At 73.3% G+C, this 81,574-nt stretch carries 78 protein-coding genes and 5 tRNA genes (1 of these 83 running past the window's edge); 44 read left to right on the forward strand and 39 right to left on the reverse strand.

What is annotated here, in order from left to right:
* The 4 genes from WIS52_RS06950 to WIS52_RS06965 form a co-directional block, all read left to right on the forward strand.
* On the forward strand, positions 1–441 hold the 3' portion of the coding sequence (locus tag WIS52_RS06950; RefSeq protein ID WP_379611857.1) for an Lrp/AsnC family transcriptional regulator. Its footprint begins 54 nt before the window's first position; the window shows 441 of its 495 coding nt (coding positions 55–495); its start codon lies beyond the left edge, outside the window; it ends in the stop codon at positions 439–441.
* 10 nt (positions 442–451) lie between these two features.
* Entirely contained in the window at positions 452–763 is a 312-nt protein-coding gene (locus WIS52_RS06955) for a hypothetical protein (protein ID WP_349297287.1), read from the forward strand.
* A 506-nt stretch (positions 764–1,269) separates the two neighbouring features.
* Positions 1,270–3,012, forward strand: a complete 1,743-nt coding sequence (locus WIS52_RS06960) for a DUF222 domain-containing protein (protein ID WP_349297288.1) — start codon at positions 1,270–1,272, stop codon at positions 3,010–3,012.
* A 192-nt stretch (positions 3,013–3,204) separates the two neighbouring features.
* The gene (locus tag WIS52_RS06965; RefSeq protein WP_349297289.1) at positions 3,205–3,585 is read left to right on the forward strand and encodes a VOC family protein; all 381 of its coding nucleotides are present in this window, start codon (positions 3,205–3,207) and stop codon (positions 3,583–3,585) included.
* An 87-nt stretch (positions 3,586–3,672) separates the two neighbouring features.
* On the opposite strand, the gene WIS52_RS06970 is transcribed toward WIS52_RS06965, so the two are convergent.
* Together WIS52_RS06970 and WIS52_RS06975 are read right to left on the reverse strand one after the other, a co-directional pair.
* On the reverse strand, positions 3,673–4,374 hold the full coding sequence (locus WIS52_RS06970; RefSeq protein ID WP_349297290.1) for a carbon-nitrogen hydrolase family protein: 702 nt from the start codon (positions 4,372–4,374) through the stop codon (positions 3,673–3,675).
* Between the two features lie 28 nt (positions 4,375–4,402).
* Positions 4,403–5,242 (reverse strand): phosphotransferase, encoded by an 840-nt coding sequence (locus tag WIS52_RS06975; RefSeq protein WP_349297291.1) that lies wholly within the window; start codon positions 5,240–5,242, stop codon positions 4,403–4,405.
* An 80-nt stretch (positions 5,243–5,322) separates the two neighbouring features.
* Between WIS52_RS06975 and WIS52_RS06980 the strand changes: the two genes are divergently transcribed.
* Positions 5,323–5,793 (forward strand): hypothetical protein, encoded by a 471-nt coding sequence (locus WIS52_RS06980; RefSeq protein WP_349297292.1) that lies wholly within the window; start codon positions 5,323–5,325, stop codon positions 5,791–5,793.
* Here WIS52_RS06980 and WIS52_RS06985 read toward each other — a convergent pair.
* The 3 genes from WIS52_RS06985 to WIS52_RS06995 form a co-directional block, all read right to left on the reverse strand.
* The gene (locus tag WIS52_RS06985; protein WP_349297293.1) at positions 5,765–7,093 is read right to left on the reverse strand and encodes an NAD(P)/FAD-dependent oxidoreductase; all 1,329 of its coding nucleotides are present in this window, start codon (positions 7,091–7,093) and stop codon (positions 5,765–5,767) included. The two genes, WIS52_RS06980 and WIS52_RS06985, sit on opposite strands and share 29 nt — an antisense overlap.
* 130 nt (positions 7,094–7,223) lie before the next feature.
* Positions 7,224–7,961 carry a MerR family transcriptional regulator gene (locus WIS52_RS06990; protein WP_349297294.1) on the reverse strand — a complete coding sequence of 246 codons (738 nt, stop codon included), beginning with the start codon at positions 7,959–7,961 and terminating at the stop codon, positions 7,224–7,226.
* Positions 7,955–9,907, reverse strand: a complete 1,953-nt coding sequence (locus WIS52_RS06995) for a S9 family peptidase (protein WP_349297295.1) — start codon at positions 9,905–9,907, stop codon at positions 7,955–7,957. Before WIS52_RS06995 ends, WIS52_RS06990 begins: the two co-directional genes overlap by 7 nt.
* A gap of 135 nt (positions 9,908–10,042) precedes the next feature.
* On the opposite strand from WIS52_RS06995, the gene WIS52_RS07000 reads away from it, so the two are divergent.
* The 4 genes from WIS52_RS07000 to WIS52_RS07015 all read left to right on the forward strand — a co-directional run bounded on the left by WIS52_RS07000 (position 10,043) and on the right by WIS52_RS07015 (position 14,226).
* Positions 10,043–10,621 carry a P-loop NTPase family protein gene (locus tag WIS52_RS07000; protein WP_349297296.1) on the forward strand — a complete coding sequence of 193 codons (579 nt, stop codon included), beginning with the start codon at positions 10,043–10,045 and terminating at the stop codon, positions 10,619–10,621.
* Between the two features lie 81 nt (positions 10,622–10,702).
* On the forward strand, positions 10,703–11,914 hold the full coding sequence (locus WIS52_RS07005; protein ID WP_349297297.1) for an MFS transporter: 1,212 nt from the start codon (positions 10,703–10,705) through the stop codon (positions 11,912–11,914).
* 70 nt (positions 11,915–11,984) lie between these two features.
* A complete protein-coding gene (locus WIS52_RS07010; protein ID WP_349297298.1) occupies positions 11,985–12,599 on the forward strand; it encodes a hypothetical protein in 615 nt (204 codons plus the stop codon).
* Positions 12,600–12,825: 226 nt separating this feature from the next.
* A complete protein-coding gene (locus tag WIS52_RS07015; protein WP_349297299.1) occupies positions 12,826–14,226 on the forward strand; it encodes an Nramp family divalent metal transporter in 1,401 nt (466 codons plus the stop codon).
* A 293-nt stretch (positions 14,227–14,519) separates the two neighbouring features.
* On the opposite strand, the gene WIS52_RS07020 is transcribed toward WIS52_RS07015, so the two are convergent.
* The 4 genes from WIS52_RS07020 to WIS52_RS07035 all read right to left on the reverse strand — a co-directional run bounded on the left by WIS52_RS07020 (position 14,520) and on the right by WIS52_RS07035 (position 16,837).
* Positions 14,520–14,591, reverse strand: a tRNA-Val gene (locus WIS52_RS07020).
* Between the two features lie 52 nt (positions 14,592–14,643).
* Positions 14,644–15,162 carry a TIGR02611 family protein gene (locus tag WIS52_RS07025; protein WP_349297300.1) on the reverse strand — a complete coding sequence of 173 codons (519 nt, stop codon included), beginning with the start codon at positions 15,160–15,162 and terminating at the stop codon, positions 14,644–14,646.
* Between the two features lie 26 nt (positions 15,163–15,188).
* Entirely contained in the window at positions 15,189–16,133 is a 945-nt protein-coding gene (locus WIS52_RS07030; RefSeq protein ID WP_349297301.1) for an anti-sigma factor, read from the reverse strand.
* Positions 16,134–16,159: 26 nt separating this feature from the next.
* On the reverse strand, positions 16,160–16,837 hold the full coding sequence (locus tag WIS52_RS07035) for an RNA polymerase sigma factor (RefSeq protein ID WP_349297302.1): 678 nt from the start codon (positions 16,835–16,837) through the stop codon (positions 16,160–16,162).
* 272 nt (positions 16,838–17,109) lie between these two features.
* Between WIS52_RS07035 and WIS52_RS07040 the strand changes: the two genes are divergently transcribed.
* The 7 genes from WIS52_RS07040 to WIS52_RS07070 all read left to right on the forward strand — a co-directional run bounded on the left by WIS52_RS07040 (position 17,110) and on the right by WIS52_RS07070 (position 20,116).
* Positions 17,110–17,538: an SsgA family sporulation/cell division regulator gene (locus WIS52_RS07040; RefSeq protein ID WP_349297303.1), complete on the forward strand. Its 429-nt coding sequence runs from the start codon at positions 17,110–17,112 to the stop codon at positions 17,536–17,538.
* Positions 17,539–17,717: 179 nt separating this feature from the next.
* A tRNA-Gly gene (locus WIS52_RS07045) sits at positions 17,718–17,790 on the forward strand.
* Positions 17,791–17,823: 33 nt separating this feature from the next.
* Positions 17,824–17,895 (forward strand) — tRNA-Cys (locus WIS52_RS07050).
* Between the two features lies 1 nt (position 17,896).
* A tRNA-Val gene (locus WIS52_RS07055) sits at positions 17,897–17,971 on the forward strand.
* A 53-nt stretch (positions 17,972–18,024) separates the two neighbouring features.
* Complete coding sequence (locus WIS52_RS07060; RefSeq protein ID WP_349297304.1) at positions 18,025–18,408, forward strand: PPOX class F420-dependent oxidoreductase; 384 nt, start codon at positions 18,025–18,027, stop codon at positions 18,406–18,408.
* 71 nt (positions 18,409–18,479) lie between these two features.
* A complete protein-coding gene (locus tag WIS52_RS07065) occupies positions 18,480–19,175 on the forward strand; it encodes a GntR family transcriptional regulator (protein ID WP_349297305.1) in 696 nt (231 codons plus the stop codon).
* Between the two features lie 17 nt (positions 19,176–19,192).
* Positions 19,193–20,116, forward strand: a complete 924-nt coding sequence (locus WIS52_RS07070) for an ornithine cyclodeaminase family protein (protein WP_349297306.1) — start codon at positions 19,193–19,195, stop codon at positions 20,114–20,116.
* Positions 20,117–20,125: 9 nt separating this feature from the next.
* On the opposite strand, the gene WIS52_RS07075 is transcribed toward WIS52_RS07070, so the two are convergent.
* Positions 20,126–23,500 carry a molybdopterin-dependent oxidoreductase gene (locus tag WIS52_RS07075; protein ID WP_349297307.1) on the reverse strand — a complete coding sequence of 1,125 codons (3,375 nt, stop codon included), beginning with the start codon at positions 23,498–23,500 and terminating at the stop codon, positions 20,126–20,128.
* A gap of 22 nt (positions 23,501–23,522) precedes the next feature.
* Entirely contained in the window at positions 23,523–24,953 is a 1,431-nt protein-coding gene (locus tag WIS52_RS07080; RefSeq protein ID WP_349297308.1) for a short-chain fatty acid transporter, read from the reverse strand.
* 166 nt (positions 24,954–25,119) lie between these two features.
* Here WIS52_RS07080 and WIS52_RS07085 point away from each other — a divergent pair, with 166 nt between their 5' ends.
* Positions 25,120–25,536 carry a VOC family protein gene (locus tag WIS52_RS07085; RefSeq protein WP_349297309.1) on the forward strand — a complete coding sequence of 139 codons (417 nt, stop codon included), beginning with the start codon at positions 25,120–25,122 and terminating at the stop codon, positions 25,534–25,536.
* On the opposite strand, the gene WIS52_RS07090 is transcribed toward WIS52_RS07085, so the two are convergent.
* On the reverse strand, positions 25,533–26,714 hold the full coding sequence (locus WIS52_RS07090) for a macrolide family glycosyltransferase (RefSeq protein ID WP_349297310.1): 1,182 nt from the start codon (positions 26,712–26,714) through the stop codon (positions 25,533–25,535). The genes WIS52_RS07085 and WIS52_RS07090 overlap by 4 nt on opposite strands.
* Positions 26,715–26,950: 236 nt before the next feature.
* Between WIS52_RS07090 and WIS52_RS07095 the strand changes: the two genes are divergently transcribed.
* On the forward strand, positions 26,951–27,847 hold the full coding sequence (locus tag WIS52_RS07095; RefSeq protein WP_349297311.1) for an SMP-30/gluconolactonase/LRE family protein: 897 nt from the start codon (positions 26,951–26,953) through the stop codon (positions 27,845–27,847).
* Positions 27,848–27,850: 3 nt separating this feature from the next.
* On the opposite strand, the gene WIS52_RS07100 is transcribed toward WIS52_RS07095, so the two are convergent.
* A complete protein-coding gene (locus WIS52_RS07100) occupies positions 27,851–28,729 on the reverse strand; it encodes an EamA family transporter (RefSeq protein WP_349297312.1) in 879 nt (292 codons plus the stop codon).
* A gap of 168 nt (positions 28,730–28,897) precedes the next feature.
* Here WIS52_RS07100 and WIS52_RS07105 point away from each other — a divergent pair, with 168 nt between their 5' ends.
* From WIS52_RS07105 to WIS52_RS07115, 3 genes are all read left to right on the forward strand, one after another.
* Entirely contained in the window at positions 28,898–29,086 is a 189-nt protein-coding gene (locus WIS52_RS07105) for a hypothetical protein (RefSeq protein ID WP_349297313.1), read from the forward strand.
* Positions 29,087–29,182: 96 nt separating this feature from the next.
* Positions 29,183–29,323, forward strand: a complete 141-nt coding sequence (locus WIS52_RS07110; RefSeq protein WP_349297314.1) for a hypothetical protein — start codon at positions 29,183–29,185, stop codon at positions 29,321–29,323.
* Positions 29,324–29,392: 69 nt separating this feature from the next.
* Positions 29,393–29,468 (forward strand) — tRNA-Gly (locus WIS52_RS07115).
* A gap of 59 nt (positions 29,469–29,527) precedes the next feature.
* Here the strand turns inward: WIS52_RS07115 and WIS52_RS07120 are convergent.
* Both WIS52_RS07120 and WIS52_RS07125 read right to left on the reverse strand, forming a co-directional pair.
* Complete coding sequence (locus tag WIS52_RS07120; RefSeq protein ID WP_349297315.1) at positions 29,528–30,256, reverse strand: hypothetical protein; 729 nt, start codon at positions 30,254–30,256, stop codon at positions 29,528–29,530.
* Positions 30,257–30,294: 38 nt separating this feature from the next.
* Positions 30,295–31,119 (reverse strand): SDR family oxidoreductase, encoded by an 825-nt coding sequence (locus tag WIS52_RS07125; RefSeq protein WP_349297316.1) that lies wholly within the window; start codon positions 31,117–31,119, stop codon positions 30,295–30,297.
* A gap of 76 nt (positions 31,120–31,195) precedes the next feature.
* Here WIS52_RS07125 and WIS52_RS07130 point away from each other — a divergent pair, with 76 nt between their 5' ends.
* Positions 31,196–31,687, forward strand: coding sequence for a pyridoxamine 5'-phosphate oxidase family protein (locus WIS52_RS07130; protein WP_349297317.1), 492 nt, complete (start codon positions 31,196–31,198; stop codon positions 31,685–31,687).
* Here WIS52_RS07130 and WIS52_RS07135 read toward each other — a convergent pair.
* Positions 31,638–32,948, reverse strand: a complete 1,311-nt coding sequence (locus WIS52_RS07135; protein WP_349297318.1) for an RNA polymerase sigma factor — start codon at positions 32,946–32,948, stop codon at positions 31,638–31,640. The genes WIS52_RS07130 and WIS52_RS07135 overlap by 50 nt on opposite strands.
* Before the next feature lie 4 nt (positions 32,949–32,952).
* On the reverse strand, positions 32,953–33,318 hold the full coding sequence (locus WIS52_RS07140) for a YciI family protein (protein ID WP_349297319.1): 366 nt from the start codon (positions 33,316–33,318) through the stop codon (positions 32,953–32,955).
* 143 nt (positions 33,319–33,461) lie between these two features.
* Between WIS52_RS07140 and WIS52_RS07145 the strand changes: the two genes are divergently transcribed.
* A complete protein-coding gene (locus tag WIS52_RS07145; protein WP_349297320.1) occupies positions 33,462–33,746 on the forward strand; it encodes a hypothetical protein in 285 nt (94 codons plus the stop codon).
* Between the two features lie 285 nt (positions 33,747–34,031).
* Here the strand turns inward: WIS52_RS07145 and WIS52_RS07150 are convergent, their stop codons facing one another.
* The 3 genes from WIS52_RS07150 to WIS52_RS07160 all read right to left on the reverse strand — a co-directional run bounded on the left by WIS52_RS07150 (position 34,032) and on the right by WIS52_RS07160 (position 38,072).
* Positions 34,032–35,564, reverse strand: coding sequence for a GntT/GntP/DsdX family permease (locus tag WIS52_RS07150; RefSeq protein ID WP_349297321.1), 1,533 nt, complete (start codon positions 35,562–35,564; stop codon positions 34,032–34,034).
* Between the two features lie 223 nt (positions 35,565–35,787).
* Positions 35,788–37,134 (reverse strand): FAD-dependent oxidoreductase, encoded by a 1,347-nt coding sequence (locus tag WIS52_RS07155; RefSeq protein WP_349297322.1) that lies wholly within the window; start codon positions 37,132–37,134, stop codon positions 35,788–35,790.
* Between the two features lie 56 nt (positions 37,135–37,190).
* Complete coding sequence (locus WIS52_RS07160) at positions 37,191–38,072, reverse strand: metallophosphoesterase family protein (protein ID WP_349297323.1); 882 nt, start codon at positions 38,070–38,072, stop codon at positions 37,191–37,193.
* A gap of 94 nt (positions 38,073–38,166) precedes the next feature.
* Between WIS52_RS07160 and WIS52_RS07165 the strand changes: the two genes are divergently transcribed.
* Positions 38,167–39,507: a cytochrome P450 gene (locus WIS52_RS07165; protein ID WP_349297324.1), complete on the forward strand. Its 1,341-nt coding sequence runs from the start codon at positions 38,167–38,169 to the stop codon at positions 39,505–39,507.
* Between the two features lie 182 nt (positions 39,508–39,689).
* Entirely contained in the window at positions 39,690–40,166 is a 477-nt protein-coding gene (locus WIS52_RS07170; protein ID WP_349297325.1) for an SRPBCC family protein, read from the forward strand.
* On the opposite strand, the gene WIS52_RS07175 is transcribed toward WIS52_RS07170, so the two are convergent.
* From WIS52_RS07175 to WIS52_RS07185, 3 genes are all read right to left on the reverse strand, one after another.
* Positions 40,156–40,614, reverse strand: coding sequence for a DUF3037 domain-containing protein (locus WIS52_RS07175; RefSeq protein WP_349297326.1), 459 nt, complete (start codon positions 40,612–40,614; stop codon positions 40,156–40,158). The two genes, WIS52_RS07170 and WIS52_RS07175, sit on opposite strands and share 11 nt — an antisense overlap.
* Positions 40,611–41,468, reverse strand: coding sequence for a HipA family kinase (locus WIS52_RS07180; RefSeq protein WP_349297327.1), 858 nt, complete (start codon positions 41,466–41,468; stop codon positions 40,611–40,613). Before WIS52_RS07180 ends, WIS52_RS07175 begins: the two co-directional genes overlap by 4 nt.
* A 135-nt stretch (positions 41,469–41,603) precedes the next feature.
* The gene (locus WIS52_RS07185) at positions 41,604–42,071 is read right to left on the reverse strand and encodes a DoxX family protein (RefSeq protein ID WP_349297328.1); all 468 of its coding nucleotides are present in this window, start codon (positions 42,069–42,071) and stop codon (positions 41,604–41,606) included.
* 552 nt (positions 42,072–42,623) lie between these two features.
* Here WIS52_RS07185 and pgi point away from each other — a divergent pair.
* Entirely contained in the window at positions 42,624–44,306 is a 1,683-nt protein-coding gene (gene pgi / locus WIS52_RS07190; RefSeq protein WP_349297329.1) for a glucose-6-phosphate isomerase, read from the forward strand.
* A complete protein-coding gene (locus WIS52_RS07195; RefSeq protein WP_349297330.1) occupies positions 44,303–44,974 on the forward strand; it encodes a phosphatase PAP2 family protein in 672 nt (223 codons plus the stop codon). Before pgi ends, WIS52_RS07195 begins: the two co-directional genes overlap by 4 nt.
* 152 nt (positions 44,975–45,126) lie before the next feature.
* On the opposite strand, the gene WIS52_RS07200 is transcribed toward WIS52_RS07195, so the two are convergent.
* Positions 45,127–45,732, reverse strand: a complete 606-nt coding sequence (locus tag WIS52_RS07200) for a hypothetical protein (RefSeq protein ID WP_349297331.1) — start codon at positions 45,730–45,732, stop codon at positions 45,127–45,129.
* Between the two features lie 67 nt (positions 45,733–45,799).
* Positions 45,800–46,612, reverse strand: a complete 813-nt coding sequence (locus WIS52_RS07205) for a DNA-formamidopyrimidine glycosylase family protein (protein ID WP_349297332.1) — start codon at positions 46,610–46,612, stop codon at positions 45,800–45,802.
* Between the two features lie 87 nt (positions 46,613–46,699).
* On the opposite strand from WIS52_RS07205, the gene WIS52_RS07210 reads away from it, so the two are divergent.
* Positions 46,700–48,472, forward strand: coding sequence for an NHL domain-containing thioredoxin family protein (locus WIS52_RS07210; protein WP_349297381.1), 1,773 nt, complete (start codon positions 46,700–46,702; stop codon positions 48,470–48,472).
* A 42-nt stretch (positions 48,473–48,514) separates the two neighbouring features.
* Here WIS52_RS07210 and WIS52_RS07215 read toward each other — a convergent pair whose 3' ends face one another.
* Together WIS52_RS07215 and WIS52_RS07220 are read right to left on the reverse strand one after the other, a co-directional pair.
* Positions 48,515–49,156, reverse strand: a complete 642-nt coding sequence (locus tag WIS52_RS07215) for a response regulator transcription factor (protein WP_349297382.1) — start codon at positions 49,154–49,156, stop codon at positions 48,515–48,517.
* A gap of 38 nt (positions 49,157–49,194) precedes the next feature.
* Positions 49,195–50,763 (reverse strand): sensor histidine kinase, encoded by a 1,569-nt coding sequence (locus tag WIS52_RS07220; protein WP_349297333.1) that lies wholly within the window; start codon positions 50,761–50,763, stop codon positions 49,195–49,197.
* 258 nt (positions 50,764–51,021) lie between these two features.
* Here WIS52_RS07220 and WIS52_RS07225 point away from each other — a divergent pair, with 258 nt between their 5' ends.
* The gene (locus tag WIS52_RS07225; protein ID WP_349297334.1) at positions 51,022–52,179 is read left to right on the forward strand and encodes an acyl-CoA dehydrogenase family protein; all 1,158 of its coding nucleotides are present in this window, start codon (positions 51,022–51,024) and stop codon (positions 52,177–52,179) included.
* A 197-nt stretch (positions 52,180–52,376) separates the two neighbouring features.
* Here WIS52_RS07225 and WIS52_RS07230 read toward each other — a convergent pair whose 3' ends face one another.
* The 3 genes from WIS52_RS07230 to ctaC all read right to left on the reverse strand — a co-directional run bounded on the left by WIS52_RS07230 (position 52,377) and on the right by ctaC (position 55,152).
* Entirely contained in the window at positions 52,377–53,315 is a 939-nt protein-coding gene (locus tag WIS52_RS07230; protein ID WP_349297335.1) for a hypothetical protein, read from the reverse strand.
* A 473-nt stretch (positions 53,316–53,788) separates the two neighbouring features.
* A complete protein-coding gene (locus WIS52_RS07235) occupies positions 53,789–54,187 on the reverse strand; it encodes a cytochrome c oxidase subunit 4 (protein ID WP_349297336.1) in 399 nt (132 codons plus the stop codon).
* Between the two features lie 14 nt (positions 54,188–54,201).
* Entirely contained in the window at positions 54,202–55,152 is a 951-nt protein-coding gene (gene ctaC, locus WIS52_RS07240) for an aa3-type cytochrome oxidase subunit II (protein WP_349297337.1), read from the reverse strand.
* Positions 55,153–55,449: 297 nt separating this feature from the next.
* Between ctaC and asnB the strand changes: the two genes are divergently transcribed.
* A complete protein-coding gene (asnB, locus tag WIS52_RS07245; RefSeq protein ID WP_349297338.1) occupies positions 55,450–57,396 on the forward strand; it encodes an asparagine synthase (glutamine-hydrolyzing) in 1,947 nt (648 codons plus the stop codon).
* Between the two features lie 56 nt (positions 57,397–57,452).
* Here the strand turns inward: asnB and WIS52_RS07250 are convergent, their stop codons facing one another.
* The 4 genes from WIS52_RS07250 to WIS52_RS07265 form a co-directional block, all read right to left on the reverse strand.
* The gene (locus WIS52_RS07250; protein WP_349297339.1) at positions 57,453–57,926 is read right to left on the reverse strand and encodes a hypothetical protein; all 474 of its coding nucleotides are present in this window, start codon (positions 57,924–57,926) and stop codon (positions 57,453–57,455) included.
* Positions 57,927–57,936: 10 nt separating this feature from the next.
* The gene (locus WIS52_RS07255) at positions 57,937–58,872 is read right to left on the reverse strand and encodes a carbohydrate kinase family protein (protein ID WP_349297383.1); all 936 of its coding nucleotides are present in this window, start codon (positions 58,870–58,872) and stop codon (positions 57,937–57,939) included.
* 137 nt (positions 58,873–59,009) lie between these two features.
* On the reverse strand, positions 59,010–59,381 hold the full coding sequence (locus WIS52_RS07260) for a HesB/IscA family protein (RefSeq protein ID WP_349297340.1): 372 nt from the start codon (positions 59,379–59,381) through the stop codon (positions 59,010–59,012).
* 124 nt (positions 59,382–59,505) lie between these two features.
* Positions 59,506–60,648: a glycerate kinase family protein gene (locus WIS52_RS07265; protein WP_349297341.1), complete on the reverse strand. Its 1,143-nt coding sequence runs from the start codon at positions 60,646–60,648 to the stop codon at positions 59,506–59,508.
* A 38-nt stretch (positions 60,649–60,686) separates the two neighbouring features.
* On the opposite strand from WIS52_RS07265, the gene WIS52_RS07270 reads away from it, so the two are divergent.
* The 3 genes from WIS52_RS07270 to WIS52_RS07280 are packed head-to-tail and all read left to right on the forward strand — an operon-like array spanning position 60,687 to position 64,158.
* Positions 60,687–61,340 (forward strand): DUF3043 domain-containing protein, encoded by a 654-nt coding sequence (locus WIS52_RS07270; RefSeq protein WP_349297342.1) that lies wholly within the window; start codon positions 60,687–60,689, stop codon positions 61,338–61,340.
* 47 nt (positions 61,341–61,387) lie between these two features.
* Positions 61,388–63,262, forward strand: a complete 1,875-nt coding sequence (locus WIS52_RS07275) for a bifunctional adenosylcobinamide kinase/adenosylcobinamide-phosphate guanylyltransferase (protein ID WP_349297343.1) — start codon at positions 61,388–61,390, stop codon at positions 63,260–63,262.
* Complete coding sequence (locus WIS52_RS07280) at positions 63,259–64,158, forward strand: adenosylcobinamide-GDP ribazoletransferase (protein WP_349297344.1); 900 nt, start codon at positions 63,259–63,261, stop codon at positions 64,156–64,158. The genes WIS52_RS07275 and WIS52_RS07280 overlap by 4 nt, the downstream gene beginning before the upstream one ends.
* Before the next feature lie 100 nt (positions 64,159–64,258).
* Here WIS52_RS07280 and WIS52_RS07285 read toward each other — a convergent pair whose 3' ends face one another.
* The 3 genes from WIS52_RS07285 to WIS52_RS07295 form a co-directional block, all read right to left on the reverse strand.
* The gene (locus tag WIS52_RS07285) at positions 64,259–65,380 is read right to left on the reverse strand and encodes a branched-chain amino acid aminotransferase (protein WP_349297345.1); all 1,122 of its coding nucleotides are present in this window, start codon (positions 65,378–65,380) and stop codon (positions 64,259–64,261) included.
* Between the two features lie 85 nt (positions 65,381–65,465).
* Positions 65,466–66,581: a glycine cleavage system aminomethyltransferase GcvT gene (gcvT, locus tag WIS52_RS07290; RefSeq protein ID WP_349297346.1), complete on the reverse strand. Its 1,116-nt coding sequence runs from the start codon at positions 66,579–66,581 to the stop codon at positions 65,466–65,468.
* A gap of 19 nt (positions 66,582–66,600) precedes the next feature.
* Positions 66,601–67,965, reverse strand: a complete 1,365-nt coding sequence (locus tag WIS52_RS07295; RefSeq protein ID WP_349297347.1) for an amino acid permease — start codon at positions 67,963–67,965, stop codon at positions 66,601–66,603.
* Between the two features lie 215 nt (positions 67,966–68,180).
* On the opposite strand from WIS52_RS07295, the gene WIS52_RS07300 reads away from it, so the two are divergent.
* Positions 68,181–69,740: a leucyl aminopeptidase gene (locus tag WIS52_RS07300; protein WP_379611880.1), complete on the forward strand. Its 1,560-nt coding sequence runs from the start codon at positions 68,181–68,183 to the stop codon at positions 69,738–69,740.
* A gap of 16 nt (positions 69,741–69,756) precedes the next feature.
* Here the strand turns inward: WIS52_RS07300 and WIS52_RS07305 are convergent, their stop codons facing one another.
* Entirely contained in the window at positions 69,757–70,293 is a 537-nt protein-coding gene (locus WIS52_RS07305) for a Uma2 family endonuclease (protein ID WP_349297348.1), read from the reverse strand.
* 92 nt (positions 70,294–70,385) lie between these two features.
* Here WIS52_RS07305 and WIS52_RS07310 point away from each other — a divergent pair, with 92 nt between their 5' ends.
* Positions 70,386–71,234: an SDR family NAD(P)-dependent oxidoreductase gene (locus tag WIS52_RS07310; RefSeq protein WP_349297349.1), complete on the forward strand. Its 849-nt coding sequence runs from the start codon at positions 70,386–70,388 to the stop codon at positions 71,232–71,234.
* 6 nt (positions 71,235–71,240) lie between these two features.
* Here WIS52_RS07310 and WIS52_RS07315 read toward each other — a convergent pair whose 3' ends face one another.
* Positions 71,241–71,615 (reverse strand): oxidoreductase, encoded by a 375-nt coding sequence (locus WIS52_RS07315; protein ID WP_349297350.1) that lies wholly within the window; start codon positions 71,613–71,615, stop codon positions 71,241–71,243.
* 201 nt (positions 71,616–71,816) lie between these two features.
* Between WIS52_RS07315 and lpdA the strand changes: the two genes are divergently transcribed.
* The 9 genes from lpdA (at position 71,817) to WIS52_RS07360 (ending at position 81,392) form a co-directional block, all read left to right on the forward strand.
* Complete coding sequence (lpdA, locus tag WIS52_RS07320) at positions 71,817–73,208, forward strand: dihydrolipoyl dehydrogenase (RefSeq protein ID WP_349297351.1); 1,392 nt, start codon at positions 71,817–71,819, stop codon at positions 73,206–73,208.
* Between the two features lie 56 nt (positions 73,209–73,264).
* Entirely contained in the window at positions 73,265–75,070 is a 1,806-nt protein-coding gene (gene sucB, locus WIS52_RS07325; protein ID WP_349297352.1) for a 2-oxoglutarate dehydrogenase, E2 component, dihydrolipoamide succinyltransferase, read from the forward strand.
* Positions 75,071–75,210: 140 nt separating this feature from the next.
* A complete protein-coding gene (locus WIS52_RS07330) occupies positions 75,211–76,101 on the forward strand; it encodes a TIGR01777 family oxidoreductase (protein ID WP_349297353.1) in 891 nt (296 codons plus the stop codon).
* Positions 76,098–77,357: an NAD(P)/FAD-dependent oxidoreductase gene (locus tag WIS52_RS07335; RefSeq protein ID WP_349297354.1), complete on the forward strand. Its 1,260-nt coding sequence runs from the start codon at positions 76,098–76,100 to the stop codon at positions 77,355–77,357. The genes WIS52_RS07330 and WIS52_RS07335 overlap by 4 nt, the downstream gene beginning before the upstream one ends.
* Before the next feature lie 26 nt (positions 77,358–77,383).
* Positions 77,384–78,115 (forward strand): lipoyl(octanoyl) transferase LipB, encoded by a 732-nt coding sequence (gene lipB / locus WIS52_RS07340; protein ID WP_349297355.1) that lies wholly within the window; start codon positions 77,384–77,386, stop codon positions 78,113–78,115.
* 17 nt (positions 78,116–78,132) lie between these two features.
* Positions 78,133–78,630, forward strand: a complete 498-nt coding sequence (locus WIS52_RS07345; protein WP_349297356.1) for an ArsR/SmtB family transcription factor — start codon at positions 78,133–78,135, stop codon at positions 78,628–78,630.
* A 63-nt stretch (positions 78,631–78,693) separates the two neighbouring features.
* Complete coding sequence (locus WIS52_RS07350) at positions 78,694–79,605, forward strand: oxidoreductase (protein WP_349297357.1); 912 nt, start codon at positions 78,694–78,696, stop codon at positions 79,603–79,605.
* Positions 79,602–80,606 (forward strand): lipoyl synthase, encoded by a 1,005-nt coding sequence (lipA, locus tag WIS52_RS07355; protein ID WP_349297358.1) that lies wholly within the window; start codon positions 79,602–79,604, stop codon positions 80,604–80,606. The genes WIS52_RS07350 and lipA overlap by 4 nt, the downstream gene beginning before the upstream one ends.
* Before the next feature lie 48 nt (positions 80,607–80,654).
* Positions 80,655–81,392, forward strand: a complete 738-nt coding sequence (locus WIS52_RS07360; protein ID WP_349297359.1) for a DUF4191 domain-containing protein — start codon at positions 80,655–80,657, stop codon at positions 81,390–81,392.
* The last annotated feature ends 182 nt before the right edge of the window (positions 81,393–81,574 follow it).

Consider the following 81,574-nt stretch of genomic DNA (forward strand, 5'->3'; position numbering starts at 1 on the left):
CTCGAGGGCGGTGTGGACGCCGCGATCCTCGACGAGCTGCAACGGAACGGCCGGCTCAGCGTCGCGGAGCTGTCGCGCACCGTCTCGATGTCGCACAGCGCGGTCACCGAGCGCGTACGCCGTCTCGAGCAGGAGGGCGTGATCGCCGGCTACGCCGCGGTCGTCGACCCGGAGCGCATGCGCTACACGATCATGGCGTTCCTGCGGCTGCGCTACCCGAGCAGCCGGTACGAGCCGCTGCACCGGCTGCTGGCCGAGGTACCCGAGGTGATCGAGGCCCACCACGTCACCGGGGACGACTGCTTCGTCATGAAGGTCCACGCCGCCTCGATGCGGCACCTCGAGCAGGTGGCGGGCCGGATCGGGGCGCTGGGCAGCGTCACTACGAGCGTCGTGTACTCGTCGGTGCTCGATCGCCGGGCGCTGCCGCCGCGGTCGTAGTCTCGGGTCCGTGATGCAGGTCGTCGACCACGAGCCGCGCAGCTGGTTCCTCATGCGTGACGGTGACCGGCTGTACCTGGATGTGAACTGCAACCACGGCGCCTTCGGGTACTCGGTGCTGATCGAGCTCGACGGGTCCGAGCGGCGGGCCCTGGACGAGCAGGGGCGCGGATACCTGCACGAGCTCGCCGACGCCGTCCACATGAGCGCCCCGGCCGCGCGCGACAGCACGTCGCCGTACCGGGACCGGGACCAGTCGCGGACGTATGGGACGGCGACGAGCGAGGCCGTCGCCGCCTGGCGGAGGTCGGGCGGGTCCTGATCGTGACGGCCGGGGGCGACGGCGGGACCGACGTCCTGCCGGCCGCGTCCGTCCCAGCACGGCCGAGCCGGACGTCGCCCACCCGGGCATGCACCGGGCACCGGGCACGTCGCGGCGCCTCGTCGCAGCGGCTCGTCCCAGCGGCTCCTCGCGGGCGGGAGCATCCCGAGCAGCGATATCACCTCGCACCGAGTGCGCTTCTCACTGCCGGCGACTCCGACCCGACTCCCGAGAACCTGGCCGCGGGCCGCGCGGACTCGGGCAGTCGGCCGCCGGCCCCGGGACGGTTGCGGCGCCCGCGACCGCTGGGACGGCGCCCCGCGGGACAGGATCATTGGTGAGGGGCACCTGAGGGTAGTTCGATCCTGTGGCGAGAGCTCTCCGGTACTCCTCACGGGATGCTTCGATCGAGGGCGGGCGATGCTTGCGATTGCTGGTCGCCAAGTGGTCGCGTTCGTGCGTCCAGTGGCCATCAGAGTGCTGGCCGGAGGCCTATACTCGAACACATGAGCGACATCGGCGGCCCGCTACTCGCGGTCGAGCTGTGTGCGCACGGCTGGCCGCCCTCGGTGTGCCGGGAACTCTGCGACCAGCTCGACGACCCGGACGAGCCCTGGGGACTTGCGACACTGCCCGACACCCCGGTCGGGCCCGGGCTGGCGTTGCAGGTCCAGACCGCCGCGGCCGCCCCGCAACTGTGCACCGACACCGAGGTGCTCGCCCTCGCCGAGAGCGCGGCACGGCTGCGGGAAAGCTTCGCCGCGATCACGATGCGGATGGTCGGGGTGTTCACCGCCCGCTACCCGCACGGCAGCAGCGCCGCCCCACCTGATGCCGACCCGAGAGCGGTCTGTCCGGTCTCGCGCTGGCTGCCCGACCAGATCTCTCTGGTGTTCTCGATCTCGCGTGAGGAGGCCCTGTCGATGATCGGGCGCGCCCGCCGGTTCACCGACGTCCTGCCCGCCACGTTGGCCGCGTGGGAGGCCGGACGGATCGACGAACGCCGCGCCGACCAGATCTCTCACGCCACCACCGTGCTCTCCGACGACCTGGCCCGCGAAGTCGAAGCGGCCGTGCTGCCCGGCGCCGGGGAGGCGACCCGCCGTCAGCTGTCTGACCGGATCCGGCGCGCCATCGCCCGCCTCGACCCTGACGGGGCCCAGCGCCGGCATGCCGTCGCCAAGGCCGACCGGCGGATGTCGATCAACCGCGGTGAGGAGGGCATGGGATCGCTGTGGATCTCCGGGACCGCCGAGCAGACCGAAGCCTCCTGGCGGTGTGTGGACCGGATGGCCCGCTCACTGGGCACGCAGGACACCCGCACCCTGGACCAGCGCCGGGTCGACATCGCCCACCACCTGCTCCAAGGCACCATGTCGGTCACCGACCTCGGCGCGGTCGAGTCCGCGGTGGCGAGCGTGCTCGCCGCGGCGCAGACGGCCTCGCCCGCGGGCGACGCCCGCCCCTCCGGCGCCGAGGGTGCGACCAGCACCGCCGCACAGCCCGGCACACCATCCGACGACGACGGGACGAACGGCGATGACGCGACCGGAGCCACGCGGCAGCACGAGGCCGCTGCCGCACCCGCCGGACCTGCCGCCCCGGCTGCGATCGTCTCGCGGGAGGTGATCGCCGCGGCGGTCGCCCAGGCCCTGGCCACCAAGCCCGACCCCAACACCGTGATCGGCCGCAAACCCCTGATCCAGGTCGTGGTCGGCCTCGACACCCTCCTGGGCTCCGAGCGTCCCGCCGAACTGGTCGGCCACGGACCCATCCCCGCAGTGACGGCCCGTGCCCTGTCCGCCGGCGGCTCCCTGGCCCGCATCGTCACCGACCCGGTCACCGGGCAGTGCCTCGACTACGGGCGCAGCACCTACACCCCACCCGCCAACCTCGACGACCACGTCCGCGCCCGCGACGGACACTGCCGCGGAGCCCTCTGCACCCGCGACATCCGCGAGCTCGACCACCACATCCCCTACGGCGGCGGCCACAACGGACACACCAGCGCCGAGAACCTGCACGGCTTCTGCACCAGCACCCACAAACTCAAAGACGCCCCCGGCTGGCGCGCCATCTCCCACCCCGACGGCGGCCTGGAATGGATCAGCCCCTGCGGCTGGTCCCGCACCACCTACCCCAAGGACTACACACCCTTCACCGACCCACTACCCCAACCACCGACCCCACCCACCGCGCCGGCCCCCGCTGAGACCGCCCAGGACCCGGACATGCCGCCACCGTTCTGACGGTGCCGTCGACCGACCGGAGTGGTGACGCCCGGACGCCCACGTCCCGCGGTGGGGGCGCTCCCCGACGCGCCAGGAGCTCGGTGAGCCGCGAGCTCGAGTCCGAGTCCGAGTCCGAGTCCGAAAAGATCTCGCTCCTCCTCCCCTCCCCCACTAGCGTCGTCGGCTCCCGAGCCGAGAGCAGGTGTCGTCGTGGCGTGTCGTATCGGTGAGCTCGTGCTCGAGTGCCGCGATCCGGAGGCGCAGGCGCGGTTCTGGTGCGAGGTCCTCGACTTCGTCGTGCTCGACCGCGAGGCCGACGGCTCGGTGGAGATCGGTGCACGTGACGGGTTCGGCGGCTCCCAGCCGACGATGATCCTCAGCCCCAGGGACGAGCTGGAGAACACGACTCTCCGGCTGCACATCGACGTCAACGCCACCGACCGCGACCAGGACGCCGAACTCGAACGCCTGCTGGCGCTCGGTGCCCGCCCGGCCGACGTCGGACAGACCGGCCGCGAGTCCTGGCACGTCCTCGCCGACCCCGAGGGCAACGAGTTCTGCCTGCTGAAGGCCCGCATCCCCCCGCTGTGACGGCCACGTGGTGGCCCGAGCTGTGAGCCCGCCCGACGGCGCGACCGCCCAGGAACGCCACCCCGAACCGTCGGTCCACGGCGCGCCTCACGCCAGGGTGGCGAGGGCGATGGCGTCCGGCTCGGGCCCGGCGCGCACGACGACCGCCCCGGACGGCGCCCACACCGCGGACGTGCCGGCGGTGACCGGATACGCCGGACCGACGTTCCCGGCCGCGCCGGCGAGTACGACGTGGGCCGCGCACGCCCGGGCGATCACCGTGGCGCGGGCCTCCTGCTCGGCGAGCTCGTCGGGCCGGTGGACGACCCCGGCCACATACACGTCGATCCCCAGCGCGGCGGTCCCGGCCGTGTGCTGGAACGAACCGGTGTCCTTGCAGATCGCCAGGCCCAGCCGTCGGCCGTCGACCACCCGCACGGTGGGGCCGTCGCCCCGATCGAAGTGATCCGCCTCGTCGCCTCCGAGCCACGTCTTGCGGTAGGCGACCGTGACCGCGTCGCCGTCGACGGCGAGCACGGCGATGTAGCGCCGTCCCGACTCGACGACGGGCGCTCCCACCAGCGCGACCGTCCCGGTCTCGCGGCAGGCCGCGGCGAGCGGGGCGACGACCGGCGAGTTCGGCTCCACGTCCTCGGAGTCGAGCACGTAGCCGGTCAGGGACAGCTCCGGGAATACCACCACCCGGGCCGCTGCGCGTCGCACCAGGTCGGCATGAGCGTGCACGTTGGCGGCGACGTCGCCCGGACGACAGGTCGGCTGAGCAGCGGCGACGGTCAGCGGGGTCGGCACACCGGCGAGTGTGCAGGACGCGTGCCCGTCAGCCGTCGAGCGCCTCGACCACCATCCGGTGCCCCTGACGCTCGAACGCCTCGTCCCCGACCCCGTACGCCCAGACGGCGGTGCTGATCGCCTCCCGCAGCAGCTCCCGTCGCCACGCGGCCGGGTCGCGCGGGTCCCGGCCGTACCCGTCCAGGAAGGCCGCCTCCAGATCCGGGCGCCCCCGGAACTGCTGCACGGCCAGCCGGCACAGGTCGGTGTGTGCCGGTCGCAGGTCCGCGCGCCCGAAGTCGATCACTGCGACGACGCCGTCGTGCACCAGCCAATTGCGTGGCTGCCAGTCGCCGTGCGTCGGGACGAGCGATGCCGGTCCGTCCGGCCAGGACGTGACCTCGGCCCGCAGGCGCTCCTCGGTCGCCGGATCGATGCGGTGCGGGCCGTCCAGGTGGCGCACGGCCCGGGCACGCATCCGCGTCTCGTAGCCGGGATCCGTCGCCCCCGGCTGGTCGTGCAGGTCCGCGAGCAGCCGCCCGGCCTGCCGATAAGTCTCCGGATCGGCCTCCGCCGGGTGGTCCTCGACGAGCGTGCCCGGCAGGTAGCGGGTGACGAGGAGCTTCGCGTCGTCGTCGGCGTGCAGCAGTTCCGGGGCGCTGCCCCGCCACGGTGCGAGCCACTCGCGGTGCGCGCGGAGCTCGCGGGTGAGGTGCGTGTCGGCGTCGTCGCCGGCCTTGACGATCACGTCCCGGTCGCCGTGGCGGAGCTGGAGAACGGTCGTGCCAACGACACCCCAGGAGTGGTCGCGGACGGTCACGGCGCCGGGCAGCCAGGCGTCGAGCAACGCGGTCTGACGAGCGGAGAGGGTGCGCGAGGTCGGGGGCACGCACACACATTCGTGCGATGCGCACCGCACGGTCAACGTCGTGCACCGGCTCCCCGACGCCACCACCGGAAGGACATCCGATGACCACGACCACCGCACCGACCGTCGTGCTGGTCCACGGTGCGTTCGCCGACGTCATCCGGGAGCTGCAGGTCTCCGGCCTGAGCGTCCGCGCGCCGGCCAACCCGCTGCGGGGGCCGGCCTTCGACGGACCGCCCGCAGGAGCTGTTCCGCGAGTGCAGCGTCTACTCCGAGCTGGTCAGCTCCCCCGGGTGCTGCGGGTCGCGATGCGGACCGCGCTCGAGCGCGGAGGCGTCGCCGCCGTCGTCGATCGGCCGGCGGGTACCGGGGGACGTCGCCCTGAGCGACATCCCGGGCCGGCCGGCGTCGGCGTCCGCACCGAGCGACGCGAGATCGCCCTGCCGCCGAAGGTCACGTTCGACCAGGCCCGCGGGTTCACGCTGTGGGCGACGCGCAGCGCGCTGAGCGGCGACGCGAGCGAGGTCGGGGACGTGGCGAAGGTCAACCTGCGGGAGCCCGCGGCGGGGTGACGTGCTGGGCCTGCGGGATCAGCGCGTCCTCGTCGGGGATCTCCGTGATCGCGGCGCCCTGGACGGGCAGCACCGCCGAGAGCAGCCAGTCGCCGGCGACCCGCACCGCGCTCGCCGTGTCCGGCAGCGCGAACAGGTGGTAGCCGCGGGTGACGACCTTGGCCGGGAGGCCGGTGAGCGGGATCCCCAGCGGCCGGGCGAGCGCGTCGCGGCCGCCGAGGTCGGCGACCAGGCCGAGGTCGTGGTGCCGGTAGTCCCGGGACCGGCCGACGCCGAGTGACGCGGCCACGTTCCGGGCCAGCGCACACCCCTGCCGCAGGGCGTGCTGCGCGGTCGGCGGCGTCACCCGCGCCCGACCGCCGGCGCCCTGGTCCGCGGTCAGGTCGGGTACTGCCGCGGCGTCGCCGGCCGCCCACACCCCGGGCGTCCCGGGCACCCGCAGCCGCGCGTCGACGACGAGCCGGCCCTTCTCGGTCGGCAGCCCCAGGCTCCCCACCAGCGGATTCGCCACCACCCCGGCGCCCCAGACCAGGGTGCGGGCAGGGACGACGGCCCCGTCGGTCAGGGTGACCGCGTGGTCGTCGGCCGAGGCCACGGTCACCCCGAGGCGGACGTCGACGCCGCGGCGGCGCAGCACGTCCAGCGCGGCGCGGCCGAGTCGGGGCCCGAGCTCGGGCAGCACGCTGTCGGCGACGTCGACCAGGGTCCAGCGGACGTCGCCCGGCCGCACCCGCTCCCACCGCGCGGACACCGCGTCGACCATCCGCTGGAGCTGGGCGACGACCTCGGTGCTGCTGTACCCCGCGCCCACCGCGACGACGCCGAGGCGCTCGCGCCGCTCGCCGTCCGACCCCGGGGGCAGCGCGTCGGCCCGGTCCAGCTCACCGAGCAGGTGGTCGCGCAGGTACCGCGCCTCCCCCAGCGTCTTCACCCCGTGCGCGCGCTCGGGCACCCCGGGGACGTCGAACTGGCGGGTGACCGAACCCGGGGTCAGGACCAGCCGGTCCCAGCCGAGGGTCTCCCCCGTGTCGACCTGCAGGGTCCGCGCGGCGACGTCGACGGTCGTGACCCGCCCGATGACGATCCGGGTGCGGCGCAGCACCTGGTGCAGCGGGACCGCGATGTGCCGGGGCTCGACGATCCCGGCGGTCACGTCCGGGAGCAGCGGGCTGTAGAGGAAGTAGTTCCGCGGCGACACCAGGGTCAGTTCGGCGGTGTCGCCGGGCAGCAGCCGCTCCAGTCCGCGGGCCGCGTACAGGCCCGCGAACCCGGCTCCGACGACCAGCACACGACGGGGCACGACGTCCTCAGCCCGGGTCCGGATCGATCATCGCTGGTACCTCTCCGCCGTGTCGGACGGTCCACCGTCGCCGCGGCCCGGCCCGCCGACATCGCACGATCGTGCGGAGCGGCCGCTCCCGCGGACCCTGTCACGCTCCGCCGGTGGCTGCCAGTTGCGCCTCGAGACGGCGGAGGACGCGATGCTGGACCGGCTTGAGCGAGCGCTCGCCGAACTCGTCCAGCAGGGTCGACGCCCGCCGGCTCAGCTCCGGCTGCTCGCCCACCCGCTCCAGGATCGGCCGGAGATGGGCGGCCCAGTCGTCGACCAGCGCGGAGACGTCCTCCTCCGACGCCTCGGAGTCGAGCGCGTAGAACCGGGCACTCAGCGACTCGGCGACCTCCGCGTTCTCCTCCGCCGCGCTGAGCAGGGTGATGAGTTCGCCACGGCCGGCGTCGCCGATCAGGTGCCCGGCCAGGACCAGGTGTTCGTGCTCGTACCGGGCCATGCCGGCCGGCAGGGACGTGGGCGCGGAGCGGAACGCCGCGATCTCCGGGGTCAGGTCCGGAGGTGCTCCGGCACGACGCAGCGCCGCGATGGTGGACCGGCGGGCCGTGAGCCGCTCGATCTCGGCGGACGCCTGCTGGTCGAGCTCGTCGAGCAGCTCCTCCGCCGCGTCCGGGTCGTCCAGCACCGTCGCCAGCGAGGACAGCGGCACGCCGAGCGCGGTCAGCCGGGTGATGCGCAGGAGCCGGACGAGGTGGCCGACGTCGTAGCGGCGGTACCCGCCGGTCGAGCGCGGCGGCTCGGGCAGCAACCCGATCTGGTGGTAGTGCCGCAGGGTCCGGACGGTGACGCCGGCCAGGTCGGCCAGTTCGCTGCTCAGCAACCGTGGGCTCCTTCCGTGCTCACGGCGACGACCATGCCATCACTGCGTCCGCCGATGTGACGCGACAGGAACCGCTCCATCGTGCGGTACAGCTCGATGTTGCTGTCCGGGTTGGAGAACCCGTGGCCCTCGCGCTCGTTGAGCAGGTACTCCACCTCGACACCCCGGGCGCGCAGGGCCTCGTGGACCCGGTCGGAGTTGCTGCGGTGGACGCGGACGTCCTCCGCGCCGTGGACGAGCAGCATCGGCGCGGTGATGTCGTCGACCCGGTTGATCGGGGACCGGGCGAGCATGTCGGCCTCCTGCTCCGGGACGTCCGGGTCGCCCATGTAGCGGCCGAAGCTGTTGACGGCCAGACGCCGCGCGAACGGAAGGGTCTGTCGCGCCAGGTCGGTGAGGTCGGACATGCCGACGTAGCTGATCGCGGCGGCGAACCGGTCCGGGGTGAACGCGGCCCCGACCATGGCGGCGTACCCGCCGTAGGAGCCCCCGTAGATCGCGACCCGGTCGCGGTCGGTGTAGCCCTCGGCGATCGCCCAGTCCACGGCGTCGACGACGTCGTCGTGCATCCGCCCGGCGAACTCGCCGATCGCGGCCTGGGTGTGGGCCTTGCCGTAGCCGGTGGAGCCGCGGAAGTTGACCTGCAGCACCGCGTAGCCGCGGTTGGCCAGCAGCTGCACCTCCGGGTCGTAACCCCAGCTGTCGCGGTACCAGGGCCCGCCGTGCAGCACCACGACCGTCGGCAGGTCGCGGTGCTCGACGCCGAGGGGCAGCGTGAGGTGCAGCGTCAGGTCGATCCCGTCGCGTGCGCTGACGGTGATCGGCGTGACCGGTGCCAGCGTGGCCGGGTCGAGGTGCGGGTAGGGGCGGAACAGCCGGCGCGCGAGCCCGGTGGTGTGGTCGTAGAACCAGGTGACGCGGGGGTCGCGGTCGTGGGTGAAGTCCACGACCCAACGCCGGCCGGTCGCGTCGGCCGAGACGTGGGCGAGGTCGCCGTCGGAGAGCTCGGCCAGCCGCGGCAGGACCGCGGCGAAGTGCGGGTCGAGGGCGTGGATCTCCTGGCGGGCGCCGAGGTAGCGGGCGCCGAGCAGCTCCCCGGTGCCCGGGTGCACGATCAGCGCCGAGGGGGCGCTCCGGTCGACCGCCGGCCGGGTGTCCAGGTCGAACACCGGGTGGCTGTCCACCCCGAGCTCCTCGCCGGTGTCGAGGTCGACCCGGACCAGCCGGGTGCGGTCCGACCCGCGCGACGACCCGATCCACAACTCGGTCCCGTCCGGGGTGGGGACGCCCGGCAGGAGGCCGAAGAGGTGGTCGAGCCCGGAGAACCGGTTGATCAGACGGGGTGCGCCGTCGTCCCACTCGGAGAGCAGGTGCGTACCGTCCTCGGCGATGGCGAAGGCCAGGATCCGCCCCTGCGCGGTGCGCAGCCAGCTGAAGACGTCGCCGGGGTTCTCGGCGAGCACGGTCCGCTCGCCGGTCTCGAGGTCCACCTCGTGGAAGTCCATCAACTCGGGGCGGCGCGCGTTGAGCTGCACGAACACCGACCCGGGCCGGTCGGCGCCGAACTGGATGCCCTCCACCCGGACGCCCGGGATCGGGGTGAGGTCGACCGCCGGCTCGTCGGGACGGGCCGGCTCCACGCGCAGCAGGTGGTGGTTCTCGTCGCCGTCGGTGTCCTGCAGGTAGAGCAGGTGATGCGAGTCGGCGGTCCAGTGGAACGCGCCGATGCTGCGGTGGTCGTCGGCGGTGACCCGGCGGGCCGCGGGGTCGTCGGCGGCGTCGGTCTCGGGCCAGTCGCCGTCCAGGTCGCGGACGAAGACGTTGAGCCGGTCCCGCCACGGGGCGAGGAAGGCGACCTTGGTGCCGTCCGGGGAGATCTGGGCGCCGGTGCGGGCGGGCGGGTCGAAGAACTCCTCGACGGTGATCAGGGTGGGCTGCGTGGTCATGGGGTGCCTCCAGGGGTGTCGTGTGCGGACACCCCCGAGTTCAGACTCCGACGTCGCGTCGGGCTCAAGTCTTGCTGGCATGAGCCATGCCACACACCGCTGACAACGGAGGCGCGGGCGGGAGCGCGTCGTACGGTGAGCGGCGTGCTGCGCTGGAGGGATCCGCTACCCGACCGGCCGCGCCGCATCGTCGTCGCCGGGGTGTCCGGGTCGGGCAAGACGACCCTGGCCGCCCGTATCGCACCGGTCCTGGACGTTCCGCACACCGAGATCGACGGGCTCTTCCACGGCCCCGAGTGGCGGCCGCGTCCGTCGTTCGTCGACGACGTCCACCGGCTCGTGACCGCCGACTCCTGGATCACCGAGTGGCAGTACGGCGTTGCCCGCCCGCTGCTCGCTGCGCGTGCAGAACTGCTGGTGTGGCTCGATCTGCCGTTCTGGACGGTGACCATTCCCCGCGTAGCGCGCCGCACATGGCGCCGCAGCCGGAACCGTGAGGTGCTGTGGAACGGAAACGTCGAGCCGCCACTGCATCGGATGCTGATCGACCGTGAGCACATCCTGAGATGGGCGATCTCGACCCGCCACAAATACCGCGAGTCGGTACCGATCGCGGCGAAGGAGCACCCCCAGCTGAGGGTCGTACGCTTGCAGTCGCCGACGGAGGTCGAGGGCTGGATCGCAGGACCGCTGCAGGGCGCCGGGCGAGACTAGCCCGGCATCCATTCCGGCCCGCCCGTCATCGCCGACGAAAGGCCTTGAGCCCGACGCGACGTCGTAGTTTGAGCTTGTCGCATGGGACGGATCATCTTCTTCTACCTGGCGTCGTTCGGCACCTCGCTGCTGGGAAACTCGATCACCGCGATCGCCCTGCCCCTGGTGGTGCTGTTCACCACCGGTAGCCCATTGAGCGCGGGTGTCGTGGCGATCGCCGCCGCGGTGCCCGCGGCCCTGGCGGGGCTGCTCATGGGCTCGCTCGTCGATCGGATCAACCGTCGCACGGCCGCGATTCTGTCCGACGTCATCTCGGCGGCGGCACTGCTGATCCTGCCCATTGTTCATCTCACGGTCGGGCTGAGCCTCGGCTGGTTCATCGCCGTCGCCGTTCTGAACTCGTTCGGCGACGTGCCGGGCATCACCGCACGGGAGGCGATGCTGCCGGCGATCGCCAGGGCCGCGGAGATGAACCCCTCGCGGCTCATCGGGATCCGGGAGTCGCTGAGCGGGATATCCCTGCTGCTCGGCCCGGCGATCGCAGGAATCCTCGTTGCCACATTCGAGCCGGTCACCGTGCTGTGGATGACGTCCGGCCTGGCGACGCTGGCGGCCGCGCTCACGCTCGCCATTCCGCGACGTGCGGCGGCGTCTGCCCCTGACCACGCAGAGACCTCCGCCACCAGGCCCGCGATCTCCATGTTCCACGGCCTGGGGATCATCGTCCGGTCACCGCTACTGCGCGGACTGGTCCTGCTGGGAATGGCCCTGTCCGTCGTGCTGGCGGCAACGCAGGGCATGGTGATCCCGGTCCACTTCGCGTTCCAGGGCGAGCCGCAGTTCGTCGGATTCGTGCTCAGCGCGCTCGCCGCGGGCCTGCTGATCGGCGGCGGATCCTTCGCGGCTCTCGGCCGCCGGATCCCGCACCGCGTGTGGTTCGTCGCCGGCCTCGTCCTCGTCGCGGTGGGGTTCTCGATCCTCGGTGTCCTCGGCCCGGCGTGGTCGATCTTCGCCGGGGCGGCGGTCGTGGGCGTGGGTGGCGGCTGCATGAACGCCGTGGTCGGGCTCGCGTTCATCGAGAACGTCCCCGACTCCCGACGCGGCACGGTGCTGGGCGCGCAGAACGCCGTCATGACCGTGGTCCCCGCCGCGGGCATCGGTGTCGCCGCCGTGCTCATCGAGGTCAGCGGCCTGCGCCTCGCGACCACCGTCCTCACCGTGCTGTGGATCCTCGCCGCCGCCGGCGCACTGCTCACCCCTCGCCTCCGCCGCTTGCGCCTGCACGACGCCTGATCCATCCCCACCACCTGGTCTGTCCAGGTGTCACCGATTCCACGTCAATCGCAAGGAAGGAACCATGTCCATGAAGACCTACGAGAACTTCCGGAGCGTTCTACGGGAGAACTGGAGGACCTACCTCCTGATCAACGTCGTCGTCTACGGCACCCTCGTCGCGACGATGGTCGTCACCGCTCTCACTCCCGGGATGCAGGAAGCCGGACTCGAGAATGTCGACGCATTCCTCGACGCCCCGGGCGCGTCCAGCGTCGTCGCTGCGTATGAAAGCGGCAACTTCGTAATGATGACGCTGGCGACGTTCCTCGGGAACCTGCTGTTCGCGGCCCTGCTGACGACGACTTTGCCCTCGCTCGCCATTCCCTTCTTCGGTGTGGCCGCGACGGTATGGCGAGCTGTGTTCATCGGCGTGCCGTACGCCCCGACGTCGGCCGAGGGAGCGATGACACTCCTCGCCGTCTCGCCCGTCCTCGTGATCGAGTTCCAGGCCTATGTCCTGGCGATGCTGGGGTCCGTCGTCCTCTGGCGGTCGACCTTCGGTTACCGGCGACGCCAGCTTCCGTCGGCTCGGGCCGGGTACCGAGCGGGTTTCAGGGACAACATCCGTCTCTATCCGGCCATCGTCGTGATGCTGCTCGGGATCGCGCTGGTCGAGGCCGTCACGTACGCCTTCCTGCATTGACCCGGCCGACGACGTGGGGAGTCGATGTCGCGCCTCGACGGCGGGGGCCTCGGTGGGCACGCCGCGAATGTGCACGGTTCGGACGCTGGTACCCGTCACTGCGTGCCCGTTACACTTCGCAACCCGCCTACCCCTGCAACGACGCTGGAGTGGCTTCATGGCTGATGACGGTGTGTCGAGCGGCGCCGCGACAGCGACCGAACTGCCCAGTCGCCACCTTCCGGCGGTGACCTACGCCGACCTCCCGGAACCGCAGGGCCTGCGCCGCTACCTCGGCGCAAGTGTCATCCTCACGGCCACCGCGCTCGGGTCCGGTGAGCTGGTGCTCTGGCCCTACATCACGACGCAGGTCGGGCCGGGCATCATCTGGCTGGCCGTCCTCGGGATCACGATCCAGTACTTCCTGAACATGGAGGTCGAGCGCTACACGCTGGTCACCGGTGAGACGGCGGTGACCGGGTTCTCCCGCCTGTGGCTGCCGTGGGGCGTGATCTTCGTGCTCGGCGCGATCCTGCCCAACCTCTGGCCCGGCTGGGCGTCCAGCGGAGCCACCGTGTTCGGGTTCGTCTTCGACCTGGACAGCTCCGCCGTCCCGATCGTCGCCAGCATTTTCCTGCTCTCGATCGGAGTGGCGGTCACGCTGTCCCCGGTGATCTACCAGACGCTCGAGAAGGTCCAGGGGATCATGGTGGCGCTGATCCTCGTGTTCGTGGTGGCGGCGATCGTGCTGGCCACCCGGGCCGACGCCTGGGCCGCCGTCGTCACCGAAGCACCGGCCACAGCGGGCGACCTGCCCGACATCGTGACCCAGATCGGCGCCGCGACGTTGTTCGGCGCGATCGTCTTCGCCGGCGCGGGTGGGGCGAACAACCTGGTGCAGAGCAACTACATCCGGGACAAGGGGATGGGGATGGGCCAGCGCATCCCCAACGTCGTCTCGCCGATCACGGGCGAGGAGGTGGCGACGCCCTCGCTCGGCTACATGGTCCGGCCCACCGCGGAGAACGAGCGCCGCTGGCGGGAATGGTGGCGCATCGCAAACTCCGAGCAGCTCCTCACGTTCTGGTTCATCGGTGTGGTCCTGCTGGTCTCGCTGTCGGTGCTGGTGTTCTCCACGGTCGGCGTGGACTCAGAGTTGGACTCGGAACTCGGGTTCCTGCAGGTCGAGGGCCGCGCGCTCGGTGAGATCGTCGCACCGTGGTTCACCACGGCGTTCTACGTCGCGGCGTTCCTCATGTTGTTCTCCACCAACGTCGGCGTCGTCGACTACGTGAGCCGTCTCGCCGGGGACTCGCTCAAGGTCACGTTCCTCAAGGACAGCACGTACTGGAGCGAGAGCAAGATCTACATCACGGTGGTGTGGATCCTGATCGTGGTCGGTGGCGGGATCATCTGGACCGGGATCGAACCGGTCGTGCTCCTGGTCATCTCCTCGGCGGGCGGCGGGTTCGTGATGGCCTTCTACTCGGTGCTGGTCGTACTCATCAACCGACGGTTCCTGCCCGGGTTCGCGAAGCTCAAGGGGTGGCGACTGCCGGTCATGATCTTCGTCGCCGTGTTCTACGTCGGGTTCTCGTTGTTCCTGATCTACCAGATGCTCGTTGCGGGCCCGGGGTCGCTGGCGTGACCCGTATGCGCAGGCTGTGGCTCACGCTGCTGCTGGCCTTGGTGATCTTCGCGGTGCTGACGACGGTCGCCCACCTGGCCGGCCTACTCACATGAGCCGGGGCGGAGCAGGAGCCCGATGGCGGACCCCGAGACCTGGCTCTCGACGACGAGGACCAGGATGACGACGACGGGCCGCCGTCGTCGGGCAGAGAGCGTGATGACCGCGGCTGCCTTCGCGGTTAATCGATTCGAGGAATGAGAAAAACCCCCGGTCCCGAACCTCTCACGAGGCTGTGACCAGGGGTTTGACTGTGGGCGATACTGGGATCGAACCAGTGACCTCTTCGGTGTGAACGAAGCGCTCTCCCCCTGAGCTAATCGCCCTCAGCGGTGTCCCGAACACTACACAACCGGTAGCGCGCTCCCGCCAGGGGGGTCACCTCACCTCGGGGACCCCGGTCGGCTCGGGCACCGGAACCTTCTCCGGGATCACGAGGTGCTTGAACGGCGACTCCAGCCATGCCCACTCGATCCCGAGGACGCCGCCGGCGCCGTCGAACACCCCCGCGATCCAGCTGCAGACGGCGACGATCCCGAGGATGAGTGTCATCACCCCCAGCTGGACCGGCCGGGTCTGGCGGCCCATCCAGGCGACCCAGATGTCGTACCGGACCCGCACGTAGTGCAGCACCCGCTTGGCCCACATGAACTCGGCCGCGAGCACACCGAGGCCGAGGAAGATGATCGCCCAGCCGGGGCCGGGCGCCGGGAGCGCGATGACCCCGATGATCACGATCGCGGTGCCGAGGACACCCATCGTGATCCGGTACGTCATGTCCAGCATCGGGTTCCGGGCGACGTTCGCCCGGAACGCGCGGTAGCGGACCTTGGTCCGCCGGAACCACCTTCGGAGGCCGGTGTAGCGGCGCGGGGGACGTCCCCGGTCCGCCGGCACACCGGCGTCGTTCGTCTCCGTCGTGCTCAGGTCTCCACCTGCCCTGCCGCGATCACTGCCGAGGGCGCGGAAGGAGCCTCCCTTCCGCGCTCCAGCGAGACGGCGTACTGACCGAACGTCCCGCTTTCGAGTGATGCTACGGGCAACGGTCCGGGAGCCCCCGCGAGGACGTCGAAGGTTCCGACGGGCGTCGGCGGGTTGTCACCGTTGAGCCCCCAGAGCACGTAGGTCTGGTCGTCGGTCCGGTTCGGCGACAGCTCCAGCGGCACGACCTCGGGCTGCCCGTCCGCCACGATCACCGCGGCGACCGGCTGCATGCCGGGGTCCGGCGCGAGCCAGGCGTGCTCGCTGCCCGGGCGGGACAGCGCGAGCAGCACGTCGTGCATCTGCTGGGCCTGGGCGACGCCGACGTCGCGTTCGGCCTGCATGTCGCGGTACTGCCCGGCGAGCACGCCACCACCGGCGATCACGGCCAGCGCCAGGACACCCGCGACGAGGACACGTCCGGACCTGGCCCACCGGCCGGTGCGCGGCCGGCCACGACCGGGCCCGGCGGGTGGACGTTCCCCTCCCCCGGTCCCACCCGGGCGCGACGACGGCTGTGGCGCACGTCGCGGCGCGTCCGGTTCCGGGCCGGGCTGCTGGGCGTGCCGGGGGGCGGGCCACACACCGGGGCCCGGACGGCCGTGCGGACCGGTCGCGTGCCGCGGCGGGGCCGGGCGGTCGCCGGGCACCGGACGGTCGTCGTTCCGACCCTCCTGCGGCGTACGCCGCGCCAGGTCCACGATCGATTCGCGCAGCCGCGCAGGCGGCTCCTGCTGCGGCAGCGCGGACGCGAGGGCCGCGCCCACCTCGGCGACGTCGGATGCGGCCCGCCGGCACTCCGGGCATCCCGGCAGGTGTTCGACCACCTCGAGCTCCTCGTCGGGCTCGAGCGCGTGCAGCGCCCACCCGACCGTCTGCTCCGCCATCGGACAGGACGCCCTCTCGTCCCCGTTCACGACATCCCCCCGGCCAGGTCCCCGCCTGCGTCACTGACTGCCGTTCCCAGCAGCCCCCGCAGTCTCGCCACCCCGGTGAACATCCGGGACTTCACTGTGCCCAGCGGCACCCCGATCAGCGCCGCCACCTCCCGCTGCGTGTAGCCGCCGTAGTAGGCGAGCGCGAGAACCTGGCGCTGCTCGGCGGGCAGCCGGCCGAGCGCGGCCCGCACCTGGCCGGCGACCACCGAGCCGAGCGCGGCCTCGTCGGCCCCCGGCCCCGGTGGCGTCGACCACTCGGTGCCGTCCTCCGACGCCGGCACGGTCCGTCGCCGGATCGCCGCCTCACGACGGACCGCGTCCACCGACTTGTGGTGCACCAGGGTCAGGAGCCACGTGCCGAACCGGCCCTTGGCCGGATCGAACCTCGTGGGGTTCCGCCAGAAGGCGAGGAACACCTCCTGCACGACGTCCTCCGCCAACCCCTCGTCGGCACAGATCCGTCGCGCCAGCGAGTACGCCGGACGCCCGAAGCGGTCGTACAGCTCACCCAGCGCGGTGGAGTCACCGGAGACGATCCGTTGCACCAGGAGCGCATCGCCGGCGTCGTCACGGTTGCCGGGCCCGCCGCGCGCAGCACCGCCACCCGGCCGCCCTGGTTCCGGGCGGTCGGGTGGGTCTGCGATGCCTGGCACCAGCAATGTCCTCACGTCGGTTGTTTCGACTGCTACGCCCGAACGGTTCGGGTCGGGCGAGCGTAGTCACCGTCATCATCCATCTCACACGCAAGGACCGTGATGTGCCCGTTCAGCCGCGCCCACGCAGCGGTGAGTTACACCGCTGTGACTCGAACGGGCGTCATCCCGTGGTGATCCACGTTGATGCGTCGAAACCCGTCACGCGGGGGCCGCTGGCTCGTTTCTCCGTCTGACGCCCCACGCAACGCCCCCGAGAAAGAGGATCACCGATGCGCGACGAGTCCCAGACGATCCGGGCGACGGCCATGTTCGAGCTCATCGCTCCGGACGCTCCGGTCGTGCCCGTGAAGGTCGAGCTGTGCTACTCCAGCCGCGACCCCTACGCGGTCCAGGCCTCCTTCCGGACCGGTCACGACACCACGGTCGACTGGGTCTTCGCCCGCGACCTGCTCGCCGACGGCCTGGTCGACTCCGCCGGCACCGGCGACGTCCGGGTCCAGCCGATGGGCGACGACCCGTCGAAGATCGAGCTGGAGCTGACCTCCCCGTCCGGCCACGCTCTCTTCACCACCCCGAAGCACGCGCTGGAGGCCTTCCTCCAGTCGACCTACGACGCCGTGCCGGCGACCTCCGAGTACTCGTGGCTCGACTTCGACGCCGCGCTGTCGGACCTGCTCGACACGACCGCCCGGGACTGACCCGACGCACGCCGCCGTCGGGCGAAGTTGATCTTCGCAGGTGAGAGGACATCCGGCGGCGGACGAGGGGGGTGCGTGAAACCCCCTCGGGGCGGGTGCTAATGTTCTCTCATCGCACCGGGGACGAGCGAAGAGCCGGAAACACGGGCTCGGAGATCATCTCGGAACACGGTGCTCATGCGGACGTAGCGCAGCTGGTAGCGCATCACCTTGCCAAGGTGAGGGTCGCGGGTTCGAGTCCCGTCGTCCGCTCGGAGGAAGGGTCCTCAGCCCGGGACCTCCCCTGGCGGAGTGGCCGAGTGGCTTAGGCAAGGGCCTGCAAAGCCCTGTACGCGGGTTCGATTCCCGCCTCCGCCTCGCGCGATTAGCTCAGCGGGAGAGCACTACCTTGACACGGTAGGGGTCACTGGTTCAATCCCAGTATCGCGCACCATCATCTGAAACCCCCGGTCCTCGGACCGGGGGTTTCGTCGTTAGTCTCCGCCGGTGACTTCTGCGGAATGGGTGGCGATGGGCGACGCCGAGTTCGTCTCGCTGACGACCTACCGTCGCGACGGGTCCCCGGTCGCCACACCGATGTGGGTCGCGCTCCACGAGGGCGAGCTGGTGTTCACGACGCCGGCCGGCAGCGGGAAGGTGAAGCGTCTCCGCCGCGATCCCACCGTGCGCATGAGCCCGTGCAGCCGCCGGGGCACGGTCGCCGAGCACGCCCCGTCGGTGCAGGGCGCCGCCACACTCGACCGGCCGGGTCCGGGGGTCGAGGCCGCCCTGCGCGCCAAGTACGGGTGGCAGTACACGCTGGTGCTGACGATCGAGCGGCTGCTGGCGCGGGGCCGCCGGGAGAGGACGATCGTCCGCGTCGCTCCCTGAACCTCAGCCCACCCGGCACCTGACGGGCTCGTGACATTGCACAGTGGCATTGCACATGCTCTCCTTGTCGCATGTACGCCGTCTTCTCCGACGGGGACCTCCAGTTCTCGTCGCTCTCCCGCGAGGGCAGCCTGCGCGCGCAGGTCACCGAGGCGATCCGGGCGGCGCTGATCTCCGGGCGGATGCGGCCGGGCACCCTGTACTCCGCCCCGGTCCTGGCCGAGATGCTCGGCGTCTCCGCGACCCCGGTCCGCGAGGCGATGCTCGACCTGGCCAAGGAGGGCCTCGTCCAGGTGGCCCGCAACAAGGGCTTCCTCGTGACCGCCGTCTCCGAGCGCCAGCTCGACGAGATGGCCGCGACCCGGCTGCTGCTCGAGGTGCCCACCATGGGCGCGGTCGCGGAGAGCTACGGCCCGGCCATGGACGACGAGCTGACCCGGCTCCGCGACGTCGCCCGCGACCTGGAGTCCGCGGCGGAGAACGACGAGCTGATCGCCTACATGCGACTCGACACCGAGTTCCACGCGCGCTTCCTGGCCCTGCACGGCAACTCCGAGATCGTGTCCATCGTCCGCCAGCTGCGCGGCCGGAGCCGGCTGTACGGCCTCGAGGCGCTGGCCCGCAGCGGCCGCCTCGTGCAGACGACCCGCGAACACATGCGGATGATCGATCTCGCCGTCGCCCGGGACCGCGCGGGGCTCGAGGAGCTCACCCGGACCCACCTGACCCACACCCGCACGACCTGGGCCGACGCCGGCTCCACGTGACCGAGAGGAATCCACCGGTGGAGATCACCACGATGGGCCCCGCCGAGATCCGGGAACTGATCTCGATGCGCGACGCCGTCGACGCGGTCCGCGAGGGCTTCCTCGCCCTGCACCGGGGCGAGTTCGAGATGCCGACCCGCACCGTCCTGCGCGACGGCGGCTTCCTGGTCATGTCGGTCCACCACCGGCCCAGCTCGTCGGCGATGATCAAGACGCTGAGCCTGAACTTCGACCGCTCCCCCGCCATCGTCGGCACGGTGACCTGGAGCGAGTTCGGCCACACCGACCACCTCGTCGCGGACGCGATGGAGCTGACCCGCATCCGGACCGGCGCGGTGAGCGGGGTCGCCACCGACCTGATGGCGCCGCCCGAGGCCGCCACCTGCACCGTGATCGGGGCCGGCGGCCAGGCCGCCGACCAGGCCCGGGCGGTCCAGGCGGTCCGGCCGCTGTCCCGCCTGCACATCGTCTCCCGCAACTCGGACAAGGCCGAGGCGCTCGCCGCGCGGCTGCGCGAGGAGCTGCCGATCGCCGATGTCACCTCGGGTACCGACGTGGAGAAGGGCGTGCGCGACGTCGACGTCGTGTGCTGCGCGACGACCTCGACCACGCCGCTGTTCCCGGCCGACGCCATCGCCGCGCACACCCACGTCAACGCGATCGGCGCCTTCCGGCCCACCATGCGCGAGCTGCCCGACGAGCTCCTGACCGACTCCGTGGTCGTCATCGACGAGCTCGAGGCGATCCTGGAGGAGGCCGGCGACGTGCTGCACGCCCTCGACGCCGGCGCCGTCACCCGGGACCGGCTCGTCGAGCTGGGACCTGCGCTCGCCGACGGGATCGGTCCCCGCACCGGCCGCACGGTGTTCAAGAGCGTCGGCGTCGCCCTCCAGGACTGGGCGATCGCCCGGATCCTCGCCGACCGCGCCCTGCGCCGGTAACCCCGGCAGCTACGCGTCGAGGACCACATCTCCGGCCGGGACGGCGACGCACGTCAGGCAGACGCCGTCGGCCGGCTCCCCGCCCGGGTGCGCGACCACACCGGACAGCACCCGGACGGCGCAGCTCTCGCACTGGCCGGTCCGGCAGCCGCTGGGTAGCCGTCGGCCCTGCCGCTCGGCGGCGGCCAGGATCGAGCCGTCCGCGGGTTCCCAGATGATCGGGTCCCCGCCGCCGGCGAAGCCGACGGTCGCCGGTCCGAGGTCGGCCGGGACCTCGACCACGGAGTGGAAATCCTCCCGGAAGACGTCGAAGGCCGGCACGCCGCGGGCGACGAGGCCGGCGGTCACGTCGTCCATCAGGCCGGACGCGCCGCAGAGGTAGGTCAGCGGCCGCCGGTCGAGGGGCAGGTCCACCTCCGCCACGGACGGCCGGCCGGTCTCGTCGTGGTCGACGCCCGGCCGGTCTTCGGGCAGCGGCCGGGTGTACCAGGTCCGCAGCGTCAGCTCCGGCAGCTCCGCGGCGAGCGCCCGGAGCTCGTCGCGGAAGGGGTGCTCGCGCGAGTTGCGGAACACCGCCAGCAGCGTCACCGACGGCGGGCGGTCGGCGACGTGGCGCAGCGACCGCAGGTAGCCGACGAACGGGGTGATCCCGACCCCGCCGGCCACCAGGATCACCGGCCGGTCCGACGTCAGCGGCGGCGTGAACGTCCCGCGTGGCCGTTCCAGCCACAGCTGCGCCCCCTCCTGCACCTGCTCGTGCAGCAGCGCCGAGACGAGACCGTCCGGGATCCAGCGTACCGCGACGTCGAGGGTCCCCACGCCGCCCCCGCCGCCGGTCACCGAGTAGGCGCGGGCCGGGCCGTCCTCGGTCGGAGCGAGCAGCACGTGCTGGCCTGGCCGGACTTCCGGGAGCGGCTGCCCGTCCGGGGTCGCGACGGTCACGCCGAGCACGTCGTCGGCCTCGGACCGGGTGCGCAGCACCGTCATCGGCCGGCGACCGGACCAGGTGCCGACGCCGAGCGGCGCGGCCGGGCGCACGTCGCAGGCCACCGCGCGCAGCGGGACCGATCCGCTGGTGGGGTCGTGGTCGTCGTCGCGGAGCACGGCGTTGATGTTGAGCGAGCCCTCCCCCGTCACCGGGGTCCGGGGCAGGCCGAGCGGCGGGCAGTCCTCCCACCAGCCGAAGTCGGCGAGCACGGTCTCGGGGTGCAGGTCGTCGTCGACGTGGACCCGGGCCCGGGTCGTCCCGCTCGCGGTCTCGACGACGGCCCAGTCGTCCTCGGCGAGACCGCGCGCGGCCGCGAGCTCGGGTCCGATGTCGACACACGGGTCGGGCGCCCGGCGGCGCAGCGACGCCACGTGCCGGTGCGAGGTGTGCACGTACACGCCGTTCTTGTGCGTGGACAGCACCAGCGGGAGCGGCGCGCCGTCCCGGCCCGTCCGCGGCCCGGCGGGGTCCACGGCGCTGGGCAGCGGCAGGTAGCCGTGCTCGAGCAGCTGGGCGGAGTAGAGCTCCACGCGCCGCGTCGGCGTCGCGAATCCCGGGACCGTCCCGTCCTCGCGTCGCGCCGCGTACTTCTCCCGCGCGGTGGGTTGCGGCACGCGGATCGCGTTCCCGTGCCCGGCCAGCTCGTCCAGCGAGATGCCGGTGGGTTCCAGGTACCAGTCCCAGCCGGCCCGGACGTCGCCGCCGAAGAACTCCTCGCCGAGGCCGAGTGCGACGGCCAGGTCCACGGCGATGTCGTAGTCCGCGCGCGAGCCGCCGACCGGTTCGATCATCCTGGGCCGGAACTGGACGTACTCGACGGCCTCCTGGGTGATCTCGAACCCGGCCCGCAGCGCGTCGCGCTCCCACGGGCTGTTCGCGGGCAGCACGTAGTCGGCCAGCTCGGCGGTGGGGTTCATGAACATGTCGACGTGCACGTAGAGCTCGAGCGCCTCCAGGGCGGCCCGGGTGCGTTCGCCGTCGGCCTGGGAGACCGTCATGTTGTTGCCGAAGCTGACCAGGGCGCGCACCGGGTAGGGGTCGGCGTCGAGGACCGCGCGGCAGAAGTGGCGGGCGGTCACCCAGCCGAGCCGGGGCGGCCCCAGCGGCAGGTCCGCCAGACCCAGGGCCTTGGCGCGCTGCTCGGGCGGCAGCTCGTCGTAGGGCGAGAGCGGGTTGACCGGCAGCGGGGTCAGCCAGAGGTTCCCGCCGGGACGGTCGCAGGCGCCCAGGAGCGCGTAGAGGGTGCCGATGCAGCGCTCGGTCTGGGTGGCGTTGGAGTGCTGTCCGACCCCGGTCCACGAGTGGTAGGCGACCTTCCGTGACCGGCCGAGCAGCGCGAAGAAGGCCTCCAGGTCCGCGACGCCGATCGTGGTCGCCTCGGCGACGGCCTCCGGTGTCCACCGTGCGCAGTGCTCGGCCAGGAGCGCGAACGCCGGCCGGGCGGTGATCGGCCGACCGTCGCGGCCGGTCAGGACGACGGTGCCGGTGAGGTCGACGTCGTCGGGGCGCTCCAGCTCCCGCCCGGTGTCGTAGGGGCGCGGGCCTCCGGTCACCGCGTCATGCACGACGAGCGCGCCGGCCGGGGCGTCGTCCCACAGCCGGTCGGCGGTGACGAACCGGCCGGTCGCGCTGTCGACGAGCACCGGGGCGTTCGTCCACGACCGCACGAACCCGGCGTCGTAGGTCCCGGTGTGCAGCAGGTGCCGGACGGCGCCCAGCGCCAGGGCGGCGTCGGTGCCCGGCCGCACCCGCAGCCAGAGGTCGGACTGCTGCCCGCTGCCGGCCCGCTTCGGGTCGATCACCACGACGGTGGCGCCGCGGCGGCGCGCGTCGGCGACCCGGCCGGCCTGGGCCAGCCACGTGCGGGCCGGGTTGTGCCCCCAGAGCAGGATCGTCTCCGCCTCGTCGTAGTCGGGGGCGCCGATCCCCCGCCCGAACGTCAGCGCGTGCGCGTAGTCCTTGTGCCATCCGCAGTTCTCGACGGCGTAGATCAGGTTCGGGCTGCCGAACCGGCGGATCAGCCGCTCGACCCACTCGATGCTGTCGACGATCGGGGTGCCGGACGGGGTGGTCGCGGCGAAGGCGACGGCCTCGGCCCCCGCCCCGGCCTTGATGTCGTTCAGCCTCCCGGCGATGTCGGTGATCGCCTCGTCCCAGGAGACCTCCACCCACCCCGGATCGGCCGACGTGCGCGGGTTCGTCCGCCGCAGCGGTGCGGTGAGCCGGCGGGGGCTGCCGGCGATCTCCGGCGCGGCACGACCCTTCGCGCACAACGCACCGCCGGTGGGGTGCGGGGACAGCGGTTGCACGCCGACGAGCCGGCCGTCCTCGACCAGGTTCAGCGATCCGCACCGGGAACGGCACAGCGTGCAGTACCCGGCGATCTGCTCCGTCACCTCGACCACCTGCTCCCCGACGTCAGAAGAACAGCGGCGCGAGGAGGAACGCCGCGGAACCGATCGTGCAGGACACCATGGCGAAGATGACCAGGAAGCCCATGATGTGCCGGAACGACAGCCCGCACAGCGCGAGCAGCGGCAGCGCCCAGAACGGCTGCAGGGCGTTGGTCGACATGTCGCCCCAGATGTAGGCGACCGTGGTCAGCTCGAGCGACACCCCCAGGGCCTGCGACGCCTCGCCCAGGTACGGGGCCTCGATCGCGAACTTCGACCCGCCGGAGGGCACGAAGAAGTTCAGGATCCCCGAGTACCAGTAGATGAACAGCGGATAGGTGAACTCGTTGCTGATCGCCTGGAACCACGAGGCGATCCGCTCGCTCAGACCGGTCGCCACGATCATGCCCAGGATCCCGGCGTAGAACGGGAACTGCAGCAGCACGCCCCAGACGAACGTGCCGCCGGTCTGCGCGGCGCCGAGCAACGACTTCGGTGTCCCGTGCAGCAGGATGCCGACGAACAGGAAGATGAAGTTGACCGAGTTGAGCGTGAGCCCGTCGAGGATGCCGCCGTCGAGCGCGGCGAAGTACAGGACGATGTAGACCAGTCCGAGCACACCGATGGTGCCGTTGACCCACCGCGAGTTCTCGATGATCTCGACCGGGGTGCGCCGGCCCTCCGCCGGAGCGGTCCTGCGCGCGGCCTGCTCCTCCTTCTCGAGCTCCGCGACGATCTTCTCCCGCACCTCGGGCGGCGGGCTGACCGTCTCCGACGGCGAGGGCTGCAACGCGATGGCCGTGATCGTCCACGCGACGACGGTGATGAGGACCAGGACGAGGTTGAACGGGGAGAAGACCGTCGCGGTCATCGGGATGATGCCGAAGTACTCCTCGGCGAAGTGCCCCGGCGTCGCCACGAGCAGTCCCGCCGAGGACGACAGCCCGGCGTGGAAGGTGCCCGCCATGCCCAGGTACGCCGCGGCCACCAGCAGCCGGTAGTCCGCCTTGGTGTTCCGGGCGGCGTAGTAGCGGACCAGGATGCCGGCCGCGATCAGGCCGATGCCCCAGTGGATCCACATCACGATCATGCTGGTGAGCGCGACGGTGACCACGGTCCTCGTCGGACCGGACTCCCGGTCGGCCACCCAGATCAGGGCCCGCCGGACCGGTGGCGAACTCGCCACGACGTACCCGCTGAGCAGGATCAGGGCCATCTGCATGCCGAACTCGAGCAGACCCCAGAAGCCGTCGCCCCAGCCCCGGACCAGGGTCTCGGCCTTGTCCAGGCCGAGACCGCCCGGGGTGAGGAAGAACGACATCGCGCCCGCGACGATCGTCAGCAGCACCACGATGACCCAGGGGTCCGGGATCCAGCGCACGCAGATGTCGCTGAGGAGGTTGGCGAACCTCTCCAGCGGCCTGCGGGAGCGGCGGACCTCCGCGGTGTCGGTCATGAAGGCTCCTCGGGGCTCGTACGTCGTCGCAGGTCGGGCGGTCTGGTCGATCTCGGCGACAGGACACCATGTGCAATGGCACAGCGCAATAGCACTTAACACGATGTTCTCGGACCGCGATCCGTCGAGGACGTCATGTGTCCGCGACGGTCGCGACACTCGTGCCATGACCGTCACCGATCTCCATGTCCTCCTGAGCTACCGCGACGCGGCCGCCGCGATCGACTGGCTGGAACGCGCGCTCGGGTTCGGCACGACGATGCGGTACGACACCGAGGACGGCGTCGTCGGGCACGCCGAGCTCCGCCGGGACGCCGCGGTGATCGTCGTGTTCGACGACGCCGGCGCCGGCTACGACCACCCCCGCCCGCGCGGCGAGGGCTGCGGGACCGGCACCTACCTCACGGTCGCCGAGGCGGCGGGGGTGGACGCGCTCTGGACGTCGGCGCTGGCCGCCGGGGCGGTGCCGGTGTGGGAGCCCGGGTGGACGCCGTGGGGCAACTACCGGTGCCGGGTGCTCGACCCCGAGGGGCGGGAGTGGACGGCCGGGATCCACCGCCCGGGCGAGGAGTACGCCGGCTAGGACCGGCGTGCGGCCGCCTCCTCGATCAGGTCGGCCGCACCGGCCGCTCCCCCGGACGCCCGCAGCTCCGCCCGGAGCGCCGCGGACCGCGCCGCGACGTCCTCATCGGACTCCAGCGCGGTCACGGTGGCGCGCAGCGTCTCCGCCGTGGCGTCGACGTCGAGCCGGCGCGCCACCCCCAGCTCCACCAGCCGGTCGGCGTTGCCGAACTGGTCGACCGCCTGCGGCACCGCCACCATCGGTACGCCGTGCCACAGGCCCTCCGAGCACCCGCCCATCCCGGCGTGCGTCACGAACGCCGAGGCGTGCTCCAGCAGCGCGAGCTGCGGCACCCAGCGGTGCACCGACGCGTTCCGCGGGACCGGACCCAGGTCGTCCGGGTCGACCAGCGGGCCCGTCTTGACCACGACGTCGCGGTCCAGATCGGCGAACGCGTCCAGGCAGGCGCGGTAGAACGACGGCGGCGCCGAGTACGCCGAGCCCAGCGACACCAGCACCACCGGACGCTCCGGCGTCGGCCACTCGTCCTGGTGGGCACGGGTGTCGAGGGCGGGCCCGACGAACGTGTACCGGGCCGCGTCGACCTCGTCGGCGTTCGGCTGCAGCGCGCGCGGGACGAGCACCGCCGAGCGCGGCGGCCGGCCGGTGAAGGTGTCGAGGTCGAGCGGGACGTCCTCCGCGGCGAGCCAGGCCGCGAAGTCCTCCTGGTAGGCGGGGTAGCCGGGCATGGCGCGCAGGCCGTCGAGCACCTCGGCCATGTCGCGCTCGTAGCCCTCCCACGCCACGTAGGTCGGCGAGAGCTGGACGAGCGGGCGGTCCCATCGGTGGGCGAGGACCCGCGCCGCGTAGGCACCGATGTCGCCGATCAGGACATCCGGGCGATCGGCGTCGAACGCCGAGACCGCCTGCGGCAGCACGTGCCGGCCCTCGGCGAGGAAGCGGGCCATGCCCGCGACGGGGTCGTCCGACCAGGTCTCGCCGCGCTCCTCGTCGGGCAGGACCGAGCCGACCTCGACGACGCTCGCGCCGGTCGCGGCGACGGCCGCGGCGAACGGGGGCGGGGTCGTCACCTCGACCCGGTGGCCGCGCGCCACCAGCTCGGCGACGACGGGCAGCTGCGGGTTCATGTGGCCGTGCGCGGCCACGCCGATCATGACGATGTGCAGGGGGTGGTTCACGGGAGATCCTCCGGCAGGACGTACGGATGCTGGGCACGACGAGGCCGCGGCCGCACCGGTGTCGGGCGCCGCGACGGGAAGGGTGCTCAGCCGTAGAGCAGCTGCTGGATCACGGCCGCGACGCTACCAAGCCGGGGTGATCACGCGATCACGTGACGCACTCTTCGCGTGACCCTGTCGTTGACACGGCGGACCACCCCCCGGAGGATCCACCTGATCACGAACCGGGAGGCGCGATGACGCGCGAGATCACCACCACCGTCGTCGACGGCATGACCTTCACCGAATGTCCCCGCTGGTACGACGACCGGCTCTGGTTCGTCGACTTCTACACCCACCGCGTGCTGTCGTGCACCGAGGACGGCGGCGACCTGCGCACCGAGGCCGAGGTGCCGCAGCAGCCCTCCGGGCTCGGCCGGCTGCCCGACGGGCGGCTGCTCGTGGTGTCCATGCGGGACGCCCGGATCCTGCGCCGCGAGCCCGACGGCTCGCTGGTCACGCACGCCGAGCTGTCCGCCCACGTCGGCGGGCACCTGAACGACATGGTGGTCGACGCCCGCGGCCGCGCGTTCGTCGGCAACTTCGGATTCGACCTCATGAGCGGCGCCCCGATCGCGACCGCCACGCTGCTGCGCGTCGACCCGGACGGCACCGTCACCCCGGTCGCCGACGACATGTGGTTCGCCAACGGCAGCGTGCTCACCGACGACGGGACGCTGCTGGTCGACGAGACCTTCGGCAACCGGGTCAGCGCGTTCGACGTCGCCGACGACGGGTCCCTGACGAACCGGCGGGTCTGGGCCCGGTTCGGCGACCTGCCCGCCGACCGTGACCTGGAGAAGGCGCTGCCCGCACTCGCCGTCGCCCCGGACGGGTGCTGCCTCGACGCGGAGGGCGCGCTGTGGATCGCCGACGGCGTCGGGGAGCGGCTGCTGCGGGTGCGCGAGGGCGGCGAGATCGTCGAGGAGATCGGCACCGGTACCGGGGTCTACGCGTGCATGCTCGGCGGAGCCGACGGGCGGACGCTCTACGCCTGCCTGGCCCCGGACTTCCTCGAGCACAACCGCCGCGACGCCCGGGAGGGGAGCATCGCCGCGATCCGGGTCGACGTGCCCCGTGCCGGCCTCCCGTAGGCCTCAGAGGTTGATCAGCACGATCCCGAGGGTGACGACGACCGAGGCCACGATGCGGGACCGTCCGAACGGCTCCTTCAGCACGAGCGCGCCGATGATCGCGCCGAAGACGATGCTGCTCTCCCGCAACGCGGCCACCGCCGCCGTCGCACCGCTGGTCTGGGCCCACAGCACCAGCCCGTAGGCGAGGAGCGACACCACCCCGCCGGTCAGCCCGCTGATCACCGTCGACCGTCGTACCCCGGCCCGCAGGCCGCGGCCGCGCACGGCGAGGACGAGGAGCGGGAGCGCGGGCCCCTGGAGCAGGAACATCCAGGACGCGTAGACCAGCACGTCGGTCGTCGCCACCGCCTGCGCGTCGACCACGGTGTACGCCGCGATGGACACCCCGGTCGCCATCGCGGCCGCCAGCGCCGGGAGCCGCGCACGGGACGGCCGGCCCCCGCCGACGGCGAGGCCGACGAGCCCGGCCGAGACGACGCACACCCCGGCGAGCTGCCAGGCCGGCAGCGTCCGGCCCAGCACCACGATCTCGAGGACCGCGACGAGCCACGGCGCGGTGCCGCGCGCCAGCGGATAGACCTGCCCGAACTCCCCGAGCTGGAATCCGGCGAGCAGGAGCAGGATGTAGACCACGTGCAGGGCCGCCGAGGACAGCACGAACGGCCACGCCGACGACGGCGGCAGCCCGAGCAGCGCGGCACCCGCTCCCCCGACGACGGTGTAGGACACCCCGATCAGCGCGAAGCCCAGCAGGCGGTCGTCGACGGCATGGGCCATCGCGTTCCAGGTCGCGTGCAGCAGCGCGGCGAGGAGGGTGACCGCGACGAAGCCGGCCGGGAGCCCGGGAGCGGTCGCCCCGGCGAAGGCGTAGGACTCCATCTCGTGCCGCAAGGTAACACCGTGTGTCGCCTGGTGGAGTGATTGCGTCAGCTGATCTCTAACGGAGCCGGTCGGCTCGCGACACACTCGTCGTAACTTCCTGCGATCGCAAATTCACGTTCTGTGTTCGCAAGGATCGTCGGACGGACAGCGGGGGTTGTCGTGCGGGTGGAGCAGTACAGGCAGCTGCGGGCGGCCGCGGCCAGGCGGGTCACGGCCGCGGACGCACCGGCCCCGGTCCGGGTCGAGGGGACGGCCCCCTCCGACGCCGGCACGCCGGGATTCGATGCGGGCGCCACCGGCCGGATGACGCCGGCCGAGGCGGTCGTGCAGGCGCTGGCGCCGTACCGGCGCTGACCCGGCGCGCCCAGGGTTCTCAGCGCACCTGTTCGATGGGCCGGACCAGCATCTCGTTCACAGCGGCGTGCTTCGGCCGGGTGACCATGCCTCATCGTGCTGGCGGCGAGCGGCGATGACTACGACCTGGTCGTGAACGAGATCGGCAGCTACGAGGGGACCGTCATCCTGCCCAACGCCGACGGCGAGACGCTGCTCCTGGAGATCACCGCGGACGGTGCCTGGTCCGTCCGCTGACCGCCCCCTGAGCCTCGCCGTCCCCCGGTGCGCTAGTGTTCCTCCTGCCGCGCCGGAGACGGTGCGGATGCGGACGTAGCGCAGCTGGTAGCGCATCACCTTGCCAAGGTGAGGGTCGCGGGTTCGAGTCCCGTCGTCCGCTCCATCCACCCGCACACGAGCCCCGACCCCGACGGTCGGGGCTCGTCGCTTGTCCGACGGGCGTCAGCCGGTCAGGCCGCAGGGCCACTCACCGGTCCCCCGGCCGTCCCGGACGGCGGTCGCGGCGGCGTAGAGCTGCACGTCCCGCAGGCCTACCCCCACCCCGGCGGCCCGCAGGTGTTCGACCAGCGGGGCGACCTCGTGCTCCCACCAGCGAGTCGCCAGCGTCGGCCGGTCGAGACCGGGCTCGCCCCGCAGCGCCTCGCGGAACCCCCAGGCCTCGGCCGCGTCGGCCAGCCGCATCCAGTCGGCCGCCCGGTCCAGCCAGAGGTCCGTGCGCACCTGGTCGGGCAGCGGGACGCGGAGCAGGAACTCCCGCTCGGCGGCCTTGCTGGGCAGGTGCGCGGCACGCAGGCACGCCATGGCGTAGGCGACCGTGCAGACCCGGCGCACCCGGGCGGGGACGACGAGGTGCCCGCGGGTGCGGGCGACCGAGACCCGGTGGTGGCCGTCGACGACGAAGTACATCTCGCCGAGTCGGATCAGGTCGACCCGCGGCACCGGCGCGCGCGGGTGGGCCATCGCCTCGGCCACGGCGTCCCACCGCTGCTGCAGCGCGCGGTTGCGCAGCCGGAAGGCGCCGTCGAAGTCGCCGGCCCGCCCGATCGTGCCGACGATCCGGTCCGCGGGGACGTCGTCCGGGTACTCGACCATGTCGCCGTCCCGGCCCAGCGCGACGATCGCGTCCTCGTACGGCACGAGGACGTCCTCGAGGCGGGACCGCGGGCTCATCCACCTACGGTACGTCGGTGGGCCGACACTCTCCCGGCTCACGGACGCCACCCGTGCCGGTGCCGGGCGAACCCGCCCTCGGAGTCGATCACCTGTCCGGTGATCCAGTACGCCTCGTCGGTGCAGAGCCAGGCGATCAGCCGGGCCGGGTCGTCGGGCTCGCCGAAGCGCCCGAACGGGAACATCTCCGCCATCGCGCGGAACGCCTCGGCGCCCAGGTAGCCGGTGTCCACCGGACCAGGGTTCACCGTGTTCACCCGGATCCGGCGGTCGGCGAGCTGGTCGGCCAGCGTGGCGGTGACGCCGGCGACGGCGGCCTTGGCTGCGGCGTAGGCGACCTCACCGGGCATCGGACCCTTGTCCTGTCCCGAGGTCAGCATGACCACGGCGCCGCCGGGCCGGGTGTCGTCGTGGGCGTTCGCGTACGCCTGGGCCAGCAGGATCGACGCACGGGCGTCCACCGCCCAGTGCCGGTCCAGCTCGTCGCCGAGCGCGCCGAGCGGTCCGTCCGAACCGGACAGTGCCTGGTTGGCGACGACCAGGTCGAGCGGCCCGGCGAGGTCGCGCGCGGCGTCCACGACCCGCTGCGGCTCGGCCGGGTCCGCGAGGTCGGCGTGCAGGTCGGCGACCGTCGCGGTGTCGTCGGCGAGGTGGCCGCGGACCTCGGCGACGGCCGCGGTGACGTCGTCGGCGCCCCACTCCTGGGTCGCGTCGTGCGGTGCGTAGTGGTGGACGACGACGCTCGCGCCGTAGGCGGCCAGCCGGCAGGCCGTCGCGTGCCCGATCCCGCCGCGCCGACCGGCGCCGGTGACGAGCGCGGTGCGGCCGCGCAGGGGCATCGGATCGCGTCGCAGGGTGCTCATCCGGCCTTCGGTACCGGATCATCGGGCTCCGCCGCGACTCGTTTTCCGTCGGACCCCGGGTCTACCGTCCGCCGTCATGACGACCTGGGACGAGTTCGCGGCCGCCGCGCCCACCATCGCCGAGGTGTTCCGCCGGCGGCACGCCGCGACCGGCAACCTCTGCATGCTCGGCACCCTGCGGGCCGACGGTTTCCCGCGGATCTCGCCGGTGGAGCCGCGGTTCTTCGAGGGTGAGCTGTGGGTGGGCGGCATGCCCGACACCCGCAAGTTCGACGACCTGAAACGGGACCCGCGGTGCACGCTGCACACCGCGACCGTCGACACCCGGGTGTCCGAGGGCGACGCGAAGATCTGGGGCACCGTGCACGACGTGCGGGACCCGGCGCTGCACCAGCGGTTCGCCGAGGCGCTGTACGCGGAGTCCGGGTTCGACCTGCGCGGGCGGGAGTTCGACTGGTTCCCTCGGGTGGACGTGCACGGCGGGTCCTCGATCGCCGTCGGCGACGGGCACCTGGACATCACCGTGTGGCGGGCCGGGGGGACCGAGGAGGTGGTGCGCAAGCACTGACCCGCCGGGTCAGGAAGCGACGCTCCACCGGGTTGCTGCTCAACGCCAGGGCGTCGGCGTACGCCGCGGCGGCGTCGGCGGTACGCCCGAGCCGTGCGAGCAGCTCGGCCCGGGCCGCGGGCAGGTACGGGTAGCGGGCGAGTCCCGGATCCGCGACGAGCGAGTCGATCTCGCGGAGCGGGCCGGCCGGATCGGTGCCCGGGACGCGGCTGCGGGCGACCGCACGGTTCAGGGCGACGACGGGCGAGGGCCAGGTACGCATCAGCGCGTCGTACACGGTGACGACGCGGGGCCAGTCGGTCCGCTCCCAGCTCGGCGCGACGCCGTGCAGTCCGGCGACGGCGCTCTGGAGCGCGAAACGACCGGGCGAGGCGGCGGAGTCCAGTGCCGCGGTCGCGTGCACGAGGCCCTCCCTGGTCAGCCGGTCGTCCCAGGCGGAGCGGTCCTGGTCGGTCAGCAGGACGAGCTCGCCGTCCGGGTCCGTCCGCGCCCCGCCGCGGGCCTCGGTGAGCAGGAGCAGGCCGAGGAGCCCGCGGGCCTCGGGCTCGCCGGGCAGCAACCGCACGAGCATGCGGGCGAGCTCGATCGCACGCTCGGTGAGGCGAGGGTTCCCGGGCGCGGAGCGGTCCGGCACTGCATCGAGGGCCGGCCCGGGGTCGGCGCGCCCGGCGCCGGGGTCGGCGTGCCCGGCCGTGTAGACGAGGTGCACCACGGTCAGCACGACGTCCAGCCGGGCCGGCAGCTCGTCGTCGGACGGGACGCGGAACGGGATCCGGGCGGCCGCGATCTTGCGCTTGGCCCGGGTGATCCGGGCCGCGACCCCGGCCTCGCCCGCCAGCAGCACGGACGCGATCGCGGGGACCGGCACCCCGCACACCAGCCGCAGGGTGAGTGCGACCTGCGACTCCGGGGCCAGCGCGGGGTGGCAGCAGGTGAAGACGAGCCGGAGCGGATCGGCCGGCTCGGGCTCGTCCCCCGTGTCGTGACCGCTGTCGGGCCGGTCGACCAGCAGGGGTAGCTTGCGCCGCAGCGTCTCGTCCCGGCGCAGCCGGTCCAGCGCGATCCGCCGTGCGGTGGTCGTGAGCCAGGCGGCCGGGTTGTCCGGCACCCCGGTCCGCCAGGCCGACAGCGCGCGTTCGACGGCCTCCTGCGCGCAGTCCTCGGCCAGGTCCAGGTCCCGGGTCAGCCGGGCCGTCGCCCCGACGACCGCGGGCCACGAGTCGCGATGGACCCGCCCGAGCGCCTCGCCCACGACCACCACGTGCTCACCCGGCCGGTGTGCCGTCGGGCATCGCCATCACCGGCCGCACCTCGATGTTCCCGGCCGGGCAGATCTTCGCCAGGCTCAGCGCGACGTCCAGGTCCGGGGCCTCGATCACGTAGAACCCGCCCAGCGCCTCCTTGGTGTCGGCGAACGGGCCGTCGGTCACCAGCGGATCGCCGTCACCGCGGCGGACCGTGCTGGCCGTCGTGCTGCGCTCCAGCGCCTCCCCGCCGAGGACCCGCGCGCCGGCCCGCTCGACGGCGGCGACGAACTCGCCGTGCAGCCGGAAGTCGTCCGCCACGCCCTCGGCATCGGCGGTGTCGAACCAGTCCTCGTCGTCGTAGAGCAGGAACACGTACTGGGCCATGGCGGTGCCTCCCGGTCGGTCGATCGGTGCGTTCATGATCCCGACGAACGGGCCGGGCCGGATCCGACACCGGTCGGCGAAGAGTCTCACGGAGGTCGTGGCGGGGCGACGTCGCGGAAGCATCCGGCGTAGCGTCGACGGACATGCGCCGACGCCGTCGCGACCCCGTGCACGTCGTCACCGACCTGCGGGAGACGCTCGCGGTCGAGCACGGGCGCCGGATCCGGATCCGGCTGGTCGCCATGGTGGTCTGGATCGCCGGGTGGATCGTCGCGGGCGCGCTGTGGCGGCACGGGGTGCTGGCCACAGCGATCCTGTTCGCCAGCGGTCCCGGGGTCTGGATGGTGTGGTACCTGCTCATGCCGACGCGATCGGCCGGGTCCCGGCAGCCGGTGACACCGCGGCGACCACAGCTCCCCGGATCATGACGGTGCCCGGCGGAGCGCGGCTCACCCGGTGTCGCGCCGCACCGGTTCCGGCCGACCCGGCACCGCGAGGAGGCCGAGCGCCACGATGACGGCGGCGGCCACCCCGGAACGGTCACACCGGGTCCGAGCGGCACTCGATCCGCGCGCCCGCGGCGGGCAGCACGAACGACGGCCCTTCAGGAGCTGTCGCGGAGTCGCCCCCGGCCGGTGGCCGGGGGCTGGTGCCTGTCCACCTCGGGACTGCCCACGCCTCGACGGTAGCAACGCCGGTGCGTCGTCGTCGCCCTAGATCCCGAGCGGGGTGAGTACCGCCCAGAGCAGCGCGACCAGACCGAACCCGGCGACGCTGAGCACGGTCACCAGCACGGTCCAGGTCTTCAGGCCGTCGGCGACGCCGAGGCCCAGATAGCGGGTGACGACCCAGAACCCGGAGTCGTTGACGTGCGACAGCCCCAGGGAGCCGAACCCGATCGCGAGCACGACGAGGGCGATCTGGACCGTCGTGTAGCCGCCGTCGGCGACGGCCGTCGCGAGCAGGCCGGCGGCGGCGAGGGTCGCGACGGTCGCCGATCCCTGCGCGGCCCGCAGCATCAGGGTGAGCAGGTAGGCCGAGACGAGGACCGGGAGCCCGGCCGCGGTGAGCGTGTCGGCCAGCGCCGCGCCGATCCCGGTGTCGGTCAGCACCTGCGCGAACACCCCGCCCGCCCCGGTCACCAGGATCACGATGGCCACCGGCGGCAGCGCCGACTCCATCACCTCACCGGTCCGCTCGAGCGACCAGCCCAGCCGGACGGCCAGCAGCAGGTAGGCCAGCAGCAGCGCCACCAGCAGCGCGAAGATCGGTGCGCCGATGAGCTCGAACACGGCGGCTCCGGTCGAGCCCTCGGGCAGCGCCGTCGCCGTCACCGTCCCGCTCATGATCAGCAGCAGCGGGACGAAGATGATCGCGAGCACGGACGCGATGCCGGGCGTCCGGCCACTCGCGGTCAGCGTCGTGGGCTGCGCGGTCAGGACCCCACGCTCCGAGCCGCTCCCGCCGTCGTCCGCATCGGGCCCGGGTGCGCCCTCGGGCCCCGCGTCCCGTGAGCCGTCCGTGGCGGGGGTGTCCGGTCCGGAGGCGTCGGTCCCGAACCGGTCGAACTGCGTCCGTGTGTAGGGCAGCATCGGGTAGTCCCGGCGGTTCATCCACTTCGCGAGGAAGTGGGTCAGCACGCCGAGCGGGACGCTGACGGCGAGCCCGATCATCGTGATCCAGCCGAGGTCACCACCGACCACCGTCGCGCCGCCCACGATCCCGGGGTGCGGCGGGACGACGCAGTGGACCACGACCATGATCCCGGCGATCGGCAGCCCGAACTTGATCGGGTCGGAGAGCCCGGCCGCCTTCGAGAACCCGTAGATGATCGGCACCAGGATGATGAAGCCGACGTCGAAGAACACCGGGATCGCGATCACCAGCGACGCCGACGTCAGCGCCGCCGACACCCGCTTCGGCCCCAGCAACGACGTCATCCGGCCGGCCAGCTCCGCCGCACCACCGGACAGCTCGATCATCCGTCCGACCATCGCGCCCAGCGCGACCAGGATCGCGACCGAACCGAGCGTGCCGCCCATCCCCTCGACGACGGTGTCGATGATCCCGAGCCGTTCCTCGCCGTCCTCGCCGGTCGTCGTGGTGAGCGGGATCCCGGCCACCAACCCGACAGCGATGCTGACCGCGAGCATCGCCACGAACGGCTGGACCTTGACCTTGGTGATCAGCAGCAGGATGAGGATCAGCCCACCCGCCGACACGGTGAGCAGGAACGCGGTGTCCATCCGGTCGTCTCCTTCGACGTGGGACCGACTGGCCGAGCCGCGGCGGAACCGGACTCGGGCATTCGGGGCACTCCGGGCGGACGGGAGCGTAACCCGCGATCAGCCGATCGCGCGCCGAGCGGGAGCGAACGGTGCGGGGACGGGAGACGGGCGGGCGGCCGCGGGGTCCGCGACCGCCCGCCCCGGGCACCGGCCCCATGGGGCCGGGTGTGGCTCTCCGGGGTCAGCCGGCCCGGCTGATCCCGACCATGTCCTCGCGCGGGACGACCTTGATCCGCTCCCGGCCCCGGTCCTCCCCCAGCCCGCGCTCGTGCTTGTCGAGGGCGAGCCAGCCGTCCCACGTCGTGAACCCGACCCCACGACGCGCGAGCAGCTCGTCGACCGCCGCCGGGTCGCGCTCGGGGGCACGGCGCAGACCCGGGGCGTCGGCGAGCAGGCTGCCGACGGTCTCGGACGCGCAGCCCTTGGTGTGCCCGATCAACCCGACCGGGCCGCGTTTGATCCAGCCGACGGTGTAGATCCCGGGCAGCTCCTGGCCGTCGATGTCGTGCACCCGCCCGGCCTGGTGCGGGATCACCCCGCGCTCGTGGTCGAACGGCAGGCCGGCCAGGTGGGAGCCGGTGTAGCCGACGGCCCGGTAGACCGCGCCGACTTCGAAGTCGGTGAACTCGCCGGTCCCGCGGACCGAGCCGTCGCCGGTGTAGGAGGTCCGCTCGACCCGCAGCCCCTCGACGCGGTCGGTGCCGAGCACCCGCTCCGGGCGGGACAGGAAGTGCAGGTGCACCCGCCGGGGTTCGCCGCGCGGGTCGCGCAGCGCCCAGCCCTGCAGGATCTTGACCACCATCTGGACCTGCTTGGTGCTGCGGATCTCGGCCATCGAGCCGTCGTCGAACTCGACGTCCTCGGGGGCGACGACCACCTCGAGGCCCGGCACGTGGTCGAGCTCGCGCAGCTCCATCGGGCTGAACTTCGCCTGGGCGAGGCCGCGGCGGGCGAACACGTGCACGTCGGTCGCCGGGTTGACCGCGAGCCCGGCGTGCACCGAGTCGGGGATCTCGGTGGTCAGCATGTCCTCGGCCGACTTCGCGAGCACCCGGGCGACGTCGAGCGCGACGTTCCCGGCGCCGATCACCGCCACCGAGCGGGCGTCGAGCGTCCACTCGCGACCGACGTCGGGATGGCCGTCGTACCAGCGCACGAACTCGGCGGCGCCGTGGCTGCCGGGCAGGTCGATGCCGGGGATGTCGAGGTCCCGGTCGCGCTCGCAGCCGGTCGCGACGATCACGGCGTCGTAGTGCTCGCGCAGGTCGTCGGTCGTGACGTCGGTGCCGTAGTGCACGTTGCCGAACAGCCGCACCGCCGGGTCGTCGAGCACCCGGTGCAGCGCGTGCACGATCTGCTTGATCCGCGGGTGGTCCGGCGCGACGCCGTAACGGACCAGCCCGAACGGCGCGGGCAGCTTCTCGAACAGGTCGACCGTCACGTCGGTGTCCGACTTGCGCAGGGTGTCGGCGGCGTAGATGCCGGACGGTCCGGCACCGACCACCGCAACGCGCAGCGGGTCGTTCATCGTTCTCCTCGGGTCGGGTCCGCGAACGCCCGAGACTATAGGAAGGTGAGCCTTACCTAACCGATCTGAGACGACGGCAACACGATGCGCGGCAGGAGATCCGGGAAGTGCCCGCCGAACCGTTCGGAGTGCGCACGCCATTCGCGGGGGTAGCCGAGCGAGACCTCGACGAACGGCACCCCGTCGACGACGACCGTGCGCGGGATGTGCAGGTGCCCGTGCACGACCGCGACCGCGCGGTAGCGCCGGTGCCAGTCGGCGGTCGCCGTCGTGCCGCACCAGAGCGCGAACTCCGGGTAGCGGAGCACGTCGCACGGCGTGCGCTCCAGCGGCCAGTGGTTGACCAGCACGGTCGGCATCGCCGGGTCGAGCGCGTCGAGCCGCGCCGCGGTCGTCGCCACCCGCGCGGCACACCAGTCCTGCCGGGACGGGTACGGGTCCGGGTGCATCAGATACTCGTCGGTGCAGACCACGCCGGCCGCGTACGCCGCGGCCAGCCCCTCCTCGGAGGTCGAGGTCCCGGCCGGGAGGAACGAGTAGTCGTAGGGCACGAACAGCGGCGCGACGACGACCGGTCCGCCCGGTCCGTCCCACACCGGGTACGGGTCCTCCGGGGTTCCGACGCCGATCTCGCGGCAGCGGCGTACCAGTTCGTCGTACCGGTGGGCGCCGCGCAGCGACTCGGCGGCACCGTCGGCGTGCTTGTTCCGGCTCCAGAGCTCGTGGTTGCCGGGCACCCAGAGCACCGTGCCGAACCGTTCGCGCAGCGCGGCCAGGGTCGCGGAGGTCGTCTCGACCCGTTCGTCGACGTCACCGGCGACGATCAGCCAGTCGTCCGGGTGCCCCGGCACCAGCGCCTCGGCGATCTCGAGGTTCTCCGGGTAGCGCACATGCAGGTCGCTGACCGCGAGCAGGCGCGGGGCCTCCGGGGAGCGCACACCGACCAGTAGTACACGGCGCCGGTGACGAGGATGGCGACGGCGTCCTACCGCGAGTAGGTTACCGGGAGTAGGAAACCGAGGGAGGCCGTCCATGGCGGGATCGCGGGGAGCGCGGCGCTGGATCAGGTGGGTGCTGCGGCACGGGGCGATGCGCCGGGAGGTGTCGAAGCAGGCCGGGCACGGCGACCTCGGCGCCCAGATGATCATCAATCCGGACGCGGTCCGGGACCCCTACCCCGCCTACGAGCAGGTCCGCGCCCAGGGCCGGCTGGTGAAGTCCGCTCTGACCTGGACCACGGTCGACCACGAGATCAGCACCGCGATCCTGCGCAGCCCGGACTTCTGCGTCGGGCAGCGGATGCCGGAGAACGCCCCGGGCCCGCTGCGGGCCCTGATCCGGGCCGGGGGCGCGTACCCGGTCGGGCCGGCCGAGCCGCCGTCGTTGCTCTCCATCGACCCGCCCGACCACCAGCGGATCCGCAAGCTGGTCACCCGGTCGTTCAGCGCGAAGGCGATCTCCCGGCTGCGCGGGCGGACCGAGGAGATCGCGAGCGGGCTGCTCGACGAGATGGACGCGCGCGCGGGCTCGGGCCGGCGCGCCGACGTGATCACCTCCTACGCCGCGCTGCTGCCCGCCACGGTGATCGCCGAGATGCTCGGGGCGCCGGTGTCGATGCGCGAGGACTTCCTGCGCTGGGGCGAGGGCAGCGCGTACTCGATCGACATGGGGCTGACCTACCGGACGTTCCGGCGGTCCGAGTCCGACATCGACGCGCTCGCGAACTGGATGACCGGGCACTTCGAGCACCTGCGCCGGCACCCGAACGACAGCATCCTGTCCTCGCTGGTCCAGACCTACGACTCCGAGGAGGGCCGGCTCAGCTCGGACGAGCTGCTCTCGCTCGGGCTGCTGCTGCTCGCCGCCGGGTTCGAGACGACCGTCAACCTGATCGGCAACGGCGCCCGGCTGCTGCTCACCCACCCCGACCAGCTCGACCGGCTCCGCGCCGACCCCTCGCTGTGGCCGAACGCGGTCGACGAGGTCCTGCGCCTCGACTCCCCCGTGCAGCGCACCGGCCGGGTCGCCGTGCGCGACACCGAGGTCTGCGGCTTCCCGATCCGGCGCGGCGCCATGGTGATCACCCATCTCGGCGGGGCCAACCGGGACCCCGCGGTCTTCGACGACCCCGCGCGGTTCGACGTGGGACGGGTCGGCGCCGAGAAGCACGTCGCCTTCAGCCAGGGGATCCACTACTGCCTGGGGGCGGCGCTGGCGAAGATGGAGGGCGAGGTCGGGCTGCGCGCGCTGTTCGACCGCTTCCCCGACATGCGCCGGGCGGGGCCCGCCGAGCTGCGCGGGACCCGGGTGCTGCGCGGCTACGTGCACCTGCCGGTGCGGCTGGGCGAGGCACGGGTCGCCGCCGACGCCTGACGCGGACCGGCGCCGAGCGGATCCGTTGTGGTGCATCGGCGCGAGAGTCCCTCGTCGGGGCACATCGGACACGGAGCCGATCACTTCGGATGCGAGGTGGTCACACCTGGTGCACGATCGGCGGCGGTGACCGCCCATGGTGATCGGCAGAACCCGGGCGGCGACGAGTCGAGGAGGACCCCGTGACCGACCAGATCAGCGTGACCCGCAGCGTGCCGGCCAGCCCGCAGCAGCTGTTCGAGCTGCTGTCGAACCCGGCCCGGCACCAGGAGATCGACGGCGCCGACATGCTCCGCGGCATCGACGGCTCCGAGATCCTCACCGGCGTCGGCGACGAGTTCGTCATGAACATGCACAACGGCGCGCTCGGCGACTACCAGATGAAGAACACCGTCACGGCGTTCGAGCCGGGCCGCCTGATCGGCTGGGCCCCGTCGCTGCACCCGATGGACGGCTACCGGGACAAGCTCGGCGAGGTCCGGGCCGAGGGCCACAGCTACACCTGGCACCTCGAGCCCGACGGCTCCGGGACCCGGGTCACCCAGGTCTACGACTGGAGCGAGGTGACCGACGACGACTTCCGCGGCTTCTTCCCGATGCTGTCCGAGCAGCAGCTCGGCGACTCGATCGAGAAGGCGGGGAACGCCGCTACGTCCTGATCGGACCGGGCGGGAGGACCAGGCGCTCCAGCAGCCGGTCGGCCTCGGCGCACGGATCGGCGGTGAGTCCGACGTGGACGGGTCCGGGTTGGACGATCGTGCTGCGCGGCGTCGTCAACCGGCGGAACCGGCGGCCGATGTCCTCGCCGGCGCCGGGGCCCCGGGCACCGAGCGCGCCGGTGGCGTGCCGGTCGGAGCGCGGTGGTTCCGGCACCGCGGCGACGGCGGCCAGGGTGGCGAGGGCCTCGGCGACGGCGTCGGCGTCGGCGTGCGGGTCGAGCGCGGCCAGCCGTTCCCGGTCCAGGTGCACCCGGACCGCGAGGACGTCGTGGGCGCGGCAGTGCACCAGCACGCCGGCGTTCATCCCCTCGCCGCGCTCGATCCGGGGCACGACGCGGAGCAGGGCGTACTCGAAGGTGGCGCGGTCCGGCGCGGCACGGCCGCTCATCGGCGGACACCGCCGATCCGCAGCCAGGCCGGCGGGCGCGACGGACGTTCGACCGGCCGCGGACGCCCGGCGGCGACGGTCTCGAACACCCCGGGCAGCCACGCGTCCCGGGCCGCGATCCGGCCGAGGAGCGCTCTCGCGTAGCCGGCCCGGACCTCGTCGGCGGAGCCGAACCCGGGCTCGCCCTCCAGCCAGACGCCGGGCACCAGGGCCAGCACCGCGTCGAGCAGCTCAGGCGTGACCAGCGGCGCGAGCGCACGGTCGGCCGCCGCGACGTCGGGGTGGGCGCCGAGCAGGACGTGGTCGGCGGCGTCGTAGGGGCGCCGCGGGAACCCGGCGGCGGAGTCCCACCGGTGCGCGAAGGTCAGGGTGGCGCCGTGGTCGATCAGGTACGGCGCCCGGTGCCAGAGCAGCATGTTCGAGTTGCGCCAGGACCGGTCGACGTTGCCGACGAGCGCATCGAACCAGAGCACCCGGCCGGCGAACCCGGGGCCGACGTCGAACGCCAGCGGATCGAGGTCCAGCGCGCCGGGCAGGAAGTCGATCGCCAGGTTCAGCCCGGCCGACTGCCGCAGCAGCTCCTGGACCTCCTGGTCGGGCTCGGTGCGGCCGAGCTCGCCGTCGACGTCCACGGTGCAGATCTCCGGGACGGCGAAGCCGAGCGCGCGGGCCAGCTCCCCGGCCACGATCTCGTTCACCAGCACGGACCGGCCCTGGCCGGCCGCGACGAACTTGACCGCGTAGGTGCCGAGGTCGTCGGCCTCCATCAGCCCGGGCAGCGAACCACCCTCCCGCAACGGGGTCACGTAACGGGTCGCGGTCACGTGCCGCAGAGCGGGCGGATCGGAGGGCACCGGGCGAGGCTAGTACGGGCACGTGAAACGGCCCGCACCCCGTGGCGTCGGGGTGCGGGCCGTGGTCGCGCCGGGAAGACACCGGCCCGTCCGGCGGGGGGCTCGGACGGGCCGGGAAGACCTGGTCCCGCTGCGTCAGACGGAGATGGTCTGGCGCGGGATCGCCGCGGTCTGCTCCATCCGGCGCTGGGCATGTGCGCTGAGCAGGGCGTCCACGCTGAACCGGCCGGCGCCCGAGGTCATGAAGGCCAGCAGGCCACAGATGATCACGCCGACCAGGGCCCAACCGTTGTTCGCCATGAAGAGGCCGTTCTGGCCGTGCACGAACCAGATGGCCCCGCCCATCACGAACACCATGAGCGCGGAGGGCACCACCATCTTCAGACCGAGCAGGAGCGATGCCGCCGCGACGAGCTCCACCACGATCGTGAAGGACGCCGCCGCGATCGCCAGCGGGATGCCGAACTTGCTGAACACCGCCGCGGTGTCGAAGAGACCGGCATCGACCTTCTGCCAGGCGTGCATCACGAGGATGTAGGCGAGCACGACTCGGCCGACGAGCAGGACGACGTCGCGCGGGGTGCCGGTGAGGGAGCGGTACACGGTTCCTCCAAGAAGGCTGGTGATCACGTGGGGTGACCTTCCCGCCACGTTCTGCACAAGACTCTAGATGTCGGTCGCCCCTGCTCCACCCGGTTCAGCGACTCCGCGCGACGAGACGACCGCACCGCGCGACGAAGGTCGCTCGGCTCACACCGGATGGGGTTGCACCCCACGATTGCTCGCCGTGACCGGCCGGTCTCGCGCCGCGAATGGTCGACGGAGGGCGAGCGGTCCACCACGCCCCGGCATCTCCGCAGGCCACGGGCACGCTCAGTACGAAGTGGCCGGTCGCAGTCACCCGGGTGTCGCAGCACGGCCCGGTCGGCCCGGGCGCCGATCACGGCGTGTCAGCGCGACGGTGCGACCCGCCGCGGGGAACGGACCGCTCGTCCGTCAGCGCGCCCGTCGCGACGGGCGGTACCCCCGGCCGGACCAGCGCCGTGACGCCGCTCGCCGCTCGGCCCCGTCGTCGTCCTGCCGCGCGCGTGGCCGGCCGCTCCCGCGGCCGCGTCGCGGCATGCCTCCGAGGTGCGGCTGCGGAATGATGGCGGGGTGTCCGAGACGAACCACGGCAGCGACCTCATCGACATCACGGCGACTCCGGAGTGGACGGCCCTGACCGAGCACGCGGCGGAGGTCGAGCCGCGGCACCTGCGGTCGCTGTTCTACGCCGACCCGGATCGGGTGTCGGCGCTGACCGCGCAGGGCGCCGACCTGGTCCTCGACTACTCCAAGCACCGGATCACCCGGGACACCGTCGGCCTGCTCACCGCGCTGGCCCGCCGGGCCGGGCTGCCCGAGCGCACCGAGGCGATGTTCACCGGTGCGCACGTCAACACCTCGGAGGACCGCGCGGTGCTGCACACCGCGCTGCGCCTGCCGCGGGACGCCGAGCTCGTCGTCGACGGGCAGGACGTCGTGGCCGACGTGCACGAGGTGCTGGACCGGATGGGCGTCTTCACCGACTCGGTGCGGTCCGGGGAGTGGACGGGATTCACCGGCGAGCGGATCCGCACCGTCGTCAACATCGGCATCGGCGGCTCCGACCTCGGCCCCGTCATGGCCTACGAGGCGTTGCGCGACTACGCCCAGCGCGACCTCCGGTGCCGGTTCGTGTCCAACATCGATCCGACGGACCTGTCCGAGGCGGTCCTCGGCCTGGACCCGGCGACCACGCTGTTCGTCGTCTCCTCCAAGACCTTCACCACCCAGGAGACGCTGACCAACGCGCGCAACGCCCGGACCTGGCTGCTCGACGGGCTGGGCACCGACGACGAGAAGGCGATCGCGCAGCACTTCGTCGCGGTGTCGACGAACGCCGAGAAGGTCTCCGAGTTCGGCATCTCCACCGACAACATGTTCGGCTTCTGGGACTGGGTCGGCGGCCGCTACTCGGTGGACTCGGCGATCGGGCTGTCGCTGATGTGCGCCATCGGCAAGGAGCACTTCGGCGAGTTCCTGGCCGGCATGCACGCGATGGACGTGCACTTCCGCCGAACCCCGCTCGAGGAGAACCTGCCGGTCATCGCCGGGTTGCTCGGGATCTGGTACTCGAACTTCTTCGGCGCCGAGACCCGCGCGGTGCTGCCCTACTCGCAGTACCTGCACCGGCTCCCGGCCTACCTGCAGCAGCTCACCATGGAGTCCAACGGCAAGTCGGTGCGCCAGGACGGCGCCCCGGTGTCGACGGTGACCGGCGAGATCTTCTGGGGCGAGCCCGGCACGAACGGACAGCACGCCTTCTACCAGCTGCTGCACCAGGGCACCCGGCTCGTGCCGGCCGACTTCATCGGGTTCGCCCAGCCGCACCACGTGCTGCCGGGCGAGGGTGACGCCGACATGCACGACCTGTTCATGGCGAACCTGTTCGCGCAGACCGCGGCGCTGGCGTTCGGCAAGACCGCCGCCGAGATCGAGGCCGAGGGCACTCCGGCCGAGCTGGTGCCGCACAAGGTGATGCCGGGCAACCGGCCGACGTCGACGATCCTCGCCGAGAAGCTGACGCCCTCAGTGCTCGGCCAGCTCGTCGCCTTCTACGAGCACGTGACGTTCGTCGAGGGCACGATCTGGGGCGTCGACTCCTTCGACCAGTGGGGCGTCGAGCTCGGCAAGGTGATGGCCACGCAGTTCGGCCCGGCTCTCTACGCGGCCGACCCGCCGGACGCCGCCGAGGCCGGCCTGGACGCCTCCACGGCCGCGCTGATCGGCCGCTACCGGGCCTGGCGCGGGCGGTGACCGGGTCCCCGGCCGTCGCGGCACCCACCGTGCGCGACGCCCGGTGGACCGGTCTCGCCGGAGCGCTCCTGCTGCTCGCGGCGGCCGGGCTGATCGTCGTCGCGGCGGCCGGCCGGACCCAGCCGTGGGACGACGACGTGGTGGTCGGGCTCGCCGCGGACCGTGCCGGATGGCTGACCGTGGCCGCGATCCTGGTGACGACCGTGGGCAACACCCTGGGCAGCACCGTGGTCGGGCTGGCCGGCGGTGCGGTGCTCTGGTGGCGCGGGCACCGGGCCGCGGGCGTGTGCCTGGCCGTGGTGCCGCTGGTCGCGAGCGTGGCGTTCACCGGGATCAAGCTGCTCGTGGAGCGGGCGCGGCCACCGGCCGACCTGCAGGTGCTCCGGATCGCGAACGAGTCGCTGCCGTCCGGGCACGCGACGATGGTCGCGGCGGCCTGGGTGGCACTGGTGCTGATCCCGTGGCCGTACCTGGCATCGCGGGTCCGCACCGGGCTGGCCGTGGTCGCGGTCGCATGGGTGGTCGCGGTCGGGCTCACCCGGATCTATCTGGGGGTGCACTGGCCGTCCGACGTGCTGGCCGGGTGGGCGCTGGGCGCGGGACTCGCGTGCGCCGCGACGGCTCTGCTCGGCCTGCTCGCCCGGGCCGGCGCCCGGCGCGACCGGTGATCGCCGTCCGGGCATCGGATGGTGCCAGGATCGGCACCGGCCGGAACCCGAGCGGTGATCTCGGGGGCGTCCGGCGTCAGCTCACCCGGGCGTCGCGCCACCGGAGCGCTCCGACGCCGGGCCACGTCGGCACCGGGGTCACCGGGAACCGCTCACCCGGTGAGCGGTTCCTGCGGGGTCCCACCCTCGTCGGGCTCCAGCTCGGCGAGCACCTGCTTCGCCAGCGGCGTCTCGGCGGCCAGCGCGCGGGCGCAGGCCTGCCAGGCGACGGCGTCGTCGCGCACCCAGGCGCCGCGCAGGTTCTCGGCGGTCCGGGAGCTGCGGCGCAGCAGCGTCAGGCCCTCGGCCGCGGTGCGGGACCGGCGCGTGCGCCCCTTCGCGCGGGCGATCCCGCGGGTCATCGCCCCGATCGCCCGCATCGCCCGCACGACGTCCCGGGCCTGGTCCATCGGGACCGGGAGCCCGGCGCCGGCGTGCAGGACCCGGGACCGCCGCACGACGAACGCGTACGCCACGAGCCCGGACACCGCCAGGAGCGGTCCCAGGATCGCCGCGGCCGTGCCGAACGTGCCCGCGAACACCAGCAGCACGACCGCGAGCACGAACAGGGCCAGCACCGCCGAGCGCGCGGACCGGGCGGCGCGGGTCCAGGTGTGGGCCCGGCGCTGCGCGTCCGCGTCCGGCGGGCCCTGCTCCGCCCGCGCGACACCGTGATCGGTGAACAGCAGGGCGGCGTCGGCGTCCGAGATGTCCGGCATCGGATGATTCTGCACCGGCTCCCTTCTCCCGCCCGCCGCGGCCCGGGCGCGTGAGCATCCGTTGTGATCAGCCTTCGGGCTGCTCCACCGGGCACCACCACGTCGACCGCCCGCCGACGGTGCCGTGTGCCATCTCCGCCCCGCAGCGCGGGCAGTGCCCGCCCGGGTGCCGGTGCTCGATCACCTCGCCGGTGTGCACGCCGCCGTTCGCGATCGCCCGCTCCAGGGCCCGGTCCAGGTTGCGGTGCAGCCGGTCCAGGTCGGTGCGGGTCAGGTCGTGCACCCGGGTCCGCGGGTCGATCCTCGCCTGCCAGAGCGTCTCGTCGGCCAGCAGGTTCCCGACCCCGGCGAGCACCGACTGGTCCAGCAGCCGGGCCTTCACCGCGGCCCGCCCGGCGAGCAGGCGGTCCCGGAACACCGAGGGCTTCAGGTTCTCCGCGTCCGGCCCGAGACCCGACAGGTCCGGGTCGAGCCGGACCCGGCCGAGGCGGCGCTTGTCGAAGAGCCGGAACCGGCCGCCGTCGTCGAACGTGATCGTGAAGCGGTCCCACTCGGGTTTGCGGGGCTGCCGGTCGGGGCGTTTCGGACCGCCGCCGATCCGGTCGCCCTCGGCGTCGGTGACCACGATCCGGCCGCCCATGCCGAGGTGGACGCCGAGCGCGGGGCCGGCCCCGCCGTCGGCGGTCTCGATGTCGCACCACATCGTCTTGCCGATCCGGTGCGCCGCGGTGAGCCGGCCGCCCTTGAGCGCGGTGGCGATGTCACCGGGACGGTGCGGACGGCAGACCCAGTCGTCGCGGTCGTCGACGTCGGCGACGACCCGGCCGGTCGCGTGGGCCAGCACCCGCCGCGCGTTCTCCACCTCGGGCAGCTCGGGCATGCCGATCAGTGTGGCGCGGTCGCGGAACACCCGCCCGTCGGTCGCTCGTTGGACCTGATCGTGACGAGCGGGAGCGCGAGCGAGCGGATGAGAGTGCGGGCACCGGAGCTGCGGGGGCGGCGGTGGCTGAACACCGGCGGCGCGGAGCTGACGCTGGCCGGGCTGCGCGGGCGGATCGTCGTGCTCGACTTCTGGACCTTCTGCTGCATCAACTGTCTGCACGCCCTCGACGAGCTGCGCCCCGTCGAGGAGGAGTTCGGCGACGTGCTGACGGTCATCGGGGTGCACTCGCCGAAGTTCGTGCACGAGGCCGACCCGGCCGCGGTCGAGGCGGCCGTGGAGCGCTACGGCGTCACGCACCCCGTGCTCGACGACCCCGAGCTGCGCACCTGGGACGCCTACACCGCCCGCGCCTGGCCGACGCTGGCCGTGATCGACCCGGACGGGTTCGTCGTCGCCCGGATGGCCGGCGAGGGGCACGGCCCGGGGCTGGCCGCACTCGTCCGGGAGCTGATCGAGCAGCACGGTGACCGGCTGCGCCGCGGCGACGGGCCGTACGTGCCGCCGCCCGCGCCGGACACCGCGCTGCGGTTCCCGGGCAAGGTCGTCGCGCTGCCGGGTGGCACGTTCCTGGTGTCCGACACCTCCCACCACCAGCTCGTCGAGCTGGATCCGGACCTCGTGACCGAGCGGCGGCGGATCGGCGACGGTGTCCGCGGGTTCGCCGACGGGCCCGCGGGTGGCGCGCGGTTCTCCGAACCGCAGGGCCTGCTGGTCGACGACGGCGGGCTGCTCGTCGCCGACACGGTCAACCACGCGATCCGCCGGGTCGACCTCGCCACCGGAACCGTGTCCACAGTGGCCGGGACGGGCGCGCAGCTGCGCGAACGGGTCGCGCCGGGGTCGTCGTCGGCCGAGCTGTCCTCGCCGTGGGACCTCGCCCGGTGGGACGGACGGGTGGTGGTCGCGATGGCCGGACCGCACCAGCTGTGGACCCTCGATCCCGATACCGGAGCGGCGACCGTGCTCGCCGGGACGACCAGCGAGGGCCTGCGCGACGGCGCCTACGACGAGGCGTTCTTCGCGCAGCCCAGCGGGCTGGCCGTCGACGGGCCCACGCTGTGGGTCGCCGACTCCGAGGTCTCGGCGCTGCGCCGGGTCCTCGCCGAGCCCGACGCCGGCCCGCAGGTGTCGACGGCCACCGGGCAGGGGCTGTTCGAGTTCGGGCACCGGGACGGTCCCGCCGCCGCGGCGCTGCTGCAGCACCCGCTCGGGGTGGCCGTCCTGCCGGACTCGTCGGTGGCGATCGCCGACACCTACAACGGCGCCGTCCGCCGTTACGACCCGTCGTCGGGGACCGTGTCGACGCTGGCCGAGGGGCTCGCCGAGCCGTCGGACCTGCTGGTCGACGGGGAGACGCTGATCGTCGTGGAGTCCGCGGCGCACCGGCTGGTGCGGCTGCCGGTCCCGGCCGGGTCGCTGGTCGCCGGCGCCGCGCACACCGTCCGCCGCGCGCCGACCGAGCTGGGTGCCGGCGTCGCGCTGCGGATCGGGTTCGTCCCGCCCGCCGGGCAGTACCTCGACGACCGGTTCGGCGACCCGACCTCGCTGACCGTGACCGCCGACCCGCCCGCGCTGCTGCGCTCCGGCGGCGGGACCTCGACCGGGCTGAGCCGCGACCTCTCATTCGACCCGGCGGTGGGCACCGGCGTGCTGCAGGTGGCGGTGGCCGCCGCGGCGTGCGACGACCCCGGGGACGGGTTCGCGGCGTGCCACCGGTACCAGCAGGACTGGGGGATCCCGGTGGTGGTCACCTCCGGCGGGCCCGCCGCCCTGGAGCTGGACCTTCGGTCCTTGTGAGTACTTTTCGGGGCCCTGGCCCCGAAAAGTACTCACAGGGCGCTAGCCCTCGAGCCAGGCCAGAACCGCCATCACGCGGCGGTGGTCGTCGGACGACGGCGGCAGCCCGAGCTTGGTGAAGATCGACGAGATGTGCTTCTCGACGGCCCCCTGGGTGATCACCATCAGCCGTCCGATCGCGGTGTTGGTCCGGCCCTGGGCCATCAGCTCCAGCACCTCGCGCTCGCGGGGCGAGAGCTCGGCGAGCGGGTCCCGGCGACGCCGGTTGGTGAGCAGCGCCGAGACCACCTCCGGGTCCAGCACGGTGCCGCCCGCCGCGACCCGGGTCAGCGCGTCGGAGAGCTCCGCCAGCTTCGACACCCGGTCCTTGAGCAGGTACCCGACCCCGCCGCCGGCCTCCAGCAGGTCGGTGGCGTAGGACTCCTCGACGTACTGGGACAGCACCAGGATCCCGATCTCGGGATGGGTCTTGCGGATCTCCAGCGCGGCCCGCAGCCCCTCGTCGGTGAACGACGGCGGCATCCGCACGTCCACGACCGCGACCTCCGGCCGGTGCTCGGCCACCGCCTCCACGAGCGCGGTGCCGTCGCCGACCGCGGCGAGCACCGTCGCGCCCGCCTCCTCCAGCAACCGGACGAGGCCCTCCCGCAGCAGCATCGAGTCCTCGGCCAGGACCACCCGCATCGTCATGCGCACATCCTCGCGGGTGGCCGGTATGCGCCTCACCCCTCCCCCAGGCCGGCAACCGGCACCTCGGCCGTCAGCACCGTCGGGCCGCCGGCCGGGCTGCGCACGTCGAGGTTGCCCTCGACGATCTCCAGCCGGTCGGCCAGCCCGGCGAGCCCGTGGCCCTTGCCGAGATGGGCGCCGCCGCGGCCGTCGTCGCGGACCACCACCCGCAGCAGGGTCGCGTCGACGGTCACCGTCACCCCCGCCGCGGACGCCCCGGCGTGCTTGGCGATGTTGGTCAGCGCCTCGGAGACGACGAAGTACGCCGTGTTCTCGACCAGGGCGGGCATCCGGACGCCGTCGTCGAGGGCGACGTCGAGGTCCACCGGTACCGGGCACCGGGCGGCGGCGGCGTGCAGCGCCGGACCGAGCCCGCGGTCGGCGAGGATCGGCGGGGCGATCCCGCGGGACAGCGCGCGCAGCTCGGACAGCGCCTCACGGCTCTGTTCGAGGGCCTCGTGCAGCAGCGGCCGGGCCCGTTCGGGGTCGTCGTCGAGGCGTCGGACGGCCGACTCCAGGTCCATCCCGAGCCGCACCAGGCGCTGCTGGGGGCCGTCGTGGATGTCGCGTTCCAGGCGTCGCAGGGTCTGGGCCTCGGCGGCCACGGCCGCCCGCCGGCCGGCGGCCAGCGCCAGGGCGCGGGCCCGCAGCGCGGCGGTCTGGTTGGTGAGCAGGCCGCGGGCGAGCAGCGCGCGGACGTCGGTGAGCCAGCGGACCACCGAGGGCAGCGTGACCAGCAGCAGGATGCCGAGCCCGGTGTTCAGCGCGATGTCGCCGGCTCCCGAGTCGACCCCGGTGATCGACCCGAACAGGGTCCAGTTGCCCGGTCCGCGCGGCAGCGACCACTGCCAGAACACGTAGACCAGCCCGGCCAGGCCGGTCACCGCCCACACCAGCGCGACGGCGGCGCAGAGCGCGCGCAGCGGCAGGCCGACGACGGCGTGCGCGAGGTCCCGCCACGACTGCGGGTCGGCCAGCGCACGCAGCAGCCGGCCCATCAGGCGTCGCCCGCGGTTGGGCCGGTAGTGGTGCGGCGGCAGCGGACGTCCGGTCGCGGCTTCGGTGGCCCGGCGTTCCAGCTCGGCGAAGCCGCGGGCCGCGGCCAGCGACCCGACGGTGATCGGCAGCCCGATCCAGAGCACGAACGTCCCCGCCCCCAGCAGCAGGCCGACCAGGACGACCAGCCCGCTGACGACGGCCAGCGGCAACCCGGTCAGCAAGTACGCCATCTGCGCCCCGAGCCGGGTCCGGCCCGGCCAGCCGGACGGCCAGTGCGTCGGCTGCGGCAGGTGCCGGCCGCCGTCGCGGAGCAGGTACTCGCGCAGCGCCCCGTTGCCCCATCCCTCCAGGGCCCGGACCAGGTGCGGGTCGAGCGGGCTGCCGCCGGGTTCGTCGGGGCCCGGCATCGCCGGATCCGGGATCGCCCGGTCCTCGGCCGCCGGTGCTGCCGGGTCCGGGGTCGCCGGGGCCGGGGCGGCCGAGCCTGCCGGGTCCGCCGGTGCTGCCGGGTCCGCCGCTGCGGTCCGCGCCCCGGCGCGGTCCGACACGGTCTCCTCGGGCATGGCGGTGGGTCACCTCCGGCGGTGCTGGTGCGCTGTCGAGGATAGGCCGTTCCGCGCACCGCGCCCCGGCTTCGTGACGACGGCCCCTCCGTGGTCGTCGTCCGGGTGCGGATCGATGCCGGACACGGCACCGGTCGACACCCGGACAGTGATCGACACCACACCCGGCCGGCCGGCGGGTTCCCGGTTCCTGGCGGGGACCGGCCACGTCGTGGTGGGCTGTCGGCGACCGCGACGACGCGAGAGCGAGGAGACACCGTGGACCCCTCCGACCTGCGGGACGTGCTGGCCGCCGTCCGGGACTTCGTCCGCACCGAGGTGGTGCCGTTGGAGGAGGAGATCGACGCGGGCGACGCCGTCCCGGACCGGATCGTCGCGCAGTGCAGGGAGATGGGCCTTTACGGCTTCGCCATCCCCGAGGAGTTCGGCGGGCTGGGCCTGACCGCGTCCGAGGAGGTCCGGCTGGCCTTCGAGCTGGGCTGGACGACGCCGGCGCTGCGCTCGCTGTTCGGCACCAACAACGGCATCGCCGGGCACGTACTGCTCGAGGGCGGCACTCCTGAGCAGAAGCGGGAGTGGCTGCCCCGGCTCGCGTCCGGCGAGGTCACCGCCTCGTTCGGGCTGACCGAGGCCGACGCCGGGTCGGACCCGTCGTCGCTGGCCACCCGCGCCGTCCGCGACGGCGACGACTGGGTGATCACCGGCTCGAAGCGCTACATCACCAACGCCCCGGTCGCCGACGTGATCATGGTGTTCGCCCGCACCGACCTGGACGCGCCCGGCAACCGCGGGATCTCGACGTTCCTCGTACCCGCCGGCTCGCCCGGGCTCTCGGTCGGCCCGAAGGACGCGAAGATGGGTCAGTTCGGCGCCTGGACCGCCGACGTGCACCTCGACGACGTCCGGGTACCCGCCGAGGCCGTCGTCGGCGGGCCGGACGGGGTCGACCAGGGGTTCCGGATCGCCGCGCGCTGCCTGGCGCACGGGCGGTTGCACATCGCCGCGGTGTGCGTCGGCATGGCCGACCGGCTGGTCCACGAGACCGTCGAGTTCGCCCGCACCCGGGAACAGCGCGGGGCGCCGATCGCCCGGTTCCAGCTGGTCCAGGGGCTCGTCGCGGACTCGGTGACCGACGCCCGCGCCGGCCGCGGCCTGGTCCTCGACGCCGCGGGCACCTTCGACGACGGCTCCGACACCGTCTCCGGACCGGCCGCCGCGAAGTACTTCTGCTCGGAGATGGTCGGCCGGGTCGCCGACCGCGCCGTCCAGGTGCACGGCGGCGCCGGGTACATGCGCGGCGTGACCGTCGAGCGGTTCTACCGCGACGCCCGGCTCTTCCGGATCTACGAGGGCACCAGCCAGATCCAGCAGGTGATCATCGCGCGGGACGTGCTGGGCAAGGCCGCGAGGGCCTGAGACCTCCGGATAGCTCTCACGAACGCACCTTTCGTGGCGATAGTTGCCACGAACGGCCCGCTCGTGACGGAGCTGGGACCGGCCCGGCTGCGCCCGGCATCGCCACCGTCCCGCCACGCGCTCCCGACCATACCTTCACGAGCAGACCTTTCGTGGAAACTGGCGCTACGAAAGGTCCGCTCGTGAAGGTGCGGGGGTCAGAGCTCGGCGGCCCTGGGGCTCGGGACGGGGCCTGCTGGTCTGTCCGTGCGCTCGGGGACCACGACCACCGACGGCGGGGGCAGCAGCACCGCCTGTGCATGTGCCCGGCGCAGCTCGGCCAGCACCTCGGCCGGTCGGGTCCGCAGGTCGCTCGGCAGGGACTGGACCACCACGACGCCCGCGGCCACCAGCGCCGAGCGGCGTCGCACCGTGCGTTCGTAATCGGTGGGGTCGAGGTGGTATTCCCGGGAATCGATCTGCCAGGCGAGGCCGGCCTCCTCGAACAGGAAGTCCGGGATCGCGAGGAAGGTCCCGTCGGGGGCCTCCAGGCGGACGTTGAGCAGCGGCACCGGAAGGCCGGCGCGCCGCAGTAGCCGCTGGGCGGTGGCCTCCGCCACCGATCGGACACCATCGACGATCTCCCTGAGCACCTCACGCGGTAGGGCCGACCCGCGGCTGCTCCCCTCGACGAGCTCGGTGACGAGCTGATCGACCGTGCAATGACGGTGCTGGACGAGATCGGCGAACACGGTCCGGACCAGGTTGCGGTCACGGCTCCGGCGCGCGGCGTCCACGGCGGCCCGCGCCACCGGAGCGAGCGGGACGTCACCGGAGGATCCGGAGGGCAGCCGGTGCGTACGTTCGGCGAGCATGAGCCCGGCACCGATCCTGCGGCGACCGGCCGGAATCAGGACGTGCACGGGGCCGGACGGGGTGGGGGCCGAGCGAACACCGTGCCGGGCAAGGGCATCGATGCCGGTGACGACCGCGTCCCGACCGGCGTGCAGGATCGCTGCCTGGCACCGGTCGTCCCTCGTCTGCGGGCCGTTGTCGAGCTTGACGACGCCAGGGCCGAGCCTGCTCCAGGGCCCACCCGGGCGGCACCGGTACGCCGTCGTCGCCCGGTCGACGCCCAGCAGCTCCAGATCCGCCACGCGCACGACGCGCCGGCCGATCAGCGCCGCGATCTCATCGCGGCGAGGCCCTCGTCGACGTCCGGTCCGCACTCCCATGTCCACGAGCCTGAGCCCTGGTGACGCTGCTGCACCCGGTTTCCCGCGACCCTGTGGACAACTCCCGGAGCCGTCGTCGTGTGGGCCGAAATCTCCCGATCCACACGAGCGGACCCTTCGTGAAGTCCTGTGCCACGAAGGAGCCGCTCGTGGCTCGAGGTACCTCGCGGCTCGGGACCGGCGCCGCTCCCTGCCTCATCACGAACGGACCGTTCGTGATGCTCCTCTTCACGAAGGGTCCGCTCGTGCGAATGGGGGTGATGGGGATGGGGCGGACGCGCGAATGGGAGACGGGGCGGACGTGCCCCGGGAGACGGGGCTGCTCGGGTGAGCGGGAGACGGCGACGGCCCGCCCCGGGAGTCCCGGGGCGGGCCGTCGTGCGGAGCGGTGCGGGCTAGTGGTGCGCGGGGCCCCGGTGGTACTCGAAGACCAGGCCGCCGACGGCGATCAGGATCAGCGTCCCGCCGATGACGATGATCCAGGCGTACCAGAACGCCATGCCGATCGCGGTCAGCGCGGCCGCGGCGGCGATCCCCAGCGGCCAGTAGCTGCCCGGGGAGAAGAACCCGACCTCGCCGGCGCCGTCGGAGACCTCGCCCTCCGGGTCGTCCTCGGGGCGCTCCTCCAGCCGCCGCGAGACGAACCGGAAGAACGTGCCGATGATCAGCGACAGGCCCGCGGTGAGCCACAGCGCCGTCACGCCCACGACCTCGCCGGCCAGGAACGTGTAGGCGATCGCGCACAGGATGAAGAACCCGGTGCAGATCTCGAAGATGCGGGATTCGATCTTCATTGCGGTCCTCCCCCTCAGCCGTCGACCTGCGCGGCCAGCTGCCCGCGCTCGGTGCTGAACGGCTTGGTGCTGATCGCCTCGGGCGCGCACCACTCACCACAGTTCAGCGCCGCCAGCGCCTCACCGGTGTTGTAGGGCTGCCCCGTCTCCGGGTTGGTCTCCTTGCGGAGCTGGATGTAGCGGTCGAACAGCGCCGGCTCGAGGGCGCGGACCTCGAAGTTCATCTGCGAGTGGTACGTGCCGCAGAGCTCGGCGCAGCGGCCGACGAACGCGCCCTGCTGCTCGATGCGGTCGATCACGAACTGGTTGTCCTGCTCGTTGCGCTCCGGGAACGGGAACACGTCGCGCTTGAACAGGAACTCCGGCACGTAGAACGAGTGGATCACGTCGGGAGACATCTGGGTGAACTCGATCGACCGGTCGGTCGGCACGACCATGATCGGGATCGTGTCGCTGGTCCCGAGGGTGCTCACCGGGCGGCCGTCGGGGCCGGCCTCACCGGGGTAGAGGAACTCCCAGTTCCACTGGAAGCCGACGATCTCGACCTGCAGGTCTGCCGGTCCGCCGGCCGAGGCCTCGTCCTTGGTCACATAGTTCTGCACGTTCAGCGTGAAGCCGAACAGCACGGCGACGATCACGGTCGGGATCGCGGTGAAGACCAGCTCGACCGGCAGGTTGTACTGCGTCTGCCGGGGCAGCGTGCCGTCGTCGTCCTTCCGCTTCCGGTGGAAGATCATCGCCCAGAACATCGCGCCCCAGGTGATGACGCCCACGACGAGCGACGCGATCGCCGACCAGGTCCAGAGGTTCCGCATGGCCTCGGCCTCGGGGGTGACCCCCACCGGCCACCCGAACCGGATGACCTCCTCGACCGAGCAGCCCGCGAGCGCCGGCACCGCCAGCAGACCCACCAGGCCCAGCTTCGCTGCCCGCGCGTACCGGGATCGGCCTTCCGTTCGGGCCACCGCGCGCCGCCTTCCTGTCATGTCCTGCCGCACTGCCGGCACGTTCGTCCTTGCTGTGGTTCAGGCACTGTCACCACGGTTCACTGCGCGAAGATCTGGCGCCACCCGTTCGGAGCACCGTCTTCGACCTCGCGTAGAGACTAGACGAACGCCGGTCGGGACGCGCCCGCCGGGGTGTCCCGCGCCGAGGGCCACTCCCCCGCCGGTGAACGGCGAAACCGGCAGTCTTTCAGGCATTAGTCCGGATCGCGACGGGGCGCGCACGGCGCGTCGTAACGACTGGGCATACTGACCATCGTGTGCGGACTGCTGGGACTGCTGACCGCCGGGGCGGATGCCGCCACCCGGGTCGAGCCGATCGCCGACGCGCTGCGCTGTGCGCGGCACCGAGGCCCCGACGAGAGTGCGACGTGGAACGACCACGACCTCGTCCTGGGCTTCAACCGGCTGTCCATCATCGACGTGGACCACTCGCACCAGCCCCTGCACTGGGGACCGGTGCCCGGCGAGGACACCCGCTACACCATCGTCTTCAACGGTGAGGTCTACAACTACCTGGAGCTGCGCCAGGAGCTGATCGAGACCTACGACGCGGCCTTCGCCACCGAGGGCGACGGCGAGGTCATCGTCGCGGCGTTCCACTACTGGGGCCCGGACGCGGTCCAGCGGCTGCGCGGCATGTTCGCGTTCGTCATCTGGGACGCCGTCGAGCGCGAGATGTTCGCCGCCCGCGACCCGTTCGGCATCAAGCCGCTGTTCCTCGCGACGACCGCGGCGGGCACCGCGTTCGCGAGCGAGAAGAAGTCGCTGCTGGCCCTGGCCCCCGAGCTGGGTATCGGGCTGGACCTGGAGCCGGCCGCGCTGCAGCACTACCTGACCCTGCAGTACGTGCCCGAGCCGATGTCGCTGCACCGGATGATCTCGCGCGTCGAGTCCGGGACGCACGTCACCGTGCGGCCCGGCGAGGAGCCGCTGCACCAGCGCTACTTCGCGCCGAAGTTCATCTCGCTGCCCAGCCACGCCCCGGCCAGCGCCGAGGCGGAGGCGATCGTGCACGGCGAGATCGCCGACGTCCTGCGCGACTCGGTGGCCAAGCACATGCGGGCCGACGTGACCGTGGGCGCGTTCCTGTCCGGCGGCATCGACTCCACCGCGATCGCGGCGCTCGCCAAGGAGCACAACCCGAACCTGATCACCTTCACCACCGGGTTCGAGCGCGAGGGCTACTCCGAGGTCGACGTCGCGGCCGAGTCCGCCGCGGCGATCGGCGTGCAGCACGTGGTCCGGACCGTCAAGCCGGACGAGATGATGGAGGCCCTGCCGCTCATCATCTGGTACCTCGACGACCCGGTGGCCGACCCGGCGCTGGTCCCGCTGTGGTTCATCGCCCGCGAGGCCCGCGAGCACGTCAAGGTGGTGCTGTCCGGCGAGGGTGCCGACGAGCTGTTCGGCGGCTACTCGATCTACCGCGAGCCGCTGTCGCTGGCCCCCTTCGAGAAGGTCCCCGGCACGCTCAAGCCGATCATGCGCCGGGCCTCGCGGAAGATGCCCGAGGGCATGCGCGGCAAGGACCTGCTGCGCCGCGGCTCGCTGTCGCTGGAGCACCGCTACTACGGCAACGCACGGATCTTCCGGGACGACCAGCTGCACGAGGTGCTGCGCGGCTACGACCCGCGGGTGTCGCACGTCGACGTCACCGCGCCGCACTACTTCGCCTCGCACGACTGGGACCCGGTCGCCCGGATGCAGCACGTGGACCTGTTCACCTGGCTGCGCGGCGACATCCTGGTCAAGGCGGACAAGATGACGATGGCGCACTCGCTGGAGCTGCGGGTGCCGTTCCTCGACCCCGAGGTCTTCGAGATCGCCTCGTCGCTGCCGCAGTCGCAGAAGATCACCCACGGGGCGAACGGCACCACGAAGTACGCGCTGCGCCGGGCCTGCGAGGGGATCATCCCGCCGCACGTGCTCAACCGGCCGAAGCTCGGCTTCCCGGTGCCGATCCGGCACTGGCTGCGCGACGAGATGTACGCCTGGGCCCGCGACATCCTGCAGAACTCCGGCGCCGGTCACCTGATCGACCTGCAGGCCGTGCACCGGATGCTGGACGCCCACCGGGAGGGCCCGGTCGACCACTCCCGCCGGCTCTGGGCGGTGCTGGTCTTCCTGATCTGGCACGGAATCTTCGTCGAGAAGAGGATCACGCCGGAGGTCCCGACCCCGACCTACCCGGTCAAGATCTGAGACCTCTTACGACGGCGTACGGCCGGCTCCTCCCCTGGAGCCGGCCGTACGTGTCGTCACGGTCGGGTCGCGGCGCGCAGGTCCCGGGCCAGCCGTGGGGTCCGCCACCCACGGACGGCGACCGGCCACTGCGCGGGCGGGTAGGCCAGCCGTACGACGTGGTAGTTGAGGTACTCGACCACACCGAACAGCCATACGGCGAGCGCGAGCAGCGCCGCACCCGTCGTCGGGGGCCACCAGGCGAGCATCCCGGCGAGGCCGGCGACGAGCAGGACGACAGCCGCCCCGCGTCCGGCCCGGTGCAGCCGGGCCTCCCCGGGCCCCATCCGGCCGGCCGGGATCCGCCGTCGGGCCGTGAGCCAGTAGACGCCCCCGTGGATGATGATCATCAGCAGCGGGACGAGCGCGGCCCACAGCCCCGGCCCGGCATCCAACAGCACCGCGGCAGCGACGAACACCGCCGCCGCGGTCAGCTCACCGGTCCCGAGCCGCAGGTACTGCCGGCGCAGCGCCCGGCCGCCACGCCCCACGCTCGGCGGATCAGGCCGGCAGGACGGGGGCGATCTCGTCGGCGACCGCGTCACCGAAGGTGTCGCGCAGCCGGGTCAGGGCGGCGTCGCGGTCCCAGGTCCACTCCTGCGGGCCGTCGGACTCCAGCACGTAGGTCGCGATCAGCGCGCCGAGCTGGGCGGCACGCTCCAGCGACAGGCCGCCGTTCAGCGCGGTGAGGAACCCGGCCCGCCAGGCGTCGCCGACGCCGGTCGGGTCGACCTGCTCGGTCGGCGGGACGACGTCGACGCGGGTCTCGGTCCCGTCCGCCTCGACGATCAGCGCGCCCTTCTCACCGAAGGTGGTGATCCGGGTACCGACCTTCGAGGCGACCTCGGCCTCGGTCCAGCCGGTCTTCTTGAGCAGCAGCTCGTACTCGTAGTCGTTGGTGACCAGGTACGTCGCGCCCTCGATCAGCGTGCGGACCTCGGGCCCCTCCATCCGGGCCAGCTGCTGGGACGGGTCGGCGAGGAAGGGGTAGCCCTTCTCGCGGCACTCCTCGGTGTGCCGGACCATCGCGTCCGGGTCGCTGGCGCCGATGAGCACCAGGTCGAACCCGCCGACGCGCTCGGCGATCGGGGCGAGCTCGATCTCGGAGGACTTCGCCATCGCGCCGGTGTAGAAGGACGCGATCTGGCGCATGTCGTCGTCGGTGGTGCAGACGAAGCGGGCGGTGTGCACGTCGTCGAAGGTCGACACGCCGGAGGTGTCGACACCGAGGTCGTCGAGGATCTTCCGGTACTCGGCGAAGTCGGGCCCGACGGCACCGATGAGCACCGGGTTCTGGCCGAGCACGCCCAGCGCGAAGGCGATGTTGCCGGCGACCCCGCCCCGGCGGACCGTCAGGTCGTCGACCAGGAAGCTGACCGAGATCCGGTCGAGCTGCTCGGCGAGGATCTGCTCGGAGAACTTCCCGGGGAAGTGCATGAGGTTGTCGGAGGCGATCGATCCCGTCACGGCGATAGGCACGGGAGCGACCCTACGACACACGAACGGGCCCCGTCATGATCGTGATGATCAGGACGAGGCCCGTCCGACGTGCTGACCTGCGGCGGAGCCGGGTCTCAGTTGAACGAGTCACCGCACGCGCAGGAGCCCCCGGCGTTCGGGTTGTCGATCGTGAAGCCCTGCTTCTCGATGGTGTCGACGAAGTCGATCTGCGCGCCCTGCAGGTAGGGAGCGCTCATCCGGTCGACGCCCACCTTGAGGCCGTGGAAGTCACGGAACAGGTCGCCGTCGAGCGAACGGTCGTCGAAGAACAGCTGGTAGCGCAGTCCCGCACAGCCACCCGGCTGCACGGCGATGCGCAGGTGCATGTCGTCGCGACCCTCCTGCTCCAGCAGGGTGCGGGCCTTCACGGCTGCGGCGTCGCTGAGCTCCACCCCGTGGGTCTGCTCAGCCGCAGGGGTGGCGTCGACAGCGTTCTCTACGGTCATGACTCTCCCAACAACTCACCGGTGGCCCGGTGTTCCCGGGTGGTGCGCATTCATCCTACGTCGCCCGCCGCGGGGCCGGTCGCCCGGCGAACCCCCGGATCGGCGAACGCGGCCGTGGGCCCGGTCACCCCGTCCGCGCGCCGCGGCTCCAGCGCGGGGCGATCCGCGACGCCAGCTCGGCCAGTGTCCCGGCCGGGTCGGCCATCGAGGCCTCCAGCCCGAGCTCGTCGGCCACGCCGTGTGCGGAGTCGACGCCCGCCGCCCCCGCCTCCCGGCGCCCGACGCTGACCTGCCCGGCCAGCACGACGCACGGGATCCCCCGGTCCGCGGCACCCCGGGCGACGGCGGTGATCAGCTTGCCGCGCAGCGACTGCCAGTCGAAGCTGCCCTCGCCGGTCACCGCGAGCCCGCCGTCGGCCGCGGCGGCGTCCAGCTCGGCGTCGAGCCCGACCAGCTCGCGCACCAGCCCGGCACCGGACTCGATCCGCGCGCCCAGTGCCAGCAGCGCGGCACCGAGCCCGCCGGCGGCCCCGGCGGCGGCGTCGTCGCGCACGTCCCGCCCGGCCAGCTCGCCCAGTGAGCCGGCGAAGACGGCCAGGGCGGCGTCCAGCTCGGTGACGGTGCCCGCGTCGGCCCCCTTCTGCGGCCCGAAGACCGCGGCGGCGCCGTGCTCACCGAGCAGCGGGTTGTCCACGTCGGACGCCGCGACGAGCTCGATGCCGCCCAGGTCCGGGCGTCCGTCGAGCCGGCCGCAGGTCGCCAGCGCGGCGCCGCCGTAGGGCAGCGGCAGGCCGTCGTCGTCGACCGGGGTGGCGCCGAGCGCGGCGAGCATCCCGGCACCGCCGTCGGTGGTCGCGGATCCACCGAGCCCGACCACGATCCGGGCGACGCCGGCGTCCCGGGCGGCCGCGAGCAGCTCTCCGACCCCGTAGGTGGTCGCGGTCCGGGCCACCTCCGGGGTGCGGTCCTCGCGGGACACGTGGTGCAGCCCGCACGCCGAGGCGCACTCCAGGTACGCGGTGTCACCGACCTGCAGCCAGGACCCGGTCACCGGATCACCGAGCGGGCCGGTCACCTCGAGCTCGTGGACCGTCCCCCCGAGGGCGGTGTGCAGCACCTCCGCGAACCCGGTCCCGCCGTCGGCGAGCGGGACGATCCGGACGTCGTCGCCCGGGGCCGTACGTCGCCAGCCGTCCGCGATCGCGTCCGCCGCCTCACGCGCGCTGAGGGTTCCGCCGAAGGAATCAGGAGCGACCACGATCCGCATGCGAGGGAGGCTAGCCGGGGCCCGTATTGTTGACAGCCGTGAGGTTCCTGCGCCGTTCCGAGAGCTCCGACCCGGCCACCGCCACGGTCGACGACTCGGCGGTCACGGACGCCGACGGCGCGGAGGGCGGGCCCGCCCGCTCCCACACCACACCCGGCAAGGGCCGGGCGACGCCGAAGCGCCGTGACGCCGAGGGCAAGCGCCGTGGCCCGGCGCCGCCCCCGCCCCGCACCCAGCGCGAGGCGTCGAAGCTGGCCAAGGCCAACCGGCCCTCCAAGGAGGACCGCCGGGCCGCGTCGCTGGAGCGGCGCCGCCGGATGGACGCCGGCGACGACCGGGTGCTGCTCCCCCGCGACCGCGGCAAGGTGCGCGCCCACATCCGCGACGTCGTGGACTCCCGGCCGCACGTCATCGGGCTGTTCCTGCCGCTGGCCGCGCTGGTGCTGGTCGCGGCGCTGATCCAGAACCCGGTACTGCAGCAGTACGTCACGCTGTTCACGTTCCTGATGCTGCTGGTGATGGTCGTCGAGGGCACCCTGCTCGGTTACCAGGTGCTGAAGAAGGCCCGGGAGAAGTTCCCGGACGAGGAGATCAAGGGCCTCGGCACCGGCTGGTACGCGTTCTCCCGGGCCACCCAGCCCCGGCGGATGCGGGTGCCCAAGCCCCGCGTCGCGCGTGGCGCCGACGTCTGAGACGACCTTCTCGACGCCCGCGGGAGCGCGTGCGTCACGATGAGCGCGTGAACCTCGCGGTCAACACCCGGACGCTCGTCCTCGGCGGCTCACGATCCGGGAAGTCCCGGTACGCCGAGCGCCTCCTCGGCGACGGCCCGGTGCGCTACGTCGCGACCGGGCGCCGGGTACCGGGCGACGCCGAGTGGGACGCCCGCATCGCCGCGCACCGCGACCGCCGGCCGGCGAGCTGGACGACCGCGGAGATCACCGCGGGCCCGGAACTGGCCGCCGCACTGGCGGTCCCCGGCCCGGTGCTGGTCGACGACGTCGCCACCTGGTTGACCGGCGTCCTGGACGACGCCGGCGCGTGGTCGGCGACCGGCCCGCTGCCGGACGTGGACGACGCCGTCGCGGCACTGGTCGAGGCCGTGCGGACCGCACCGGGACCGGTGGTGCTGGTCTCGGCCGAGACGGGCCTCGGGGTGGTGCCGGAGACGGCGTCCGGGCGGCTGTTCCGGGACCGGCTCGGTGAGCTGAACGAGGCGCTGGCCGGGGTGTGCGACGACGTCGTGCTGGTCGTGGCCGGGCGGGCGGTGCGGCTCCCGGCCCCGGAGTCCCCCGTCGATGCGGCGACGGGCTCGGGTTCCGTGGCCGACCCCACCCCGCCCGCCGTCGCCGGCGCTCCCGTCGCCGGAACTGCCGCCTCCGACCCGCCGGCCCCGGTCGAGGAGAGCGCCGGAGCGGCCGACGTCGCGACCGCGGACGGGAACGTCGCCGGCACCCCGGCCGTCGTCCCCGGCAGCGTCACCCCCGAGACCGGGGTCGACGCGGCCCCGATCAGCGGCGTCACCCCGTCCGCCGAGCCGGCCGGACCGGTCGTCCCCACCGCGGTCGGTGCCCCCGACCGGCACAGCCGGCGGGCCGCGGTCGCGCTCGTCGAGGACCTCGCCACGCCGGCCGGCGGGCTCGGCCGGCTCGGCGAGCTGGGCGTGTGGCTGGCGTCCTGCCAGGGCGAGTGCCCGCCGCGGCCGCCGGTGCAGGCACGCGTCCTGCTGCTCGCCGCCGACCACGGCGTCGCCGCCACCGGGGTCTCGGCCTACCCGCAGGAGGTCTCAGCGGTGCGCGCCTCGGCCGCGGCGGCCGGACGGCTCCCGGTGACGGTGGCCGCACGGGCCGCCGGGGCGTCGGTCCGGACGGTCGACGTCGGTCTGGTCACCGGCGCCGACGGCGCCGAGTCGGGCCACGTCGTCGTCCGCGGGACCGGCATGATCGACGTCGAGGACGCGCTCACCGCCGCGCAGGCCGAGACCGCGTGGCGGACCGGGCGCACGCTGGCCGACGAGGAGATCGACGCGGGGGCGGACGTCCTCGTGCCCGCCACCCTCGCGGTCGGTGCGACCACGCCGTCGGCGACGCTGGTCGCCGCGCTGACCGGGACCGAGCCCGTCGCCGTCGTCGGCCGGGCCTCGGGCATCGACGACCGTGCCTGGATGCGCAAGGCCGTCGTGATCCGCGACGCGCTGCGCCGCGCCCGTCCGCACCTGCGCGACCCGCTGGCGTTGCTGCGGACCGTCGGCGGCACGGACCTCGTCGTGCTCGCGGGGTTCCTCGCCCGGGCCGCCGAGCGGAAGGTCCCGGTGGTCCTCGACGGGCTCGCCGTCGGCACCGCCGCGCTGCTCGCCGAGGAGCTCGCCCCGGGCGCGAAGCAGTGGTGGGTGGCCGCGCAGCCGTCGACCGAGCCGGCCGCGACCCTGGTGCTCGAGCACCTCGCGCTGACGCCGGTGCTGGACCTGGCGGTGCGCACCGAGGACGGCACCGCGGGCGTGGCGGTGCTCCCGCTGCTGGTGACGGCGGCCCGGCTGATCGCCGAGACCGGCTCCGCGGACGAGACCGGGATCGTGCGCCGCGGTCCGTCGGTGCCGGCGGGCGCCGGGCGGTGACGGGGCCGCCGTCCGACGGCGCCCCTCCGCGCGGTGGTCCGCTCGCCGGGCTCGCGCTGGCCGTCGCCTGGCTGACGGTACTACCGGCCCGCGTCCGCACCCTGCCCGGCGGCGACCTCCCGCCGGGCGTCCCGGCGGCGGCGTTGCGCTGGGCACCGGTGGTCGGGGCGCTGCTCGGCGCGGCCGCCGGCGGGCTGCTGCTCGGGCTGGTCCTGCTCGGCGTGCACCCGCTGGTCGCCGGGTTCCTGGTCGTCGGCGCGGGCTCGCTGGCGACCCGCGGGATGCACCTCGACGGGCTCGCCGACACCGCCGACGGCCTGGGCAGCTACGGACCGCCGGACCGGGCGCTTCGGATCATGGCCGACGGCGGTGCGGGACCCTTCGCCGTGGTCACCCTGCTGGTGGTGCTGGGGGCCCAGGCCGCGGCGCTGTCCCAGCTGGTCGCCGCCCCGCCGCTCGCGGTCGTCGTGACCGGTGCCCTGGCGGCCGCGACCGGGCGGGCCGGGTTCTGCTGGGTGGCCCGCCGCGGGACGCCGGCGGCACGGCCCGGTGGTCTCGGCGCGACCGTCGCGGGCAGCCAGCCGGCCTGGATGGCGCCGGTGTGGTGGACCGGGCTGGCCGCCGCGGGCGCCGCGGCGCTCGTCGCGAGCGTGCCGCGGGCGTCGGCCCCGTCGGCCGGGGACCTCGCCGGCAGGGGCGCGGCGGTGCTGTCCGACGGGGCGGGGATCGCGCTCGCCGTCGTCGGGGCCGTGCTGCTCGCGGCGCTGCTGACGGTGGGGCTGGCCCGGCACACCCGGCGGAGGTTCGGCGGGATGAACGGCGACGTGCTGGGGGCCGCCTCCGAGCTCGGGGCGACGGCCGTGCTGGTCGTGCTGGCGGCGGCACTCACGGCCTGAGCGACCTCCGCCCGGCCGCCGGGCTGCCGGTTGATCATCGGTTCCGGAGCGGGACGTTCACGACGCGAACGCTGCGCTCCGGAACGCGTGATCAAGAAGCTCAGACCGAGGCGGGGGCGGGCACCAGGGTCCGCATCCAGCCGTGCGGGTCCGGCGCGGCGCCCCGCTGGATCGCGGTGAGCGCCTCGCGCAGCTGCAGAGTCACCGGGCCGGGCTCGCCGTCGCCGACGGTCACCTCGCCACCGGTGTGCTTCACGGTCCCGATCGGCGTGATCACCGCGGCGGTGCCGCAGCCGAAGACCTCGGTGAGCCGGCCGTCGGCGACACCGTCCAGCCACTCCTTGCCGGAGATCCGCCGCTCGACCACCGTGATGCCCAGGTCCTTCGCGATCGCGATCACCGAGTCACGGGTGATCCCGGCGAGCACCGAGCCGCGCAGGTCCGGGGTGGCGAGCTCGACGGAGCCGTCCTCGCCCTGGAAGACGAAGAACAGGTTGTTGGACCCCATCTCGTCGATCCAGGTGCGCTCCTCGGCGTCGAGGTAGGCGACCTGCGCGCAGCCGTGCTTCGCGCCGATGGCCTGCGGCAGCAGGGATGCCGCGTAGTTCCCGCCGCACTTGGCGGTGCCGGTGCCGCCGAGCGCGGCCCGGGTGAACTCGGTCTCCAGCCACACGTTCATCGGCTTCACACCGCCGGTGAAGTACGGCCCGGCCGGCGACGCCAGCACCGCGTACAGGTACTCCGACGACGGCCGCACCCCGAGCCCCACCTCGGTCGCGATCATGAAGGGGCGCAGGTAGAGCGAGTCCTCGCCGCCCGCGGCGGGCACCCACTCGGAGTCGACCGCCAGCAGCGCGGACAGCGATTCGAGGAACAGCTCCTCGGGCAGCTCGGCCATCGCGAGCCGGCGGGCCGACCCGGCGAACCGGCGGGCGTTGGCGTCCGGCCGGAACGAGGCGATCGAGCCGTCCGGCTGCCGGTAGGCCTTGAGCCCCTCGAAGATCTCCTGGCCGTAGTGCAGCACCATCGACGACGGGTCGAGCGTCAGCGGGCCGTACGGCACCACCTGCGGGTCGTGCCAGCCGGTGCCCTCGGTGTACCGGACGGTGACCATGTGGTCGGTCATGTGCCGGCCGAAACCGGGATCGGCCAGTACCTCGGCGCGCCGCTGCGGGGACGCCGGGGCGGGGTGCGGATTCACGGTGAACTGCGGCGCGCTCATGGGTGAACGGTATCTCCGCCGTCCACCGCGCAAACAATCGGATTCCCAACCATCGGACCCGGGACCATCCGGACCGGGCACGCCCTCAGCGCACGTGCGAGGGCACCATCGGCGGCTTCACGACCTCGACCGGCAGCGACCGGCCGCGGACGTCGATCACCAGCGCGTCGCCCGGCGAGACCTTCGGGTCGGTGTCGACCAGCGCCAGCGCGATGCCGGTCTTCAGGGTCGGCGAGAACGTGCCGGAGGTGACGGTCCCGACCGGCGTGCCGCCCTCGGCGTCGAGCACCGTCATGCCGGCCCGCGGGACCCCGCGGCCGGTGGCCCTCAGCGCGCGCAGCCGGCGGGCCGGGCCGGCCGCGCGCTCGGCGGCCAGCGCGTCGCGGCCCCAGAAGGCCGGCTTGTCCCAGCCGACGGCCCAGGCGCTGCCGGCCTGGACCGGGCTGATCTCCTCGGACAGCTCGTGCCCGTGCAGCGGGTAGCCCATCTCGGTGCGCAACGTGTCGCGCGCGGCCAGCCCGCACGGCCCGCCGCCGACCGCGCGCACCGCGTCGAGCAGCGCGTCCCACATCGCCGGGGCGGCCTCGGCGTCGAGCACCAGCTCGTAGCCGTGCTCGCCGGTGTAGCCGGTCCGGCACACCCGCACCGCCCCGCCCTCGAGGTCGGTGAAGGCCATGTAGTCCAGGTCGGCGACGACCGCGGCGGCGTCCCCCAGCGCGGCCGACAGCGCCTCGGCCGACCGCGGGCCCTGCAGGGCGAGCACGGCCAGCTCGCGGTGCCGGTCGGTGATCGTGACGCCGTCCGGGGCGCCCTCGGCGAGCATCGACACGATCCGGGTCGAGTTCGCGGCGTTCGGGACGAGCAGCAGGTCGTCGTCGGACTCCAGGTAGACGATCATGTCGTCGAGAACGCCGCCGGTGTCGTTGCACGCCAGCGTGTACTGGGCGCGGCCCGGGCCGATCCGGCCGAGGTCGTTGGTGAGGCAGGTGTTGACGTGCGCGGCCGCACCGGGACCGGAGATCGGGACGGTGCCGAGGTGGCTGACGTCGAACAGCCCGGCGGTCTCCCGGACGCTCGTGTGCTCGGCGACCGTGCCGCCCGGGTAGGAGATCGGCATCGACCATCCCCCGAACTCGCCGAGGGTGGCGTCGAGGGCGAGGTGCCGGTCGTGCAGCGGGCTGGGCAGGAGGTCGTCGGTCACGGCTGGTGACCCTAACGTCTCAGGCCGCCTGCTCCTCGGGATCGGACCGGCCGGCCCGTTCGGCATCGTCGTCGTCGGCCGCGGCGCGGGCGACGAGCGTGCAGATCACCCAGCCCGCGGTCAGCGCGAGCGCGGTCGCCAGCAGCGGCCACACCGGTATCGCCCCGGCCAGCACCAGGCAGCCGGTGCCACCGGCGCCCGCGACGAACGCGGCCGACGCACTCCGTCCGGGCAGCCGCAGCACCGCGACGTGCAGCAGCGCGTGATGCACCAGCGCCGCGCCGACCGCGATCGCGATCGCGGTGACCGGGCCCGCGAGCAGGGTCAGCGCGAGCGTCACGCCGCCCAGGACGAGCTCGGCGGTCCACGGGGTGCCGCGGGCACCACCGCGCCCGAGAAAGGCGGGCAGCTCACCGTCGCGGGCGAGCCGGGCCGCCCCCGCCGAGGCCCGGGACAGCGCGGCGAGCAGCGCGGCGGCGCACGCTGCCGCCGCGGCGATCCGGACGAGCACGCCCAGCGCCGGGCTGCCCCCGGTGTCCATCAGCGACGCCAGCGGGGCCGGGGAGCCGGCGAGACGCTCGAGCCCCAGCCCGTGCACGGTGGCCGCGGACAGCAGCAGCAGCACGAGCGTGGTGATCAGGACGGCGATCGCGGGCGCCCGCCGGATCGCCCGCATCGGGTCGCGCAGGCTGCCGCCCAGCTCGGCCACCCGGGACAGCCCGGTGAAGGCGAAGAACAGGAACGCCGCGGCGGTGAGCACGCCGAGCGGACCCGGCTCGATCGCCGCCTGCAGGGTGCCGGTCAGCGGCTCCTCCGCGCTCCCGCCCACCCCGGCCACCCCGTCCGGGACGGCGACGGCGGCGGCCGGCATCGCCGAGGACGGCCCGGCGCCCTCGGGGGCGTCGGCGCGCAGCCCGACCCCGGCGACGAGCGCGAGCACGATCAGGGTCCCGACGACCAGGCCACGCGACACCCCCGGCGAGATCCGGAGCCCGACCGCGTTCACGACGACGACGGCGAGCACCGCGACCACCGCCACCGGCGACGGCTGCGAGGGCAGCACGTAGGCGCCGAACACTCCGGCGGCCGCGGCGGCGGCCGCCGTGCGCGACACCAGCCGCGCCGTCGCGCCGAGCCGCACCGCCGGTGCCGGCAGGTCGCCCCGGACCAGCTCGGGTCCGGCCGGGCGGGCGGTGGCCAGGTGCGCGGTCGAGGTGACGACGCCGAGCGCGAGCAGGCCCGCCAGGACGACCCCGACCGGGAACCAGCCACCGGCGAACGCGGCCGCGGGGGCCAGCACGGCGTACAGCCCGGTACCGAACATCGCCGCGAGGGCGACGACGACCGCGGTCACGGTCGGGATCCGGTACGGGGGGCGGGGCACCCGATCACCATCCCATCCGACCCTGTGCCGCGCGGCGCCGCGGGGGTGTCATTAGCATCTCGGTCCGGTCTCGCCGGGCCGCTCCCCACCCGCCCGGCGCACGGGATCCGTGCGCTGGTCACGGTGCGTGAGAGTCTGCGCGGCGAACCACCCGTCCGATACCCCGCCGTCTCCGCTCGAACCCCGTGCCGAGACCCGTGCCCGAGGAGCTCCGCGTGCCGACCGCCGACCCGACCATCCCGACCACGACGGCGCTCGCCGCCTCCCCCGCCGGCGCCGAGGCCGACGCGCTCGTGATCGGCCTGCACCCGGCCGCCGGGGACGACCCGGGCGGTGCCCCGGTGCCGGCTCCGGGCGCCGAGGAGGTGGACGCCGCGTTCGGCGGCGAGCTGGCCGAGCTGCTGCGCACGGTCGGTGCCACCGGCGCGGTGGAGCAGGTGGTCTCGCTGCCCACCCGCGGCGCGATCACCGCGCCGCGGCTGGTCGCGGTCGGCCTGGGTGCGCCGGCCGGGAACGGCGGGACGGAGAACGTCGGCGGGGTCGGCGGTACCGAGCGCGCCGCCGTCACCGACCGGGTGCGGCGTGCGGCCGGCGCCGCGGCCCGTGCCCTCACCGGGACCGGGCGCGTCGTCAGCACACTGGGAGCGGCGGGCGAGCAGGCGGCCGAGGCGGCGGTCGTCGGGGCACTGCTGGGTGGCTACCGTTTCGACGCGCACCGCTCGAGCACCGACGCCTCCTCCGCGCCGGTCGCCGAGTGGGTCTTCGCCGGCGTCACCGAGGAGCGGCTGCGGCGCGCCACGCTTCTCGCCGAGGCCGTCCGCACCGCGCGCGACCTGGTCAACACCGCCCCGAACCTGCTGTACCCGGAGACGTTCGCCGCCCGCGCGGTGGCGCTCGGCGAGCAGGCCGGTCTGGTCACCGAGGTGTACGACGACGCCCACCTGCGCGAGCACGGCTACGGCGGCGTGACCGCCGTCGGGCAGGGGTCCTCGCGCACGCCGCGGCTGGTCCGGCTCACCTGGAACGGCGGGGCGGATGCGAAGAAGGTCGCGCTCGTCGGCAAGGGGATCACGTTCGACACCGGCGGCATCTCGCTGAAGCCGAACGCCGGGATGGCCGACATGACCTCCGACATGGGCGGGGCCGCCGCGGTGATCGCGACGGTGCTGCTGGCCGCGAAGCTGGAGCTGCCGGTCACCGTCACCGCGACGGTGCCGATGGCGGAGAACATGCCGTCGTCGACCGCGTACCGGCCCGGCGACGTGCTGACCATGTACGGCGGGAAGACCGTCGAGGTACTCAACACCGACGCCGAGGGCCGGCTGATCCTGGCCGACGCGATGGTGCGCGCCGCCGAGGACGCCCCCGACTACCTGGTCGAGACCTCGACGCTGACCGGCGCCCAGACCGTCGCACTGGGCCTGCGCACCGCCGGGGTGATGGGCTCGCCCGCGCTGCGGGACCGGGTGGCCGGGCTCGGTGTCGCGGCCGGTGAGGACGCCTGGGCGATGCCGCTGCCCGAGCACCTGCGCGCCGATCTGGACTCGCGGGTCGCCGACATCGCGAACGTCACCGGGCAGCGGTTCGGCGGGATGCTCGCGGCCGGGATCTTCCTCGCCGAGTTCGTGCCGTCCGGGCTGCCGTGGGCGCACATCGACATCGCCGGGCCGTCGTTCAACACCGGCGGGCCGCGCGGCTACACCACCAAGGGCGGGACCGGGGTGCCGGTGCGGACGCTGATCGCGTTCCTGGAGGACGTCGCCGCGCACGGCTAGGTGCGCGGAGCCCGGGTCACCCCGCGTCGTCGAACAGCGAGGCGACGGCGAGGGTGAACCCGGGCAGCAGCGGGGTCGCCAGCTCGCCGTCACCGATCTCGAGTGCGGTGCCGAACCCACCGTCGTCGTCCCGGCGGAAGACGAGCACGACACCGGCCGGCGGGTCGACGAGCCACAGCTCGGTCGTGCCGGCGGCCTCGTAGCGGCGCAGCTTGGGCCCGACGTCGAGCGCCCAGGTCCCCGGCGAGCGCACCTCCACGGCGAGGTCCGGCGGGCCGTCGTGGCGGGTACCACGGGGTGCGACGGCGGCCCACCAGACGTCGGGCTTGTAGACGTTCCGGTCGGTGAGTACCCAGTTGCCGCCGAAGCCGGCGCGGCCCTGCCCGTGCTCGGAGCGCGTCCAGGCGGCCAGGGCCTGGAGCAGACGGCCCGCCAGTTCCTGGTGCGTGAATCCCGGGTCGTTCCGGTTCACCACCCCATCGACCAGCTCCGAGCCGGCCGGGTGCTCCCCGCCGAGGAAGTCATCGGTATCGATCCCGGCGGGCTTCGACATGGCCGTCATGGTGACACCGTCGCACGGGGCACCGACAGTTCCGGCGCTTCGACCGTCGGCGGTTACCGCCCGGTAGGGCATACTCCGCGACCATGATCGGACGACGACGCCGGCACGAGGTCCCCGCCGGCACGCCCCGCTCCGCGGTGGTCACCGGCGCCGCCCGCGGCATCGGCGAGGCGATCGCGACCGAGCTCGTCGGCCGCGGCTACCGGGTGCTGGTCACCGACCTCGACGGGGCCGCGGCGACCGCCACCGCCGAGCGGATCGGCGCCGCCGGCGGCGCCGCCTACGACGTCACCGACCCGGCCGCGGCGCACGACGTCGCCGCGCGGGCCCGGGAGATCGCCCCGCTGGGCGCCTGGGTGAGCAACGCCGGCGTCGGGGTCGACGGCGCCGTCACCGAGCTGTCCGACGAGCACGCCCGGGCGCTGGTCGAGGTCAACATGCTCGGGCCGGTCTGGGGTGCCCGGGCCGCGGTGGCGGCGTTCCGCGAGCAGGCCACGGCCGGGGCGGCGCGCGGCGGGGAGATCGGCGTGACGGTGTCGCTGTCCGCGCTCGGGCCGGTGCCGGGGCTGTCGGTCTACGCCGCGTCCAAGGCCGGCGCGCTGTCGGTGGTGTCCGGGCTCGCCTCCGAGGTGCGGCGGGAGGGGATCCGGGTGCACGCGATCTGCCCCGACGGCGTCGACACCGCCCTGCTCCGCGGCATGCGACCCGGCGGCCAGGCGCAGGCCCTGGTCCGGTCCGGGATGCTCGTCACCCCGGAGCAGGTCGCGACCGGGCTGGTCGGGATGTTCGGCACCGCACGGGTCTACCGGACGATCCCGGCCTGGCGTGGGGCGATGATGCGGGCCACCGCGGTGCTGCCGGGTCCGATGCTGCGGCTGGAGCCGGCGATGCGCGCGATCGGCGCCCGCCGGGCCCGGAGCCTGCAGGAGTAGCGACGCCTACCGCTGCTCGCGGTCCTTCTCCCGCAGCTGGCGCAGCATCTCCTCGCGCTTCTCCCGCTTGCGTTCCGCGCGCCCACGGGCGTCGTGGTCCCGCATCCGCTGCGGGTACCCGACGAGCTGCACGTCGTAGATCGGCATCTTCATCGACCGGGCGAGCTTCTTCGCCTTCTTCGGGCTCCCGACCCGGCGGCGGGTCCACTCGCCGTCGTGCGCGACGAACACCACCGTCGTCTCCGTCACGATCGTCGGGGGCTCGACGAAGGCCTCCACACCGATCCGCGCGGCCGTCCACTCCCGCAGGTAGGTCTCCGCATCCGGCGGGTTCGCCCCGCCGGCCGGGCGGCGGGAACGGAATCTGTCGAACAGCCCCATGCCGTTCATCATCTCCTCCGTCCGGGTGTGCGCGCCACGAAGCGGACACACGTGATCTGCTTACCCAACGTGCGGCGGCCACGATCTGCTCCCGACACCCCACTGGCGGAACAGGAACGGGGTGACAAGATGGGCGCCGCACTGCGGCGTCACGTCCGGCGGTAACCCGCCGCCGGGAGTGACTCAGGAGGAGGCTGATCGGTGTCCGGAACGGACGCGCACTCCGCCGACCTGGTGATCCTGGGCGGCGGGTCCGGTGGCTACGCGTGCGCGTTGCGCGCCGCCGAGCTCGGGCTGTCGGTCGTGCTCGTGGAGAAGGACAAGCTCGGCGGCACCTGCCTGCACCGCGGTTGCATCCCGACCAAGGCGCTGCTGCACGCCGCCGAGGTCGCCGACCACGCCCGGGACGGCGCGAAGGTCGGCATCCGCTCCAGCTTCGACGGCGTCGACCTCGCCGGGGTGAACGCCTACCGCGAGAACGTCGTCGGCCGGCTCTACAAGGGCCTGCAGGGCCTCGTCGCCTCCCGGGCGATCACCGTCGTGGAGGGGGCCGGGACGCTCGAGGGAGCCGGTGTCGTGCGCGTCGGCGAGGACCGCTACCGCGGCCGGCACGTCGTGCTGGCCACCGGGTCCTACGCCCGCACGCTGCCCGGCCTCGAGCTCGACGACCGGATCGTCACCTCCGACCGCGCGATCTCACTCGACGAGATGCCGCGCCGGGTCGTCGTACTCGGCGGCGGCGTGATCGGCGTCGAGTTCGCCAGCGTGTGGCGCTCGTTCGGCGCCGAGGTCACGATCGTCGAGGCACTCCCCCGGCTGGTCGCCGCCGAGGACCCGTTCTGCTCGACCCAGCTGGAGCGCGCGTTCCGGCGCCGCCGGATCGCCGCCCGTACCGGGGTGCGGTTCGCCAAGGCCACCCGCAACGGCGACGCCGTCACGGTCGCGCTGGAGTCCGGCGAGGAGATCGAGGCGGACCTGCTGCTCGTCGCGGTCGGGCGCGGTCCCAACACGACCGGACACGGCTTCGCCGAGGCGGGCGTCGCGACCGAGGGCGGGTTCGTGACCGTCGACGAGCGGCTGCGCACCAACCTGGACGGCGTGTACGCCGTCGGGGACGTCACCCCCGGCCTGCAGCTCGCCCACCGCGGCTTCGCGCACGGGATCTTCGTCGCCGAGGACGTCGCCGGGCTCGACCCGGTCCCGGTCGCCGACGACGGCATCCCGCGCGTCACCTACTGCGATCCCGAGATCGCCTCGGTCGGCCTGACCGAGGACGCCGCCCGGCAGCGGTACGGAGAGGTGCACACCGTCACCTACGACCTGGCCGGCAACGGGAAGTCGCAGATCCTGCAGACCTCCGGTGCGGTCAAGCTGGTGCAGGCCGGCGCGGCGGGTGGCGACGGTGCGGTCGTCGGCCTGCACATGGTCGGCTCCCGGGTCGGCGAGCTCGTCGGCGAGGCCCAGCTGATCTACAACTGGGAGGCGACCCCCGCCGACGTCGCCCCCCTGATCCATGCCCACCCCACGCAGAGCGAGGCCCTCGGCGAGGCCCACCTCGCACTGGCCGGGAAACCGCTGCACACCCACGGCTGACCCCGGCCGACGAAGAACCCGAACACCCACGCGGAACTAAAGGAGCTCCACCCGAGATGGCCGTCACCGTTGAGATGCCCGCACTGGGCGAGAGCGTCACCGAGGGCACCGTCACCCGCTGGCTCAAGGCCGAGGGTGACACCGTCGAGGTCGACGAGCCGTTGCTCGAGGTCTCCACCGACAAGGTCGACACCGAGATCCCGTCGCCGGCCGCGGGCGTCCTGTCCCGGATCATCGCCGGTGAGGACGAGACCGTCGAGGTCGGCGGCGAGCTGGCCGTGATCGGCGACGAGGGCGACGCCCCGTCCGGCGGATCCGGCGGTGGGTCGGAGCAGGCCTCCGAGGAGCCCGCCGAGGAGCCCGCCGAGGAGCCCGCCGAGGAGCCCGCCGAGGAGGAGGCCGAGCCGGAGCCCGAGCCGGCGCAGAGCTCGTCGTCCGGAGGGTCGTCGTCCGGCGGGTCGGGTGGCTCCGGCACCCCGGTCTCGATGCCCGAGCTCGGCGAGTCGGTCACCGAGGGCACCGTGACCCGGTGGCTCAAGCAGGTCGGCGAGTCCGTCGAGGTCGACGAGCCGCTGCTCGAGGTCTCCACCGACAAGGTCGACACCGAGATCCCGTCGCCGGTGGCCGGCACCGTGCTCGAGCACACCGTCGCCGAGGACGAGACCGTCGAGGTCGGCGCGCAGCTGGCACTCGTCGGCGACGCCTCCGCGCAGGAGTCGGCCCCGGCCGCCGATAAGCCGCAGGAGAAGGCTCCGGAGAAGAAGGAGGAGCCGAAGCCGGAGGCTCCGAAGGCCGACGCGCCGAAGGCACGGCAGCCCAAGGCCGAGGCCCCGGCCGCGCAGAAGGCCGAGCCGAAGGGCTCGACCGACACCCAGGGGTCGTCGAACGGCTCGGGTTCCGGTGGCGGGCACTACGTGACGCCGCTGGTCCGCAAGCTGGCCCAGGAGCACGGCGTCGACCTGGACTCCGTCACCGGTTCCGGTGTCGGCGGCCGTATCCGCAAGCAGGACGTGCTGGCCGCGGCCGAGCAGAAGTCCGCGCCGGCCGAGGCCGAGGCCGCACCGGCCGCCGCCGCGCCGTCGTCCGGTGGGGCGCCGAAGCAGCCGCAGACCGTCCCGACCCGCCCCGAGGACGGCCCGCAGCCGGGCACCACGGTCAAGCTGCCGCGCCTGCGCCAGGTGATCGCGCAGCGGATGAACGAGTCGCTGGCGACCTCGGCGCAGCTGACCACCGTCCAGGAGGTCGACCTCACCCGCATCGTCAAGCTGCGGAACAAGGTCAAGGAGGACTTCAAGCGTCGCGAGGGCGCCAACCTCACCTTCCTGGCCTTCATCGCCAAGGCCACCATCGAGGCGCTGAAGGCGTTCCCGGCGGTCAACGCGTCGATCTCCGACGACAACAAGGAGGTCACCTACCACGGGTCGGTGCACATGGGCATCGCGGTCGACACGCCGCGCGGCCTGCTCGTCCCGGTGATCAAGGACGCCGACGACCTGTCGCTGGCCGGCATCGCGAAGAAGATCGCCGACGTCGCCGCCCGCACCCGGGACGCGAAGATCGGCCCGGACGAGCTGTCCGGGGGCACCTTCACGATCACGAACATCGGGTCCGCGGGCGCGCTGTTCGACACCCCGATCCTGAACCAGCCGCAGGTCGGCATCCTGGGCACCGGGGCGATCGTCAAGGAGCCGAAGGTGGTCACCGGTCCGGAGGGCGACGACGTCATCGCCGTCCGCTCGGTGTGCTTCCTGCCGATGACCTACGACCACCGCCTGGTCGACGGTGCGGACGCCGGCCGGTTCCTCTCGGCGGTCAAGGCCCGCCTGGAGGAGGGCGCGTTCGAGGCCGAGCTCGGCCTGTAGATCCACCTCCGCAGCACCGACGCGGCCCGTTCCGGATCTCCGGGACGGGCCGCCGTCGTGTGCGCAGCGGCCGATCGGGTGATCTTGATCGCGGCGCGCCCGGGTCGCGCGACCGGCGAGAACCGGGAAGGATCCCCGCCGTGCGAGTCGTCGTGGCCGGTTCGTCCGGACTGATCGGAACCGCCCTGGTCGCCCACCTGCGGGGCACCGGGCACGAGGTGCTGCGCCTGGTGCGGCGCACCCCGGCCGCCCCCGACGAGCGCGGCTGGGACCCGCCCGCCGGCACGCTGCAGGACGGCACGCTGGACGGTGTCGACGCCGTGGTGAACCTCAACGGCGCCGGTCTCGCGGACCGGCCCTGGAGCGGCGCCCGCAAGCAGCTCATCCGCGACTCGCGCAACGTCCCGACCGACGTGCTCGCCCACGCCGTCGCCCGGCACGAGGTACCGGTGCTGGTCAGCGGCTCGGCGGTCGGCTACTACGGCGACACCGGCGACCAGGTCGTCGACGAGACCGCGCCCTCGGGCAACGGCTTCCTCGCCGACGTCTGCCGGGACTGGGAAGCCGCCGCCGCCCCCGCCCGCGACGCCGGCGCGCGGGTCGTGTGCGTCCGCACCGGCCTGGTGCTGTCCCCCTCCGGCGGGCTGCTGGGGGCGATGCGGCCGCTGTTCCGCGGCTTCCTCGGCGGCCGGGTCGGCAAGGGCACCCAGTACATGCCGTGGGTGTCGCTCGACGACCAGATCTCGGCACTGCGCTTCGCCGTGGAGACCGCGGCCCTGTCCGGTCCTGCCAACCTGACCGGCCCGGTTCCGGTCACCAACGCCGAGTTCACCCGCGAGCTGGGTGCGGCGCTCGGCCGGCCCACCCCGTTCGTCGTGCCGGCGCCGGTCGTGTCGACGGTGCTCGGCGAGATGGGCCGGGAGACGCTGCTCAGCGGGCAGCGGGCGGTACCGAAGGCGCTGCTCGACGCCGGGTTCGAGTTCCGCCACCACACGGTCTCCGACGCATTGTCGGCCGCGGTGGGCACATGACGGACGTCCTGGTCGTCGGCGCCGGGCTGGCCGGGCTGCGCGCCGCGACCGTCCTGAGCCGGCACGGGCTGTCCGTACGGGTGCTGGAGGCCGGCGACCGGGTCGGTGGCCGGGTGGCCACCGACGTGATCGACGGTTTCCGCTGCGACCGCGGTTTCCAGGTCCTCAACTCGTCCTACCCCGCGCTGCGGGCGGCGCTCGCGCCGCACGGCCTCGACTCGCTGGGCGCCCGGGCCTTCGAACCGGGTGCGGCGGTCCGGGCCGGCGACGGCGAGCTGCACCGGTTCGTCAACCCGCTGCGCCGCCCGGAGTCGGCACCGGCCACCGTGCTCGACGACCTGCTCGGCCCGGTCGACAAGGCGCGGCTCGTCGCCTGGACGGCGCGCGTGCTGGCCTCGCCGCCCGCCCGCACCGCGACCCTGGTCGAGCGCTCGGGCCTCGACGACCTGGCCGCCGCCGGACTGGGCGGTGCGGTCACCGACCGGTTCCTGCGGCCGTTCCTGTCCGGCGTGCTGGGCGAGACGGGCCTGGAGTCGTCGGAGGCGTTCGTCCGGCTGGTGTGGCGCAGCTTCGCGCTCGGCACGGTCGTCGTACCCGACGACGGCATGGAGGCACTCCCCCGCCGGCTCGCCGCCGCCCTGCCCGAGGGCACCGTCTCGCTGCACACCCGGGTGCACGCCGTCCACGGTGGACCATCACCGTCGGTGGACACCGACGCCCGCACCGAGACCGCCCGCGCCGTGCTGGTCGCCGCCGACCCGCGCACCGCGGCGTCGCTGCTGCCCGGCGTCGCCGAGCCGCGGATGAACGCGCTCACCACCTGGTTCCACGTGCCGCCGCGGGCGCCGTCCGCCCAGCCGCTCCTGCACCTGGACGGCACCGGCGGGCCGGTGGCCAACACCGTCGTCCTCACCGCGGCCGCGCCCGGCTACTCCGCCGACGGCCGCCCGCTGGTGGCCTCCACCGTCGTCGGGACGCCCGGGTCGACCGGGATCGACGAGCCGGCCGTGCGCCGCGAGCTCGCCCGCATCTGGGGCGTGCCCACCGACGACTGGGCGCACCTGCACACCGCCGAGATCACCGAGGCGCTGCCGCTGCTGCCGGCCGGGCGGCCGCTGCGCCGCGACGTCGACCTCGGGGAGAACCTGTTCGTCGCCGGGGACCACCGCGACACCCCCTCCACCCAGGGCGCGCTGGTCAGCGGCCGGCGCGCGGCGCAGGCCGTGCTGGCTCGGCTCGGGGTCGCCTCGCGCTGAACGGGGCCGGGAGTAATCTCGGGACCATGCCCGCCCCGCACACGAGCTGCCGCGCCGGAACCGACGACGTCCGGGTGGACCGGCTGGGCCGGGTGGAGTACCAGGCCGCCTGGGACACCCAGCGGGCACACGCCGAGGCTCGCAAGGCCGGTACCGGACCGGACGTCCTGATGCTGCTGGAGCACCCGGCCGTCTACACCGCGGGGCGGCGGACCCGGCCCGAGGACCGGCCCACCGACGGCACCCCGGTGATCGACGTCGACCGCGGCGGCCGGATCACCTGGCACGGACCGGGGCAGCTCGTCGGGTACCCGATCGTGGCCCTCGGCGAGCCGATGGACGTCGTCGACTACGTACGGCGCCTCGAGGAGGCGCTGATCCGGGTCTGCCACGAGCTCGGCCTGGAGAAGGCCGGCCGGGTCGAGGGTCGCTCCGGTGTCTGGCTGCCCGCCGAGGGCTTCACCCCCGAGCGCAAGATCGCCGCGATCGGCGTGCGGATCCAGGGCGGGGTCACCCAGCACGGGTTCGCCATCAACTGCGACGCCGACATGGGCGACTTCGGCCGGATCGTGCCCTGCGGGATCCCGGACGCCGGGGTCACGACGCTGACCGCCGAGCTCGGCCACACGGTCACCGTCGACGAGGTGACCGAGGCCGTCACCACCGCCGTCCTCGACGCCCTGGACGGCCGACTGCCGGTCACCGAGCACCCGGTGACCCGGATGGCGGACCTGATGGGCGAACACGTTCTTCCGTAGTTCCGTACTATGATGGCGTGACCGTGGGCGCCGACCGACACCTGGCCGACCTGGAACGACGGGTCGCCGATCTGGAACGCCGGTTCGACGCCCCGGACACCGCCGGTGGCCGCGGGACGGGGGGTGCCGCGGCCACCGGCGCCGGGACCGTGCGGTACTCGGGCGAGGTCGCCCTGCACGGCGAGGTCAGCTGGCAGATCGAGTACGACGCCGGCGCCGCCCTCGCCCTCGACGACGACGCCCGGACCGCGGTGCTGGCCGCGCTCGGGCACCCGGTGCGGGTCCGGATCATCCGGGGCCTGCTGCACGGGCCGCGCGGCACCGCCGAGCTCACCGAGACCGCGGAGCTCGCCTCGACCGGGCAGCTCTACCACCACCTGAAGGCACTGACCCACGCCGGCGTCGTCGAGCAGGACGGCCGCGGGAGCTACCGGATCGCGCCGTCCACCGTCGTGCCCGTGCTGGTACTGCTGACCGCGGCTTCCGACATTGCCGGGGCGCTGCCGCGCCTGTGAGTACTTTTCGTGGTCCCGACCACGAAAAGTACTCACAGGCGCGCAGCGCCTAGTCTCACGGCTGTGGATCTCACCGGACGCACCGTCGTCGTCACCGGAACGACGTCCGGCCTGGGCCGCGCACTCTCCGCAGCGCTGGCCGGCGCCGGTGCCCGCGTCCTCATGACCGCCCGCGACACCACCCGCGGAAAGGCCGCGGTCGCGCAGGTCGGCGGCACCGCCGAGCTCGTGCACCTGGACCTCGCCGACCTCGACTCGGTCCGCTCCGCCGCCGCCGAGATCCGCGAGCGGACCGGTGACCGGCTCGACGTCCTGGTCAACAACGCCGGGGTCGCGATGGGCCCGCGCGCCGAGACCGCCGACGGCTTCGAACTGCAGATCGGCACCAACCACCTCGGCCCGGCCGCACTGACCTGGCTGTTGATGCCGTCCCTGCGCGACGCGGACCCGGACCAGCCGGCCCGAGTGGTGACGACGTCGAGCCTCGGGCACCGGATGGCGCGACTCGATCTGTCCGATCTGTACTGGACGCGGCGACGCTACTCCCCCGTGGCCGCATACGGCGCGTCGAAGCTGGCGAACCTGCTCTTCGCCGCCGAGCTGGACCGTCGGCTGCGGTTGTCCGGGGACCCGGTGCTGTCGGTCGCCGCGCACCCGGGGATGACCGAGTCGTCGCTGTTCGAGAACTCGCTGCGGCGCGGCGGCTCCGCGTGGTCACGGGTGTTCGCGTTCCCGGACCGGTTCCTGGTCCAGCCGGTCGCCGAGGGGATCACACCCCAGCTCGCTGCCGCGAACGGGCCCGTCCACGGTGGCGACTACATCGGACCGTCCGGCCGTGGCGAGACCCGCGGCGCCCCCGGCCCGGCCCGTCGGTCACGCGCCGCGACCGACCCGGTGCTCGCCGGAAGGTTGTGGCAGGTCACCGCGGCCGCGACCGGCGTCACACCGGACCCCGGGCGTAGGGTGGAACCGTGACCGTCGCACCCGAAGGCCGCAAACTGCTCCGCCTCGAGGTCCGCAACAGCGAGACCCCGATCGAGCGCAAGCCGTCGTGGATCCGTACCCGCGCCCGTACCGGCCCGCAGTACACCGAGCTCAAGGGCCTCGTCCGCTCCGGCGGCCTGCACACGGTGTGCGAGGAGGCCGGTTGTCCCAACATCTACGAGTGCTGGGAGGACCGGGAGGCCACGTTCCTGATCGGCGGGGAGCAGTGCACGCGGCGCTGTGACTTCTGCCAGATCGACACCGGCAAGCCGTCCGATCTGGACGTCGACGAGCCGCGGCGGGTCGCCGAGTCGGTGCAGCAGATGGGCCTGCGGTACTCGACCGTCACCGGCGTCGCCCGTGACGACCTCGACGACGGCGGCTCCTGGCTCTACGCCGAGACCGTCCGGCAGATCCACGCGCTCAACCCGGGCACCGGCGTCGAGCTGCTGATCCCGGACTTCAACTCCCGCGACGACCAGCTGGGCCCGGTCTTCGACGCCCGGCCCGAGGTGTTGGCGCACAACCTGGAGACCGTCCCGCGGATCTTCAAGCGGATCCGTCCGGCGTTCCGCTACGAGCGGTCCCTCGAGGTCATCACCAAGGCCCGCGACGTCGGACTGGTCACCAAGTCCAACCTCATCCTGGGCATGGGCGAGACCCCGGACGAGGTGACCAGCGCACTGCAGGACCTGCACGACGCCGGCTGCGAGATCATCACGATCACCCAGTACCTGCGCCCGACCAAGCGCCACCACCCCGTCGAGCGCTGGGTCAAGCCGGAGGAGTTCGTCGAGCACTCGAAGGCCGCCGAGGAGATGGGTTTCGCCGGTGTGATGGCGGGCCCGCTGGTGCGCTCGTCGTACCGGGCGGGGCGGCTCTACGCGCAGACCGTGGCGCACCGGGGCGAGGAGCTCTCCCCCGCGCTGGCCCACCTGGCCGAGTCCGGTCCCGCCGCGCAGGAGGCCAGCTCGCTGCTCGCGCGCAGCTGAGGCGACCTGGTCTCCCGCCGAGTCGGACACCCGACGTAAGCTGGTCGCATGCCCGGCAAGCCCCGCAAGCCCACGCCCGAAGAGAAGAAGGCGCGCAAGGCCGCGAAGAAGGCCGCGTCGAAGCAGCGTCGCCAGCAGATCTGGCAGGCGTTCCAGATGCAGCGCCGCGAGGACAAGAAGCTCATCCCGATCATGCTCGGGATCTTCCTCGGCTCCGTGGCGGTGCTGACGCTCGTCGGCTGGTTCTTCGGCCTGACCTGGTTCTTCGTGCCGTTCGGCGTGATGATCGGCGTCCTGGGTGCGTTCAGCATCTTCGGCCGCCGGGTGCAGAAGTCGGTCTACACGAAGGCCGACGGCCAGCCGGGCGCCGCGGGCTGGGCGCTGGACCAGCTGCGCGGGCAGTGGCGGATCAACCAGGGCGTCGCCGGGACGACGCACCTCGACGCGGTGCACCGGGTCATCGGGCGTCCCGGGATCATCTTCGTCGCCGAGGGCACGCCGCACCGGCTCAAGCCGCTGCTGGCCCAGGAGAAGAAGCGCACCGCGCGGGTCGCCGGCACCACCCCGATCTACGACGTGATCGTCGGCAACGACGAGGGCCAGGTTCCGCTGAAGAACCTGCAGCGCCACCTCATGAAGCTGCCCCGCAACATCTCCGCCAAGGAGATGGACTCGCTGGAGAGCAAGCTCAACGCCCTCGGCAGCCGCGCCGCCGCGATGCCCAAGGGCCCGATGCCGCAGGGCGCGAAGATGCGCAGCATCCAGCGCACCGTCCGCCGCCGCTGACGCACCCCCTCCCCTCCCCTTCTGCGCCCGCCCCCGCCCCCTCCCCCTCCCCGGACCCCACTCATGACTGTGAGGGTGGATGGGCCGGTCCAAAGATGATGGGCTGGTGACAGAGGCGGCGGGTGTGGCCCGACTCATGACTGACCTGTGTGTCTTTCGAGCGACTTGCCCACCTGCTGCTT

It is taken from the genome of Pseudonocardia nematodicida, assembly GCF_040105385.1.
Taxonomy (GTDB): domain Bacteria; phylum Actinomycetota; class Actinomycetes; order Mycobacteriales; family Pseudonocardiaceae; genus Pseudonocardia; species Pseudonocardia nematodicida.

What these genes read in the sequence shown, in the direction of transcription:
- WIS52_RS06960 (WP_349297288.1), top strand. Translation starts at nt 1,270, where the DNA reads ATGAGCGACATCGGCGGCCCGCTACTCGCGGTCGAGCTGTGTGCGCAC.
- WIS52_RS06980 (WP_349297292.1), top strand. Translation starts at nt 5,323, where the DNA reads ATGACCACGACCACCGCACCGACCGTCGTGCTGGTCCACGGTGCGTTC.
- WIS52_RS06995 (WP_349297295.1), bottom strand. Translation starts at nt 9,907, where the DNA reads ATGACCACGCAGCCCACCCTGATCACCGTCGAGGAGTTCTTCGACCCG.
- WIS52_RS07005 (WP_349297297.1), top strand. Translation starts at nt 10,703, where the DNA reads ATGGGACGGATCATCTTCTTCTACCTGGCGTCGTTCGGCACCTCGCTG.
- WIS52_RS07010 (WP_349297298.1), top strand. Translation starts at nt 11,985, where the DNA reads ATGAAGACCTACGAGAACTTCCGGAGCGTTCTACGGGAGAACTGGAGG.
- WIS52_RS07030 (WP_349297301.1), bottom strand. Translation starts at nt 16,133, where the DNA reads ATGGCGGAGCAGACGGTCGGGTGGGCGCTGCACGCGCTCGAGCCCGAC.
- WIS52_RS07040 (WP_349297303.1), top strand. Translation starts at nt 17,110, where the DNA reads ATGCGCGACGAGTCCCAGACGATCCGGGCGACGGCCATGTTCGAGCTC.
- WIS52_RS07065 (WP_349297305.1), top strand. Translation starts at nt 18,480, where the DNA reads ATGTACGCCGTCTTCTCCGACGGGGACCTCCAGTTCTCGTCGCTCTCC.
- WIS52_RS07080 (WP_349297308.1), bottom strand. Translation starts at nt 24,953, where the DNA reads ATGACCGACACCGCGGAGGTCCGCCGCTCCCGCAGGCCGCTGGAGAGG.
- WIS52_RS07085 (WP_349297309.1), top strand. Translation starts at nt 25,120, where the DNA reads ATGACCGTCACCGATCTCCATGTCCTCCTGAGCTACCGCGACGCGGCC.
- WIS52_RS07095 (WP_349297311.1), top strand. Translation starts at nt 26,951, where the DNA reads ATGACGCGCGAGATCACCACCACCGTCGTCGACGGCATGACCTTCACC.
- WIS52_RS07100 (WP_349297312.1), bottom strand. Translation starts at nt 28,729, where the DNA reads ATGGAGTCCTACGCCTTCGCCGGGGCGACCGCTCCCGGGCTCCCGGCC.
- WIS52_RS07120 (WP_349297315.1), bottom strand. Translation starts at nt 30,256, where the DNA reads ATGAGCCCGCGGTCCCGCCTCGAGGACGTCCTCGTGCCGTACGAGGAC.
- WIS52_RS07125 (WP_349297316.1), bottom strand. Translation starts at nt 31,119, where the DNA reads ATGAGCACCCTGCGACGCGATCCGATGCCCCTGCGCGGCCGCACCGCG.
- WIS52_RS07130 (WP_349297317.1), top strand. Translation starts at nt 31,196, where the DNA reads ATGACGACCTGGGACGAGTTCGCGGCCGCCGCGCCCACCATCGCCGAG.
- WIS52_RS07140 (WP_349297319.1), bottom strand. Translation starts at nt 33,318, where the DNA reads ATGGCCCAGTACGTGTTCCTGCTCTACGACGACGAGGACTGGTTCGAC.
- WIS52_RS07145 (WP_349297320.1), top strand. Translation starts at nt 33,462, where the DNA reads ATGCGCCGACGCCGTCGCGACCCCGTGCACGTCGTCACCGACCTGCGG.
- WIS52_RS07150 (WP_349297321.1), bottom strand. Translation starts at nt 35,564, where the DNA reads ATGGACACCGCGTTCCTGCTCACCGTGTCGGCGGGTGGGCTGATCCTC.
- WIS52_RS07155 (WP_349297322.1), bottom strand. Translation starts at nt 37,134, where the DNA reads ATGAACGACCCGCTGCGCGTTGCGGTGGTCGGTGCCGGACCGTCCGGC.
- WIS52_RS07165 (WP_349297324.1), top strand. Translation starts at nt 38,167, where the DNA reads ATGGCGGGATCGCGGGGAGCGCGGCGCTGGATCAGGTGGGTGCTGCGG.
- WIS52_RS07175 (WP_349297326.1), bottom strand. Translation starts at nt 40,614, where the DNA reads ATGAGCGGCCGTGCCGCGCCGGACCGCGCCACCTTCGAGTACGCCCTG.
- WIS52_RS07200 (WP_349297331.1), bottom strand. Translation starts at nt 45,732, where the DNA reads ATGCCGGACATCTCGGACGCCGACGCCGCCCTGCTGTTCACCGATCAC.
- WIS52_RS07205 (WP_349297332.1), bottom strand. Translation starts at nt 46,612, where the DNA reads ATGCCCGAGCTGCCCGAGGTGGAGAACGCGCGGCGGGTGCTGGCCCAC.
- WIS52_RS07210 (WP_349297381.1), top strand. Translation starts at nt 46,700, where the DNA reads ATGAGAGTGCGGGCACCGGAGCTGCGGGGGCGGCGGTGGCTGAACACC.
- WIS52_RS07215 (WP_349297382.1), bottom strand. Translation starts at nt 49,156, where the DNA reads ATGCGGGTGGTCCTGGCCGAGGACTCGATGCTGCTGCGGGAGGGCCTC.
- WIS52_RS07220 (WP_349297333.1), bottom strand. Translation starts at nt 50,763, where the DNA reads ATGCCCGAGGAGACCGTGTCGGACCGCGCCGGGGCGCGGACCGCAGCG.
- WIS52_RS07235 (WP_349297336.1), bottom strand. Translation starts at nt 54,187, where the DNA reads ATGAAGATCGAATCCCGCATCTTCGAGATCTGCACCGGGTTCTTCATC.
- WIS52_RS07255 (WP_349297383.1), bottom strand. Translation starts at nt 58,872, where the DNA reads ATGCACTTCCCCGGGAAGTTCTCCGAGCAGATCCTCGCCGAGCAGCTC.
- WIS52_RS07260 (WP_349297340.1), bottom strand. Translation starts at nt 59,381, where the DNA reads ATGACCGTAGAGAACGCTGTCGACGCCACCCCTGCGGCTGAGCAGACC.
- WIS52_RS07265 (WP_349297341.1), bottom strand. Translation starts at nt 60,648, where the DNA reads ATGCGGATCGTGGTCGCTCCTGATTCCTTCGGCGGAACCCTCAGCGCG.
- WIS52_RS07285 (WP_349297345.1), bottom strand. Translation starts at nt 65,380, where the DNA reads ATGAGCGCGCCGCAGTTCACCGTGAATCCGCACCCCGCCCCGGCGTCC.
- WIS52_RS07305 (WP_349297348.1), bottom strand. Translation starts at nt 70,293, where the DNA reads ATGTCGAAGCCCGCCGGGATCGATACCGATGACTTCCTCGGCGGGGAG.
- WIS52_RS07310 (WP_349297349.1), top strand. Translation starts at nt 70,386, where the DNA reads ATGATCGGACGACGACGCCGGCACGAGGTCCCCGCCGGCACGCCCCGC.
- WIS52_RS07315 (WP_349297350.1), bottom strand. Translation starts at nt 71,615, where the DNA reads ATGGGGCTGTTCGACAGATTCCGTTCCCGCCGCCCGGCCGGCGGGGCG.
- sucB (WP_349297352.1), top strand. Translation starts at nt 73,265, where the DNA reads ATGGCCGTCACCGTTGAGATGCCCGCACTGGGCGAGAGCGTCACCGAG.
- WIS52_RS07335 (WP_349297354.1), top strand. Translation starts at nt 76,098, where the DNA reads ATGACGGACGTCCTGGTCGTCGGCGCCGGGCTGGCCGGGCTGCGCGCC.
- lipB (WP_349297355.1), top strand. Translation starts at nt 77,384, where the DNA reads ATGCCCGCCCCGCACACGAGCTGCCGCGCCGGAACCGACGACGTCCGG.
- WIS52_RS07360 (WP_349297359.1), top strand. Translation starts at nt 80,655, where the DNA reads ATGCCCGGCAAGCCCCGCAAGCCCACGCCCGAAGAGAAGAAGGCGCGC.